Source organism: Paenibacillus sp. J22P143 (genome assembly GCF_059692035.1).
Map to the genome: position 1 here is coordinate 115343 of NZ_JCAUAQ010000002.1, position 115343 is coordinate 230685.

The following is a 115343-nucleotide window of genomic DNA, read 5'->3' on the forward strand; positions in this document are numbered from 1 at the left end:
TTGGTTGATAAAGAACAGAGCAGTAACTTTGCGTTATTTGCGACCGGGTCGGTATTGATCGCTTTGCCGATAACGATTCTATTCGTATTCTTGCAGCGCTTCCTAGTTGACGGTTTAACGGCAGGAGCATCTAAAGGATGAGAAGTTTCCCTAAGCTGATGCTGATTCGCTTTGGCGTGCTAGTGCTGGCTTGTGCGCTGTTGGTGGCAGGATGCTCAAAAGGAACGGATAAAGAGGCGACCAGTAGTGGCAATCATGGTGTGTTTTACGAGATTTTTGTTCGTTCCTTCCAAGACTCGAATGGGGATGGAGTCGGGGACCTGAACGGCGTTACGTCCAAGCTCGACTATTTAAAGGATCTGGGGATTAAAGGAATATGGCTTACGCCGATTATGGCTTCGCCTAGCTATCACGGCTATGATGTGAAGGATTATTATCAGATTAATCCAGAGTTTGGTACTTTGGCTGATTTTCAGGAATTAACCAAAGAGGCGCATAAGCGCGGCATACAGGTTATTATGGATTTGGTCGTTAACCATACCAGTTCTGAGAATCCCTGGTTTATCGAAGCGTCAAAGGATAAGAACAGTCCTTTCCGTAGCTGGTATACGTGGGCGGAGGATCAGGGCAGACCTGCTGCAGGTCAAAGTGCGGCTGGCGATAAAGCTTGGCATGTTAAAAATGGCAGCCACTACCTCGGTATTTTCTGGGAAGGTATGCCGGATTTGAACTTTGACAACGCGGCTGTTCGCAAGGAAATGATCAAGATCGGCCAATTCTGGCTGGGGCAAGGCGCTGATGGCTTCCGTTTAGACGCGGCTAAGCATGTCTATGAAGATTTCACAGACTCCAAGAAAGATCCTCAAACTGCATTGAAAAATGTAGCTTGGTGGAAAGAATTCCGAGCGGGTCTGCGGGAAGTGAATGAGAATGCCTATCTGGTCGGAGAGATTTGGGATAGTATTGCGGTTATTGCGCCTTATTTGAACAATGCGCTCGATTCAGGCTTTAACTTCGATTTGGCTAAAACGCTGATTAGCTCGGCCCATACGGAGACCGCAGGGAACATTGCGTTTACCCTTGAACGAGCATATGGTTTATACGAGAATAATGCCGGTGGGAAATTCATTGATGCGCCATTCCTGTCCAATCATGATCAGACACGGGTTATGAGTGCTCTGCAAGGCAATGTGGACCATGCGAAAATGGCCGCAGCCCTGCTGCTCACCATGCCAGGTAACCCATTCCTCTATTATGGTGAGGAAATCGGCATGCTCGGAATGAAGCCGGACGAGTACTTGCGTGAGCCCATGCATTGGACCGCTGCCGGCGGTGCTGGGCAAACCACTTGGGAAGCTCCGCGGTATAATAAAGAAAGAGCGCCGAATGTTGCTGATCAGCTCAAGGATGCGAACTCGCTGCTGAACCAGTATAAGAAGCTGATTCAATGGCGAAATGACGAGCCTGCTTTACAAGGCGGAAAAATCACTGAGTTTAAGGCGAGTAATGAGCACATTGCAGCTTATGTCAGAGGAGAAGCCCAAGAGGCGCTCCTCGTTGTTCATAATCTCTCGGGTCAGGAGCAGGTGCTCGACCTGAGTGAGGAACAAGTGAATACTGGTTTCACTAAGGTGAAACGGTTTACGGTTAAAGGTTGGAAGCTTGAAGGGAATAAGCTGGTTGTGCCTGCTTTTTCGAGTTTGATATTGAAGAAGTAGAATGGGAAATCCCAAGCAAACCGCAAACCGCAAACCGCAAACGGCAAACCGCAAACCGCAAACCGCAAACCGCAAACCGCAAACCGCAACCAAAAACCCCCTACGTCGACACTTAACAGTGTAGCGAAGGGGGTTTTTGGTTGGTGGGAACCTGGGATAATGTGCCTAGCTAGGGCTCTTGCGGAAGATAGTCTCGGAAGCTTCACGGTAAGCCGATGGAAAAACACCCTTACAGATGGTGGAATGGCACAATTTCTCTGTATTCTCTGCTGTAGTGATGAAATTCATCACTACAGATGGGGAAAAGTGAGAAATGCGCGCTGTAGTGATGAAAAACACCCTTACAGATGATGGAATGGCACAATTTCTCTATATTCTCTGCTGTAGTGATGAAATTCATCACTACAGATGGGGGAAAGTGAGAAATGTGCTCTGTAGTGATGAAAATCATCACTACAGATGGTGGGAAGGCGCGGGGCCACCCAATACTCGCAGCTGCGCCAAAGCTACTCCGCGCGCAGCACGGCGTAGCCGAACGCCGGCAGCGGCAGGCGCAGCTTGCCGCCGGCGGGCTCCGCCACGGCGCCGCCCTCGAGCGCATCGCGCCAGCGGCGCTCGCCTGCGTCCTTGACGCTCAGCTGCGCCGAGCGTCGGCTCGCGTTAACGAAGATGAGCAGATGCTCACCATCTTCGTTAACGCGCTCGAACACAAGCCGCGCATCGCCCGGCTTGGCGTGCAGGAAGCGCAATGCGCCTGTGCGCAGCGCTTCGGAACTGCGCCGCAGGGCGATGAGCCTGCGGTAGAACGCGAACAGGTCGCGGTCCTGCAAGGACGCGTCCCATTCCATGCAGCGGCGGCAATCGGGGTCGCCGCCGCCGCTAAGCCCTACCTCGTCGCCGTAGTAAATACACGGCGTCCCAGGGAAAGTGAACTGAAGCAGCGCGGCCAGCTTCATCCGGCGTTTATCCTCGCCGCACTGCGTGAGCAGGCGAGGTGTGTCGTGGCTGTCCAGCAGATTGAATGCAGCTTCGTTCGCTTGCTGCGGATAACTGGCCAGCTGAGCGCCAATCGCATTGGCGAAGCCGTATCCGTCTAATTTACCAGTGGTCACGAAGTCGAGTACCGCCGTTGTGAAGGGATAGTTCATGACCGCGTCAAACTGATCGCCTTGCAGCCACATCATCGAGTCGTGCCAGATTTCACCTAGGATATAAGCATCTGGATTGATGCGCTTCACCTTGTCGTGGAATTGACGCCAGAAGTGATGGTCGACTTCATTCGCAACATCGAGGCGCCAGCCATCGATACCGATTTCTTTTACCCAGAATTCAGCTACCTCCAGCAAGTAGGCTTTGACCTCTTCGTTCTCTGTATTGAGCTTGGGCATAATCGGCTCAAAAGCAAACGTCTCATACGTAGGGATTCCATCTTCATCAACACGAAGCGGCCATTCCTTCACATGGAACCAGTCCGCATAGGGAGAGTCAGCTCCCTTTTCCATCACATCGACAAAAGGTGGGAATGTATGTCCGCAGTGATTAAATACGGCATCAAGCAGGACGCGGATTCCGCGGCTATGGCAGGCTTCGATTAACGCTTTTAACGTCTCGTTGGTTCCGAACCCAGGATCAACATTCCGATAATCCCGCGTATCATACTTATGATTCGTCGTCGCTTCGAACACAGGTGTGAAATAAATCGCATTAATGCCCAGCTCAGATAAGTGATCTAGGTGCTGCTGCACACCTGCCAAATCCCCGCCAAAAAAATTCGTTGCGGTGGGCTTACCTCCCCAGGGCTCAACATTGGACGGATCCAAGCTTGCATCGCCATTTGCAAATCGTTCCGGAAAAATCTGATAAAACACGGCATCCTTCACCCAAGCCGGCGGCTTAAGGATGTCTGCAGGGTTAAGAAAAGGATACTCAAACATCCCGTTTGAATCCGTCGGTTCTTTTGGAAAAAAGCCTTGCTCCGTTAACCAGAGCTTCTCCTTCCCATTTTGCAGCTTAAAACCATAACGCAAGCGCCGATAAGGCGGCTGAATTGCTGCTTCCCAATAATCAAATAGCGCGTCACTTGTTAGAATACGCATGTCCAAATAATCGGAGGTACGCTCCCAAGCATATTTATCCCCTGCATACACATAAACCTTTTTCACATCATCACGTTTCGTGCGAATTCTTATATGTACAGTTTTTTCATCATAGGCATACGACCAGTTTAATTTCGGGCGGTGATAGACCGCTTCAATGACCATAGACATCTAATAAGCCCCCTCTGGGTAAGTGAAAAAATAAACGCAAAAAACAGGTACTGCCCCCATTCGAAAAAATTCGAATCCGAGGTTGTACCTGTTAGGTAGCATTGCCTTTATATTAGCTTAATTATAAGAAATTAAACGCACGGGGTCTAGAACTTTTTCATACATGGTATAGAACTTTTTCCTGTGAGGTATAGAACTTTTCCTTTGGTGTCTCGCATTACTCCTGTTTCGAGTCCCTCCACTTTGTCAATACTATGTAATGAAAGCGACTACACGGAGCAGGGGGCTAAGAACCATGTTAGCCGTTCATCAACGTATGGCGGAATTATGGACACTACGCAGAGGCCGAGAGCTAACTCGAGGCGAGCAAGAGGAATTAATGCTGTGCATGGAAGCTAACGCGACCTATGTTTGGAACCGATTAAAACTAGAAAATTTATCGCTCTGCGCCTCGCTAACAGGGGATTATGACTGGTTGCATGACATTTGTGAGCGCATCGAAAAGATTGAACCCAAGCACTGACCTTAGCGTCGGTGCTTTTTTCCTTTTCTGCAAGAGTGTGGACAGGTATAATAAGGATAGTTCAAAGCTAAGGAGATGTCGCATGGTCACCTGGTTCAAGCAACGGGGAGTAGCTCCCTATGCATTCTATCTATTAGGTTTGCTTCTTTTGATTGGCCTCATACTTAGACTTGTTTTGGCCCCTACGTGGGTGGGTTATGATACGGACGTGCGAACGTTCATGGCATGGGCGGATCGCGCCTATACGGTAGGTTTGAAGGACTTATATACAAATGCCAAAGATTATTTTCTGGATTATCCGCCAGGCTATATGTATGTCCTATATGTTGTGGGCTTTTTGCATCATAAGCTGTCTATTCCTTGGGAGAGCGGGAGTTCGTTACTCATCCTAAAGCTGCCGGCAATTCTTGCGGATCTCGGTACCGTTTATCTGCTGTTTCGCCTTGCGATCAGCAAACGAGAAGGGGCGCGTACCTGGATTCAAGCGCTCTGGATTGCTGCCCTATTTGCCCTCAACCCAGCCATTTGGGCGAATTCCGCGGTATGGGGACAGGTGGATTCTTTTTTTATGCTGTTTATTGTTGCAACATTGTTGATGCAAATGAAGGGCAAACTGCCTCAAGCCGCTTTTTTTATCGCGCTGGCACTCTTACTTAAACCTCAGGCGCTGCTGTTTGGCATCTTTCTATTAATCGATGTCATACGTGCACGCAACACGATGGTTTGGTTGTTAAGCGTTTTGACAGGCGTAGCCACAATGGCCGTCCTTTCACTTCCTTTTGCAGTGGGCAGAGGCTATGGTTGGATGATCGAATTGTATTCGGGTACGTTAGCTTCCTATCCGTATGCGTCACTGAACGCGTTTAATCTGTTCTCACTCTTAGGCGGAAATTTCATTGATATTAACAGTGGCTTTTGGCATCTATCCTATAAATGGATTGGGCTTGTCTTGATGGTACTGTCCATCCTGTACGTCTGTTTCCTGTATTGGATGGGTAAGAATCGGCGCGGTGCTGTCTTATATATTTCCTTCCTCTTTATCACAGCCATGTTTATGTGTATGACCAAAATGCACGAACGCTATTTACACTATGGCTTATTGCTAGCCTTAACGAGCTTCATTTACATGAAGGATCGCCGGATTTTATGGCTTTTTATTGGCTTCAGTGTTACGCATTTTATCAATATCGGCGATGTGCTTTTGCGGAGCTTTCATCAGGACTATCATATTCCGCGATATAATCCTTTGATGCTGACGGTTTCGGCGATCAATGTTATGATGTTTGTCTATGCGTGTATTTTGGGATGGAGGCTTTTCGTGAAATCAGATCAAGATGGGACTGTGGAGGAGACATTACCTCCTGTTGCAGACAAGGATGAAGTGCTTCCGGCGGAAGCTGAGTCCGAAGTAAAATCAACACATGTAAGAGACACCTCTCTTTGGAAGTCGGTTTTCCATAGGACGGAGGATCATATAGAAAGAAGCAAGCGCGGGCGCTTCTTCTCGCGGAAGGATGCCATCTATTTAGGCGCCCTTGTGGTGGTCTATACAATCATTGCGCTGTTCCACCTTGGTGGACATAAGGACCCAACGACATTCTGGCAACCAACGAACGCAGGGGAGACGGTCATAGCTGATCTCGGAGCCGAGCATCAAATCACACGCATTAATAGCTTTGCTGGTGTCGGGGAAGGCGCTTATTCATACTGGTTTTCAAAAGATGGCGAGCAATGGCAAGATGCCACGGCGGTTAAATCTGACCATACAAAAGTATTCACCTGGCATACCGTTGAAGCCAATAAGGAAGCCCGTTATGTGAAAATTGTGATCGATACGCAAGAGAGTGCGAAGCTGCATCTTCATGAAATCGGGATCTTCGGAGATGGGGGTACGACGCCTTTACCGATTGTCAGTGTGAAGGAACAAGATGTCAACGCCTCCGACCAAGGGAAAACTGCTCATTTATTTGATGAGGCAAGTGTCGTCCCTTATACACCTACCTATATGAATGGCACATATTTCGATGAGATTTATCATGCAAGAACGGCTTATGAACACCTCCACAAGATCGAGCCATATGAAAGCACGCACCCACCTCTGGGCAAAATACTTATTTCCATCGGTATTTACGTGTTTGGTTTAAATCCGTTTGGATGGCGTATTATCGGTACTTTATTCGGTGTTGGAATGATTCCTATTATGTATGTGTTTGCTAAGCGGATGTTTGGCCGTTCCGAATATGCCCTTATTGCTGCCTTCTTACTTAGCTTTGATTTCATGCACTTTGCGCAGACGAGAATTTCCACGATTGATGTGTATGGTGTGTTTTTCATCATGCTCATGTTCTATTTCATGTACCGTTATACAACCTTGAGCTTCTTCAGAGAGAAACTCTGGGCGACCTTAATTCCACTAGGACTTTCAGGTCTGTTCTTCGGCATTGGTGCTGCTTCCAAATGGATCGTGATTTACGGCGGTGCCGGTTTGGCCGTGCTGTTATCCATCTCGTTATGGGAGAGGTACAGAGAGTATCAATTTGCCAAGCGATTACTGAGGGAGAACAGGCGAGACGAGCCTGCAGGAGAAACTGAAGCAGAAGCTGCACCTGAAGATGCAATCAACGTGCAAGAGGAAAGTAACCATCTTTCCGCAGACGAAATCACGAAACTCCAAGGTGTGCAGAAACGTTTTGTCACCAATACACTGCTCACCATACTCTGGTGCGTACTCATGTTTGTCATCGTGCCACTGGGTGTCTATACGCTCTCCTATATCCCATTCATGATGGTTCCAGGTCCAGGACATGATCTGAAAGATATTGTGACCTACCAGGTCCATATGTACAAATACCATAAGGATTTAGTCGCAACGCATCCGTTCGCCTCGCCTTGGTGGGAATGGCCGATGATGCTGCGTCCGATCTGGTATTACCAAGCGAAGCTTATGCCGAAGGGCACGCTTTCCAGCATCGTTTCATTCGGTAATCCACTCGTGTGGTGGCCAGGCTTTATCGCGGTGTTGATGTCCTTCTATATCGCGATCAAACGCAAAGATAAATTGCTGCGAATGCTGCTGATTGCTTACTGCTCTCAGTATTTACCGTGGATTTTGGTGCCAAGACTTACGTTTATCTATCACTATTTTGCAATGGTACCGTTCCTAGTTCTCATGTTAACCTATTACATCAAAGACTATTTGGAGCAGGGTCCTCTGCACAAAAGAAGATGGGTATACGGCTACTTAATCGCTGTCTTCGTGCTATTCGCACTCTTCTATCCAATTTTATCAGGCATGATGATACCGTCTAAATACTCGTTCTTTTTACGGTGGATGCCGGGTTGGAATTTCTTTTAAGTCAAACGCATTGACGTCCCAATAAAAGGCATGTTATTATAATCCCAAGTTAATTACTATGAATTAAAAGTCGACCGAACAAAAGGAGACTCCCACTTTGTATTGTGCAAAGGTAGCGGAGTCTCATTTGATTAACAAATTGCAAATGGAGAGTGAATCAAATGGCTAAAGTCGTGATTATTTCAGGAAGTCCAACTCCAACCTCTCGCTTACATGGTGTGATCGAAGTCGCCAAAAGCGAACTTCTGCAAGCTGGTTTGGAAGTAGACTGGATCAAGGTTCGCGATCTTCCTGCGGAGGATTTGTTATATGCCAAGTTTGACAGTGAAGCTATTGTGAATGCGAGTAAGCTGGTAACGGAAGCTGACGCTGTTTTCGTAGCTACGCCAGTCTACAAAGCTTCTTACACAGGCGTGTTGAAAGCATTCCTAGATCTGTTGCCGCAAAAAGGGCTTGAGCGTAAAATCGTACTTCCACTAGCAGTTGGAGGAACCTACGCACACTTGTTGGCGATCGATTACGCTCTCAAGCCGGTATTGTCTGTCCTAGGCGCACAGAACATTTTACAAGGCGTATATGTACTTGATAAACAAGTGACATGGGGCGAGCAGGGACAAGCGATTCTGGATGATGAAATCTCCTCGCGTTTGAACGAATCCATAACGGAATTCATTCAGGAAATTAAATGGCATACGAGCCGCTAGTTGCGAATATAGACAAAAAACCGTCATCGTGAGGCAATTTATCGATGACGGTTTTTTGTGCTTACTACAGCCCTCATTTTTACACCAAGTGGAGGCTATTCGATGCTTAACGAAAACTATGCTTCAACTGTTGCCGGGAACACAGTACTGACGTCGATATGGATACAGGTCATAAGAGGGGAGGTCAGCACATCCGTAACTCCATAGGTTTCCAGCAGCATGAACTTCCCATCTGTGGATATAAATTGATCGATTGTGCGATGGACAGGGTCTGCAATCCAGTACTCTCTAACCCCAAATCGTTCATATTGACGCTTTTTTCGAATCTTGTCATTCTGACTCGTACTCGGTGATAGAATCTCCAACACGAGGTCAGGCGCTCCTTCGATGCGCTTCTCCTTAATGATCGAATCGCGTTCATGCTGAATGACTACAAGATCGGGTTGAAACTGGTTTTCCTCATCCAGATATACATCGATAGGAGAGTAAAGAATGGTAGCATTTGAGTGGCAGGTTTGGTGAAGCATGAGGAAGAGGCTTGCGGAAATTTTCTGGTGAGTTACTGTAGGAGATGGGGAAAGATCATAGCGAATGCCTTCAATGACCTCGTATCGCTCGTACTCCATTCCCAGGAACTCTTGAGTGGTCTCAGAATAAGATTCTTGCTGTTCTTTGACACGGTCTACGGGGATTGTCGATTTGATTGACACCATATTTATCAGCTCCTAGTTTGGAACGTACATTAAATCCATTGTACCCGACCAAGTGTAGGCGTGCAATCATCATAGCTTGCGGCTTTGGTAAATGTTGCGACATCCGTTATTTGGGTGCCGTGAAATGGTTGCCCGTGCTATACTACTCGTAGCGAATTCATATTTTCATAGGAATGGGAGCAATTATATATGTCACAAAATTCAACTGAATCCGTGCTGCTTGTTGACGGCATGGCCTTATTATTTCGCGGTTTCTACGCTACATCCTCTAGCGGTTACATCATGAGAACCGATAAAGGTGTGCCGATTAACGGTGTATACGGATTTCTGAAATATTTGCTAGATGCGATCGGCGCCTTCAAGCCGACCCACGTCGTGTGCTGCTGGGATATGGGAAGCAAGACCTTCCGTACAGAGAAGTTCGAAGCCTACAAAGCGAATCGCGGACCGGCTCCGGAGGAGTTAATCCCACAATTTGATTTGGTTAAAGACGTGACCGCAAGTTTTAACATTCCGAATGTAGGCGTAGTTGGCTATGAAGCCGATGATTGTATCGGTACATTGGCTCGTACATACAGCCCTCACACGAAAGTGCAAATCTTAACCGGGGATCATGATATGCTCCAGCTTGTGAATGAGAATACCGAAGTTATTATTATGAAAAAAGGGCAATCCAACTACATGGTGTATACGCTAGATACACTCATGGAAGAGAAGAGTCTGACTCCAGCTCAAATCATTGATCTAAAGGGATTAACGGGAGATACGGCGGATAATTACCCTGGGGTTAAAGGGATTGGGGAGAAGACAGCTACGAAGCTGCTGAATGAGTACCAGAACATCGCGGGTATCCTAGAAAACTTAGCTGCACTTCCGAAGGGCGTACGCGCTAAGATCGAGGCTGAGCTGGATATGCTTCATCTATCGCTTGATCTAGCAACGATACGTTTGGATGCGCCAGTCGCTTGTGCACTTGAAGATTGCGAGTGGGCGATGGAGCGGGAGAAGGTCATCAGCAAGTTCGAGGAATTAGAGTACAAAGGATTAATGAGATTGATCGGATAACGCATCATTTAAGGGACAGTGCCTACTCGTAGGTACTGTCTTTTCTCATTTTTACGTTAAGCTGAAACTGAAAATTGAACAAAGAAAACGGTTTTTTGCATTACCAAATGTTAGTAGATATCAGATAATAGCTTTGTAAGCGATTACGGTTTCTGAAATGTACGTACAAAGGGGAGAAAAACCATGAAAAAGGCAATTGTCACATTAATGTCATTATCCATGATTTTCACTGCAACCGCTTGTTCTTCGGGTACTTCTAGTAACCAAAGTGGAGGAGCTACAACAGCGCCAACAACAACAACGACTCCTAGTGCAACAGTTAATGCGAGTAAGGAACCAGTCAAGCTACGTATGGCATGGTGGGGTGGTCAAGCGCGCCACGATTACACGCTTAAAATCATTGAAATGTATGAGAAAGCACATCCGAATGTTGACATTGAGGCTGAATATGCTGCTTTTGACGATTATTGGAAAAAGCTAGCTCCTCAGGCTGCTGCTAACCAACTTCCAGATATTATCCAAATGGATATCTCTTATTTAACCCAATACGGCGGAAGAAATCAGCTGGCTGATTTGACGCCATTCACGAAGAGTAAAATTCTGAATGTGGACGACGTTAGTCCAAATGCCTTATCAGGTGGTCAGGTGGGCAGTAAACTCGTTGCTATGAACATCGGGGTTAATGCTTTAACCAGCATGATGGACTTTGAGATGTTGAAAAAAGCGGGCATTACGCCTCCAGAGAAAAACTGGACATGGAGTGATATGGACGCGATGGCTACGAAAGCGAAAGCGGCGGGTAAAATCATGGGCGGATTCCGGGATGACGTTTTCTTCCCTTATTATTTACGTACACTTGGTCAAAAAATGTATAACGCAGAGGGGACAGGTCTAGGCTATACCGATGATAAACTGTTTATCGATTATTTCAACCAAACTCAGAAATGGTACGATGCTGGGGTCTTGCTGCCACTTGATAAAGCTGCACAAAAGAAAGGCACACCGGAAGATGATGAGATGACATTGGGGAATTCCATTTCCTCCAATGGTTGGTCGAACCAATTCATAGGTTTAGCAAATGCATCGAAACGTGACCTTGTTCTACAGCCAATGCCAGGCCCTGATGCGAACAAAGGGTTGTTCCTCAAACCAAGTATGTATTGGTCAGTATCCAGTAGCTCCAAAGTACAAGAAGAAGCTGCTAAATTCATTGATTTCTGGATCAATGATGTTGAAGCGAACAAAATTATTAAAGGTGAGCGCGGCGTACCAGTAGCTTCCAAAGTGAAAGAGGCGTTGAAACCACTTTTGAGCCCAAATGAAATCAAAGTATTTGACTATGTGGCATGGGCTGAGAAAAACAGTACCCCTATGGATCCTCCGAATCCAGTGGGTTCCATTGAAATCGAGAAGCTGCTCAAAGATACAGTTGAGAAAATTTTGTACAAGAAAATTACGGTTCAAGAAGCGGCTGCAGCATTCCGTAAAGACGCAACAGCTATTTTGGACAAAAACAAAAAGTAACAGTAAGCTTGAAACAGGGGGACCTTACTTGGTCCCTTTCTTCGTTTTGACTTACCTACATGTGCTCGTCTTTGTCGAATAATGCGCTCTGAAAATTAAACATTAGAGTCTGTTATTTAAATTCTATTTTCAAATAGAACTTCTATAATTGAACTCATCCCACTGTGAAATCATGTGGATAACAACACGTTATTAGGAGGCTTTATGCTAACAATCACTAGGAAGCTAAGAAGTGGTCAACGGTTATTGTCGAAGCTATTATCTTGTACAATTTTAGTAACCCTACTCATGTCCACGTTTGTAATTCCTGCTTCTGCTGCAGATACAGCTCTTGTATCTGACGACTTTAGCGGCTATCCGCCAGGCTTACTGACGATAGGAAGCGGCAATACATGGACCAAAGAGGGAACTGCTCCTGAAATCAATATCGTGAAGGAGCAGACGGTATCGGGGTCAACCTATGCTTCCATTAGCCATGGTGTTGATGCTTCTGCCTATCTGGGACAACGCTTTCCCGCACAGAACGCGGGTATGATTTTCGAGTTTGATGTTAACTTGCCTTCGAATAAAGGCGCAACCTTGTTTTTGATGGATGGGAAAGTAAATGCGACGACTTCAGCGGCGCAGCGGTATCAGCTCGATGCAGGGTTGATCAAACGATTTAACGGCACGAGTCAGATCACATATAATACATCGCATTGGTATCGGTTTCAAATGATATTTAATATCCCGCAAAGAACCAATACCGTGCGTATCACCGATTTAAACGATGGTACAAGCGTTACCTGGCCGGAAACCTTTAATAATACGAATGTTTCGAAAATAAGTAGTTTTGGATTCTCCATGACTCGAAGTGGAGGGAAAATCAATCTTGCCAATGTACGTGTAACGTCATTGGACTTGAATTTAAACACTCTCCAGTTAAGTAGCGGGGATGTTGTCCCGCAATTAGTGCCGAATTTTGATCCGAAAGTGGACAATTACACCATAGACGTTCCATACTCCGTGAATACGCTCTCGGTTAACCCGACTGCTAGCAACCCTAGCGGTTCTATCGTTCGAGTTGGAGGGGCTGATGTGGTCAGCGGAGGATCGGCACCTGTCACCCTGACAGGGACCTCAACCAGTATTGGCGTGACGGTCACGTCAAATGTATATACAGATATTTCGAAGACGTATACCGTTAATGTCAATAAACTAAGCAAGGCTCCGAATTTGGACTATGTGACTTCGGAAGCGCATGATAGCAAAGTACAAATCGGATGGGAAGAAACGATGGATACTTCCTACGAGAAAGCAAATATATACCAAGTTAACAACGATCAATCTCTTACACTGGTTGATACGGTTGCCAAAGGCAAATATTTCTCAACCCTGACAGGACTTACGAACGGCACGGCCTATACGTATTTGGTGAAAGGTGTATACCAGTATGAGGGTGAAGCGCCTATTGAATCCTCGGGTGTGACGGTATCTGCAACGCCAGCAGCATTACCTGCAAGGCAAATGGAAGGTCTTAACCGTGGTTTGGTAGCTATGAAAGATGGCAACGACGTATATGTAGGATGGCGCTTGTTAGGTACTGACCCGGAAGATATTTCGTTTAATCTATATCGTAACGGGTTGAAGATTAATCAGGATCCGATTGCAGGCAGTACGAACTATGAGGACGCGCTAGGCAACGCGGATTCGACTTATTATGTAGTCCCCGTGCTGAATGGCATGGAGCAGAAGCGTTCCGAAACAGCTCATGTATGGGATATGAACTACTTGAACGTACCGATCCAGAAACCAGCAGACGGTGTTACACCACTGGGCGACACCTATTCTTATCGTGCCAACGATGCTACAGTTGGTGACCTTGATGGAGACGGACAGTTTGAAATCGTACTGAAATGGGATCCTACGAATTCCAAAGATAATTCCGTTTCTGGTTATACAGGAAATACGTATGTGGATGCCTATGAACTTGACGGAACATTCAAATGGAGAATCGATTTGGGCAAAAACATTCGGGCAGGGGCTCACTATTTGGATGTCATGGTATACGATTTGGACGGCGATGGCAAGGCGGAAGTCACCTTCCGAACAGCCGATGGAACGATTGATGGCCAAGGCAATGTGATAGGCGATGCAACGGCAGATCACCGTAATGCCAGCGGCTATATTTTGACTGGTCCGGAATTCCATACCGTCTTTGAAGGTGCGACGGGCAAAATGCTCGCGACAGATGCATACGAACCAGAAAGGGGTAATGTCGGCGATTGGGGAGACACCTACGGCAATCGTGTAGACCGATTTGGCGCAGCTATTGCCTATCTGGATGGTGAAAGACCGAGCATTGTTATGCAGCGCGGATATTATACAAGAATGGTTTTCGTTGCATATAACTGGAGAGATGGCGAGCTTACCAAACTTTGGACGTTCGATACCAAAAATCCCGGAAGCACCTCTTATGCAGGACAAGGAAATCATCAATTGAGTATTGCTGACATCGATGGGGACGGCAAGGATGAAATTGTTACAGGTCCAGCAGCAATCAACGACGATGGAACACCGTTATGGAATTCACTATTAGGACACGGGGATGCGATGCACTTAGGCGACCTAGAGCCTGATAGGTTGGGGTTGGAGTTATTCGCTGTTCAAGAAACGACATCGGTGCCATACTCCTCAGATTTAAAGGATGCGAAGACAGGTCGAGTTCTCTGGGGACAACCGCAGCTTGGACTTGATATTGGTCGCGGTTTAACGGCTGACATTGACCCAAGATACAAAGGCGAAGAGGCTTGGAACATTGGCGGTGAATGGAACAGTACAGCGGGTTCTTTATTCTCGTCAAAAGGTGAAAAGATATCAACTTCGATTCCATCCTCTAATTTTGCGATCTGGTGGGACGGAGATCTGGGAAGAGAGCTGCTTGACCATCAGTGGTTAGATGAACCGCTTCGAGTGGGTATCCCCAAAATTGATAAGTGGAATTACCAAACGAATCAATTGGAAAATATCGCAACATTCAATGGAACATACTCGAATAATGATACGAAAGGCAACCCGGCGTTGCAAGCGGACATCCTCGGTGACTGGCGCGAAGAGGTGATTGCGAGAACAGAAGACAGTACTGCGCTGCGGATTTATTCGACGACAGATCTAACGGACCATCGTATTTACACGCTCATGCACGATCCTGTTTATAGACTAGGCATTGCATGGCAAAATACGGGTTATAATCAACCGCCGCACACCAGTTTTTATCTAGGTAACGGTATGGATACGCCTCCGAAGCCGAATATTCGCGCAACAGAAGTACTGGCTACTGGCGTTGAAATATCCAGCGCTGTTAATGAAATAATGGTTGGAGAACAGCTGCAATTCAGCGCTAATGTTACGCCAGAAGCAGTCCCGAGCAATTCGGTGACATGGGCTGTTTATCAAGAAGATGGCTCGACAACGGACTTGGCGACGATCAATGTGGACGGACTTTTGACGGCCGTTGCGGTAGGCAAAGTGAAGATCACAGCCATGGCTAATGATGGTTCAGGAGCTATGGGTAGTGCAGTTATTAGGATTAAGGCGGCTAGTACAGATAAGCCTAATTCGCCAGATACCAGTATCGGAATCATTCCTCCTGTTGGATCTGAGTTACCAATAGGCTCCATCAAACATGTAGTGAATGTTGATGCAAGCGGGCATGCAATCGCAGATATTAATTCTGAGGATTTGAGTAAAGCCATCCAATCTGCTAATGGAGGAACGATCACAATCGAGCTAAGTTCTGCTGCAGGCTTTAACGCTGTCGAGGTGAAGCTGCCAGCAGAGTCATTCCATCCATCAGCGGGTCAGCAGGCTCCGAAGGTTGAGATCTCAACGGGATTAGGTACAGTAAGTCTTGATTCCCAGTGGTTCAAAGATAATGTGAATGATGCGTCATCACAAGTGGAGTTGTCGGTTAGCAAGGTCGAAGTGTCCTCGCTTTCCACGCAAGCTCAAGAGCTTTTGAATGGTAATCCAGTGTATGAGTTCAATTTAAGCGTAGACGGCAAAAAGATAAACAATTTTAACGGCCACGTGTTCGTTTCGCTAGACTATACCCTGAAACCTGGCCAAGAAGCGGGTAAGATCGTCGTATACGATTTGGATGAGAATGGATCCATTCAACCAGTTACGAATGGAGCTTACAATGCGGTGACAAGCAAAGTGGCGTTTAAGCCAGCACATTTTAGCAAATATGCAGCGGCCTACGTAGATGTTAGCTTCGATGATATTGCACATGTTGGTTGGGCGAAGGCAGGGATCGAAGCACTCGCAGCCCGAGGTGTCATTGATGGGATGGGTGGTCATGCATTTCTTCCAGACAGTCAAGTGACTCGCGCACAATTTGTGAAAATGTTGATGCAAGCGTTCGAACTTGCTGATAACAAGGCGATTAGCGCACTAAGTGATGTTAAAGCGGGCGAGTGGTACTATAGCTCGATTGCAGCTGCTGAGAAACTAGGCATTGTTGAAGGCAAGAGTGATGGAACGTTTGGTATCAATGATCCGATCTTAAGAGAGGATATGGCTGTGATGGCCTATCGCGCAGCAGAGTTGCTTCAATTAAATTTGAAGGGTGCTTCAGTGGAACAGTCGTTTACAGATAAATCCAACATCGCAGACTATGCGGTAAAAGCAGTAGAAACGATGCAACAGGGTGGTATCATCCAAGGAGTTACTGCTCATTCATTCGAACCGAAAAGCTCGGCAACACGAGCGCAATCAGCCGTAATTATCTACCGATTATTCCAGAAACAATAGTGAAAAAGTGGGACAGTGCCAATTCAAGGGCACTGTCCCTTTTTAAGTAACCGTGGATTGCCTATAGCGCAGCGGTGTCATTTTCGTCATTTGACGGAAAACACGTCCGAATTGTACGAGAGACCCGAAACCAACCTGCTCAGCGATGACAATTACTTTCAGCCTCGTCGTTGCTAGCAGCAGCTGAGCTTCTTGCACGCGAACGAGATTTACATATTCAATCAGTGAAAATCCGGTGATTTCCTTGAACATCCGGCTTAAATAAGCGGGGCTGATTTCAAACTTTTCAGCAAGCTCTTCCAGGCGGATCGGCTCAGCGAAGTGTGTGTTGATAAAGCGTACGATGGTGGATATTTTCCGATGCAAGGGCGAGACATGTTCGGGAGAAGTGACGGGATGTATGCGCACGAAACGTGCCGTGAATAATAGCAGTTCAACTAGAAAGTGTGTGATAGCGAAAGATTGACCAAGATGGGGCTCCTTCGCTTCCTGAATTAATTTGCCAAGAATGTCTTCAACGAGCCTTCGAGTAGGCAGATCCAGCCTGAGTACAGGCGTAGCATGCGTAAATGCATCTAGTAGGAAGGGTGCCTCTTCATTCATACTTTCCAATAAGCTGTTGCTAAAATTAATGACGACACGCGCATGTCCTAGCTTATCTGAATCGGAAGTCGCGTGAAGCTCACGTCGATTGATGAGGACCAAATCACCCGGGAGAATGAGATACGAGCGATCGCGAATGAAATACATGCGTTCTCCTTCGTATAAGTAATAGAGCTCATACATATCATGCATGTGCTGTGTTCGCTCGAAGGAGCCGGAACGATGAATATGCTGAATGTAAAAAGGGCCTTCATCTTCATTGCCGAAGGTCACGGTACGGGACATAGGGGGGACTCCTTATTGGGAAATGAGTTAACTGAAGTATACCATGAATTTAGTGAAAAATATGAATAGTTTTAGTGATAAATAGGAATAGATGATGAGAAAACGCTCGTTACTTGCGCTAAAATGAAACTATAGCATCGTAAAGCAAACGCTTTCCAAAAATAGGGGGAAATCATACATGAACGCACTTATAGAGGCAGTACGCGCAGGGAAGGTAAACGAGTTTTCATCAGAAGTAATCAAGGTGTATGCATCTTCCCTAACACTAGTCGGAGATACAACACTCCTTATGGTACGCACAACAGAAGGTAAACGACTAATCGTTGTGGGCTCAGGAGAATTGTTCGACCAACTGCAGGGTGAAGTCGTAGATGGCGAGAAAGTGGCTCCGCTAACGCACGAAAATCGCTTGATCATCAATCAATTTTTGCCATACACAGCTCCACAAGCCTTCGGTACACAAGTAGCAACGATGGGCTTAGGAGATCGACTTGGTATTGCAAGCCCGGGCCATATCCAAACGATCCGCGGCAAAGATATTCGCCCGGTTCTTGCTCAACAAAGTATTCGTGAGCTTGCGTTGACAGGCCGCACGTATGAAGATGTTCTGGATGCAGCGGCTTACGCTGTTCTGCAAGAGGGCTACAAAGATGGGTATGGCGCTGACGGCGACCACTTGAAGAAAGAAGAAGACATCGAGTACGCACTGCGTCTTGGTTTTACAATGCTAACACTTGATTGCTCCGAGAATATCGACAACACGATTGAATCCATGTCTGCAGCGGACATCGCAGCGAAATACGAGCAACTGCCTGCTAGCTTGCGCAACCGCTATGAAGAGCGCTACTTGCAAACTGCAGCGAATGTACCGGGAGCTACGCTTGCGTATACGGCTGAAGCTTTGAAGAAAGATGTCTTGATCTATGATGCTGCGATTAATTTCATGGAAGCCATCTACCGCAAGTATATCGTTACACTTGATCGTGCGGTTGATTTCGAAATTTCAATTGATGAAACAGCGACACCGACATCCCCTGAGGCACATTATTTGGTGGCCAATGAGCTGCGTGACCGCGGTGTTACGATTTTCAGTATGGCGCCACGCTTCTGCGGCGAATTCCAAAAAGGGATCGACTACATCGGAGATATCGTGCAATTTGAGCGTGAGCTAGCTAGTCATGCTGCGATTGCTGTACATTTTGAATACAAGCTAAGTATCCACTCCGGCAGTGATAAATTCAGTGTGTTCCCGTTGATCGGGCAATACACGAATGGTTTGTTCCATATCAAAACGGCGGGTACGAACTGGCTTGAAGCGGTACGTGTTATTGCGAAAGTGAATCCTACACTTTATCGCCGCATGCATCAATATGCGCTTGATCACTTTGTAGAAGCGACAGCTTACTACCACGTGACGACAGATATCAGCGCAATTGTCCCACTTAGCGATGTAACGGATGCACAGTTGCCTGATTACATGGAAGAAAATAATGCACGTCAATTACTGCACATCACGTATGGTCTTCTTCTTCAAGCGAAAAATGGCGATGGCAGCCGTACTTTTGCAGATGAGTTTTTCCAAACGATGGCTGAGCAAGAGGATGCCTTTGCTGACGGACTTCGTCATCACATTGGCAGACACTTGGAGCTGTTGGGTAAATAATCCTCCTAACAACAAACGCCACGAACATCCCAATTACGGGTGTTCGTGGCGTTTGTTTTGTAGCTAGGACAAGCCTTCGGTAGACTCACCTATTGCATCATCTGCGCCAGGGTAGTCCCTTGTAATACCTTCATGCAGCTCGCGATTTTCATACGCGAATCGGTTGGTCGGGCGTTGGTCCTCTCGCCAAGGAGTGCTTTTCCCAAGAGACTCTGACATCATGCTTGTGCCATAGGGCCCTTCTGGAAACTCCTCAGGTATCATGTCGTTTCGCTGTGACTCCACTGTTTCTAAGTCGGTGTACGCAGCAAGGCGGTCTTCTGAGAGGAAGCCTAATCCCTCTACTTGGTTGATAAATGGTGACTTTTTACGCATGGATAAGCCTCCTTTTCAGGTAATGCTTTTTCCAGTGTCCCCCGTCACTCCCTTAAATATCCGTGAAATGAATCGAACCGATAATTTGAGATAAGAATTCAGTTAACTCTTGGGCTTGTTCCTCATTAATTTTAAAAACATGCTCGAGATAGCCTTCTTCAGCTAAGTCATCCGGGCCAATAACGGCGCTGCGTCCCGATTGCAAATCGATGACCAGCTTTTTGCCATAATAACGGGTAGTTGTCATGATTGCGAGGTCAAAACGGTGTAAAGCATTGCCTACGAAACACACAAAACGCGTTGTTGTTTCTTCTTGATGATCATATAAAAAGTCATAATCAGACATGAGGGCCCTCCATTCTCTTTCTAGTATGGGTCTATTATACCCCATAAAGGCTTGGGGGCAAAATGGTTCTTGCGCCTATCTGACAAACATGGTATGATTTGGATATTAGAAAAAGGAAGCACCTTTTCTGTCCTAACGGGCGGAAGAGGTGCTTTTTCGTTTTTCTGAAACTAATTTTGCGAAATGTCTGGAGGCATGGTAAGGGATGAATATTGTATTTTTGAACACGTTGGAGAAAAATTCGGGGGACCAGCAAGTGCTCTCCGCGCAAGTTTCCATTGCTGAAGAACAAGGGATTTGGAGTGTTTATTGGAGTGAACCTGACTTGGATGGTAAGCTAGGACAGGATGAATGGTACCAGGGCATAAGCTGGGATGAGATGCTGTATGCATTCCGTCAGGGCTTGCGTGAGAAAATTCGAATCGGCTTCCGGCCGTTGGTACACACGGAATTAGATCTTACGCAAGGCTTAACAGGTAAGGCGAAAATGACACAAATGCTAACCTATTACTGTGAGGAAAATCCGAACGAGGAGATGTACGAGTCACTTCGCACATGGCGCCGCGAGCAGGCTGTTCGTGAGAAGAAGGCGCCTTATATCCTCGCAACGAACCGTGTTCTGCGGATGATTTCGGTCTTTTTACCGCAGACCAAGGAAGAACTTCAACAAATTCCAGGCTTCGGCGAGCAGAAAACCGCGATGTACGCGGATCAATTGCTTGGACTGATCGGAGAGGCCACACGTACAAACGGATTTCCATTGGATTGGGTTGCCAACTATGTGGACATGATGAAATTCGAAAGCTGGCTCCTTGCTCAGAAGGAACAGAAGCTGCGAATTGAGCTTGATCGTGAAGTTAGTAAACGTAAGTTACTGGAAATCGTTGCTGGAGGCGGCAGCTTAGCTGATCTCCAAGCGAATCTGACGATGCCGCGGAGAGAATTACTGTTATGGGTGGAAGATTTGGATCGTGAAGGCTACGATATGGATCCGCTTGTAGAAGCGGAGCTAACTTCGATCCCAGAGGAAGAGCAGATTAGAGCATGGAATGCGTATGAATCGGAGGGGGATCGTTACCTGAAGCCAGTACTCAAGTGCCTCACGGGGACCGAGGAGCTCAAAGGTAAAGAGCTAGACAGAGCCTATGAATGGCTGCGTCTGCTTCGGTTGCGTTTCCGTAGAGAGAAGGAAAGAAACACAATCCAAGCCGCTAGCTAATTCATATTGACAAAGGCCAGCCAGGTATGATTAAATGGTCAATAATCTAATACCGTCAATGCGATGACGAACACGGGCGAAGCCCAAAGTAGGAGAAATGCCGCTGCTGCAGAGAGTCGGTGGAAGGTGCAAACCGATGCAAGCATGTTTTCCGAATTACAGTTCTGAGTTGGTGGAGGGAACGTGCTTCTAGGGGCATAAGTAGCTTACACCCGGCAATTATTTGTCGTTAATTTTCTAAGTGAAAGAGAAGTTACATGCCATTGGCGTGTAATCGATCTCTTTAATTAGGGTGGTACCGCGAGACAACCTTCTCGTCCCTTTGTGGACGTTGAGGTTGTCTTTTTTGTTTTCTTTTGACCAATTTGAACGGAGGGATCGTATGTTTTCATGGGATCAGCTTACGGTAGAGCAACAGCAACTTGTAGAGCATCAACTTAGTATCCTCAAACGTGGCGCAGCGGAAATCGTGCCGGAAGAAGCACTCAAACAGAAGATTATGAAGGCGGTTGTGACAGGGACTCCGCTCAAAGTAAAGCTAGGCTTAGATCCATCTGCACCTGATATTCACATCGGTCATACCGTCGTCCTTCACAAGCTTCGTCAATTCCAAGATTTGGGCCATGAGGTTCAGCTCATTATCGGTGATTTCACGGGGCGCATCGGCGATCCAACAGGGAAATCCGAGACGCGTAAACAGCTCTCGGAGGAGGATGTGTTGCATAATGCGCAAACGTACCAGACGCAGCTAGCCAAAGTGTTGGATCTGAACAAGACGTCGTTCTACTACAATTCTTCTTGGTTAGGAGAGTTACGCTTCGATGATGTGCTAAGACTTGCTGGTAAAGTGACTGTTGCGCGCATGCTCGAAAGAGATGACTTTGCAAAACGCTATGCGGCGAATCAGCCGATACATGTACACGAATTTTTTTACCCGCTTATGCAAGGTTACGATTCGGTCTCCTTAGAAAGCGATGTTGAACTAGGTGGCACCGATCAGACCTTTAATATCTTGATGGGACGCACACTCCAAGGCGCATATGAGATCAAAGAGGGTCAAGTGGCCATCCTGATGCCGTTGCTTGAGGGGCTAGATGGCGTTCAGAAGATGAGCAAAAGTTTGCGCAACTACATCGGAATTGATGAGCAACCGAATGAGATGTTCGGCAAAACCATGTCCATTCCGGACACGCTCATGATCAAATATTTCGAGTTAACGACAGCATTATCGACTAACGGAATAGAGGAGCTGCGGCAAGGGCTAGAAGCGGGTACGATCCATCCAAGAGACGCTAAACTGAAGCTCGCTAAGCAGTACGTCGCGATGTACCATGGCGATCAGGCTGCCGAGGAGGCGGAGCAGCATTTCATTACGGTTTTTCAGAAGCGGGCTTTACCCGACGAGATTGAGGAAGCGAGTCTGAGCCGGAATCACTTAGATGCAGGACGGATCTCGATCATCAAGCTGTTAGTCAGCTTAGCACTGCAAGCATCGAATGGGGAAGCAAGGCGGAGTGTGGAGCAAGGGGCCGTGAAGATCAACGAACAGAAGTTGACCGATATTCATGCGCAAATCACACCAGTAGATGGAGATATCTTGCAAGTGGGTAAACGTAAATTTGTTAAAATTAAGCTTTCGTAGCTAGACGCACAAAAGGGTGACTTCTCAGCAACATTTTGCTAGAGTCACCCTTATCTATAGAACCAATCTGATCGGCTCACAGCCAATCTTTTTTGCGAAATAAGACATACATACCAATGCCGAGAGCACCCATAAAAGCCAGCACAATGGTATCTCCGTGAGCAACTTGCATCCCGAGCACATTATCAAAATTCATCCCGAAAACACCTGTAATGAATGTCAACGGCATGAAAATCGTCGTTAAAGCGGTAAACACGCGCATGATTTCATTCGCTCGGTTTGCAACGCTGGATTGATAAGCTTCTCGTAAGTTCCCCATGAGATCGCGGAGCGTATCGAACGTATCCACGATTTTGACGGCATTCTCATAAATGTCGCCGAAATACTTCTGCAGCTGATGATCGATCAGTCTAAGCTCTTTTTTACCCAGTGTCCCGATGACGTCGCGTTGAGGCACGAGCACCTTTTTCAACCATAAAATTTCAGAACGAAGACCGATAATCTCATTCAAATGCGACTTCTTCGTCGCCATGAGAATATCTTCTTCCAATTTCTCGATCTTCGCTTCAATTCGGTCACCGACGGCCACATAGTTATCGACGACAAGATCGACTAAATGATAGAGGAAACGATCGGCGCTATTCACTTCTTCTTCCCAAAGGAAGGGCTTGAGCGCGCGAAGCTCATTAATTTTTTGTCGTGTTACGGTAATAATTACATGCTTGCTTAGGAATAGATTAAGTGCGCGTAGAAAAATTTCTTCATCATCGAAACGAATGCTATTAATCACAATGAAATAATGGGAATCATAAAATTCAATCTTAGGACGCTGTTCTTCCTCACTTAGACAATCTTCTACCGCCAAATCATGCAAATGGAAAAGAGGCTGAAGTAATTCCAGATCCTCGACCCCCGCATCAATCCAGTAGAAGCCTTGACTTGGCGGTATAAGCGCAGCGGTCACATCATCAACTAACGTAAAAATACCATTTTGAACCAACCGTGTTTTCATCTGCCCACCCCTTTGAATGGAACCAGCCAGTTAGTTCATCTAGAAGAGCAAGGCTCTGGACGATGGAATAACCGACTGCATTCCTACACTTTGAAATTGTTTACTGATGACCTTGCAGGTACTACTCCTCGGTTCTCCGTCCAAGCGTATGCCCTCCTTTTCCGTCCGTGTCGAATACTTGTCTAGTATACCCGTTCATATATCCTCTTTCAAGCCAAATAGTTTGATGAAATAAGGGGAATTCTCGTTTAGATATCGTATGGGAAAATGGCTAGGTCTGTGTCAAAAAAAATAAACCGCCAAAACTTACTTGGCGGCACGCAGGATCTTATTTTTGATGTCCGTGTACATCTGAATTAACTCAGGGGCGCCGCGCTTCATTAGATCAGCTTCACTATCTGCTCCATACACAAGATGGAGTTGCGAGATGGCGATTTCCGCTTGCGCTGGCGTAGGTTTTACTGTTTCAATTAAGGTGAAGAATCGATGTAGGGAAGCGAATGCAGAGAAGTTATCCGATGTTTGCATTGACAGTAGTACCCCTCTTTTCTTTATTATCTTGTCCATACCTTGTTTAACCTTCAAAAGCAAAGTTTAAACATGGACCATCTTGACTTTCGTTTAATTTATAGTATGATAATGCTAATCGCATACGTTTCATTTTCTTATCAAGAGTAGGTGGAGGGACTAGCCCTATGACACCCGGCAACCGACAAACCTTTGCAAAAAGGGGAGCACGGTGCTAATTCTTGCGGAAACGCTGTTTACAGCGAATCTGGGAGATAAGAGAAGGACATTGACTTTGATTTTCTATGGCCTTTCTCTGATTCCAGAGAGGGTCATTTTTGCTTTTTAGAACGATTTGAACCTAATTTAAACTAAAGAAGAGGAGTGAACAGGATGCCGATCAAGATTCCTGACAACCTGCCTGCCAAAGAAATTTTAAACCAAGAGAACATCTTCACCATGGACGAATCTGTCGCGTATCACCAGGATATACGTCCACTTCGCATTGCCCTGCTTAACTTAATGCCGACGAAAGAAACGACCGAGACACAGCTGTTGCGCTTGATCGGGAACACGCCACTGCAAGTGGAGTTCGTGTTGTTACATCCTAAAACTCATACTTCCAAAAATACGTCTCACGAACATTTAGATATGTTTTACAAAACCTTTGATGATATCAAAGATGATAAGCTGGATGGTATGATTATTACTGGCGCGCCCGTAGAACAAATGGAGTTCGAAGACGTGAATTACTGGGAGGAGCTGACACAGATCCTCGAATGGAGCAAACGGAATGTCACCTCCACTTTGCACATTTGCTGGGCTGCTCAAGCAGGCTTATACCACCATTTCGGAGTACGTAAATATGCGCTCGATAGTAAAATGTTTGGTGTTTTCCCACATACCGTGAGTGTTCCGAATACGAAGCTGCTGCGCGGATTTGATGAAGTGTTCAATGTACCGCAATCCCGTCATACCGATATAACGCGTGAAGATATTGAGCGATGTCCGGATTTGGAAATTTTATCAGAATCCGAGGATTCTGGCGTGTATATCGTCGCAACGCGCGATGGGAAGCACATTTTCGTAACAGGACATTCCGAATATGATGCTTGCTCCTTGAAATGGGAGTATGATCGCGATGTGGCCAAAGGGCTGTCAATCGACATTCCGAACAATTATTACCCGAATAACGATCCAAGTAGACAGCCTTACAACACGTGGAGAGCACATGCGAATTTGCTGTTCTCGAACTGGCTGAACTATTATGTATATCAAGAAACACCTTTTGAACTGACAGTTAACATTAATGAAAGCTTGGCAAGCTCGCAATTGTAAAAATCGAACCCACATCCTGAGGAGGAATTCCCTTGTTGAAAATCGAAAGTCGTCTCGCTCAAATTGGCTCTATTGAAGAACCTGTTACAGGTGCTGTTAGCTTTCCTGTTTATCAAGCAACTGCATTTCGCCATCCTAAGCTAGGGCAAAGCACAGGATTTGATTATGCACGTACGAAGAGCCCAACGCGTAAAGTGCTTGAAGATGCCATCGCCCAGCTCGAATCCGGAGATGCAGGCTTTGCATGCTCTTCAGGAATGGCAGCATTGCAAACGATTTTCGCCTATTTCAGCCAAGGTGATCATTTGATTGTTTCCTTGGATTTATATGGCGGTACCTACCGTCTATTAGAAAGAATTATGTCCCGTTTCGGTGTAACGGCTACGTATGTCGACACGAATGACTTGGATGCACTAGAAGGTGCGTACCAGTCCAATACGAAGGGCCTCGTTATTGAAACGCCAACGAATCCGCTAATGATGATTACAGATCTTGAGCTTGTCTGTACATGGGCCCGTAAGAAGGGCATCGTATCCATCGTAGATAACACGCTGCTTACACCATACCTGCAACGTCCGATTGAGCTTGGAGCCGATATCGTCATCCATAGTGCGACGAAATATTTGGGCGGACATAATGACGTGCTAGCGGGTCTGATCGTTACAAAAGGGAAAGAGCTTTCTGAGCAAATGGCTATTCTTCATAACTCCATTGGCGCTGTGCTTGGACCACAAGACAGCTGGCTGCTCATGAGAGGGATGAAAACCCTCGCGCTTCGTATGGAGCGTCATGAACAGAATGCTACGGCAATCGCGAACTTCTTACTTGCGCACCCGCTGATTTCAGATGTATTCTACCCAGCGTTGGAGTCACATCCGGGTTATGAAATTCAAAACAAGCAATCGAGTGGGAATACAGGGATTTTCTCCTTCAAGGTAAATGATGCTCGGTTAATCGAGCCGATTCTTCGTCACATCAAGCTCATTGCTTTCGCAGAAAGCTTGGGCGGAGTCGAGTCCTTGATGACCTACCCAGCCGTACAAACACATGCGGACATTCCGCTTGAAATTAGACAGCAAATTGGTGTCGATGACCGTCTGCTTCGCTTCTCTGTTGGAATTGAGCATATCGATGATCTGATCGCTGATTTGTCGAATGCCCTTGCGTCCGCGCAAGCCGAATTGGAAGGAGCTTCACAATCATGAGCCATTCTTCAGATAAAGAGGGACGCAAGCCGCATGGCAAGTTTGCCACAAGATTAATTCATTTCGGAGCCGAAATCGATGAAGCTACTGGGGCATCCAGTGTGCCTTTGTACCAGGCTTCAACCTTTCATCAAGCTGATTTGGAAGCGAATCAAGCGTACGACTACACACGGTCTGGTAATCCAACGCGTCAAGCGTTGGAGGATTACATAGCTTTGCTAGAAGGCGGTACGCGCGGATTTGCGTTTGCCTCTGGGATGGCTGCCATCTCATCTGCGTTGATGCTTTTGTCGCAGGGAGATCATGTGATCTGTACGGAAGATGTTTACGGCGGCACGTATCGATTGCTTACAACGATTATGAATCGCATGGGCGTGGAATCTACGTTCGTGGATATGACGGATATTGCTCAGGTGAGAGCAGCCCTTCGTTCGAATACAAGAGCCGTATTCATCGAGACGCCTTCGAATCCAACGCTCCGCATTACGGACATTGGTGAGATTGCCGCTTTTGCGAAGGAGCATGATCTGCTCACGATGCTGGACAATACCTTCATGACGCCATATCATCAACGTCCGATAGAGCTAGGCATCGATATCGTGCTGCACAGCGCGACGAAATTCCTAGGCGGGCACAGTGATGTGTTAGCTGGACTAGCTGTTGTAGCGAACGACAGCCTTGGCCGTCGGATGAAGCAAATTCAAAATGGCATGGGGAACGTGCTTGGCATTCAAGATTCATGGCTGCTCATTCGCGGCATGAAAACATTGCAAGCACGGATGGAAATGTCCGAGAAGGGCGCTCGCAGATTAGCACAATGGCTGATCGAGCAGCCGGATATTGACGTGGTTTATTATCCTGGGCTGCCTAACCACCCAGGTAGAGAAATACACGAGAAGCAATCCTTGGGCTATGGCGCTGTTGTCTCATTTGACGTAGGTTCTGGCGAGAAAGCGAAGAAATTGCTAAGCAAAGTGAAGATTCCACTCGTAGCTGTGAGTTTGGGTGCTGTAGAGAGTATTCTATCGTATCCGGCGATGATGTCACATGCCGCAATGCCGAAGGAAGTTCGCTTATTGCGCGGTATTACGGATGGTCTCGTGAGATATTCAGTGGGTCTTGAAGATATCGAAGATATTATTGAAGATTTGGAACAAGCCTTGCGAGGTTAAGTACTTGGTTATTCATAAATTATCCATAAAATATAAGCATGTATATGTTTGCACACAATAAGTCGGCTATATTTCTAGATAAACACTGTGATACGTCCTAAGAGGACGGAAGCCATTTATTCCGTTTACAATGGAATAACACTTGGAAAAAGCAGCGATTTGCTGCTTTTTTGGCATGAGTATGGTACGATTAATGGATACGAGCCTTCAGAAAGTAAAGGAGTGAGTTGCTATGAAACCGATCGATCGCATTTTAAATAAAGCACAAGCAGGCGGACGAATTGATGTAGAAGAATGTATTACGCTGTTCGAATCCGATCAAATAGAGAAAATTGGCGACACCGCCAATCAGATTATGAAGAAGTGGCACCCAGATCCGATCACGACTTTCGTGATTGGACGAAATATCAATTACACGAATATCTGTGATGTATACTGCAGATTCTGTGCGTTCTACCGTCCACCGGGATCAGCGGAAGGCTATGTGTTGCCTGATGAAACGATCTTCCAGAAGATTCAAGAGACCTTGGATGTTGATGGTACCGAGATTCTGATGCAAGGTGGTACGAATCCGAATCTACCATTCAGTTACTATACGAACATTTTACGCGAAATTAAGAAGCGTTTTGACATCACGATGCACTCTTTCTCACCCGCTGAAATTATGAAAATGAAGGACGTCTCTGGCGGCTTATCGTTAGAAGAAGTCGTTCGTCAATTGCACGAAGCAGGGCTTGATTCCTTACCGGGCGGCGGGGCAGAAATCCTCGATGACCGCACACGTCGTAAGATCTCCAAGCTGAAAGGCTCATGGCGCGATTGGATGGACGTCATGCAGACGGCTCACCGAATCGGGATGCATACGACTGGAACGATGGTTATTGGCTTCGGCGAATCCATGGAAGAGCGTGCGCTTCATATGCTGCGCATCCGTGATGCGCAGGACGATGTGTTGTTGCAAAAGCTGAACACACCAGGCTTCTTGGCATTCATTCCGTGGACGTTCCAACCGGACAACACGAATATGAAGGCAGAGAAAGTTACGCCTGAAGAATATTTGAAAACGTTGGCGATCAGCCGCATCATGCTGGACAACGTGCCGAACTTCCAATCCTCCTGGGTCACGATGGGACCTGAGGTTGGCAAACAGACGCTTAGCTACGGCTGTAATGACTTCGGCAGCACGATGATCGAAGAGAACGTCGTATCCGCGGCGGGCACCACGCACAAAGTCAACGTGTCCTCTACGCTGGACATTATCCGTCAAGCAGGTAAAATCCCTGCGCAGCGGAACACAAAATATCAGATTCTGCGTGTGTTTGACGACGTGAATGCGAAGATTGATCGTGATTTTGTGATGCAGAACTAAAATGTGAAAAAGCATGAACGACAACGCTTATCTACTATTAAATCCACTAGTGGGATTTGTATGGATAAGCGTTGTTTTGTCGTCGGTAGTTAGAGATAGTCGACAAAACCGACTATCTCCGGTGCACTCAACGTCCACACGATGAAGTTGCTCGAATTCACCAGTTTTTTTCATCGCTTTAATTGAAAATTAATCCTAGCTTCAGGTAACCATTGGTCAAAAAGAGTACAATGGGGGGAACACCACAAATTTGAGATCGAAGATCGGAGTGATTTTTGTGAAACTGTTTAAAAGTTTTATGCAAGGATTCCTTTATGCGTTCGTCTCCATTGGTGCTCTCCCATTCTTGCTCGTGAAGATTCTGCTTGAACAACTGTAACTTACCACTTTTACTCTCATGAGGAGCAGCTGTATACTGCTCCTTTTTTGCATGCGCAATAAGCTCGGAAAACGAGCTTAATCGCTCTCCTCCGCGCCACCCGCAAATGGCAAATTGTTCGTTGTATATCTCCCTGCTATCGACCATATACTCTTAAGAGGAGGATGCATAGATGGAAGGAGTGAGCACATGGAACTGTTTGCAATTGCCCTAATCGATGTCGAAGAATCCTATGTACGTTCGCTGAGCGCGCAGGTGAAGCAAGCGCTGCAGTATTTACATATCGTAGAAAATGGTTTAACGGCTACTTACACTTGTAGTAAGACACGTGCTTTTATTTATGTGGAAGCGGAAGCGGGGAGTGTACACCACGATCCGCAGGTTCATGAAGCTCAGGTAAGAGCCTGCTTAGCAGAAGTGTTGGCGAGCCACATTGTAGCGGACAAGGAATCCAGTATCTTGCGTAACCTGATCACGAAGGATTTTAAATATGAGAAATTGACGGACATTGAAGCGATTGAAGGATACTGTAAGCAATCATTGATTCAAGAGAGTGTGCTGGATGGGTTACCGCTGGTGAACAGCAGCCCTTGCCGGCTCCGTCGCATACAAATGCTGAAGGAACAGATCATCGGCTTGCTCGAGGAAAATCCTCAGATCAGCCTAGATGGCTTCCTTAAATTTCGGATTCAGGAGTACAAGGAAGAGTTACGAGAAATTGTCGAGTACGCGATTGATGAGTTCATGATGGACCGCCAGTATCAGGAATTTATTTCGCTTCTGCAATATTTCGTCTATATTCAAGAGGCCAAAATACCCGCTGCTCATCTCATTCACAAAGGCGGTCATGAGTTTGTCATTCTGAATGATAGAATGGAGCCTATTGATGCGAATGAATTTGATGCAAGCTTTCGAATGGAAATGCTGGAGAAAGACATCAATTTCGAGGATATGATCGTGAGTACACTCATTACGGTTTCTCCCGCCAACATTTACATTCATACACGGGATCCTGAATTGACGATCATCAAAACGATAGGGCAGATCTTCGAGGACCGTACATCCGTGTGCAGTTATTGCCGTACTTGCGACCTTTATCTTGGAGATGCCAAGAAGCAGGATCAACTATCCCCTTGACCTTGCTCTCTTCGCCATTTATAATAGTGATCGAAGGCGTTAGTATCAAAGACAAGAACTTTCTGTATGAACTGCTCAGAGAGAGGAGACCAGGCTGCAATCTCCTTCAGCGAATCAGATTGTTTACCCCTTTGTAGCCGTATTGTGGAATTCGACCTGACTTGCAGGTACGATACTATACAGTACCGGAATCATTCCCGTTAACGAATGCTGATGAGGATTCGACTTACCCTTTGGGTATGAGCGAATCGAACTAGGGTGGAACCACGAGCTGAGCGCACTCGTCCCTTTATGGGATGAAGTGTGCTTTTTTGCGTTCAATTAACACATACTAGGAGGAACGAAGATGGTTGTACAAGTAAAATTACCAGATGGCGCAGTAAGGGAATATGCAGTGGGGACGACGATTGAGCAAGTGGCGGAATCCATTTCAACCGGTCTAAAGAAAAATGCTGTTGGCGGCAAAGTAAACGGTAAATCGGTTGATTTATCTTTTCCATTGGACAATGATGCAGATGTTGAAATCCTAACGCTCGATAGCGAAGCAGGTCTAGAGATGTATCGTCATAGCACAGCGCATTTGATGGCACAAGCGATCAAACGCATTTATGGCAACAAATCGGTTAAGCTAGGAATCGGTCCTGTGATTGAGGATGGCTTCTACTATGATATCGATTTGGAAACACCGCTGAATCCTGAAGATTTGGTCAAAATCGAAAAGGAAATGGAGCGCATCTCTAACGAAAATTTGGCGATTACACGCCGTGTTGTTTCCCGTGAGGAAGCTCTTCGTATTTTCACAGAAATGGAAGATCCGTTCAAGCTGGAATTAATCCGTGATCTACCGGAAGACTCGGTATTAACGATCTACGATCAAGGCGAGTTCTTCGACTTGTGCCGCGGACCGCATTTGCCATCAACTGGTCGTATCAAAGCGTTCAAGTTGTTGAGCGTAGCTGGTGCTTACTGGCGTGGCGATGCGAAAAACAAAATGCTGCAACGCATTTACGGAACTGCTTTCCCTAAGAAAGCGCAACTGGATGAGCATTTACACTTGCTCGAAGAGGCTAAGAAACGGGATCACCGTAAATTAGGCCGCGAACTCAAAATGTTTGCATTTTCACGCGAAGTTGGTCAAGGCTTGCCGCTTTGGCTGCCAAACGGAGCGAAACTAAGACGCACAATGGAGCGTTATATCGTTGATTTGGAAGAGCGTCTAGGCTACCAACACGTATACACGCCTGTACTTGCTAATGTGGAGTTGTACAAAACTTCTGGACACTGGGAGCACTACAGTGAAGATATGTTCCCGAAAATGATTATGGACAATGAAGAGCTTGTTCTTCGTCCAATGAACTGTCCTCACCATATGATGGTGTATAAGAGTGATATGCGCAGCTACCGTGATCTTCCGGTTCGGATCGCTGAGCTTGGCACCATGCACCGTTATGAAATGTCTGGCGCCTTGACTGGTTTGCACCGCGTGCGTGCGATGACATTGAATGATGCTCATATCTTCTGCCGTTTGGATCAAATTAAAGAAGAGTTCTCCCGCGTTGTTACCTTGATCCGTCAAGTATACGCAGATTTCGGAATCACAGACTACCGTTTCCGTCTATCTTACCGGGATCCGAAGGATACAGAAAAGTACTTCCAGGATGATGAAATGTGGGAAACTTCCCAACGTATGCTTCGTGAGGTTGTTGAAGAACTTGGACTGCCGTTCTTTGAGGCGGAAGGTGAAGCTGCATTTTATGGTCCCAAATTAGATGTTCAAATTAAAACAGCGTTGAAGAAGGAAGAAACACTTTCGACGGCGCAAATTGATTTCTTGCTGCCTGAACGCTTCCAATTGGAATATACAGGTGAAGACGGTCAGAAGCATCGTCCAGTCGTTATCCATCGCGGAATTATCTCCACAATGGAGCGTATGACAGCCTTCTTGCTTGAGAATTTTGCTGGTGCCCTTCCGACTTGGTTGATGCCAACACAAGCGAAAGTCATTCCGGTATCCCCTGCATTTGAAGAGTTCTCCAACCAAGTAACGGAGAAGCTAAGAGAAGCAGGTATTCGCGTTGAAGCTGATAATCGTAATGAGAAGCTAGGTTACAAAATCAGAGAAGCGCAGCTGGAGAAAATTCCATTCATGCTCGTCGTAGGCGAGAACGAAGTGAAGAACGAAAGCTTGTCCATCCGTAAGCGGGGTCAAGGGGATCTGGGTACTCAGCCGATTGCTGAAGTCATCAACATGATTCAAGAAGAAATCAAAAACAAACTGTAACAGCCAGTTGTTCCTATAAGAAGCAGAGAAGTGCTTATCACTTCCCTGCTTTTTTGCGTTCCAAAAAAGTATTTTATATATGCATAAGTAGACGAAAGGAGGACATGTTATACAGTGAGTCTGTACGTGGAGGTTTATTGATGAAAGGAAATGGAGAACCTACTTTAGTAGGGGGAGGCTTAAAAGAATGAGAATAACCGATGCGCAAGTGCAATCCAAATGGATATTAGCATGGATGGTGCTCACCGTTTTGGTTGTGTTTTTCGGAGAAGAGGCTAGCAATCAAGGTAATAATAGGGCGGCAAACACCGATACCCATATACAAGATCAAAGGGACAATCAGGCTCAGGCAAGGACTGTGCTTCCTGCTGCATGGCCAGTTGCACAAGAGCATCAACAACAAGCTAGTTACCGCTTTGTTCCAAATCTAGATTCGGATTTATCCAAATACACGGCAGTTGAAGTGACAGCGACTGGGTATTCTGCGGGTAAGGAATCTACAGGGAAGAATCCAGACCATCCTACCTATGGGATTACGTATTCAGGTATTAAGGTCAAGCGTGATGATAAAGCTTTATCGACGATCGCGGCAGATACAAAGGTGTTCCCATTAGGTACAGTTTTATTTATACCAGGGTATGGCTACGGGGTAGTTGCAGATACAGGAAGTGCGATTAAAGGGAAAAAAATCGATCTCTATTTTGACACGAAGGACCAGGTTTATAAAGAGTGGGGTAAAAAGACCGTCAAAGTGTTTGTGGTGAAAAAAGGAAATGGAAAAGTGACTGAGATCATTTGGAAGCAGTTAAAGGATGAAATACTGGCTCCTGCAAAAGCCCTGTAAGGTTCATTTTGTAAAAAAGAAATTCATAAAAAATCCTGTTTGGGAAATCATACTATTACAGGAGGTGATTGACATGGCAAAGAACAAGAATAACAAGAAAGCAGCGCAAGACTCGGAATTTGCTACTGAAGTAGCGGTACCTAATAAGCAGCAGCAAAACAACACACAAAACCAAAATAAATAAAAAATAGCTAAGTTGAAAAGACGGAGATCCGAAAGGGTCTCCGTCTTTTTATTTATTTCTTTTCGAGCCCTCCTACGATATAATGTAACAAAAACTAACATTTTGTTCCTTTTGGGAGGAGTTCCGGTTGCTGATGTTGACGGATTCAAAACAGAAAGCTTGGTTCTACGTTTTTGTACTTATTGGCTTGGGTGTAAATGTAATCGCTTTATTTTCGGTATCAGCTTGGGTTACGCTAGTTAGTGTCGCTGTTTTCCTCGTTATGGGAGTAGGCGCATTACTTAGTTCTAGAGCATCCGTTCGAGCACGAGAGCAGGGAACACTTGATCACGAAGAACAATTCCGTACATTTATTCAGGAATCACAGGTTGTTGCAGACCGACTAGCAGCAGCGGTTGAAGAGGTCAATCGCTCTATCGGGCATCTACTTCAGATTGCAGATGCTTCCATTCAAGGGGAAGAGGAATTGAAGGGACGAAGCCAACACGCTGCGGGACAGCTCCAAGAAGCCTTTGCTGCGATTCAACAGGTGGCCGCGGCTGCTGATCAGATTTTAGATTCGTCGTTACATATGCATCGGGAAAGTGAGCAAACCAAAGATACGGTGGTTGATGTATGCAGCTCCTTGAATGCGACAGATGAGGTTATGAACGATTTACACGTGAACAACGATACGATGCAGAAGAAAATTCAAGATCTAACAGAGCATACCTCGAAAATTGAAGAAATCAATACGTTCATTACGGAAGTTGTTGCTCAAACGTCATTGCTTGCCCTGAATGCTAAGCTTCGGTTATTCACGGTATTGATGAGATGAAGGTGATGAAAGGGAAGATCGATACGATTTTCTCATTGATCCTTCACGTGAATAGCCTAGTGGCAAGTACCACTAGTTCAACGCAACACCAATCCACCCTGGTTACTGGGACCAGAACTTCTTTAGGAGAAGTGGTGGATTTGATGAATGAGACGATGTCGAGCGTTGAGCATACACTGGATCAAATGAAAAAGCAGCGGCATGAGGTTTCAAGACTTCAACATATCAATCAAAACTTAGATCGCTCTTCCGCAGAGCTCGTCCAGGCCATTCAAGCCGTCGGAATGAAGAGTAAGCATGGAAGCGTTCATGCAAATATTGATGAAATGAAGCAATTGTTGAACGCACTTGTTCGAGTACCTGACATCAAATCATTGGTGGAAGATAAGCATGCCTCGCATTTACACGGCATATTGAAGAAAACAGCAGGGATTGAAGCGATCTGGTCGAATCGCGGAGATGGAACCTTTATCTACTCGCAGCCAGAGGCGGGCTTAGTGAATGCCAAAGGGAGAGAGTGGTGGAAGCGTGCAATGGCGGGTGAACTCTTCATTTCGGAAGAGTACGTGTCAGCTATTACGAAAAAACCATGTATTACATTGTCTAAATCCGTCATAGATGACATGGGAATGCCAATTGGTGTCGTTGGAATCGATCTCGTGTTAAATTAATAGTTCTCAAACCACTCTTTTTAGTGTAAAATAAGATTACTGTTATAAATCTTAACACGGAGAGATAGGTGATGGAACATGCTACAAGCATTGCGATCGGATGGAAAGCCCCTGAGAACAACTAGAAAAGCCGCGGAGGTACTTCCCTTCTTGGAAGCTTTTATCGCACGCAAAGAGCAACAGGCTCGGGAGATTGAGCAGGTTGTTGAGCGATATGAGATCAAGAGAATGAAGGAAGAACGGGCTTATCAAACAATGTCATCGTTTCGACGCATGTTCTCCGGTAAGAAGCCCGATCATCATCTTGCTGTAGAGTATATCCATTATGTGAAGAAACCTATGGAGCAAGTAAGAAAGCTTCGTGCCGAAATCCAGCAAGCAAGACAAATCATGAGTGATTCTAAGCCGGGTGACGATATTACGTTCCCAGACGAATTCGAAGATATATTTTCATCATAAGAAGAAGAGGACACTGCGGTTGCAGTGTCCTCTTCTTCTTATGTACTCATTCTTTTTTCAAATGCTGTAAGTCCAAGAATCCTTCTTCCTGGCTATAGGCTGGAACACCGTGAGAGCCAACATCTAGACCAACTAATTCCTCGTCCCGACTTACGCGTAAGGGAACAATTAACTTAATCAGCTTCATAACAACCCAAGTGATGATGAAGCCCCATGTGCAGACGGTAACGAGACCTAATGCTTGAACGCCTAAGAGATGAAAGCCTCCACCATAGAATAATCCAGCTGTTCCTTCGCGGATTGCATCTGGCATTGCGCATAAACCAACGGCGAGTGTACCGATGCTGCCACTGATACCGTGTACAGGGAAGGCGCCGACGGGATCATCAATCTGTTTGGCTTCCAGTATTTCCGTTGCGAAGACCATGGCAATTCCGCATATCGCGCCAATGCATATCGCTGCAGCGTCACTGACGAAGGCACAGCCTGCGGTAATGCCGACGAGTCCAGCGAGCGCGCCATTGATAACCATGGGTGGATCTGCCTTGCGATAACGCATCATAGTGAACAGAATGCAGGCCGCACAGCCTGCAGCAGCGGATAGCATCGTGGTGACTGCGATGTGCCCAATTGACGTATTGGTAGCGCTCAATGTACTTCCAGCATTAAAACCAAACCATCCGAACCAAAGGATAAATGCGCCTACAGAGGCAAGTGGTAGATTAGATGGGGGAACGATGTTAGCTTTTCCATCGGCAGTGAACTTGCCAATTCGCGGGCCAATGATTATTGCTGCGGCAAGAGCGGAGAATCCGCCAAGTCCATGGATAACGGCTGACCCAGCGAAGTCAACCATGCCAAGCTTGCCAAGCCATCCATGAATGCCCCATACCCAGTGGCCAGCAATGGGATAGATTAATCCAGTCATGGCTATCGTATAAAGAATATAAGCGCGAAAATTGATGCGTTCTGCTACAGCTCCGGATACAATCGAGATAACGGCGATAACAAAGGCGCATTGGAATAACCAATAGGTATCATGCGAGATGGTTAACGCGATGTGTGTTAAATCTCCTCCCATGAAAAATCCTGTTGTACCAATGATTCCCCCTATGTCTTTCCCGTACATCAGTGCAAATCCAAAGAAGTAAAAAATAAGAGCGCCGAATGCAATATCTACAAATACTTTCATGATAATACTTACCGCATTCTTTTGTCGTACAAACCCTGCTTCTAGTAAGGCGAAGCCGCCTTCCATTAATAAAATCATGGCAGCAGTCAAAACAACCCAAATTGTGTCTAGTCCAGACGTAAGTTGTTGGATTTGATCCATTCTTGTAATCTCTCCTTATAATACTTGCGTTCTCAGCACCAATTATACGGTTCTGATGATAAGCATGTCAACGAAATGCGTGAGAATACATGACATGATAGTTGAAATGTTCGTCTTATACAACAATCATGTGAGGTTTGAATGCGGTTGCCTCTGAAATATCGGTCTCCAGACGGAGGACGCCTTCAATCCAACGTCTCTTTTCATTCTACCTAGTATCTTATAAACTAGAGTTATCTTAACAAAGCTTCACACAAATGGAGGAAGAACGTATGAATCCGCATATGTTTCAAAGAATGATCTGGGGGCTTGTTCTCGTATCCGCGGGCACTCTCTTTTTACTAAATCAATTGGGAATCCTTCACGTTGATGTCGCCTATATGTTTTCTACGTATTGGCCTGCTATTCTTATTTTTTATGGGCTTATTGGATTCGTCTCACAGCGTAAGTATCATTGGGGTGGGTCGATTGGCAGCTTGATGTTGTGTGGTGTCGGAACTATTTTTCTATTGAACAATTTAAATCTTACCGATCTATCGCTGGGCGAAATGTTTAAATTTCTGATTCCAGTAGCTTTAATATTGTTTGGTTTAAATGTTATTTTTAGACCAAGCAAAAAAGAGTCACCTGATTGGCCTGCAATAAAGAAAGCAAGAGATGAAGAAAGAAGAGCACGGCGAGAAGCGAATCGATTCCGCCATTCACACCATAAGCAGCAATGGGAGTCAGGAGCGTGGAACACGTCCAAAGGTTCCTCCAGCAATCCGAAAGAACAGATGAATCACGCTTCGTCAAACAATGTGAAACATGGACTAACCGATGAAGAGAAGGAAGTGCTAAGGGATATTCACGGTGCATACCCCGATGACGAAAAGCATGATGAATGGAAGGATGGCCACCCCCAAAACAAATATGATGGTTTTGTTCGGAATTTCGATTCGGGTAATGTTCTACACCGTCATGGCTTTATCGGAGATGTTCATCTTGGTCAAGAGGCTTGGGAGTTAAAGCCGGTACAAATCTCTCACTTTATTGGTGACTCCGTTATCGATCTAACGCGTGCCTCAATTCCTCGTGGTGAAACAACGATTCATGTTACGGCTTTCATCGGGGACGTAAAGATTTTCATCCCGAATGACATGGACGTTGAGGTTCGTGTCATGGCAAGTTCTTTTATTGGCGATATGAAGGTACTTGATCGTTTTGAAAGTGGTTTTTTACGCAACATTCGAACGCAAACCGCTCACTATGAAGAAGCTGAACATAAAATCGTCGTAACGACAAGCATGTTTATCGGAGATATCACCATTAAAAAGATAGGTTAAGGATGGAGCATGTACAAATTGCGAATGTTCAATATGAAGTGGCAGCTGCTGAATTACTTTCTGATCTCGAGTGTACTGACGGTATCTGGTATTTATATCGTACTTGAATATTTTGAGGAGCAGCTCAGTTCTTGGGAGTTTCGGATGTGGTTAGTAATAGCCATTCTTGTGGTGTGCTTGACTGTTGGGTATATTGCGACTCGAAGATGGCAGCGCAAGGTAGATGAACTGCATGTTGCTATGCTGGAGTTGTCTAAAGGGAATTTCTCGGTTCGTATTGATATGGAGCCTGTGGAACCCTTCCTGTATTTGTATGCCGCTTTTAACAGCATGGCTACATCAATAGAAGAACGGGTACAGCTTATGCAAAAGCTAGGGGAAGCAGAAGCGATTCGGGATCAGGAGTTAACAGAGAATGCAGTTATGGAGGAAAGACGCCGACTAGCGAGAGATCTCCACGATACGGTGAGCCAAGAACTATTTGCTATCCATATGTCGGCTTCCTCCCTTCCGAAGATTTTAGAAAGAAACCCAGCCGCTGCACCTACCTTGATGAATCAGCTCATCGAGATGTCCCATCATGCTCAGAAACAGATGCGGGGTCTCATATCACAGCTAAGACCGATTGAATTAAAGGATATGAGCTTACAAGAAGCCCTGGAGAAATGGTTCCCGGAATATTGCCGGACCCATGAACTCCAGGGTCAACTTGATGTTTCGCTGCCTGAACTCATCTCTGAGGCCATAGAGCATCAGTTTTTTCTCATTATTCAAGAAGGACTTGCGAATGTCATCAAGCATGCCTCGGCTAAGCAAGTTCGATTGGCGATCTACGAAAGAGAACATCAATATGTGTTGCAATTACAAGATGATGGTCAAGGCTTTGAACGAAGAGATATTCCTTCCGCTTCGCATGGCCTGTCCACGATGAGAGAACGAGCGCAAAAGCTAGGCGGCGAAGTGGAGATTGATAGCAAATTAGGCTCTGGAACTCGCGTGCGCGTACGTATTCCGCGATTTTCTGGACATTCAGGGGGAAAACAAGAATGAATCCGAACATTAAAGTCATGATTGTTGATGATCACGATATGGTACGAGTGGGTTTGCGTACTTATATTTCGTTGGAGCCTGGGTTAGAAGTGGTGGGTGAAGCGTCGAACGGTCGAGATGCCTTCGATCAGTTGAATGAAGGACACTTAGAGACGTCGCAGCCTGATGTGATTCTTATGGATTTAACGATGCCAGTGTTGGATGGGATTGGTGCGACGAAGCTGATTTGCGACAAGTTTCCACAGGTGAAAGTGATCATGTTGACCTCGTTTCTGGAGGAAGCCAAAGTTCTGGAGGCTGTTGAGTCGGGTGCTATTAGTTATATGCTGAAGACCGTCTCATCGGATCAGCTGATTCACGCGATTCAGAGCGCATACCGCGGGATGCCTGTTATGAATGCTGAAGTATCGCAAGCACTGACTAGAGGCATTAGACAGCGAAGTGAAGTGCCGGAACAAGAAGGATTAACGGTTAGGGAACGGGAAGTGCTTATGTTAATTGCCGAAGGGAAGAACAACAAGGACATTTCCGAAGAACTCTTTATCAGTATCAAAACGGTCAAAACACACGTCAGCAATTTGTTGATGAAATGTGAACTTGATGATCGGACACAATTAGCCATTTTCGCTCATCGCAAAGGATGGGTTTAGCAGAATGAACAAATAGAGGGACTATCACACATAAAAACGTCAAATTGGCACATTCTATGCGTAAGTAAAATACTATGAGCGCTTAAGGAGTGTCCATCTCAATGAAACCACTATCTTCCTCACTGGAACAGGTTCAAGAATCATTTGACAAGGTGCGTGCCCAGCTAGAACAGTTTGATTTTAATTTAGGCGGGGGCTGGGATTACGACCATGGCTACTTTGATCGTTCTCTAGATGAGGCGAATAAGGTGTGGCTGCGAATTCCCGTTCAAGTCATTACCGGCAGAATTGACGGCGATGTTGAGGCGACGGATGCAGTCGTCGAAGTAGGTACCCCTTTTGTGCTGAAGCATGTGTATAATGAAGGATTAGATCCTGAGGCTGAAATTGAGACCGCAGGCGCATTGATTGATCAGTTCCAAACGCCACTGGATTCCGATGCGAGCATCGAGGATAAATGGGTGAAAGAAGCTGCGAACGTACTGCAAAAAGTTGAAAAAGCCTGGATTCATTAATTTATGTCCTATTTTTACCTCCCATTTATTGTTTTTTAATATTCGCTTAAGGTTGTGAGTGCATGATAGACACATAGAGAACAACATGATCCTTCAAGAAAACATGCACTTATAACTTTAATCAATGGAGGTAAGACCTATGGAAGATAACAAAAAAGACTATAGCGACTTTTTCAAGCCGCAGAATAATGATAACAACGAGGATACGAAGCGGGAACAAGCACATGATACCGAGGGGCAGGACACGAATAAAGAAAGACCTTCCTACTACTATTCATATGGGCCTTACAAATCCGCTTTTAATGAAGAAAATGAAGGGCAATCCTTAACGACTTCTTCCTCAGGTTCGGAAGTCACGACGAATGTAGAAGTGACTCCGCCTAAGACGTTACGCCCGTTCAGCTTCGGACCAGAGATTGGCTCGCAAGGTCCAGCAGGCTGGGACCCGAATGCGAAGAAGCGTTCCTCGGTGAAAAGCATTTTTGCAGCATTCATGGCAGGAGCACTTGTTGTCAGTGCGTTGATGTTTACAGCGGATAAAACGAACATGTTCTCAGGCAACCAACCGCTAGCTTCTGGTTCAGCGACAACCACAGCAAGCAGCTCAAACAACAATGGCGGCGAAGTGAAGAATGCTGCTCTTGACGTTGTTCGCCCTGGTAACATCGCGGCGATTGCTCAGAACGCTGGACCTGCGATTGTAAAGGTTGAAGCGCTCGTAAAGCCGAAGACTTCAAGCCGCAGCAATGGTGGTAACTCACTTTTTGATGATCCGTTCTTCCGTCAGTTTTTTGGCGACAATGGTGGTGGTCAAACAACGCCGAAGAGTGGTCAAAATGACACAGGAAGCGGACAGTTGCAACCAGCGGGCATGGGAACTGGCTTTATTTTCGAAAAAACAGGTTATATCTTAACGAACGAGCATGTTGTTGACGGTGCAGACGAAATTCAAATCACCGTAGAAGGCTATGAGAAGCCTTTTAAAGCGAAATTGCTGGGTAACAGCTACGATTTGGATTTGGCCGTACTCAAAATAGAGGGTGAGAAAGAATTCCCAATCCTCCCGCTTGGCTCAGCGGATGACGTTAACGTTGGTGATTGGGTTGTTGCAATCGGAAACCCATACGGGTTCGACCACACGGTAACCGTTGGTGTGCTTAGTGCCAAGGAACGTCCAATTAGCATTCCGGATGAGAAGGGTACGCGTGAATATAAGCATTTATTGCAAACGGACGCTTCCATTAACCCTGGTAACTCAGGTGGTCCCCTGCTGAACCTTAACGGTGAAGTGATTGGGATCAATACAGCAGTAAGCTCACAAGCGCAAGGTATTGGGTTTGCTATTCCAACAAGCACAATTTCATCTGTTCTAGAAAATCTCAAAAATAATGTGAAAATTCCGAAGGAGCCAATTCCTTACCTTGGTGTTGGTCTGCAAGATATTGGTAAAGATTGGGTTAGTGAATTGAAGCTTTCTAACACAGATGGCGCTTTGGTTGGCAGTGTTCAACGTAAGAGCCCAGCGTTCCAAGCAGGCTTGCGTCAATACGATGTGATCGTAGATTTGAATGGTACGAAAATCAAAAACTCGCAAGAGTTGATCACAAAGGTTCAAGCTACCAAGGTTGGCGATAAAGTGACACTAGGTATCATTCGTGATGGTAAGCGGACCGAAGTCCCTGTTACGGTTGGAGACAAAAATACGGTTGAGGAGACACTTGCTCCGTAACCTGCAAGTAAATGAAAAGGAAGTAGAGTCCGCGGCCTCAAGCTTGCAGGCTCTGCTTCTTTTTGCTAAGCGGTAATTTTGCTACAATAGAAAGTAGTATAGAATGGGGGACGGACCAGTGAGAGAAAATATTATGGTTATTGATGATGATGAGAAAATCACATCCATGCTTAGACGAGGACTTGCCTTTGAAGGCTATTTGGTTACCACAGCAGCCAATGGCTTAGAGGGTCTCAAGCAAATGCTGGTGACAGAGCCGCAGCTTATTATTTTGGACGTCATGATGCCGCATATCGATGGCTGGGAAGTTGTTCGCCGGATTCGTGAAAGCGGTAGTGAAGTGCCGATCCTTATGCTGACTGCGAAGGACGATATCAGTGATCGCGTGAAAGGTCTGGATTTGGGTGCTGACGATTATTTGGTCAAGCCCTTTGCTTTGGAAGAGCTGCTAGCGAGAGTTCGTGTACTACTTCGTCGAAGAACGGAACGACCTGAACAGATGAACAATCGGCTAAGCTTTGAAGACGCTATCCTAGATTTAGATACACGTGAGGTTTTCCGCAATGAGAAGCTGATTGAATTAACGACGAAAGAGTTTGATTTATTGCATTTATTCATGCAAAATCCAAAACGAGTTCTGTCGAGGGATATCATAATGGAGAAGATATGGGGCTACGATTACAGTGGTGAGTCCAATGTCTTAGAGGTTTACATAGCGCTATTGCGTCAGAAGACAGAGGAATTTGGCCATAAACGTTTGATTCAAACGGTTCGAGGAGCAGGCTATGTATTGAGAGGGGAAAATTAAGATGTCGCTTCGCCTGCGGCTAACGCTCTGGTATTCAGGCATATTGGCCATCACCATGCTGCTTTTTGGAATTGTGCTCTATTTCTTCTTGAACTATTTCCTGTATGATCAAATTCGTCAAGATGTCAAAAGGGAAGCTGTCAGCAGCTCCACACGTATTCAGAAAAGTTTAGTTCTTTCTCAGAAAGGACTTGCCATCGATTTAGAGTTGGAGAGTCGTGATTTCAACTCCTCGAATACGTTTTTACAATTATATAATATTGTGCTGAAGAGCTTTAACCGATCGGCAAATTTGCAATATTATGATCAAACACTCCCCATTGAGCAGTCGACGATTGATAAACTGCAACGGCAAGTCAACAAGGAGCAAGGTGAGGTTGGTTTTTTTGAGAAAACCAAGATTCTTAATCAGGATTTTCTCATTTATCACCTAGGCATAACGGATAATAAATTAAACCTCATTGGCATTTTGCAATCTGCTGTGCCCATAAGAAGTTATGAGAGAACCGCGGTTACGCTTCGTAATACGCTTATCATTTGGGCTATTTTAACCATTATTGTTGCAACTTCATTGGGCTGGTTTTTGGCGCGCAAGGCACTTAAGCCGATTGAGCGTGTGATTGATGCTGCGAACCAAATCGAGAGTGGAGATGATCTAGAGAAGCGAATTCACTATGATGGTCCTCTAGATGAAATAGGGCGGTTGACGAATACGATTAATGGCATGCTGTCGCGCATACAGATTACGTATGTGGAATTAGATGAAGCTTACCGCGCGCAGCGTCGATTCGTATCGGATGCTTCTCATGAGCTCAGAACGCCACTGACAACGATCCGAGGCAACGTAGATTTGCTGGAGAAAATGTGGAAGCAAACGTCGGGGACCAAAGCGCTGGCTACGCCCGACCAAGTCCAGATTTCCTTAGAAGCTATGCACGATATTGCCGGCGAAGCGCAGCGGATGAGTAGGTTAGTCAATGATTTACTTGCGCTTGCAAGGGCGGATGCTGGTGTGCTCATGGAGAAACAACCGATCGAGTTCATGCCGCTAGTTCATGAGGTGGTAAGGAGAGCACAGCTGCTCGAGCATACGGCCGAGTGGCAAGTAGGTAATCTAGAAGCGCTCGAAGATGCAATTGTGCATGGAAACCGTGATTATCTGCAGCAATTGTTGTTTATCTTTATTGAAAATGCTTTTAAATATACACCTGCGGGGACTGTTACTATTGAGGCGATACGAAGGGACAGCTTTGTAGGCCTACGGATAACGGATACCGGCATAGGGATGGATAAAGAAGATATTCCTCATATTTTCGATCGTTTCTATCGCGCTGATTTATCGAGAGGGATTACGACGGGGACGGGTTTGGGTCTTTCCATAGCCAAATGGATTATTGATGAGCATGACGGGTCAGTAGAAGTCACCACACGGAAGGATGAAGGAAGTACCTTTTTAATCTGGCTGCCGGCAAACTTCCCTCATGCCATATAATCAGATATAATTAGAGGAAATACGATGGCTTAGGTAGGTGGAAGACATGGAAGTTGTTCGAATATCCCCCAGAGGTTACTGTTATGGGGTTGTTGACGCTATGGCGCTCGCCATGCAAACTGCAAAAAATTTAAATCTTCCCAGACCTATATATATTCTAGGCATGATTGTTCATAACGCACATGTGACGGATTTCTTTAAAGAAGAAGGAGTCATCACGCTGGATGGTGAGAATCGTCTCGAGATTTTGTCGCAAGTCGAAACAGGGACTGTTATTTTTACCGCTCACGGCGTTTCGCCAGAAGTAAGACGTATGGCACGTGACAAAGGTTTAACCGTTGTCGATGCTACATGTCCGGACGTAACGAAGACGCATGATTTGATTCGTGAGAAAGTTGCAGACGGTTATGACATTATTTATATCGGTAAAAAGGGGCATCCAGAGCCAGAGGGGGCTATTGGCGTAGCTCCTGAACATGTGCACCTCATTGAGAAGCTTGAGGAAGCGGAACAACTCAATCTGAAGTCGAACCGTATCATCATTACGAATCAGACAACGATGAGTCAATGGGATATTAAACATATTATGAATCGGTTATTGGCACTTTTCCCGAAAGCCGAAATTCATAATGAAATTTGCTTGGCTACGCAAGTTCGACAAGAAGCTGTCGCGGAGCAAGCAAAGGAAGTTGATCTTGTCATTGTAGTTGGAGATCCGAAAAGTAACAATTCGAACCGCTTAGCGCAGGTTTCCCAAGAGATCGCTGGTGTTATGGCTTACCGAATCTCAGATGTCTCTGAGTTGAAACGTGAATGGTTGGAGAATGTTCGTAAGGTGGGGGTAACCTCAGGGGCTTCAACGCCAACACCGATAACCAAAGAGGTTATTACCTATTTGGAAAACTACGATGCGAAAGATGAAACCACTTGGGAAATCGTACGTACTATTAATATGAAGAAACTGATTCCCACTGTAAAATCTAAAGCAGCAAGTAACGTGTAACTCCTGCTTATTCCACTCGACGGGATTGAAACTAGCATGCAAAGTACTCAGAAGGTGAAAATGATGAAAGCTCGCTACGATTGGAAAAGTACAAAACGTTGGTTTAAGTACAAATATTTACTTCTTTTACGTGCCAAGGGCGGTCCTTCCATGGTAGCAAGGGGCTTTTCGATAGGTTTATTCGTTGAGATGTTCACATTGCCGACTGCGGGCTTTGCTTTTGTTCTCATATTTCCATTGGTTTATCTACTGAGAGCGAACCTGCCTGCAGCTTTAATTGGTTTTGTGTTTGGTAAAGTCATCTATATTCCCATGTCCATATTGAACAAGCAGGTTGGGGAAGCGTTAGTACCTAAGGGTTTAAAGCTCGATCATCTGCCACATCTCCTATCTAATATTATTCAAAGCGGATTGGATTTAATTGTGGGTGGTATGGTCGTTGGTCTTTTCCTTGGCATCATTGCTTATTTCCCAGTTGTGCTTTTGCTCAAATATCACGCGAATCGCCGTAAAGAAAAGCGTAGAATACGCAAAGATCAGTTAGCTCCGTCGCAAACAAATGAATAGCAAATAAATTAGCGCTTGACGAAATCTCGTCAAGCGTTGTATATTTACTTTAGCGGTTAAAAGCATAAAAGCGTAGAAGCGAACAAGCGTTGAAGCGTGCAAGTGAACTGATAATGAATTATCCCATAATAAATCAATTAGGAGCGTGGATCACATGATCGCAATTACATCTAACAAAACTTCGGATGAGCGTATTCAGGAAATCGTGCAATTTATCGAAAAGCAAGGAGTTCAAGCCCATGTTTCCAAAGGCGAGGATCGTACGGTAATTGGTATCATCGGTCAAGCGGATCCGAAATTAGCTGAACAGCTTCGTCAAATGTCAGGCGTTGAGCAAGTTGTGAAAATCTCGAAGTCTTACAAGCTAGCTAGTCGTGATTTCCATCCGGCGGATACAGTCATTAATATCAAAGGTGTTGAAATCGGCGGGGAGCAGCTCGTCGTGATGGGCGGTCCTTGCGCGGTAGAAACTCCAGAGCAAATCGATGAGATTGCTCGCTTGGTCAAGGCAGCTGGCGGACAGGTGCTTCGCGGCGGTGCTTTTAAACCAAGAACAGGCCCTTACAGCTTCCAAGGCGTAGGCGTTGAAGGCTTGATCATGATGGCTGAAGCGGGTAAGAAGCATGGTCTTCTTACAATTACAGAAGTTATGACACCGGAGTACGTTGATGTATGTGCACAATACGCGGACATTCTGCAAGTGGGAACGCGTAATATGCAAAACTTCGATCTCCTTCGTAAATTAGGAACGATTCAAACACCTGTATTGCTCAAACGTGGATTTAGCTCTACCTATGATGAATTCTTGAATGCAGCTGAATACATTCTTGCTGGCGGCAATCCCAATGTTATGCTTTGTGAACGCGGAATCCGTACATTCGAGACTTATACAAGGAATACGTTAGACTTGTCGGCGATTCCGGTACTTAAACAACTGAGTCACTTGCCAGTAATCTCAGATCCTAGTCACGGAACAGGACGGAGAGAGCTTGTAGTTCCAATGACAAAGGCATCCGTTGCAGCGGGAGCGGATGGTTTAATCATTGAAATGCATACAGATCCCGACAATTCAATGACAGGTGACGGTGTGCAGTCCTTGTTCCCAGATCAATTTGCTCATTTGTTATCTGATCTTGAGAAACTTGCTCCATTACTTGGTAAGAAGTTTGATACGAAGAAAGAAGCCATTTTGGCGTAATATACGGTTTCACGGGAATGGGTTTCTCCATAAATAGGGAGAAACTTTTTTCCTGTTTTTGGATACATGTGAAAATTGTGCTTAAGTGTAAGAATAGCTTACACATCTTTAAAAAATACCTGACATAAGTATTGACTGTGTTGGATGTATCGCTATATAATATGTGAAAGAAAACAAGCAAAAGTTGAACATTAATCATGCAAAGTACGTTGAATGTACGGAAATGGGAGGGTTTTTAAATGTCAGTTCAAAACGTGTTGAACCTAATTAAGGAAAAAAATATTGAGTGGGTAGATTTTCGTTTCGTTGGTCTTTCCGGTAAAGCGCAGCATATCTCCTTGCCTTCTACAGAAGTAGATGAAGAAACATTCGTAAATGGCGTAGCTTTTGACGGTTCATCCATCCCAGGATTCCGTGGTATTGAACAATCTGACATGGTAATGATGCCAGATACGGAAACTGCTTATGTGGATCCTTTCACAGCACATCCAACACTAGTAATTATGAGCAACATCCATACACCTGAAGGCGACCGTTATGACCGTGATCCACGTAGCATCGCTCAAAAGGCTGAAGAATATTTGCAAACAACAGGTGTAGGTACAACTGCATACTTCGCTCCAGAATCCGAATTCTTCATCTTTGATGATGTTCGTTTCGAGAACGGTATGAACAAATCTTACTTCGAAGTTGACTCCGAAGAAGCTGGTTGGAACACAGGCCGTAAAGAAGAAGGCGGAAACCTTGCTTATAAAGTTCCAGTTAAAGGCGGTTACGTTCCAGTAGCACCAATGGATTCCCAACAAGATATCCGTTCCGAAATGTGTAATAAACTTGCTGACGCAGGTCTTCGTATCGAGCGTCATCACCATGAAGTAGCTACAGCTGGTCAAGCTGAAATCAACTTCCGTTTTGACACATTGACTAAAACAGCAGACAACCTGCTTAAATACAAGTATATCGTTGCTAACACAGCGAGAGAATATGGTAAAGTTGCAACTTTCATGCCGAAACCACTATTTGGTGACAACGGTAGCGGAATGCACGTTCATATGTCCATCTTCAACGAAGGTAACCCTTTGTTCTACGAAAAAGGCTCATATGCTAACCTTTCCGAAATGGCTATTAACTACATCGGCGGTATCCTGTATCACGCTCCAGCGTTGATCGCGATCACGAACCCAAGTACAAACTCCTTCAAACGTCTAGTTCCTGGTTACGAAGCTCCGGTAAACCTTGTATTCTCCAAAGGTAACCGTTCTGCAGCAGTTCGTATTCCAATCGCAGCTGTGACACCTAAAGGTTGCCGTATTGAGTTCCGTACACCAGACAGCACAGCTAACCCATACCTTGCTTTCGCGGCAATGTTGATGGCTGGTCTTGACGGTATCAAAAAGAAAATCGATCCACGTGCTCTTGGATACGGTCCTTTCGATACAAACATCTATGAAATGTCAGATAGCGAGAAAGCTGAAATCCGCAGCGTTCCTGGTACATTAGACGAAGCTTTGGATGCACTTGCAGCTGATTCCGACTTCTTGCTTGAAGGCGGCGTATTCACACAAGATTTCATCGATAACTACATCGACTTGAAACGTGGCGAAGCGAAACAAGTAGCAATTCGTATTCACCCACACGAGTACAACCTTTACTTCGATTGCTAATTTTTAGCAATAATTCGATATCATTATAGAACTGCCCCCTTCATAGCTCTCACTATGAAGGGGGCAGTTTTTTTATTATAATATAAATAATAATTATTATTTTATAATTATTATAATTAAGATTGAACTAGTGAAAAATGTCAGGTATACTATTCGTAACGCTACTTAGTTTTGGAAAGGATGAAAGACGATGAAAATTACAATTATTGCAGGAAGCAATCATGGAGCTGCCACAAGTACACGACTTGCCACATATATTCAATACTTGGCAACGCAGGAGCGGCAGGACGTAACACTGATCGACCTGTATAGGACGCCGTTACCCTTCTATACACCCGAAGACGATGGAGACGATCACGAAGCTCTAGGGGCATTTAAACAAGCGATGCTGTCCGCGGAAGCTATTGTTCTGGCAACGCCTGAGTATCACAGCGGCATTTCTGGCGTATTGAAAAATGCGTTAGATCATGTTGGAAAGGATCATTTCAACGACAAAGCTGTGCTATCCGTCAGCTCATCAGGCGGGGCGGTTGCTGTCAGCTCGCTGACACAGCTGCAGACGGTTGTTCGTAATCTACATGGGATTAACTGCCCGGAATGGATTTCGATTGGTGGCGATCAACGTAAGAGCTTCCGCGCAGATGTTGCCTTCGAGGACATTCACCCAGATGTGGAGAAGCGAATTCGTCGCGTAGTTGGATATTTCCTCGGGCTTGCCGAACAACTTTCGGGACGGACGAATGTGTAACTGCTGCGGCTAAAGGCAGGAATAATCAACGTATGAGAATTTAAAATTCATTTAGAGAGAGGTGCGCTGTTGGAACTAGCGGCAATTTCAGATCATATCGTTGAGGATTTGCAAATTCTCTTCGTTGGATATAACCCTAGTATCCGATCAGGGGAAACCGGGCATCATTATGCGAATCCGAGTAATCGATTTTATCGCATCCTGCTGCAAGCGGGATTAACCCCACGGCTCTACAAGCCGCAAGAAGATGGCGATCTGCTTCAAATCGGCTACGGCTTTACGAATATTGTGTCACGCCCCTCGTTGACAGCAGCGGAAATAACTTCAGAAGAGTACCGAGAGGGCCGGCGCATTTTAAAAGAGAAAATTCAGACTTATCGACCCAAGGTTGTTTGCTTCGTTGGAAAGGGCGTTTACGAGCAGTATAGCGGCCGCAAAGGCATTTCATGGGGAAGTCAACCGGAGCCGATGGTAGAGGGCGTTATTGACTATGTGTGCCCGTCTTCCAGCGGGCTTGTGCGTATGAAGCTGGAAGACATGGTAGCGATTTATCGTGGAATTCTGACAAGTTTCGTATAACCCGTTTGAGGTTTTACTTGATGCTTGAACAGAATATTGCTATCATAGCCATAATACAAAAAAGCAAAGGTGTGGTCATCATGGGAAACAGGGCCTATAACTTTAACGCAGGGCCTGCGGCGTTACCGCTCGAAGTACTTCAAAGAGCGCAAGAGGAGTTTGTTGATTTTAAAGGTATTGGCATGTCCATCATGGAAATTTCTCACCGTAGTGCAGAATATGAGCAAGTACATAATGAAACACAAGCATTGTTGAAGCGTATTTTTGGTATTCCAGATGGGTACCAAATTCTCTTTTTGACAGGCGGAGCAAGCTCTCAGTTTTCAATGATCCCTATGAATTTCTTGAAGCCAGGCAAGGTTGGTAGCTACGTGCTGACAGGCGCTTGGGCTGAGAAGGCTGTGCAAGAAGCAGCTCTATTCGGAGAAGTTTCCCTTGCGGCTAGTTCGAAAGAACAGAAATTTATGAAAATTCCTGCATTGAGTGAAATCAATCTGGATCCAAATTCAGCTTATCTGCATATCACATCCAATGAAACGATTGAAGGGGCACAGTTCCAAAGCTTCCCGGAGACAGGGAACATTCCTTTGATTGGTGACATGTCCAGTGATATTCTGAGTCGTCCAGTGGATGTATCGAAGTTCAGTATGATTTACGCGGGAGCACAGAAGAACCTAGGGCCATCTGGTGTGACTGTGGCGATTATTAAAGACGATTTACTTGTTGATTTGCCAAAAACAATTCCGACTATGATGCGTTATGAAACGCATAGCAAAAACAATTCCCTCTACAATACGCCGCCTGCTTATTCCATCTATATGGTGAATCTCGTATTGAAGTGGATTGAGGAGCAAGGCGGATTAACGGTTATTGAGAAGAATAATGTAGAAAAATCAGGCCTCATCTATCGTGCAATCGACAACAGCAATGGCTTCTATCGCGGACCTGTGGATCTTGGCAGCCGTTCAACGATGAATATTACGTTCCGTTTGCAAGATGAAGAGCTGGAGAAGAAGTTCATTAAAGAAACCGAACAACAAGGCTTTGTTGGGTTGAAAGGTCATCGCAGTGTTGGCGGATTACGCGCTTCTACGTATAATGCTGTACCTTACACATCATGTAAAGCACTAGCTGAGTTCATGACGGATTTCCAACGTCGCAACAGCTAGGAAACCAATTAAGCTATTCATGGCACCCTCGTGTGCGCGTGAATAGCTTTTTTTTGTTTGAGGCATGAGATTTCGATTGAAGGTTTGGAAGCCTGTAGAGGGCTCTCTGAGAGGTTGTAGAGACGGTTGTTTAGGCAGGATCAGTAACTAGATATAGTAGGAGCGTATAGTCCTAGGCATTTCGACATTTCCGAAAAAATCAAGTAAAAAATGAAAATATTTTTATAAACCTAGCGAGCCACGCCCCGTCTAGGATTAGGTGTTTTGTAAAAGTAAATAGGCCGTTTTGCTCGTTGACAAACACAATATATTGATATAAATTTGAATCTATCATCTAGATGTCGTGATGAAAAGCACATTGCGAGATTGCTAGCCGAAGGCTCAAATAGAGCCAGAAAGCAAGCGAAACCTAAGGTTTTAAGTTTTTTTGACCGCGTACGGAGCAGGTAAGAAAATGCAGATTCTGTCGATTAATGATTGGCTTCACCCACGAATGATAGACGATAGAATGTGAATGTTTACTACATATAGGTTACCAGCAAGTGAGTTACCAGCAAGTGAGTGCTTAAGATCGAGAGAATTGAGAATGATAGGAGACGGAAGCTATGTTGATTGCTTACGATTCGAAGACTGGAAATGTTCGCCGTTTTATTGCGAAACTCCAAATGCCCGCGGTTCAAATTGAGGATGCGATGACAATGGACGAGCCTTTCGTGCTTGTGACCTATACAACGGGTTTTGGTCAAATTCCTCCCAAGGTAGCTTCTTTCCTAGAAAGTAATTCCTCTCGTCTTCAAGGCGTAGCAGCTAGCGGTAACCGCAACTGGGGAGACGGCTTCGCCAAAAGTGCAGATACAATCTCAGCGCTTTACGATGTTCCTGTTTTAACCAAATTTGAATTATCCGGCACCAAAAATGACGTAGAACGATTTGTTCAGGGGGTACAGGCAATTGCGGCACATTGAACTTAATAATGAATTAATGCAACGCGGTACGGATGGTTTTTTTCAATTAGAGAAGGATAAAGAAGCTGTTGAAGTGTTCATGAAGGAAGTTCACAGCCGCAGCCTCACATTCCCCGATACCTCTTCGAAGGTTCGTTATATGATCGATAACAACTTCTACGAGAATGTTTATACCAAATACACCGAAGCTGAAGTTAACAGCGTGTATCAAGTAGCACATGACAATCAATTCGAGTTCGCATCCTATATGGCAGCTTCGAAATTTTATACAGATTATGCATTACGCAGTGATGATAAGACATTATATCTGGAGCATTTCGCTGATCGCGTAGCGATTGTAGCTCTGTACTTGGGTCGCGGGAACGCGGAGACAGCGCGTGTGCTAGCCCTGTCCATGATGGAGCAACGCTTACAGCCAGCAACACCTACGTTCCTGAACGCAGGCAAAAGTCGTCGCGGTGAAATGGTATCGTGCTTTTTGTTAGAAATGGACGATTCCTTAAATTCCATCAACTATGTGCTCGCAACGTGCATGCAGCTTTCCAAAATTGGCGGCGGTGTAGCCGTAAACTTATCTAAGCTGCGTGGGCGCGGTGAAACGATTAAAGGCGTTGAGGGCGCGGCCAAAGGCATTATACCTGTACTTAAGCTTATGGAGGATGCATTCTCCTATGCGGATCAAATGGGTCAACGCAAGGGCTCGGGCGCGGCGTATTACAACATTTTCGGCTGGGATGTATTGGAATTCCTAGATAGCAAGAAAATTAATGCGGATGAGAAATCCCGTTTGAAAACTCTCTCGATTGGACTTATTGTACCGAATAAGTTTTATAAGCTAGCGGAGGAGAATAAGCCTCTACATATTTTCGCACCATACACCGTTCTCCAAGCTTACGGCAAACATATGGATGATCTTGATATGGATGTCATGTACGAAGAACTTATAGCGAACCCGAAGGTAAAAAAGAAAGCAGTCATGAATGCACGTGATATGCTGACCAAAATTGCGACAACTCAACTGGAATCCGGTTATCCATATATGATGAATCGTACGAATGCCAATAAGGATCATGCCCTGAAGGGGATTGGGACGATCAAGATGTCCAATCTCTGTACGGAAATTTTCCAACTGCAGGAAACGTCTGAAATTAATGATTATGGCCAAGAAGATACGATTCTTCGCGATATCAGCTGCAATCTAGCTTCCATGAACATCGCGAACGTGATGGATCGTAAAAAGCTGCGCGAAACCGTACACGAAGGCATGATCGCCTTAACTTCGGTGAGTGATATGACGACGATTCACAATGCGCCAGGTGTCGCCAAAGCAAACCGTGAGCTGCATTCTGTCGGTCTTGGTGTTATGAACCTGCATGGCTATTTGTCCAAGAACAAAATTGCTTATGAGAGTGCCGAAGCGAGAGATTTCGTTCGCACCTTCTTCGCAGCGATGAATTTCTATTCCATCGAAAAAAGCATGGAAATTGCCAAAGAATCCGGACAAACATTCGAAGGCTTTGAGCTGTCCGAATATGCGAATGGAAACTATTTTACCCGTTATACGGAAACAGATTACCGCCCGCTGTCGGATAAAGTGAAAGCTTTATTCGAAGGTATGCCGATCCCGTCGCCAAGCGATTGGAAAGCATTGCAAGCTGAGGTGCAGAAGCACGGTCTATACCATGCCTACCGTTTGGCTATAGCGCCGACGCAAAGCATCTCGTATATTCAAAATTCAACATCCAGCGTTATGCCAATTGTTGAACCGATTGAGACGCGTACGTATGCGAATTCAACAACGTACTACCCGATGCCATTCATGGCGCGCGATAATTTCTTCTACTATAAATCCGCTTATCAAATGGATCAATTCAAGATTCTTGACCTCATTTCGGAGATTCAAACGCATGTGGATCAAGGGATCTCGACCATTTTACACGTAAACAGTGATGTTTCAACAAGACAACTTGCTAGATTATACCTGTATGCGGCACACAAAGGACTTAAATCGCTCTACTACACACGAACCAATCAGCTATCCGTTGAGGAATGTGTAAGCTGCTCGGTATAATTAGGAAGGGGACTACCATTCATGACAAGTGCACTAACGATCAATAAACCCGTCGTCAAAAAAGCGGTGAATTGGAACCGGCCTGATGATGATTTTACGATTACGTTCTGGAATCAAAATATTATGCAATTCTGGACAGATGAAGAAATTCCATTGTCTGATGATAAGATGTCATGGATTACACTCAGCAATGTTGAACGTGAGCTATACATGAAAGTGCTTGGCGGCCTGACTTTGCTAGATACGATGCAAGGCGGCATCGGGATGCCGAAGATTCTTGAGCATGTTGATGGGCTGCAGCGTAAAGCTGTGCTTAGCTTCATGGGGATGATGGAGCAAATCCACGCGAAGTCTTACAGTTCAATTTTCACTACACTGTCTTCGACAGAAGAGATTAATGAGCTGTTCCAATGGGTGGAGCGTAATCCGCACTTGCAGTTTAAGGCGAATAAGATTTCACATTTCTATGAAAATATTAACTCGACCAAAGAGCTGTATCTAGCGATGGCTGCGTCTGTTTTGCTGGAAAGCTATTTGTTCTATAGCGGTTTCTACTATCCGTTGTATTTGGCTGGACAAGGGAAAATGACGAGCAGTGGCGAAATCATTGACTTGATTCTACGCGATGAGAGCATCCACGGGTTGTACATCGGCGTGTTGGCGCAAGAGGTCTATGCGGAGCTTAGTCCTGCTGAACAAGATGAAGCGTACGCAACACTGTGTGCGTTGTTGAAAGAGCTTCATACGAATGAAGAAGGCTACACAGATAGTCTGTACGGACCGCTGGATCTGGCAGACGAAGTGAAAGCATTCCTGCGCTATAACGCGAATAAAGCGTTTATGAATTTGGGTGTTGAACCGATGTTCGCTGAAGAGGAGATCAACCCGATTGTTCTCAACGGACTGAGCACGCGGACAAAGCAGCATGACTTTTTCTCCAAAAAAGGAAACGGTTATGTGCGCACCATTCACGTCGAGGCTTTGACGGACGATGACTTTGTATTTTAAGATTTGAAGCCTATAGATGAAGAACAAACCACTCAGGATTTCTGGGTGGTTTGTTTTGTAGTTCAGTCGCAAGGCTGATTTACTGCGTAACAATGTTATGTTACATTGAAATGGCGAAGGAGGGATGCATGTTGGACGAGGATTTGATATCGAAAAAAGAGCTGCTAGAGCTAACTGGTATATCTTATGGTCAATTATACCGCTGGAAACGTAAAAACTTAGTTCCCGAGGAATGGTTTATCCGTAAATCGGCATTTACTGGGCAGGAAACATTTTTTCCGAAGGGACAGATGCTGGCGCGTATCGATAAAATTTTGAATATGAAAGATGATTTATCATTGGACGAATTAGCGGATGTATTCTCCATCGTTCCAAGTGATCTGAAGATGGACAAATTAGAGTTAGTGAAACGTAACATTGTTTCTCTGCAAACCATTGACTATGCGTCCCCATTTTTGGGATCGACTGCGGTATATAGCTTTGAAGAAACATTATTTCTGTTCTTATTAGAGGATTGCTTACAATCCGGTGAAATGAGCCTCGATGAAGGGAAGCTCCTGCTGCTTACGATGAAAGAGCAATACGCCAAGTTCGAAGGAAAGCCCTGTGATTTGATTTTTATCCGTAAGATGGGCTTAACTGTGTTTCTGCTCGTAACGACAGGCAGTGAGCTGTATTTCGAGCATGGTGTTAAGGTCGTGCTCCGCGTGCAGGTGGCGAAGAAGATTGAAGATCTCAAGCTAAAAATGACAACATTGTAAGGAGGTGGTATCCATGCATGCAGACACGAAACGTAATTTGATGATTTCCGGGATAGGCTCTTCGAACGGCGGGAGCTTTCGTATAGTCAAAATTGATGGCCTTGGACGGTTAGAAGGGGACATTACTTGCTCCGATTTTAATCTAAATGGTCGAGCAGAAGTGAATGGCAGCATGACAGCTGAAACAGCCGAGATGAATGGAACCTTAACGATTCACGGAAATCTGAAGGCGAAGCGTACACGTATTCATGGCAAGGTCAAGATTGAGGGCAATTATGCTGGCGAGAGCCTTGAAATCAATGGTGCAACAACGATAATAGGTAATTGTGAGGCAGAGAAGTTTAATGCGAACGGCAGGCTGCAAGTTGGAACGCTCAATGCGGATACCATCCTTGTTACGCTGCATGGGCATTGCAAAATTGAAGAGATCGGCGGAGAACGGATCTCAGTACGTAAACAGCCAGGGATTAATTTGGCTCGTTGGTTGAAGATTCTGCCGATTGCTATTGGCAATCATTTGACGGCTCAAACGATTGAGGGAGATCATATTTATCTGGAGTATACGACTGCTGAAGTTGTAAGAGGAGCGAATATTAAGATCGGACCTGGCTGTGAGATCGGACTCATTGAATATACGGCGAAGCTCGAGCAAGATCAAAGATCTAAAGTGAAGCATAGCGAAAAATTGTAGCATAGAGAGGAGGGTATGAGGTACAATGAGAAAAGATGCAAACAAGCGTTCGTCAATCGGGAATTTGAAGATTACAGGCAGCTCGACCGCGGCAGGCGGCCTCTATGATCGTGTGAAAATTGTTGGCGAAGGCATCATCGAAGGTGAGACGAAATGCCGTCTTCTGAAATGTGTAGGCACCTTAGAGATGGACGGTGATCTGCAAGCAGGCCATACAGGCATTGTGGGCACTTTTTCATTGACGGGTAATGTTCAAAGCGATACAATGAAAAATTCGGGGACGGTGAGTATTAGTGGTGATGCGGAAATTGGCTCACTTACTGGTTCAGGGACGATGGAAGTGAAGGGCCATATCCAAGGCAGCGAGATCGCGCTAAGTGGACATATCTCATCTGGCGGGGATTGCGAAGTCGATGTCTTTAAGCTGAAGGGCATGTTTGATGTTGGAGGACTGCTTAACGCAGGTGAGATCGACATCAAACTGTTCCAGGATTCCACAGCGAAGGAGATCGGCGGAGAGAAAATAAGGATTCGTAAAGCGAGTATGCTTCATCCGTTCAGCTTATTCTTCAGACCCTCACCGCATGCCGCGGTAACGGTTTCGGTCATTGAAGGTGATGATATTTACTTGGAGCATACGAGAGCGAAGGTTGTTCGCGGTAACCAAGTCGTCATTGGTCCTGGTTGCGAAGTCGATCTGGTTGAATATAAGGTGCATCTAGAGAAAAAGAAGGGTGCCCTTGTGAAGGAATCACGCAAGATGTAGGAAGCCTGTAAGTTCAGGTGGTAAGGCGAAAACAAATGTAAAGGAATGTGTGAGCATGACAAATAGAAATAATAAAGTAGGCTTTGTCTTAGCGGGTCTACTCTTGGCGATGTTGATGGCGTCAATGGATAATACGATTGTTGCCACTGCGATGGGAACGATTGTAGGAGACCTTGGTGGACTCGATAAGTTTATTTGGGTTACATCCGCCTATATGGTTGCTGAAATGGCTGGTATGCCGATTTTTGGGAAATTGTCCGATATGTTCGGACGCAAACGCTTTTTTATTTTTGGATTGATCGTATTTTTGTGTGCATCCGTCCTATGCGGTACCGCAGAAAGCATTGTACAGCTTAGTATTTATCGTGCCCTGCAAGGTATTGGCGGCGGTGCGCTAATCCCAATTGCTTTCACAATCATGTTTGATACAGTACCTGTAGAGCAACGTGGAAAGCTCGGCGGTTTATTCGGAGCGGTGTTCGGTTTATCGAGTATTTTCGGACCGCTGCTTGGTGCTTATATAACGGATTATATTAGCTGGCACTGGGTATTTTATGTGAATATCCCACTTGGTATTTTGGCTCTTATCTTTATTGCGATGTTCTATAAAGAATCTCCCATCCATACGAAGCAAAAGATCGACTGGTGGGGGGCCGTCACGCTTGTTGGTGCCGTTGTCAGCATGATGTTCGCCCTTGAGCTTGGCGGGAATGAATATGCATGGGATTCCAGTATTATTATAGGACTATTTGCCGCTTTTACGATTCTTACGGTTTCCTTTATCTTCATTGAAAGAAAAGTCATTGAACCGATTATTTCATTCCCAATGTTCAAAAACCGCCTGTTCACCACGAGTAATGCGCTCGGTTTATTAAGTGGGATGGGCTTTATTACAGCGTCTGTGTATATCCCGATTTATATTCAAGGGGTAATTGGCGGAACAGCTACGAACTCAGGACTTGTCCTACTGCCCATGATGGTAGGTTCCGTGTTCTCAGCTGTTGGTGGCGGTATCTTAATGAACAAAATGCCATACCGCAATATTATGATGGTCTTTGTTGTGATTCTAGCAGCAGGTATGGTCATGCTAACGCAGCTTGAGCCTGATACAAGCCGCTTGTATGTGACAATGTGCATGATTGTCGTCGGTGTTGGGATCGGTGCGAGCTTCTCCGTGCTCTCCAATTCTGCGATTCATCACTTTGATCCGTCCCAACGCGGTTCAGTGAACGCGACTGTGTCCTTCGTCCGTTCCCTGGGTATGACGTTAGGGATCACGCTGTTTGGAATCATTCAACGGAATGATTTTACAGCGAAGCTTAAGGAGATCTTCGCTAGTAGCGGGCAAGGTGATATGGCGAGTAATCCGGCGTTCAGTGATCCAAGGGTACTTCTTGCGCCCGAGGCTCGTGCACAAATCCCAGCGCCAATATTAGAAAAAATTACAGATGGGCTATCTTCCTCGATTTCGTATACATTCATGTGGGCACTGATTCCAACAGCATTGGCTATCGTTGCAGCTGTTCTCATGAGTAAAGAACGCTTAACCGAATCGTTGGAGCATAAGCAGGCTGAACAAGCTGCAGCAGAACAGAAAGCTTAAATGAAAGAAGCCTCATCAACGTAGAATGATCTACTTTGATGAGGCTTTTTTTACATATATAATATATGTTTCCGGTGCTCGGAAGAACAAATTCTGATTGACGATAAAACAACAGCTAAACCGCGGTCGCGCATCCTCGAATGACTTCTTCGATATTTGGATTGTGTTGATTTAAACTACAAAAGTGTAAAAATGCAGTTATTTTCTGGAATTTCATAGGTTGCGAAAATGCAACTTTTTCCATCTATTTCATCAAAAAATACCGAAATCGAGTAAAAAGGTTGCACTTTTGCATTTAGATTAGAAACTTCGTGCATTCAGGTGGAAAAGGTTGCACTTTTGCAACTTTGCGCGTTACTGCGCTAATCTTACTCTACTCAAGCGTAAGATTCCTTGATGACGGGCTCGGTCAGCTTGTAGCCGACATTGCGAATCGTCATGATGTATTCAGGATGCCGTGCATTTTGCTCGATCTTGTCACGCAGATGTGAGATATGGACATCAACGATACGTGTATCCCCGAGGAAATGATAGTCCCATACGCCGTGAAGCAGCTGTTGCCGGCTAAGTACCTTTCCACGATGCTTGCAGAGGAAAAGCAACAGTTCGAATTCCTTGGGTGTAAGCTCGATAGGCGCGCCATTCATCGTCACTTCGCGTTGCTCCGCTTTGACAGAGATTTGACCTATTGCAATCGCTGCTTCTTCTGTGGTGGAAGGCAGGGTCTGGATACGGCGATGAATCGCTTGAATGCGAGAGACGAGCTCGAGCGGCGAGAAAGGCTTCGTCATGTAATCATCTGCACCGTTATCCAAACCGGCAATTTTATCGGTAAGATCCTGCATGGCCGTTAACATAATAATCGGAACGAGATTGTTCTGGCTTCTAAGCTTGCGGCATACCTGTAAGCCGTCCATTTTGGGCAGCATGAGATCGAGAACGATAAGATCAGGGCGGAACGATTGAATCGCACCGAAGACAGCTTCCCCGTCGAATACGCAGTGTACCTCGAAGCCGGCAAGCTTGAGGTTGAATTCAATGAGCATGGAGATGGAAGGTTCGTCATCAACAATAAGAATTTTCTTTTTCATCGTTAGGTAGACTCCTTTTAATGAAGGATATCTCTAGTATGACGTACCACTATCATCGCGATATTAAGATAAAGTTAACACAGTGTTAAATTGCATTCCAATACAGGTTATAATAGGATAGAGAATGAGGTGAATGAACAGAGATGGCTTTTCATATTGTACTAGTAGAACCCGAAATTCCTGCAAACACAGGTAACATTTCACGAACATGTGCCGCAACAGGCACTCATCTTCATTTGGTTAGACCGCTTGGCTTTGACACCGATGATAAGACGCTCAAACGTGCTGGTCTTGATTATTGGCATTCGGTGAAGATTGACTACCACGACTCTTTCGATGAGGTTTTGGCTGCATACCAAGGTCATAGATTCTTCTTTGCATCGACGAAAGCGAGCAAACGCTACTCGGACTTTACTTTCCAAGATGGTGATTTTTTCGTGTTCGGTAAAGAGACGAAAGGGCTGCCAGAGGAGCTATTACGTCAGCACCCGGATACTTTAATCCGGTTGCCAATGTCCGATGTGGTAAGATCCTTAAATCTTTCCAACTCTGCGGCTATTATTTTATATGAGGGATTACGCCAAACTGGGTTTGTAGGTCTGGAGTAGGATTTCTAACGACCTATGTTTTTTAGTGCTATGCCGACATTTTTGGCAAGAAAAGAAAGATTTTGGGTCTTTTGCAGAAGGAATTTCATGAATTACGGCGAATAGTACTCGGTAAGCTCGATACTAAATTGTTTGTCGAAGTGAAATTGCAGGAAGCGTAGAAAACGTCTGCGAAAAGAGAGGTGAAGTCCTATGATGAAGCCAGCTGGAGTCGTACGTAAAGTCGATCAATTGGGACGAATCGTATTGCCTAAATCGCTACGAAAGCGATACCAAATGAATGAGGGAGATCCTGTAGAAATTCTAGTGCAGGGTGACCATATCATTCTCGAGAGATACCGTCCGAAATGTGTGTTCTGTGGCAGCATGGAAAGTGTCAGTGAATTCAAAGATCGTTATATTTGCGGCGTTTGTATAACTGAAATGAACCTGCTTAAGGCGAAAGCCTAGTAGGTAAAAAAAGAAAAAGCATCGCTTCCTCCAATGGAGAAAGCAATGCTTTTTTTCTTGGCTCATAGGCCTTTTGTTTTGTCCTCGTTATAGGAAGCCGTTACCATAGCGACGATGAATAAAAGAAATACGGAATTAACGAGCCAAAATGTTGTGGATAAACCGAACATAGCTGCACCTCCTATAGGGTTAAAGAGCGTTTTTTGCACATAGTTAAGGCTTATTATACCCAACCATCCCCAAAAAAGAAACGAATATTGTGTGAATAATTTGGGTCATTTGAAAAACAAGAAGTTCGTAGCGAGTGGTCGGAGTCGTCCATCAGAGGGGCGGTTGATCACGCTTCCACCCCAGACTAATGTCGTTGAGCCGCCTCCATCCAAATTATAAGCGTCAACAACGCCTAATTGCTGCATTTTGTCCTGCAGCTCAGCAAGCGTAGCACCTGAATTACCGCTCTCATCATAGCCGTCCGTGACAAGAAATAAGAGCTGATCATGTTTATAATTGGCCATGACCGTTCGAGCTGCTCTTGCTGGCGAGCTTTGCCATTGATACGGAATGGACATCTTACTGCCATTTTTCATCAGCACAGGGACGAAGGTCGAACCCATCAGAGGGTTCAGCTTGTCGAGCTCCGACTGAGAGCTGAACTTGCCGCCAATCAGCTTGCGGTCTTTGTTCAAGCCGATGAAAGCCGTGTCATTGTTGGTGGGGAAGAAGCCGTTGACGTATTTCCCGTTCATCACGGTTGTATCAAGCGGATAGCGTCTTCCCCGGTTGTCGTCCGCGAAGCCGCCTGCGTTAATCCCAACAACGGCGCCATAGCGCGAAGCCGCGGCTAACGTTGTTTCACTGGAGCCGAGCTTATCATTCCCCAACACGAGCTTAATAGCTTTATCGCTCTTGAGGTTCACTTTAAGAGCATAACCTGAATAATGTTTTTCATTCAAAGCGAATAGTTGAATGTCAATATTGCCCGAAGTGGCTTGGCGGATGGGGCTGCCAAGTTTGTCAGTAATCCGTGCATCATAGATAAGTCCGGGTTTGGCGATTTGCGAAGCCGCGCTTTGGAGCATGGCGGTTACTTCTGCCGTGCTTTTCTCATACAGCTGGAAGTATTGCTGAATAATGGTTTTGGTTTGGACCGCATCATTATTCGATTGGGTCAATGAGCTGTTGAGTGTGGTCGCTTCTTGCCCTAAGTTGATCGGTATCGATGCCTGAGGGGTCATCGTTGGAATAGAAATATCCAGAGAAATGAAGAGCAGCCAAATCAGCATACCCACAAAAGGTGCGCAGGCAAGCAACATCACACGGTTGAATTGCTGAATCGGATTCGCTGTCATTATTTCAACACATCCAGATTTTTGGTCAGTTCATCTAGCTTCTTCTTGACGTCAGCTAGCTGCGTATAAAGTTGATTACTATTATCGGTCTTGCTGTTGGCGCTATCTTTGGTGAAAGCCAGTAATTCATTCAATGAATCTACTTTGGCTTGCAGAGTCTTCATATCGGAAGTCACACTATCCTTCAATTGAGAGACTTGCTTCTGATAATCTTGTTGAATGACTTGTAATTGCTGTTGGGTTTGCTGTGCGATATCGGTTGATATTTGTTGCTTCAGATGCTCCGTGTACATCATCGTAGCTGCGACTCCGACTGCGATCAGCATGACCCAACCCACAAATAGGAAGGCATACGTTTTCTTCTTGACCCTAGTTGCTTTCGACGTGCGGGGAAAAGAATTCGCCGTTGCATTCTCCATGGGCATACTCATGAAAATCACCTCTTATTACTAGTATAACATATTCCATTATTTTCTCGGAAGATTAGATAGAATTCGCTGTTTTTCGATATTCACCCGGGGTCATGCCTGACATTTTTTTGAAAACCTTGCTGAAATACTTCTCATCCTGATAGCCAACCATCTCAGCCACCTGTGATATGCGAAGATTCGGATTACAGAGCAATATTTTGGCCTTACTCATCCGAAGCTGCCCTAAATAATCAGAGAGGTTGACTTCGAACTCCTGCTTGAATTTGCGGGAAATGTACTCCCGGCTGAGATAGAATCGACTGGCAATATCCGCGAGGGAAATATCCTCATGATAGTGCTTTTCCAAGAAGCTAGCGATTTCAAAAATCACATTGTTATCCTTGTGTTGACTCTCCAGATGAAGCTTGGATACCTGAACGAGGCTGCGGGTCAGCTCTTGCTGCCAGAGAGACAAGGAGAGAATGCCTCTCTCGTCGAGCGTAATAATCGCGGCCGAACTATCTTCAAGGAGCAGCGGATGGATATCGTCCTCTCGGCTATTCGGTATCAATTGCTGCACCCAACGACGCATCATCACCCGATATTCCCCCCACCAATGCTCAATTTGTTCAGGTGTGATGACTTCACAGCTTTTCACCGCATCGATCCAATGTTGAACGATATCTTGAATCTGCTCGACGTTGCCACTGCGCAAAGCGAGAGTCATCTGCTCCTCGAATTGATGAAAAGTCAACGTAGGTTGTGAACCCTTGTTGATATGCCAGGTGTTATGTACCCATGTTTCTTTGGTTCTCAGATTACGCTGCCGCAGGGCATCGCGAGCTTCCTGATAGGATAGCTTCAATTGACTAGGGAAGATGTGGGCACTCCCAATCCCGAAGTCCACACGAGCATGGAGCACAGTTCGAATGCCATCATTAATCGTTGCCAGCAGCTCTTCCCCCTTGGAGGGAGATGACCATATGAAAAGCACAATTTCGTTGGGATTGTGCCAGTGGCGGAATGCGTAGCCGCGCTTCTGCGTGACAAGAAATTCATTGCAAATATTAATTAATGAGAAGAGAAGAAGATCGATATTTTGACTGAATTTATTCTTGATACTAGCTTCCATCGTATCTAAAGTGAGAATGGCAACACGACAGGTTGCAACGCTCCTGGATAAATGAAGCTCGCGCTCCAGCTGGTCAGCCACCGGCTCATACGTACTGGGCTCAGCGACTAATGCGGAAAGCAGCTTATCCCAGTAAATAGGTTTAAATTGATTAACCTCCATATTCAGCTCGCGATTGGTATGCCTTTGCTCCTCATCCTTGAGCCAAGTTTGAATGGCTTTATCCAAGGCTTCATTTAACTGATCCGGATCAATCGGTTTTAAAATATAATCCGTTCCGCCAAACTTCACCGTATGTCGAAGTAAAGAGAAGTCGTCGTGACCGCTGATGACAATGGTTTTGGCATCAGGCGCATAGCGATGCAGCCACTCTAGCAGCTTGACGCCGTTCATGATGGGCATCATCATATCGGTCATGATAATCTCAGGATGCTCATCGCGAACCAATGCGATTGCGGCTTCCCCATCAGGTGCTTCCAAAATCGTATCGATCCCATAATGCTTCCAATCCACAAGCAATCGGATCGCATCTCGAACATGCTTCTCGTCATCTACAAGCAGTACTTTCATATCAGCTAGCTCCCTTACTCATTGGAATATGGATGACAATCCGCAGGCCTTGAGGATGCACATGGTGGATTTCAAGTCGTGCATCATCATTAAAATAGAGCTGGACACGCGTCAGGACGTTACGCAGCCCAATATAGGAATCATCCGTGACCGAGGGAGCTTTTAATCGACTACGGACTTCGCTCATCCGCTGATCCGTCATCCCTATCCCATTATCTGCGACGGTGAGCTTTAAGAAGTCCCCCTCAGGGGTGGTCAGCATCGCGGATTCGATGCGTAATATACCGACGTCTTGGGCATGACTTGGTTTAAAACCATGCTTGAAATAATTTTCGACAAGCGGTTGTAGAATCATTTTCGGCACAGTAAAGGTTCGAGTCTCTTCTTCAATCTCATAGACGATCTCAAATTGGTGTTCAAAACGCTGCTTCTGCAGCTCCAAATAGGCTTTAATATGGTCGATTTCTTTCCGCAATGGAACGACGGATTCATTCGTATTCATACTGTAATGCATCATTTTGGCTAAGGAATTAATCAGGGCATAGATCTTAGGTGCTTCATGCTGCAGAGCCAGTGTTCCGATCGATTGTAAGGCATTATTCAGGAAATGGGGATTTATTTGCGCTTGCAGCGCCATCAGCTGATTCGATTTATTAGCCAGCTCTAACTTATATTCGCGCATCACCATATGATTTAAGTCCTGCATTAGCCCATGGAAACGGTTCGCAAGTATCCCCATCTCATCGACCCTGGTCAACTCAATGTCGCTCTGATGATCACCAAGCCCAACTTGTCCAGTTTGAATTCTTGTAATATACCGAATCAATTGTTTGATGGGAGCGGTAAAACGAATACTTATATACACCGTACCGGCCATGACAATCAGCATAGAGAAGGAAAGAATGAGGGAGTTAATGAAGGTCAATTGTCGAGCATTCTTGGTTAGCTGCTCATAAGGAAGACGCTTCACAATCGTCCAGTTCAAATAGTCTGTACGCATTTTCTCATACATATTAATTCCCGCAAAAGCACCTTTATTCCACTCGTAGCTGCCTTTGTCGAGGGTACTGTGAACAGCTTCATCTCCCCAATTCCCATCTAATTGAAGTCCCCATTGGCTTGGATCCGGGCCGAATACGATATGTCCCTTGTCATCTAAAATGTATAGTTCTTCTTGATCATGCGTGAATAAGCTCTGGGAAATGTCAGAAACCAAGTCCAAATTCAAATCAATGATAAGCTCGCCAATGGATTGATTACTAGGGGAGTACATGATGTTTCGGTGCATAGAAATAACTGGCGTTTGGTTAGAATATGCAGGGAGTGACATCCCATACAAATGGCTTGGGTGAGTGGTTTCGAAATACACAAGCTTGCCCTCCGGGAACGGCTGTAGTCCCTCGAACTTACCGGCGGAGCTAACTTGAGCATCATTGTTGGAGAGAAAAGAACTATTGCTAATGGAAGCATACATGTAAATTTGTTTGATTTCTTTCACAGAATGTGACATGACCTGCAGACCGCTTTTGATCACTTTATCACTCTGATAATCGATCACGGGCTTCGTTTGAATGATCTCATAGAATTGGTCAATCTCAGAGAGAGGAGTCCTTCCCGTATAAATCGTGGAGGAGGCTTGAACCACGCCATCCAGATAGTTCACGAGATTCGTTGTGCCTTGTGTAAGTAAAGCAGAATTGTTCGTAAGGGTATCCTCGGTAACCTTCTGCTTCGTAAAATAGTAGGACACGACAAGGGAGGTTAGGAAGGGGATTAATGTGGCAATAAGCAAAAATAAGATCAATTTATTACGGATACTGTGTCGAATCACACGTCATCAACTCGGTTTCTGTATTGGGATTTTCCCCTACATTGTAGCAGGAGAGGTCAACAAATTCCACCTAATGCGTCACGATCGTCTGTGTTTTGGGGTACTGCAGCACTCTATACTTGGGGTATAGTAGCAGAATGGTAAGGGGGACTCCCAGTGAAAACAAAAAGAATGCTTTCAGGATGGTTACAACAATGGGTATTCATCGGACCTGCATTGATATTTTTTAGTATCATCGTTCTGATTCCATTTATGATGAGCATCTATTATTCGTTTACCGAATGGAATGGTGTTACAACGAAAGTAGTCTTTAACGGCCTGGACAATTTCAAACAAATCCTATTCCATGATAAGGATTATCGCAATGCCTTCAGCTTTACCTCACGATTGACCGTGACGAATGTGATTCTGACGAACCTTGTAGGTTTCTTACTCGCTTTGCTGCTCACGCAAGCGCTGAAAACAAGGAATGTGCTGCGCACGATCTTTTTTATGCCTAACGTGATCGGTGGTTTATTGCTTGGCTTTATATGGCAGTTTATCTTTGTAAAAGGGTTTGCAACCCTAGGTGAACTCACGCATATTGGATTCTTCGAACTGCCATGGTTAGGGGATGCCCCAACAGCCTTCTGGGCAATTGTCATCGTTAGTGTGTGGCAAGGTGCGGGTTATCTCATGATTATCTACATTGCTGCCTTATCCAACGTACCGAAGGATATGCTCGAAGCAGCGCACATCGATGGTGCATCACGCTTGCAAGTACTGCGAAGCATCATCGTTCCGCTTATTATGCCAGCCATTACGGTCTGCTTGTTCTTGACGATTTCGTGGTCATTCAAAATCTTTGATTTGAACTTCTCCTTAACCAAAGGTGGACCCTTCAATTCAACTGAATCGGTTTCGATCAACATTTACCAAGAAGCATTCAGGAACAACCGCTATGGTTTGGGTACAGCCAAGGCGCTCGTATTCTTCATCGTAGTTGCGATTATTTCAACCGTCCAAGTGATGTATACCAAGCGCAAGGAGGTTGAAGTGTAATGGATTCCGTCAAAAAATACACAGGTCGATTATTTACCCTAGAAGTCCTCGGCATCCTGTTAGCTTTACTGTTCTTAGTTCCGTTTTACTTCGTTATCGTGAATTCCTTAAAGACCTTTCCCGAGCTTGCAGCGAATACAGCAAAACTTCCTAGCTCGCTATATCTCGATAATTACACCAAAGTGTGGAGCATTATGAAGTTTCCCAAGGCGTTCTTCAACTCGTTGTTTATTACCGTTTTGAGTAACGCAGGTCTCGTGATCATCTCCTCCATGGCTGCATATCGCATGGTGAGAAGATCGAGTAAGTTCAATAATCTTGTTTTCTTGGCTTTCGTTGCCGCAATGGTCATTCCCTTCCAGTCCATTATGATTCCACTAGTTCGCGTGGCAAGCCAAGTAGGCTTGATGGATAGCAAGCTGGGATTGGTTGCATGCTATTACGGATTCGGTGTTTCCTTAAATGTGTTCTTGTACCATGGCTTCATTAAGTCCATTCCGCTGGAAATTGAAGAGTCGGCCAAAGTAGATGGCAGCTCAGCGTATGGTGTGTTTTGGAAAATCGTATTCCCACTGCTCAAGCCGATGTCGATTACGATCATCATCCTGAACAGCTTATGGATTTGGAATGACTATTTGCTTCCTTCCCTAGTACTTGGCAATCCGGAGCTGCGAACCATTCCGCTTGCAACGTTCTCCTTCTTTGGACAGTACACGAAGCAATGGGATTTAGCACTTGCTGGGTTAACACTAAGCGTGTTACCGATCGTTATCTTCTTCTTGTTCTTACAGAAGCACATTGTAGAAGGTATCACGGCAGGTTCAGTAAAAGGTTAACAAAATTGCAAATATGTTCAAGATATTCCACCTTTATGTTCAATATACTCGGTGTTAAGCCAGGATGTAAGTGTTTACAATGAATCTTGTAAGGTAACAACGCAAGAACAAGTACGGTGAGTTCAAACGAAGAAACATTATAAAGGGAGGCATTACCTACATGAAAAAATTAACAATGGTTTCAATGGCGACTGTACTATCCTTATCCGTACTCGCAGCGGGTTGTGGTAAAAAAGAAGATACAGCAAGTCCAAGTCCAGCTGCAACGACAGGTGCAACTACAGCGACGACAACACCTGCGGCAAGCGGCAAACCGGTTACTATTAAAATGTTCCAATTCAAAGTAGAGATCGCAGATCAACTTGGCAAAATGGTAAAAGAATATGAGAAGTTGAATCCCAATGTGAAAATTCAAGTTGACACCGTCGGCGGTGGAGCAGATTACGGCGCTGCCTTGCTTGCGAAATTTAATGCAGGTGACAAACCGGATATTTTCAACAATGGTGGTTTCACGGATTTAGATAAATGGATCGATAACTTGGAAGATCTATCGGATCAACCTTGGGTGAAAGACCTTGTGGATGTAGCCAAAGAGCCAATGACCAAAGGTGGTAAATTGTACGGTCAACCGCTAAACCTTGAAGGTTATGGCTTCCAATACAATAAAGATCTGTTTGCCAAAGCGGGCATCACGGAGCTGCCAAAAACGTTCTCTCAATTAGAAGCAGCAGCTAAAAAGCTTAAAGATGCAGGTATCACGCCGTTTGAAACGGGCTACGCAGAGTGGTGGGTACTTGGCAACCATTTCGTAAACCTTCCGTTTGCTTATCAAAAGGATCCGAATGCGTTCATCGATGGCTTGAACAAAGGAACTGCGAAGATTACAGGCAACGAAGTATTCAATCAATGGGCGAAATTGTTTGACTTGCAACTGCAATACGGCAACAAAAACCCATTGCAAACCGACTACAACACGCAAGTAACGGATTTTGCTACGGGTAAAGCTGCGATGACACAACAAGGTAACTGGACACAAGTTCAAATTACTAAAACAAACCCAGATATCAAAATTGGCTTCTTGCCAATGCCGATCAGCGATGACGCTGCAGCGAATGACAAATTGTTCGTAGGCGTACCGAATAACTGGGTTATCAACAAGAACTCCGCTGTGAAAGACGAAGCTAAGAAATTCTTAAATTGGATGGTTAGCTCCGATATCGGTAAGAAATATATCACGGAAGAGTTCAAGTTTATCCCTGCTTTCAAATCAATCCCTGCTGACGAGAAAGTTCTTGGACCATTAGCAGCAGATATTATCGCTTACAGCAAAGCTGGTAAAACATTGAGCTGGAACTGGTTCAAATTCCCAGGTGGCGAAGCGTCCAGCAAAAAGTTCGGGGATGTTATGCAAGGTTACGTAGCTAAGAAGTACACGAAAGATCAAATGTTGGAAGAATTCCAGAAAACATGGGATAGCCTTAAGAAGTAACGCTAATCCCGACGTTAATAAAGCCTCAGCGCTTATGCTGAGGCTTTTTGCTGTTTAACAGATGATGGAATGGCTGTTACAATGAAGAGGACTGGAGGTTTACCATGAATCTTAAAATCAGAGCTTGGCTGCAGAGCAGAGGGAATGCGCTGCCACAAGAAAAAAAACTGTCTCATGAAGCGGTCATTTCCTTAATCATTCATTCCATTTTTCAATTCGGTGCTTCCATGTCAGGGGTATTTCTTAATTTATACTTATGGCGGTTAACGCATAGCGTTGTTGTGAATGGGACCTACAGCTTGATTGTGTATATCTTAACCCCGATTGGGTTCGCCATTGGCGGTTATATGATTAAGAAGAAAGATCGCATGGTATCGTACCGACTAGGTATTGTACTGATCGCTCTCTTTTATTTATGTGTGAGTATTGCTGGGGAGCGGCTTGTCGATTATTACGTGCTATTTGCGATATTTAATGGACTTGCAGGCAGCTTCTACTGGGTCGGTTATTTAACCCTGATGTATGATGTGTCGACCGAGCAGAATCGGATTCGATATCTGGCTTATAATATGATGTATTTCACAGCGGCTACACTCGCGGGACCGGCACTTGCTGGTTTCATCATTCGGTTAAAAGAGGGTCTGAGCGGCTATACAATCGTCTTCGTCATTGCTTTCATCATGTTCTTATTGGCTGCCATCATTTCCTTAAAGATTAAGGCATCAAGCGGTCATCATCGTGTCTACTACTTAAAATATACAGGTCTTATCATGAAGAAAAAGCAAGAGTGGTCGAAAGCGCTGATAGGCTTCTTCGGAATGGGCTTGCTGCAAGGTACGATGTTGTTTCTACCTAACATTCTATTATTCAAGGTGCTGCCGCGCGAAGATCTGGTCGGATATCTCGGTGTACTCTATTCGAGTTTAAGTATTGTCATGGGCATCTTTATTTCGAAATATGCGAACGCGGGCAGAGCGAGGTTTTATTTGACGATATCGACTGTGGGCTATCTCGTTGGCATTTCTTGTATTATAGGAAGTTTAAATGTGTACTCGGTAGTCGGCTTCATGATTTTGTATTCGATTTTTGCACCGCTTCAAGGGAATACCATGACGGGCTACTATTATAGCTTGATTGCGAGACTGCCACTTAAAGGGGAGTTAAAGGTAGAAAGTGTGGTCGTACGGGAATTTTTCTTGAATGTGGGGCGGGTTATTTCCATTCTAGTGCTCATTACCTTCGGCAGTGACTTGGATGGCGGACTAATTCCATGGATCCTATTGTTCGCCTCCCTGACGCAATTTGGTTTAGTCTGGTCAATCAAGAATCGATAGGCAGATAAGGATGATAGTTCCTTAATTCGGTTATCCTAGTTGGTAGTGAATTGGAGAAGAGGGGCATTGCGCAAATGGAGAAAGTGGATAGTATTATCGTCGGAGGAGGCATTGCCGGACTTCAAGCGGCGATTCAATTAGGCAGATATGAGCATAAAGTCCTTGTGATTGACGCCGGTTACGGCCGTTCTACCCTATGCAGAAGCTATCATAATATTCTAGGTTGGCCAGATGGGGTATCGGGGGAAGAGCTGCGTCGATTAGGCAGGCTGCAAGCCGAGAAGCTAGGGGTTACTTTTGTCCAAGATGAAGTTGTACAAGCTGTCGCCAAAGGAAGAATCGGTGATGGCTTTGAGCTATGGGGAAAAAGTGGCCGCGGCTATGAAGCGAGGACACTGCTGCTGGCAACGGGCTTAATGGATCGTATGCCTGAACTACCGAACCTGAAGGAATGCTTGGGGCTAACGGTGTATGTATGTCCCGATTGTGATGGATATGAAATTAGGGATCGGAGTACGATTGTGATGGGTTCAGGCGACGCAGGAGCAGTTATGGCCATTAAGCTGCGTCATCGAACGGAGCAAATGACCTATGTCAATCATCAACAACGGGCAGTGAAAAGTGAGCTTCTGCTGGAAATGAAGAATAAGGGCATTACCTATGTGGCGGAAGATCTTGCAGAGGTTGTGGTCGATTTGCCTGGACGATTCAAGGGTGTCGTGCTTAAAGATGGCGTTCTCCTTCAAGCAGAGCGAGGCTTTATTGCTTTCGGTGGAAATGAAGTGAAGTCTGACTTGGCGCGTCAGCTTGGTGCTGAACGCATGGAGAATCGGCATATTATGACCGATCCCCGCAGTAAGATGACGAGCGTCCCGTTCGTCTGGGCCGCTGGCGATGTTGGCGTTCATGCGGAGCAAGTAACGATCGCGATGGGAGAAGGCTCGCAGGCAGCGATTTGGATGAACAAAGCGCTGCTGCGGATGAACGAGGAAGCGAGTGTTCATCGGGTGGTTATTCGTTCTTAGTTAAGGAACAGATACGGTTGGGAAAGCTGCTACTACGTGAGCGTACTCTTGTAAGGCTTTCTCGCCGCCAGGGGTAAGATGATAGATACCTCGGCTTTGTCTGACGAACCAACGATAATAGTTTTGCTGCAGAAGCGAGCTGACGTTCATATTGTTCGTATATTCACGCAGCTTGCGCGGACTCAAAGGACCGTGCTGCTGCATCAGATAGGCGCAGTGAAGCGATTTCTCTCGATACGCTGTCATGAGCTTCTGCTGGGAGCTTCCGCCTATATTATAGTCACCGCTGCGCTCATGAAATTCGGTCATAAGTTTGCCAGAAGCCCTTTTGTTGGGGCGTAAGGTATAAGGTGTAGGCTCACAGACGAGATCGACTGTGGGCTGTTTGCGTTTGTAGAATTGGACGGTTAATACCCCTAAGCCAAGCATGCGGCAAAGTCGGCGGATCTCCTCCCATTGCAAGCGATGGGGGGCTTTTCCTTTGTTAGGGAGCTCGAAAGCGACATATACGTCCTGCGTAAGCTTCAGTCGTTCAATTCCCTGGACGAGAAGCGGGATATTAAAGCTCTTCTTCAATTCAACAATAACCGGGGGCTCATCGCCTCGTATGGCAACTAAGTCACAGTGCTTAACTTCCCCGCGGACGGTATAGCCACGCTGCTCGAAAAAGCTTTTAATCGGTGCATACAGCTCGGTTTCGGTTTGGATCGGCATGAGGGTCTTTCTCCTCTTTTCGTGCAAAAAGTCTAATAGAATGGCTTTTATTATAGCATAAGTTACGCTAGAATAGGTGGAAGAACAACTTGTATGTACAAGTCGGGAGATGAGTAGATTTGAGTGATTTACTGAATGAATGGTTAGGGAAAAGCTTTGAGTGCGCCTGCGGCCAAAAGCATGAGATTCCGATTCGCCGTATTGTCATTGAACGAGATGCACTCCGTGAAGCTGTCGGATATGTGAAGGAAGCTGGCTATGAGGAAGTGACGCTTGTCGCGGACGCGAATACGTATGCTGTGGCTGGTGAAAAGCTTCGCTCGCTGTTGAAAAACGGGCAGGTAAAGGTTGGCCTTAGCCTGATTCGTGAGAACGGGATGGGGGAAGTGGCTGCTGATGAGGAAGCAATCGTTCAGTTGATGCTGGACACATCGATGACTTCTCAGGTATTGCTTGCCGTGGGTACGGGGACGATTCACGACATTGTTCGCTTTGTCAGCCATCGTACGAATCGACCTTTCCTTTCCGTGCCGACAGCTCCATCTGTTGACGGTTTCGCCTCCGTCGGTGCGCCGCTGATCGTCCGCGGCTTTAAGCAGACGATTCCTTGCTCAGCCCCTGAGGCAATCTTCGCCGACTTGGGCATTCTGGTTGCGGCGCCGCAGGCGATGATTGCTGCCGGCGTTGGCGATATGCTCGGCAAGCATACCTCGCTCGCGGACTGGTCGCTCGGCCGCGTGCTGCTGGATGAGCACTACTGCGAGCTGAGTGCTCGCTTGACCTTGGAGGCGGTGGAGCTGTGCACCGACCATCTAGAAGAGATCGCGCAGCGCACCGAGCTGGGCTTGCGTCGTTTGATGGAAGGCCTGATCCTATCCGGCCTTTCCATGCTCTTGGTCGGCCACTCAAGGCCGGCCTCCGGGGCTGAGCACCATCTCTCCCATTATTGGGAGATGGTGCTCCTGCAGCAGCGCCGCCGGGCGCTGCTGCACGGCGCAAAGGTCGGCGTCGCGACCGTGCTCATGGCGCAGTGCTATCAAGCGCTGCTTGCGCTCACGGAGGGCGAGGCCGCTGCGCGCCTAGCGCAAGGGCAGGCCCCGAGCGCGCAGACGGATGCGGAACGCATCCGGGCGGCCTACGGGGCCATGGCCGAGGCCATCATCGCCGAGAATGCGTCGGCGATGGAGGTTGATGCGCGTGCGCTAGGGGCGCGCATCGCGGCTCGTTGGGGCGATGTGCAGAGCATCGCCCGCGCGGTTCCGGCGCCTTCGCAGCTTGCTGCGTGGCTCGCGGCGGTGCAGGGGCCGGCAGCGCCGGACCAGCTTGGCGTGGAGCCAGCGCTGGTGGAGGCGTCACTGCAGGATGCGCTGTTCGTGCGCAACCGGTTTACGATTTTACGCTTACAGCGGCTGCTGTAAGCTTTGGGGTTTGCGAGTCAACATGCGCCGAGGCGGCATGTTGGCTTTTTCGTTTTTTCACTATCGTACCGTTCCCCACTGCATGCCCACCCATCAACACAATCCAGATGTGGAAGTGGATGGTTTTCACTTTGCGTCAACCCCTTTGCCCTGTTGTTTTCATGGAATTTTCAAGGTCTCGAGCGTTTACCAAAGAGGTACAGGTATATTTGGCGAAAGGAACAAATCCCAATTCTCTTTAAAATTTCGGGCAAGTTATCCCGCTTGGGTGCATAGGATTGTAGTACACAATTCACCATCACGAGCTGACCTATAACCCCAAAGGCAGCAGTGAAAGGAGGTACCCATGGACATATTCAAAAGAATTTCAGAGCATCGTACGGAGAAGGATTCATTGAGCTGGACCGGTACGTTCGCGGAGTACATAGAATTGCTTCGCAGTAATCCTGGACTCGCAAGAACTGCGCATTCGAGGGTCTATGACATGATTGCTTCACAAGGCATCAACGACCAAGTTGGCCACAAATCCTACAAATTTTTCAACCAAGAGATTTTCGGTCTGGATCGTGCCGTTGAGAAGCTGGTGGAAGAATATTTCCACTCCGCTGCCCGTCGATTGGATGTTCGCAAACGTATTTTGTTGCTAATGGGTCCTGTAAGCGGTGGTAAATCCACAATTGTGACCATGTTGAAGCGCGGCTTAGAGCAATTTGCAAAAACAGATTTAGGTGCGGTCTACGCCATCAAAGGGTGTCCTATGCATGAAGAGCCGCTTCATTTAATTCCAATGGAGTTACGGCCAGAGATCGAACGCGAGCTTAATGTGAAAATTGAAGGCAGCTTATGCCCATCGTGCCAAATGCGGTTGAAAACCGAGTATAATGGTTGCATTGAAGATGTGCATGTGGAGCGTGTTTTTGTCTCCGAAGAAGGTCGTGTGGGGATTGGTACCTTCAGTCCGTCAGATCCCAAATCGCAGGATATCGCGGACTTAACGGGAAGCATTGATTTTTCGACGATTACAGAGTTTGGCTCCGAGTCTGATCCGCGAGCGTATCGTTTCGATGGCGAGCTGAATAAGGCGAACCGGGGGATTATGGAGTTCCAGGAAATGCTGAAATGTGATGAGAAGTTCCTGTGGAATTTGCTCTCACTTACCCAAGAGGGTAATTTTAAAGCGGGACGCTTCGCCCTCATCAGTGCTGATGAGCTAATCATCGCGCACACGAATGAAACGGAATATAAGTCTTTTATCGCCAATAAGAAAAATGAAGCCTTACAGTCTCGTATGATTGTCATGCCGATCCCTTATAATTTACGCGTATCAGATGAAGAGAAAATTTACTGCAAGCTTATCGGACAGAGTGATATGTCCCACATCCATATTGCACCGCATGCGCTTCGTGTTGCCGCGATCTTCTCGATTCTTACGCGTTTGAAGGAAACGAAGAAGCAAGGTATGGATTTGATCAAAAAAATGCGTATGTATGACGGTGAAGTTGTCGAAGGCTACAAAGAAGCCGATCTAAAGGAAATGCAAAATGAATACCAAGAAGAAGGCATGAGCGGAATTGATCCGCGGTATGTCATAAACCGAATTTCAAGTGCCTTGATCCGCCAGGATCTCCAATGTATTAATGCCTTAGATGTGCTGCGTGCATTGAAGGATGGGCTGGATCAGCATCCGTCGATTACCAAGGATGAGCGGGAACGCTTCCTCAATTTCATCTCCGTTGCTCGTAAGGAATACGACGATATTGCCAAGAAGGAAGTGCAGAAAGCGTTCGTGTACTCTTTTGAAGAGTCAGCCAGAACGATTTTCGATAACTACTTGGATAATATTGAAGCCTATTGCAACTGGGGTAAAATTAAAGATCCGTTAACCGGCGAGGAGATGGATCCAGATGAGCGCCTCATGCGTTCCATTGAAGAGCAGATTGGTATTTCGGAAAATGCGAAAAAAGCATTCCGCGAAGAAATATTGATCCGCATCTCTTCCTACTCACGCAAAGGCAGAAGATTTGACTACAGCTCTCACGAACGCCTGCGTGAAGCGATTGAGAAAAAGCTATTCGCTGATCTGAAGGATATCGTGAAGATTACGACCTCAACGAAAACACCAGATGAGAAGCAACTGAAGAAAATTAACGACGTTTCGAAACAGTTGATTGATGAGCATGGTTATTGCCCAGTGTGTGCTAATGAATTACTGCGGTATGTTGGAAGTCTGTTAAACAGATAGGCGAATATGCTTGAAACCAAAGACCTGAGCGGGTGACGACCCCTTAGGTCTTTTTCACTGTGAAAAGGATGCTGATTGCTGCCTAACACGTAATCTATGAATCTCTCATATACTACTTTAGCTTCATATATAAGGGAGGTGTAGAAGATCATGGCAGGGAACTCAACGAAAATAATAGGTGCTTATATTTTAATGCTAGTAAGTTTTCTAGCTATTATCTTGACATGGGAGCACAAGCTATTGTCACCTTTGGGGGGGATTTTCATTGTAGGTGTAAGCTTCATTGGGGCCGTACTGATGTGGCAGGATGCCTCCCGGCCATTGCAACACCCCCCCGAAGTTGAAGTCTGAATCCGGGAAGTGGAGTGATTTATTTGGATTCGGTAAAATGATGGACAAACTTCCACTGCATAAGCTCTCAGCCAGAATGGCCTATTGTATGTTTTTTGATTTGGTTTTATTATTTTTTGTTCTAATTCTTCGTGCTACCGGTACCAAGATGAATGAGTTTCCGAATGCCTGGGATTTCAGATTGATCGTGCTGACTACGATTGTAGTTTTTTTTGTGGGGCTTTGCGATTTGATCAAATTGAGGAAATAATGGGTATAAAGGTAAAAAATGTGGCCTCTCTTTAAAAAGTTTAGAAGAGGCTTCTTTTCTTTTTAGCTTTGAAAAATTATGAAAGTTTAAATTTACAGAAAATTCAAATATATAAAATTGATGGAGAATTATGTCGAATTATGAATGTTATTTGTGGTAATATGTCGAATAATATATAAAAATGGTATATTTAAATCTATTTTGGTATTTTATTGCTTATTTTACCTGAATTGCACATACAATTCGGAACTATTACAAAGGTGAAAATTTGATAAAAATTACATAAAAAAATGTCAATATAGTGCTAGTTGCCTAGCTTCTAAGGTAGGCAACACATCGTATATATGTTACACTTTGAATAATAGTTTCATGAAAATAATGCTGGAAATCCTTATTTTGTGTCGAAAATTTAAGTGTTAGTCCTACTGATTGGGGTTTCCTATGATTGATATACATAGTCATATACTACCAGATTTAGATGATGGGGCATCTGATTTGGAGCAAGCCGTTCACATGGCAAGGGCAGCCGTGGAACAAGGAATACATACCGTTATTGCGACCCCGCATCACGAAAATGGTAGATTTACGAATGACGCTGATTTTATTGGGCTACAGGTAAATTTGTTCCAAGAGGAGCTGATCAGCAGGCAAATCCCTCTTCGTATTCATGCAGGTCAAGAGATTCGCGTGTATCGGGGATTAATTGACGATCTTGAAGCTGGGAGAACAACCACGTTAGATGGCTCTCGTTACATGCTGTTGGAATTCCCATCTGATCGCATATCTACGGGGATACATGAATTACTACATGAACTGCTTCTGATGGACATTGTGCCGATCATTGCACATCCTGAGCGTAATCGCGAGATTGCCTTGGATCCAACGAAGCTTCTCGAATTGGTACAACTCGGAGCCTTGACACAAGTAACGGCCCAATCCTTGCTTGGTCATTTTGGTAAATCGATCCAAACACTTTCATTTGATTTATGCAGGAACCACTTAGCCCATTTTATTTCTTCTGATGCGCACAACACGACCAATCGTCGGTTCGCACTAGCCGAAGGGTATGAAGCTTTGCGTACTGAGCTAGGACAACCTATTGTGAGTAATTTTCAAAATAATGCTAACAGGATTATACATAACCTATCGATTGAAACACTACATCCCGTCTGGTCGAGGCCGAAATGGTTTCAGTTTTGGAAATCCAAATAAAGCATTGTAACTAATTTGAAGAGGTGAATTTTAGCATGACGATGAAAAAGAAAGTAACCGTAACAACATTGGCAGCAAGCATCATGTTTGCATCCATTGCTGGACTTCCATTAAGCGAGCAAGGCCTAGCTAATAAACTAGGTATTTCAGTAGGAGTGGCTTCTGCAGACACGGTTACTACGCCCCCAACTTCACCAACGTATGTAGCTCAAATGAATGCTTTGCATGCTGAACTCGCAAGAGATGCATCAGGGTTCGCAAGTGTTAAAGATCTTAGAGACTACGTTGTTGCTCACCCAGTGACAGATAAAGATGAACAGCATCGGTTGACAAAAGAAGTATGGGACATTATTAAAGCTAAAGCTCCTAATTTGGAATATAGTGCTGTTTATCCACTAATCAGTACCCTTGATCTATTTTATGATGCGACTGGTGCTTCTATCGAAGCATTAATTCAAGTCCCAGCTTACCGAGCTGCGATTAGTGAGTTGTTTACGGCTGTAGGACTTAAAGGCATTGATGACCCAGCTGGTTTGAAAAAGAGTGATGTTGAGCTTTTCCAATCTGCAGCAATGACGGCTCTTAATAACAAGAAGAGTCAACTATTAGCGGCTGCTGTAAGTGCCTTCGCAACAGGCAACGCGCAGGGCATTAAAGGTGCAATTAATGATATCGTTACTACCGATGTTGTAGCTGGTCACAGCGAACTACTTATTTCTCAATTACTGAGTGCATACGGCATTTCGTTAGGTGATTTGGATACGGTTCAGAATCGAATTGCGGAATCCATTGATACAGCTACGAATTCAACGATTGCCACAGATGCAAGAACGGCTGTCGTGTCTGCAGGGCTACGTTATGTGCTTGATGGTAAACTCAAATATGCTAAAGCTTCAGGAAGCACGACTTCTTCTGAGAAACCACTTCTTAAAGTAGCATACGGGGATCCAGTTATTGAGGTGCCAATTCCCAATTCATCGTTGAAATGGAGCGTGCAAGGCTCAGGTATTCGTTATGACCAGGCAACTGAAGCATTTGTTTTGACTGGAAACTCCGATGCAGCTTCTAAAGTAGAAGCTAAGGATTCCCATTTTGACTTGTTACTTTACATTTCCGAAGATGACCAAGTGTCATTGAAAGCACCAACAACAAATCCGCACCCAGATCCAATAACACCGGGTGGTACAGTCACTCCAGATAAAGACACTGCTGGTGAAACAGTGCAAGGCTTGAAAGACCTTAAAGATGAGCTTGTAGGCGCTTCGGAAGAGAAGATACAAGAAATTTTCCAACAAGCACAAGATGCTGTGAAAAACGCGCTTCAAGATCTTGCGACGCTAGATCTTAGCTCAACAATTAAAGTTGTAGGCGATACAGCTACACCAACTATCAATGTTGCTGAAATATCCGCGAAGTTGAAAGATATCGCTGCCAAAGCGAAAGCATTGAACGATCAATTGAAATTATTGAACCCAAATGCACCAACTGAGAAAATAACGTTGAAATTGGATTTCGATACGATTACGGCGAAAACAACGGAAATTCCGTTGGAGAAAGCACTATTTGATGCAGCAATTGCTAATGGTGTTGAAAAAGTAGATATTTCCATGAACGGACTAACATTGGGCGTAAGTCCAAGTGAGTTCGGTGCAGATACGACGCTTAAAGTAACGAACCAAGATGCGAAAGTGGCAACAAGTGTAACACAACTGCCTGTGGCATCTGGCGTATACGAGTTTGAATTCACATCTGGTGGCAATCATGTAAGCAGCTTTACTACGCCAATTGAAGTAACGATTCCAGTGCCGAATGGCAATAAATTCGATACTGAATTATTGTCCCTAGCCAAAATCGTAGATGGGAAATTAGAGTTCTACGGTGGTAGCTATAGCAATGGTAAACTGAATGCAGTTCGTAATGGTTTCTCCACTTACACAGTTGTAGAGAACAATGTTACTTTCGGCGATACAGCATCTGTTAAAGCATGGGCTGGTCGACAAATTCAAGTCGCTGCCGCGAAAGGGATTCTGGAAGGTCGTGCTGATCAAGCATTCGAACCGAATGGTCTAGTAACGCGTGCGGAATTTGCGAAAATGATCGTAAAAACATTTGCTTTGGAAAATGCAGCGGCAGCAGAAGACTTCACAGATGTGAATGATTCCGATTGGTACAAAGTCTATGTAGCTTCCGCCGTGAAGAATGGCATTGTCAATGGTAAAGAAGTAGGCAAGTTCGATCCGAATGGTGCCATTACACGTGCGGAGATGGCAGTAATGGCATCCAGAGCTTTGGCGCTGAAAGGTGTATCCTTAAGCTCAGCTAAAGTTGAAGAAGCATTGAAAGGCTTCACAGATGCAACAGACATTAACGCATCATTGAAAGCTGGCGTTGCACTTGCAGCAAGTGAAGGGATTGTAATTGGCGAGGAAGGCAATCTATTTAATCCCAATGCCAACTCGACACGTGCACAAGCCGCGGTAGTTATCTATCGTTTGCTGAATAAATAAGAAACCGTATATTTCACGAGGAATCCTTATCTCTATCAGATAGAGGGGGATTCCTTATCTTTTCTAGTAAATATGAGAGACCAACGACCAAGACGAGACATGACAACATGTAGACGGAGGGAATGGCATGGAATTGGATTTAAAGGATTACTTGAAAATAATAAAGAGGAGGGTGTGGATGATAATTTCAATCGTTATACTGGCGACAGTAGCAACGGGGATTATCAGCTATTTCTTTATGCAGCCGATCTATCAGGCTTCAACAAAGATAATTGTAAATAAATCAAATGATCAAGTAGGTTTATCCCAAGTTGATATTAATACGGTTAATTTAAATATCAGACTCATTGACACCTATAAAGAAATTATTAGAACGCCGAGAATAATGGATAAGGTCGTTGCTATATACCCACATTTGAATATTAGTGCTGAGCAACTTATAAATACTGTCAAAGTTAGCTCGGTTAACAATACACAAGTTATGACCCTTATTGTGCAAGATCCTTCTTACACGAGAGCAGCGAGTATTGTCAATGCGGTGTCGATCGTATTCCAAGATGAGATTCCTAAGATTATGAAAGTCGATAATATTTCCTTGCTGAATGAGGCCAAAGATATTGAACACCCGGTACCCGTGAAGCCGAATAAAAAGTTGAATGTTGCCATTGCTTTCGTTGTGTCACTCATGATTGCGTTAGGTATTGCTTTCTTGTTGGAGTATTTGAACGATCAACTTACAACTGAGCAAGAAGTTGAACAGTTCTTAGGGCTGCCAACCTTAGCCATGATCACCAAGATGAGGCCAGAAGATTTTCAGAATAATCATAGCAAACAAACGAACGAACAAAGAGTGGGGGGACAATCAGATGTCAAGCTTAATCAATAAAAGGCCCATTATTACCCATCAGAATCCCAAATCTCCCATTTCGGAAGCCTATAGAGCACTAAGAACGAACATTCAATTCTCCTCGATCGATGAAGAGTTAAAAGTCATTATGGTTACATCTGCAGGACCTGGGGAAGGGAAATCAACCACGTTGATTAATCTTGCTGTGGCCTATGCGCAAACGGATAAGAAAGTATTGATCATCGACGGGGATCTCAGAAAACCGACCATGCATCATACCTTGCGTGTATCTAATCGTTTGGGACTTACCAACCTGCTGACGAATCAATTAACCATTAAGGAAGTGCTTCAAGGCACTTTCGTTCCTAATTTGCAAATTATAACATCGGGGCCAATTCCACCTAACCCATCTGAAATTCTAGCTTCGAAGAAAATGCTAAGTGCCATCGAGGAACTAAAGCAACATTTCGATATCATTCTTATCGATTCTCCACCTGCCATCGCGGTAACCGATTCGCAGATCATTGCTTCTCGCACAGATGGTGTGATCTTGGTCGTCAACTCTGACAAGACCAAAAGAGATGCGGTACTCAAGGCGAAGCAAAACCTGGAAAACGTACGAGCAAGAATACTCGGAGTCGTCTTAAATAATGTGGATCGCAAAAATAAAGATGCCTACTATTACTATTATTATGGTGAAAGTCAATAAGATCACCAACGAGTGAGGGATTCCCGTGAAGTTTGGCAGCAAAAATATAATACTCGTTTTGCTCGATATGGTTCTGATTTGGATGAGCGTTTTGATTGCCTATTTGTTGAGGTTTGAATTGCATATTCCTAGCACGTATATGAGACAATGGATGGAATATTCCGCAATATCCATGGTTATTGGATCAGCCTGTTTGATCTACTTCAAGATGTATAGACGCGTATGGGAATATGCAAGTATAGGCGAAGTTATTTCGATCGTCAAAGCAGTCGTAGCTACCTGTACGCTGTCTTATTTCGTTATGCTTGTGTTACACGAGACAAATGTTCCATTCGCTGTCTACGTCAGAGTGGTGGAGAACATGATTCTTATTATAGGAGCCAGTCGTTTTGTCTGGAGAGTGGTTAGAGATAAGTACTATAAGAAGAAAACAAACCAACGGAAAGCGTTAATTATTGGTGCAGGAGACTGCGGGATCTTAATTGCGAAAGAGTTGAAATTTAATTCAAAATCCCCTGTTTACCCTGTTGCCTTCGTTGACGATGACCCATCCAAGTATAAGCATTTGATCATGGGTCTCCCTGTGCTAGGCAACCGTAATGAGATTATTCGCATTGTAGAAAATAACGAAATTGATGAAATCATTATTGCGATGCCATCTGTTTCTAAATTGGAAGTATCTGAAATTATTGCGATTTGTAAGCATACCAAAGCCAAAATGAAGATCATTCCTAAGATCAATGATTTGATTGAAGGCAAAGTCACCATTAATGCCATTAGAGATGTGCAAGTGGAGGATTTGCTTGGTCGCGACCCGATAAACATTGATCTAGAAGGCATTGCCAATTATGTGCAAGGTAAAGTTGTTCTAGTGACAGGTGCTGGTGGATCCATTGGTTCTGAGCTGTGCAGACAGATTGCACCATTTCATCCAAGTAAGTTAATCCTGTTGGGGCATGGTGAGAACAGCATTTATCTAATCGAGAAAGAAATACATAGACTTTTCCCTGCTTTGAAAATAGAGCCCGTGATCGCAGATGTCCAGGATTTGGACCGGATGAAGGACGTTTTTCAAACCTTTCAGCCTAAGGTTATTTTCCATGCAGCTGCCCATAAACATGTTCCCCTCATGGAGCGCAATCCAGCTGAAGCTATTAAGAATAACGTCTTCGGAACCCGAAATGTTGCAGAATGTGCACATCAATATAAGGCCGAGAGATTTGTTCTCATTTCAACAGATAAAGCCGTCAACCCTACAAGCATCATGGGGGCAACCAAGCGTATTGCGGAGTTAATCATCCAGAACCTAGATCTCGTCAGCGAAACCAAATTCGTAGCCGTACGCTTCGGTAACGTTCTCGGAAGTCGCGGGAGTGTTATCCCGCATTTCAAAGAACAGATCGCCATGGGCGGCCCTGTATCCGTCACCCATCCAGAGATGGTGCGTTACTTCATGACCATCCCTGAAGCTGTTCAGCTAGTTATTCAAGCAGGTGCCTTCGCACAAGGCGGGGAAGTCTTCATTCTGGATATGGGCGAGCCTGTTAAAATCGTAGACCTTGCCACAGACCTCATTCGCCTATCCGGCTTCGAGCCTGGGGTAGACATTGAGATTGAATTCTCAGGCATCCGGCCTGGAGAGAAGCTGTATGAAGAACTTCTTCTTAGTGAAGAAGGACTAGGCAACACGAAGCATGATCGAATCTTCGTAGGTAGCCCAGTGGCGATAAGCCAAGGAGAGCTTTCACTTGAGATATTGAGGTTGGAGCAAGTCATAGCGGAGAAGCAAGGCAAAGTTCATGATGCGATGAAGAACTTGGTGCCGAGTTTTAGTCAAGTCGGTTAATGGGATTTAGAAAGTAAATTTGATATTACAAAAACGATCGTAAGGGAGTAATATGATATGTATCTAAAAATTAAGAGATTCATCGATATATTACTGTCGATAATCGGATTAATAATCTTATTTCCAGTATTTTTGGTGCTAATTATTGCGATCAAATTAGATTCAAAGGGGCCCGTGCTTTTTAAACAAAAAAGAGTAGGCATTCATAAAACTCACTTTTACATACTGAAATTCCGTACTATGCGAATTGATACGCCTAAGGATACCCCAACACACCTACTAGAGAATCCTGATAAATACATAACGAGAATGGGCAAATTTTTAAGAAAGACTTCTCTTGATGAGATTCCTCAAATATGGAACATTGTCGTAGGGCAGATGAGTATCATCGGCCCTAGACCTGCATTATGGAATCAATATGATTTGATAGCAGAACGAGATAAATATGGGGCAAATGATATTGCACCTGGACTTACAGGCTGGGCCCAAATTAATGGGAGAGACGAGCTCCCTATAAACATTAAAGCGAGTTTAGATGGTATATACGTTCAAAATATGAGTTTGTTATTGGATGCGAAGTGTTTTCTTAAAACTATCGTAAGCGTAGTGAGAACGGAAGGTTTTGTTGAAGGAAGAAATGAACTTAAATCTAATGAACTGATATCTGCTAATACGAAAATTCCTCACTAGGTAATGTAGAATGAAATATAAAAATTAGAAATTAGGTGAAATTAAATTCTTCATTGAAGGAGAATCAATATTATGAAAATACTCTTTATTACAACGGAGGGATTTGATACTCCTGGACCTAATAACCAAATGGCTATGGTAATGATTAATGATTTCTTATCCGCAGGATTTGAAGTTCATTTAATTCAAAGCAGACGTAAAAGGATAAACTCCGACATACCTAGCTCTCTGCAGGGGCGAAAAGGCTTCACATATGACATAGTAGATCGATCAGTAATTGATAAAACTCGATTTTTTAACAGATATATAGACGAGGCGACTTATGCTATTACTAGTTACAAGAAGTGGAGAAAAGTTAAAGACGTAGATGTTGTATTTTTACAATCTTGTCCAACAGTAGTCTACCAATTGATTATGCTCAAATTATTTAATAGAAAACCCATTGTATACAATATATACGATGTGTTTCCGGGCCATGCTTTTGATATTGGGGTCATGAGAAATAAAACAATATTTAACTGTCTTAGATTTATTCAGAAATATACTTATAAGATGAGTTCAGTTATTACTGTTCTTTCTGAGGATATGAAAGATAAGGTAATAGCGCAAAAAGTTAACCCGAAAAAAATAAGAGTTGTTCCTGCATGGTATGATGATAAGGAAGTTAAGGAAATACCACTGGAGAGTAATAAATTTATTAAAAAGTATGATATTCCAACTGATAAATTCTATATCCAGTTTGCTGGTACAATAGGATATGTGTTTAATTATGAAGCAATTATTGAAGCAGCTACTATATTAATGAATGAAGAAAATATCGTATTTCAAATTATAGGCGATGGAAATGTTAAACAAACATTTATGGATGAAGTGAAATCACGGAATTTAAATAATATACAATTTTATCCATTACAGCCGATCGAAATAGTCCCTGATGTGTATAGTGCTTGTTCAATTTGTATTATCCCGCTTAGAAAAGGAGTTATCGGCAATGGTGTACCAAGTAAAGCACCGCTGCTTATGGCTTGTCGACGTGTAATAATAAATTCAGTCGAATCTGAGTCTCACTATTTCAAAATGTTTAATGAAAATGCTATTGGCATTTCTGTGCCAAATGATAATCATCAGTTGCTTGCGAAAGCAATAATTGATTTATATTATCAACCTGGGAAAATAGATGAAATGGCTAATAAAGCTAAAGAATTTGGTGAATTAAATTATACGAGTTCTATTAATACAAAGAAATTTATTGATATTTTCAATGAGCTTTTGAGGTGAGATTAACATGAAGATACTTTTGATTGGTTTCACAAAGTTAGCTTATATGCCTTATATGAATTTTTATTTAGAGCAGTTAACAAAAACAGAAAATGATATTCATCTTTTATATTGGAATAGAGATGAACAAGAAGAGATTAAATTACCATATGATATTAAATTACATGAATTTAAATTATTCCAAAAGGATGAAGTTTCAAAAATAAGGAAAATTAAGAGTTTTATAAAATTCAGAAAATACGCTAAGCAGGTATTACTTGAAACTGAGTATGACCTTGTGATAGTTATGCATACCATTCCTGGTGTGCTACTCTATAAATTATTGTTTAAATTCTATCCTAAGAAATATATTTTAGATTACAGGGATGTCACTTTTGAAAGCATTGGATTTTACAAGAATATAATTCATCGACTAGTAGATCACTCTAGTGCCACTTTTGTTAGTTCAAATGCATTTAGAAAATATTTGCCGCAAAATGAGCGGATTTTTACCACGCATAATCTATTAATGGATTCACTAAATCATAGACATGTTCGGAATGAAAATTCTAGGGATTATGCTCCTATTAGAATTAGATACTGGGGATTTATTAGGCATGAAGAAATTAATAAAATATTAATTTCTAGACTAGCCAATGATTGTCGTTTTGAACTTCACTATCATGGAAGAGAACAAGAAACTGCAACTAATTTAAGAGCATACTGTGAGAACCTTGGTATCAACAATGTATATTTTCATGGGGAGTATAAGCCTGAAGAGAGATATCATTTTGCAAAAGTGACTGATATTATTCATAACATATTTGAAAATGATCTCACAATGAAACCTGCAATGGCAAATAAATTTTATGATGCGGTAACATTTTATATACCTCAGCTCTGCAACGTTGGATCTTATATGGGAGAACAGTTAGATTCATATAATATTGGGTTGAAGTGCAATCCACTTGATAAAGATTTCGCAGATAGTATTTATGAATATTACTCATCTATTAAGTGGGAGGAATTCGAACTAAATTGTAATGAGAAGTTAAAAGAGATATTAGTCGAATATGAAAATGCGATCGAGATGATTTGTAAAGTTGTTAGTTTAGAGTCTGTATTGTAAAAAAATATGTATTTAAAGCTTGGGGAATTTCTTTATTTGGTTTACTGGAGGACATTAATTTGCTTAATAGAAAAGCAGTTAAAATGAAAAATGATAGTCTTAATATAGAATGTAAAGAGAAAATAAGTTCTTACGTTATTGTATTTCTTCTGATATATATAACTTCTTCTTATTATTTTAGCGTTTCTGATTTAGTTCCTGGGATAGTTGCGGTCTTAATGTTATTTGGTGTTTTAGTTATAGGTGTATTCTTGAATATTAAAGATATTAATACTAATTTTAATATTAAAAGCTTTTTAGTACTATTACTTTTATTTATTGTTGCACTCACATCTGCACTAATAGAGGGAGCAGGAGTATACCATCATGTAATTTTATTATTTGCAGTAATTTCAGGTTATCTTTTTACTCTTTCACACTCATTTAGCAGATTTATCTCAATATATCTCAAGGTGATGTACTTTATAGCAACAATTTCTCTAATTGTTTATGCAGTAGTAATAATTTCACCCTCAATATTAACTTTTACACCAATAATTGGTCAACGAGTGGGGATGAATGTCCATAACTTGTTTTTTTCAATAGCTTTGCCTGGAGCTGAATTCAACAGAAATTATAGTTTTTTTTGGGAACCAGGGGCGTTTCAGACATTTCTCAATTTTGCACTAATATTTGAATTATTCCTAATGAATAAAGTAAGGAAAAAATATGTATTTATTTTTGTTATTACAATTATTACAACTTTCTCTACTACTGGTTACTTTGCACTTGGACCAATATTACTTGCATATATTTTCAAAAGCAAAAAAATGGTAATCGAGTATAGGAAAATCTATATATACAGTATCACTCTTATTTTAGTAAGTTTTATGACTTTGAAATTTATTCCAGATGAATATAGTCGACTGTTATTTGGTAAACTTAATGGCTTGTTTTCTGAAGGCGGAAGTTCCAATTTTTCTACTTCTGTAAGGATGAATGCCATTGTGTACCCTTTTTGGGAATTTATAAAATCTCCATTTGTAGGTATTGGTTATGAAAAATATTTAATGTTGGCAAAAGAGAAATTAAACACCATGCCAACGTGCACACCGATTAATTGGTTTACTCTATTCGGAATGCTTTGGGGAATACCATGTAACTATTATTATTTGAAGAATGTTGTTAGAATCGATTCTGGTTTAGTTTCAAAGTTTTTACTTTCAGTTTCGTTGATACTTGTAATAATGAGCGAAGACTATATAAGGATTGCTTTTATTTATGTACTTATTTTTTATGGAGTAGGCGATATTAAAGCTAATAAAAGTAACTTAGTTGATAGTAACTCTCAATAAGGGGGCAATTGTGGAAAAGATATTATTCTTAATTGGTGAAAAGTTTTCAGCTAATGGAATTTGCGCAGACGTCGTTATGAGAGAATTGCAAAGTAAAGGATACGAGGTTTATTGCATTACAAACCAAGAGTTAAATCAGAGCAAGAATGAGCTAATAAATGGGATACATATCAATAGAATTAAGCCGCGCTTAACTTATAGAATGAATAACTGGTGTAATAAACATTCTGGAATTATTTCTAACTTAGTTTCTAAACTGACATTTATCTTAAATAAGATTAAATTGATTGGAAGTATTCCTACTTGGCCCTTGATCTCACCAATGTATACTTTACGGTTTTATAATGCAGCAAATAAAATGTATAAACTCGAAAATTATGATTGTATCATTCCAATTTATACACAAATTGATACTTTGATTGCAGGATACCTTATTAAAAAAAAATACCCAAAAGTCAAATATGTACCTTATTTTTTAGATTCGTTATCAGGAGGATACGGCCCAAAAAATTTCTCGAAGAGATGGGTAATAAAAAGAGGATTATTATGGGAGCGCAAATTATTAAATAATGCTGATAAATTTATTGTAATGAATTCTAGCGAACAACATCATAAGGAATACAGTAAATTAGAAAAATACTACTCAAAGATGAGTATATTGGATATTCCACTACTTGTTGAAATGAACAATGATTTAACAGAGACTACTAATCTAATTGATAAAAACAAAATTAACATAGTATATGTTGGTTCAATTCCTCATCATATTCGTAATCCAAAGTACTTTTTAGATGTATTTAATCGACTGAATTTGCACAACTGTTCACTCACAATAATTGGGGCTAATACTTGTCCTGAAATATTACGAGAAGCACAATTAAATTCTAAATTAAATAACATTGAAGTTTTAAAACCAATTTCACATGCAGAGGCATTAAACGTATTGAAAAATGCTGACTTTTTGTTGAATATTGGAAATAACATTGCTTCAATGGTTCCAAGTAAAATCTTTGAGTATATGTCAATTGGGAAACCAATTATATCAACGTATCCGATCGATGATGAACCTAGTTTAACTTATTTGAAAAGCTATCCGAATAAATTGTTATTGAAAGAAAATTGGGATCAACTTGACGAAGACGCTCTGGAGTTGGAGAATTTTATAAAAGAAAAAAATGGTAAATATGCAACAATTGATGAATTAAAACAAAGCATGTATAAAAATACACCACAAGCATTTGTTGAAGAAATAGTGAATTTATTAGGCGAATAAAATGACAATACTAGATAGGGGTATTAAATATGTTTAAAAATAAAACTTTATTAATTACTGGTGGAACTGGTTCATTTGGAAATGCTGTAATGAAGAGATTTTTAGATACAGATATAAAGGAAATTCGTATTTTTTCACGCGATGAAAAAAAGCAAGATGATATGCGAAACCTATATAAACACGAAAAGTTACGGTTCTATATCGGAGATGTGAGGGACTTAGCTAGCGTTAAGAATGCGATACATGGCGTTGATTACATATTCCATGCTGCAGCACTTAAGCAGGTGCCTTCTTGTGAATTTTTTCCTTTAGAAGCAGTAAAGACAAACGTAATTGGAACAGACAATGTTCTCACAGCAGCAATTGAAAATGCAGTTGAGAAAGTAATTTGTTTATCCACTGACAAAGCAGCTTATCCGATCAATGCGATGGGAATATCTAAAGCAATGATGGAAAAGGTTTTTGTAGCAAAATCCAAAATTGTAGATCCAGCGAGAACACTAATTTGTGGAACCAGGTATGGTAATGTGATGGCTTCAAGAGGTTCTGTAATACCATTATTTGTGAATCAAATCAAAAATGGGCAAACATTGACCGTAACTGACCCAAACATGACTAGGTTCTTAATGAGTCTTGAAGAAGCTGTCGAACTTGTAGTGTTTGCTTTTCAAAATGCAGAGGCCGGAGATATTATGGTTCAAAAATCACCTGCTTCAACAATCGGAGATTTAGCACAAGCTCTCAAGGAGCTATTTAATGTAGATAATGAAATTAAAGTTATAGGAACTCGACATGGTGAGAAACTTTACGAAACACTTCTTACTAAAGAGGAATATGTGGTATCAGAAGATTTAGGTGGATTTTATAGAGTTCCTGCAGATAAAAGAGATCTGAACTACGATAAGTTTTATCTAGAAGGTGATGAACAGCTTTCATTTGATAATGAGTATAATTCTCACAACACAATGAGATTAAATGTTGAGCAAATAAAAGATAAGTTATTAATGTTGGATTTTATTAGAGATGAGTTGAAAGGCTGGAATTAGAATGAATATACTTGTAACTGGTGCTAATGGTTTCTTTGGGAAAAACCTAGTTGCAGAATTGAAAAACTGTAAAAATCATCATGTTTTTGAGTATTATAAAGATTCGAATCCTACATTATTAGAAGAGTACTGTGGAAAAGTCGATTTCGTATTTCATCTTGCAGGAGTTAATCGCCCAATTGACAATTCTGAGTATATGGACGGCAATTATGGTTTTACTTCACTGCTCCTCGATACTCTAAAAAAAAATAATAATACTTGCTCAGTTATGTTTGCGTCTTCTACTCAAGCAGCGCTGAATAATGACTATGGAATTAGTAAAAAAGCAAGTGAAGATTTGCTTTTTAATTATGTGAATGAAACAGGTGCACATGGACTTGTTTATAGGTTTCCGAATGTTTTTGGGAAATGGTGCAGGCCTAATTACAACAGCGCAGTTGCAACGTTTTGTCATAATATTTCACGTGATCTCCCAATAACAGTAAATGATCCAAACGTATTATTGAATTTAATTTATATAGATGATGTCGTAAAAGAGTTAATAAATGCATTGGATGGTAAAGAAAATAAGGTTAATAAATTTTGTGAAGTTTCAGAAGTGTATACTATTAAACTTGGAAATATAGTCGAGCTACTCCGATCGTTTAAAGAGAGTCGCGAAGAGCGTTCTATCCCTGATATGTCCAATGAATTTATTAGTAAATTATATAGTACTTATTTAAGTTATTTACCAGAAAATCAATTTAGTTATGATTTGAAAATGAATATTGATAATAGAGGTTCATTTACTGAGTTTCTGCGGATGCCAGATAGAGGTCAGGTCTCAGTAAATATCTCAAAACCCGGAATAATTAAAGGAAACCATTGGCATCATTCAAAAAATGAGAAATTTCTAGTAGTAAGCGGTAGAGGGGTAATTCGTTTTAGAAATGTATTTTCAGATGAAGTAATTGAATATTTTGTAAGTGCTGAAAAGATGGAAGTGGTAGATATCCCTACAGGTTATACACATAACATAGAGAATCTTGGTGATACCGATATGGTAACTGTGATGTGGGTTAATGAATGTTTCGATCCTGAATTTCCGGATACTTATTACCAGGAGGTGTAGTTCATGAAGAAACTAAAAGTAATGACAGTCGTAGGTACTAGACCAGAAATAATAAGATTGTCTGCTGTTATTAATAAATTAGAAAAGTCAGTTGCTATTGAACACATCCTTATTCATACAGGACAGAATTACGATTATGAATTAAATGAAATATTTTTTGATGATTTTAAACTCAGAAGACCTGATTATTTTCTAAATGCGGCTATTGGCACAGCTGCAGAAACAATAGGTAATATATTTATTAAAATAGATCCACTAATGGAACAATTACGACCAGATGCTCTCTTGATACTAGGCGATACTAACAGTTGTTTATGCGCTATTGCTGCAAAAAGAAGGCATATTCCAATCTTTCACATGGAGGCAGGTAATAGGTGTTTTGATCAAAGAGTTCCTGAAGAGACAAATAGGAAAATAGTTGATCATGTTGCAGATGTTAATTTAACTTATAGTGATATTGCAAGAGAGTATTTACTTAAAGAAGGTTTGCCCGCGGATAGAATAATAAAAACTGGAAGTCCAATGTTTGAAGTAATTAATTCTAGAAGAGTAGATATTGAAAACTCTCAAGTTCTCGAAAATTTAGATCTTAAAGAAGGCGAGTATTTTGTAGTCTCTGCACATAGAGAAGAGAATATTAACTCGGAAAAAAACTTTATGAATTTGGTAGATAGTTTAAATGAAATTGCAGACAAGTATAAATTACCTATTATTGTAAGTGCACATCCTAGAACTAAAAATATGATTAATGCGAATGAAATTAATTTCAATCCACTAATTAAGATTATGAAACCATTAGGTTTTAATGATTATATAAAACTTCAGATTAAGTCTAAAGCTGTATTGAGTGATAGTGGTACAATAAGCGAAGAATCTTCTATCCTTGGTTTTAGAGCTCTAAATATTAGGGAGGCTCATGAACGACCAGAAGCAATGGAAGAAGCAGCGGTTATGATGGTAGGACTTAAGAAAGAAAGGATCCTACAAGGATTAGAGATACTTGAAACACAACTTGAAAATAAAGTAAGGATGGTATCAGATTATTCCATGCCAAATGTCTCGGAGAAAGTGCTAAGAATAATACTTTCATATACTGATTATATAAATAGAACGGTTTGGGGAATCAGCCAGTAGAAACTTGAAATTAAAGAAAATAGATATCTCGAAGTGTGAAGGTGCTCAGATGAGAAAAAAGAAAACAATTGTTCATATTAATTCTGTGAGTTTTGGTAGCACAGGAAATATTATGAGGAATATATCAAGGTCAGTTTCTGAGAATGGAGATATTTCGTATGTTTCATACGCAAATGCTCGAACAAATAAACAAGTCGAAGTTGAGAATAATATATTAATTGGGAATATTATTGAAAGAAATATTCATATAAAGTTAGCGTATTACACTGGATTGAATGGTTGTTTTTCGGGTTCGGGAACAAAAAAATTCCTTAGTAAATTAGATGAATTATGTCCGGATATAATTCATTTGCATAATTTGCATAATTGTTACTTAAATTTAAGGATGTTATTTGATTACATTAAAAAAAAAAATATTAGTGTAGTATGGACATTGCATGATTGTTGGGCATTTACTGGACAATGTCCGCATTTCACATCTGTAAATTGTAATAAGTGGATTGATGGATGCTTTAAGTGTCCTCAAATTAAAGAGTACCCAGCAAGCTATGTAGACAGAACAAAGTTAATGTACAACTTGAAGAAGGATTGGTTTACAGGAGTGGAAAATCTGACGATAGTGACCCCTTCGAATTGGCTCGCTGGCTTAGTTGAAAAATCATTTTTAGGAAAATATCAAATCAAGGTCATTAATAATGGTATTGATTTAGAAATTTTTAAACCTACAGAAAGTAATTTCAAAGTTAGATATGGTTTGCAGGAGAAAACTATTCTATTAGGTGTAGCAAGTGTTTGGAATAAAAGTAAGGGTATTGATATCTTTATGCAGTTAGCCAATAGATTGGATCAAAGCTATTCAATAGTTCTAGTTGGACTATCTCCTGAGCAAATTAGACTTCTTCCCAATAATATTATTGGTTTGCCGCCTTGCAGAAGTGAAGAATTGGCTGAAATATATTCAGCTGCAGATTGGTTTGTTAATCCCAGTATGCAAGAGACAATGGGATTAGTTACATTAGAAGCATTAGCTTGTGGAACACCAGCAGTGGTTTCGAATTTGACTGCTGTGCCTGAAGTTATTGATAGTGGTTCTGGCATTATTGCGGAGGAGTATGATGTTGATACCTTTTATGAAATTCTGACTAACTCATCGCGCAGTATTTTGGCGGAATCCTGCAGAAGAAGGGCAATGAATTATGATTTGAAAACTAAATACAATGAGTATCTTGAACTATATAACCAAATATTGATTTAGAGGAGTTAGAACTGAAGGAGCGAATATGAAGAAAATTGGTATAATTACATTCCATAGAAGTATAAACTATGGTGCAGTATTGCAAGCGTATGCTTTAAAAACAGTAATTGCTAAACTAGGGGCACATTGTGAGGTTATTGATTACAAAAATCCATATATTGATGAAATTAATAAAATAAAACTATTTGATTTCAAGAGCATCAAGGTTTTTATCAATGGAATATTAACTTATTTTTATAAAAGAAAGAAATTTAATAAGTTCCTTGAATTTCGCGAGTTATATTTACATGATAATGGAAAGAGGGATTTTAATAACTTCAGTTCTACATTTGATGCTTATATAACTGGTAGCGATCAAGTATGGAATCATAGTCTATCTAATTTCGACACTACATACTTTTTAGAATTTGTAACAGAAAATGGAAAAAAAAATTCCTATGCTGCAAGCTTTGGTTTCACAGATATCCCCCAAGAGCATATTGAAAAATACAGAAACTTATTGGGAAAGTTTAATAAAATATCCGTGAGAGAAGAACAAGGGAAGACAATAATTGATGAACTATTACATCGAGATACAACAGTTGTACTAGACCCTACTTTGTTATTAGATCTAAACGATTGGAAAAAGGTTTTTGGAATTTCAGCGTCTACAAATGACAAGAAATTTATTCTTTTGTATTTGATGATTCCAGTCAAGGATATTATTGAGTTTACTGAAAACCTAGCTAAAGAAACTGGTTGCGAAATTATTTATGTAACAGATCGTTTAATTCGTAAAAATAACGCAACGTACGCTAGATCACTCTCACCAATTGAATGGGTTGAATTATTTATCAATGCAGAGTATGTTGTAACGAACTCATTTCACGGTGTTGCTTTCTCAATTAATTTTAATAAGAAATTTTTTATGGGATTGCTTCCTGCATCTGCGAATGTAAATTCAAGGTTGGAAAATATTATTGGTCTGTTTAATTTAAAAAACCGAGAAATTAAAAATGCTATTAAAGATAATTTTTTGGAAGAAATCGACTATGCGGAAGTTAATGAAATTTTAGAAGAGGAACGCAAAAAATCTATAAATTATTTAAAAAGTATTGTCAGAGAATCATATGAATAGAACTAAATTATTTTTTTATAACTCAGTTTCTATGGGAATTAACCAACTAGTAGTTATGTTTTCAGGTGTTTTTTTAACAAGGGTAATGTTATATTCATATGGCTCTCAAATTAATGGATTAGTCACTTCTATAACTCAGTTTTTCGTTTTTTTTACTCTAATAGAGGCTGGTCTTTCAGGAGCTGCAGTATATGCCCTTTACAAGCCGTTAGCTGATAATGATCATCGACAGATAAATGGAATTTTATCTGCAACCAAAAAATTCTATACTCAATCTGGATATGTATTTCTATTTTTAACCGTAGGGTTGGCGTGCATTTATCCAATGTTTGTGAAGGTAAATACTCTTGGATTCCTGAGTATGAGTATTTTAGTCTTAGTAATAGGGATGAATGGTACGTTGGAATTCTTTACTCTTGCGAAATTCAGGGTGTTATTAACTGCCGATCAAAGAATGTATGTTATTTCTATTGCTTCAATAATATATATTCTTGTTAATTCAGTATTTATTGCAGTTTTGGCTCATTTTAAAGTGGATATAGTGATTCTGCGAATAGTAACATTATGTTCGATATTCATAAGGTCTTTAATCCTAATTATTTATGTGAAAAGAAAATATAAAAAAGTAAATTATAAAGAAGTGCCTAATATGCATGCGTTAGCAAAGAGATGGGATGTATTATATCTTCAAGTACTGGGTGCAATTCAAATTGCTTCACCCGTAGTTATAATAACGATTATAACAAAAGATGTGAGTTTAGTTAGTGTATTTTCCATATACTACATGGTAATTACAGGGATAAACGGCATACTTAGCATTTTCGTGAGTGGACTTTCAGCTTCGTTCGGAAATGTAATTGCAAAAAATGAAAAAGGAACTTTACAGAAAGCATATAGTGATTTTGAGTTTTTTTATTATAGTTTGATAACAATTGTTTATGCGACCACTTTTATAACTCTAATGCCCTTTATTCGTTTGTATACTTCAGGTATCAAGGACATTAACTATGATCTACCATTGATCGGAATGTTATTTGTGATTAACGGTATATTGTACAATATTAAAACTCCACAAGGGATGCTAGTTGATTCTGCCGGAATGTATAAAGAAACAAGAATTCAAACTACAATCCAAGGTGCAATTACAATAGTTGGTGGAGTAATATTAACTTCGTATTTAGGCATTGCTGGAGTACTGGTTGCATCCATCTTATCAAATATATATCGTGATATTGATTTGATGATATTCATTCCTAGACATGTGACGAAATTACCCATCAAAAAAACATTATATAGGATAATTAGAATATTTTTATGTTTATTTGTTATTTATATCCCCTTTTATTTTTTTGATATCCAATCTAAAAACTATTTATCATGGTTTTTCACTGTGACATTAGTAGGATGTTATGCTCTATTGGTTGTTATTATTAATGGTTATTTTTTCGATAGGTTACATATGTCAAGTGTAGCTAGAAGAATATTTTTAATTATTTCAAAACAAAGAATAAAGCATTCCAACATTAATTGAATAATCTAGAATAACTTGGTGGTGGCAAAAGTGTTATTAACTAAAATGAAAAGTAAACTTAGACCGTTTAAGATGTATTATCATTTAGTATTAAATTATTATTATGATTTTCGAAGATATTATTTTAATACTAACAAACATAATTATTTTTCTATTGAGGCAAAAATAATCAAGCATTATCATGTATTGGAAAAAGGCCTATCAATGCCAGATGTAAAACAGGGGTTTGGGCAAGATGTTGCAAAATCTTTATTAAAACTTTGTGAGGAATACATAGATGAAGGCTATTCAATTGAGGGAGATCAATTTTTATCATCAATAAGCGTACTTAAACAATATTTAGATTATAATTCTCAGTTTAGGGATTTTTCAGCGTTAATAGAAATCTATGAAGGATTGATAAATAGAATAAATATAATTAGTGATTCTATTGAAGGAGGTTATAAAGAGTTCTCAAAGGATGATATTATTCAAGTCTCAAAACTAGGGTTCAAAGAGTTTGCTGCACTAAGATACTCTGTCAGAGATTATTCAGAAGAAGTTGTCGATATAAAACTTATTAATGAAGCGATTACCATTGCCCAAAAATCACCATCAGCATGTAATAGACAAGCTTCAAATGTTTACATTGTAAGTGATAAATATCTTATCAAGAAAATTCTAAGTTTCCAAAATGGGAATAGAGGTTTTGGTCATTTGTCAAATAAACTCTTAATTGTAACTAATGATATCAGGGCATTTGATGGGCCTCATGAAAGAAATCAATCATTTATTGATGGTGGGATGTTTGCCATGTCCCTTTTATATGGTTTGCATTATCATGGTTTAGGAGCATGTCCTCTAAATTGGAGTACCACACATAAAACGGATAGAAAGTTTAAAAAGACAATTGGTATAAATGAAGCTGAAAATATTATTATGATGATAAGCGTTGGACATCTTCAAGAGTCTTTTAAAGTCGCAGTTTCGCATAGAAAGAGGCTAGAAGATATTGTGACTTATTTAAGATAATTAAGGTATTTCTATTTAAATTTAATAATAAAATCAATTATATTTCATTTCAGAAGTAAATATTAATATCAACCCCACCAATCTAGTTCTTTCGCCCCTCCTTCACCACAAAGAACACGACGAATAGACCATTGTCCCAAATTGTAGATTTGTTACAATAGAGATACAAGTCAATCACATAACCGGACGATAATGGCAAAACTGATGAAAATCAGTGACGCAAAGCTAAAGGGACTAAGATGGATTCATGAATCCAAGATGTCAGCCAGCTTCCGAAACATCGTGCCTCCGCCGTGGTTTATGTGAAATCGAGGAGGAAGTAGAATGGATAAGTATTGGCATTCTTTTTGGTTGCGGTTCAATGAAGTGATCCTAGACAGCTGTATCTGTGATGTGGAGCGGACGAAGATTTTTGATAAAATTAGTTATCACCGAACGAGATTACATACATAACCGAAGGGCACCTGGCGCAGGTGCTTTTTTCTTTTTCAGGAGAAGAGGAAATGCGAGCGTGTCCGTGAATAAGGATAGTGGCATAGTAATGAAGCCGGAGGTGTGTTAGCGGTGAGTAAACAGCGTGAACAGGTTCTCAGCAGATTGGTGACGCCCACTGGCGAGTTAGATAGCGCAAGGTTAATAGATAGACAGCCACTCTATACTGGGCGCAATGGCAAGGTCATTGAGCGATTCTGGGTGGAGCTGAATGGAAAGCGAGAGTCGTATATTTTCAAACCATTAACGAATGGGAAGACGGTTGGTCGCGAGAAATGGATCTACGAGCATTTGCTACCTGCGGTGCCGGTTCGGTATCCTGCGCTGTACGCGGCAGCCGAGCATGAAGATCCTGATCGCTACTGGGCGATCTATGAAGATATGGGCGAGATGTCGCATCACCTGACGGAAGAGGATTATGCGGTGGCCGCCGCGTGCGTGCCATTATGGCATAGTCTACCACTAGACCGGGTGCCGAGTCATTTTGCAGGGGATAAAACAGATTTAGCTGATTTACAGCAGGACATGCTGAATGCGTTCCCGATTACAAGGGAGCGTTTGTTAACGTTAGGAGTAGAACAGACGAAGGTAGTAGCGATTGAGAAGCTTCTAACGCAATGGAATGGCAGCTTCGAAATGGAGATTGTGATATCGCACGGTGATTATCATCAGGGGAATATGAGTCGGCGCGGTGATGAGTTAATTATTCTAGATTGGGAGTTTGTTCATCATAATTCGGTGTACTGGGATTTGTATGGTTTATTAGATATGACACATCCGGATTTTCCTAAAATGATCAGTCCTGCGGTACGTTTGGAAGCTCTCAACGCATATATGAATCAGAGGGTAAAGCTAGGGTGGGAAGTAGATCGGAGGGTTTTTATTACAGACTATCATCGTTATGCCATGGTCTATTCGTTCTGGATGCTAGGTCTGATTGAACAGGATTTACATAAGGGACAATGGGAAGTTTCCAAATTGCTGCGCGCGCAGCAAGAAACGATATCATCACTTGTGGCGTGTTTGGCCTATTGTGAAGTAGGATAAACGAATTTCAAAAGATAGGACTAATGACCCTGTCGCTAGTCCCTCTTATTTCGACTATTTAACAAATTCAATTATGGTTTGCTCGTTAGTCGTCTACGTTTAAAACCCCAAAACTTGATCCAAATATCGCCCTCATCGTCTTTGAAAAGCTTAATACCAGCTAATTTCAATGGTGTCCACAACTCTGTAAAATAGTAATTTGGCATTGCATAGCCCCCTGTATGATGTAGCTAACATAATTATAACTTAAGACCTATGAAATGTGTGTCGAAATATGTCGAATCGGACATAAGAAGTCTGCTTTTTTATCAAGCACCCGTTGGGTGCTTTTTTTACCGACATGATGTGACTTCTGGGCTCAAAAAGCTTATAATTATGGCATATCTTGTACTTAATCTGGTGGTGTTGTGATGGCTCTGAAGAAGTGGAAGAAACGATTGATTTGGATAGGAAGTAGTGTGATTGTCCTGTTGGCTCTTGGGTATTTTGGAATGAATATCGCTATGTCTTATGTCCTGCAATCGATGATCCCGCAGGTTCCTATTGAAATAAATGGACAAGCCTTTGAGAGTGATAGTTTGGTGAGTGCAACGGATTCTATGAAATCAGTTGAGAGTGGTGAAGGCACGAAGCTTCATCCGGTAGAGTCCGCAGTTTCCGGGGATAAACAAGGAGAAGAGAATTCGCAGCGTACGGGAGCGCCGTCTACTCCTAAGAATTCTAGCAGTGAAAGTAGCGGAGCTGTGCAAGCTGGACAGACGGCTGCGCTAACGCAATCTGAATCGAAAGATAAATTCAGTTATCAGGCACAAGTGTCTTCGGAAAAGGCGAAAGAGGTTCAGGATGCTATTACACTGAAAGAGAAGGCTTCGGTTACTTCGGTACTATTGAAGAAATTAAGCGCGTCGGATCTTCAACTTTTTACCAAGATGGCTGGGAATGGCTTGTCTGTGGATGAGAAGAAGAAGGCGAAGGAGATCATTCTGAAGAAGCTGTCGGAAGATGAGTATAACCAACTGATTGGGATCGCAGCGAAATATGGATTGAGCCAAGGGAAATCATTTAAAGACACGCAGAAGTAAGTGAAGAGTATATAGGGTTAGAGGGGATTTTGGTGAAAAAACGTACTAAATGGTTGGTAGTCTTGGCTGTTCTCGGCCTCATTGGAGTGGGCGGATATTCGGCCTATGCCTATGCAATGAATCTGATTGGGAATAAAATTGCCGATCAACTGGTTCGTGAAGCCACGATCAATGAACAATTATTGGCCGATATGGAGTTACCTGTTTTGCCTGAGAACAAAGATGTAGCTATGTCCAATGCGCCAGTGTCGACATCCAATCCACAAGCAATAGACAAGGCGAAGTCGAATGGTACCGACAAAGCAGTTGCAGACCAGGGCCAGGCTGAAGCGAAGTCTGTACCTAACACAACGGCTCAGACAACAGGCAGCAATGCTCAGGAGAAGCAAGATACGAGCGAGAAGAAGGACGGCTTAGCTTTCTCGAACAAGCAAGAAGCGATCAAGTTTGTGATGAGCCGCTTCTCAGTGTCTGAGCTGAATCGATTGCGGCAAATGGCTAGCGGCGGCTTAACGCCAGAGAATAAGTCAGAGTTAAAGAAGATCGCCTACGCCAAATTTACATCGGCAGAGATTGCTGCCGTTCAGAAAGTCGTTTCTTCCCAATAATACATAGATGAGGTGCTTTGTAAGTGAAAGTTAGCAATCGATTGAAAGCGATAGCGGGATTATCTTTAGCTTTACTCGTTGGGACATCTGCACAAGCAACAGCAGCACAAGCACCAACGGATGTGGATGTGTATCAGATCCCGATGCATTTTACTTTTGACGGGAAGGAATATGCACCTCCAGAAGGTCAGCAGGGTTTCATCTATGAAGGCACGACGTATGTCCCGATTCGATTCGTTTCATACTCGCTGGATAAAGCAGTAAACTGGAACTCGGATACCTACACGGTGACGATCGCGGAGCCTAAAGCTTCAGACAAGATCAACATTAATGAATATAAAATAAATGCTCAGGTGTATGCGAAGAGCGATGAGAAGTTCGATAAATCCAAGTTAACGACAAGTAATTTGAAGGTGTATAAAGAAAAGATTTCTTACGTATTCGATGGCGTAGCGAAAAGTCCATCTGAAGATTTGCCTGGCTATATTGTGGACGGCAGTTTGTATGTGCCGATTCGTTTCTTCTCGGAGTCGGTTGGGAAGACGATCAATTGGGATCCGGAAACGTATACGGTGTCCGCGGATACCACGGTAGAGAAGACAACAGAAGTGAAATTGCCGGAGACGGCCAAGCCTGTGCCGGGAGTGCCAATCTTTGGAGATGGCGGTGGAGTCGTCGCTCCGGTGAAACCATCTCAGAGCTCAATCGAAGCGGAGGCGCTTGGAAAGTTACTCTCTTTACAGACAGAGGCTGATATAGCCCTAACAGCGCTGTATAATCAATACAAAGCTACGCCAAGTGAAAGTTTAAAAGCTCAAGGCGATGCAAAGGTCGCAGAAATTGATAGTCGCTTTGAACAAATTATGAGTGAAACCAGTACGAAGCTAACAACAAATGGATATGATACGGCGATGATCACGACATATAGAACCATGTACGCACAGATGAAAGCAGCTAAAGAAAAGGAGAAAAAAGCTAGTTTGTCCCAATAATCCGCCCATTTTTGGGCTTTTGTTCACCGAGTAGGCAATCGCACACATACAGTATAGTAGAAAATCAAACTATACACAGATTGTGAGTGATTCCGATATGACGAAGCGTGAAGATCAAGAATTTAGACCACCGCTCGGAGGGCATGGCGGCGGTATTGGACATGGAATCGGAGGTCCTGGCGGCATTGGAGGCCCAGGTCATGGTCCTGGAGGCATTGGTGGACCGGGTCACTTTCCAGGAGGCCCTGGTGGACCTGGACACTTCCCCGGCGGCCCTGGAGGTCCAGGACACTTTCCAGGAGGGCCTGGCCACTTTCCTCACCACGGTGGTGGCTTTAACAATTTGCTGCCTTGGGTAGTGGCTCCATTGTTATATGGCGCGGCGACACAACCGTACTATCCATACCCACCTTACAACACATACCCATATCCGTATCCATATCCCTATCCGCCGTACTATCCGCAATATCCACCATATCCGTACCCTGTGAAAAGGGAAGAGGATGATTTGTAGTCTTCATAGCGTAAAAATAAGAGCTGTCTAGAAGTAGGAAATCGCCTACGTTCTAGCAGCTCTTTTTCTTGTTATTTAGAATTATTATAAATAAGGTTGACTTTATTCTTATTTTATTTATAATAATTATTATCTGATATATATTATCGATTTAATCGAAAGCCGTATAGAAGGAGTGCATGACCATGTATGATGTCATTATTGTTGGAGCTGGACCCGCGGGAGCTTCTGCGGCGATTTATACAGCAAGAGGTAATTTGAAAACATTAGTAATCGATAAAGCGCCGAATACAGGAGCTTTAGCCATAACGCATAAAATTGCGAATTATCCCGGCGTTATCGGGGAATTGTCGGGTAAGGATCTGCTGGAAACGATGCGAGAACAAGCCAAAGGCTTTGGAGCAGAGTTCATCCAAACAACGATTACCAACGTAGATGTGGAAGGCGAAACGAAATATGTGTTTACCGCTGATGGGATGTATGAAGGCAAGTCCATCATCATTGCAACAGGGTCCAAGGGACGCAATCGCATGCTGCCTGGTGAGGAAAATCTGATGGGACGCGGGGTTAGCACGTGTGCGACTTGCGATGGTGCATTTTTCGAAGGGAAGACGGTTGCTGTGATCGGAGATTCCGAAGAAGCACTGGAAGAAGCGCAAGCCTTAAGTAAGTTCGCCAGTCAAATCCACTTCGTCGTACCGCGTCCTGAGCTGCAAGGTGTTCATCACCTTCCGGAATTGAAAGGCACGAACATCCTCTACAAAACCAAGCCGCTCGAAGTGCTGGGGGACAAGCAAGTGCAAGGTCTCAGAATTCGTACAAGCTCTGGCAGCGAGGAAGTGCTGGACGTGGATGGGGTATTCGTTTTCCTATCTGGCAGCAAGCCAGGTACGGATTTCTTGCAGGATCAAGTCCCTCTCGATGAGGATGGCTTTATGATCTTGGATAGTTCCATGCAGTCGCCGGTTGCAGGTGTTTTTGGAGCAGGAGAAGTGAGACGTACCCCAGTCAAACAAGCGGTTGTTGCCGCTGCTGATGGTGCGATTGCTGCAATGGCTGTCGATAAATTTATTAATAAACGGGCTCAATTGATCCCGCAATACAAATAATTCAACCTTTTAGGAGATGACCAACTATGTCTAATGTAATCGTATATTCCAGTACTAATTGCCCGTATTGTGTTCAACTGAAAAAATATTTAACAGAGCAACAAGTTGGTTTTGAAGAAAGAAACATCGATCTGAATGATCAATTTGGACAAGAGCTGCACGATATGGGCTTAATGTCACTGCCTGTTACAGTGATTGGCGAACACAAGATTCTAGGTCTCAACGTCACCAAACTCAAAAAAGCACTAGCCGAAATCGCTAGCTAATTCATAACCCCAAAGGAGATTACACCATGACACAACAACTAACCGTTCAATCTAATCCTACTTTTGCTAAAATAGGGCTGCCAGCACCGAGCTTCTCCCTACTCTCCACGAAAAATATGGAGACGCTCGAGGACTACCGTGGCAGATGGCTCGTGTTCTTCTTCTGGCCATTCGACTTCACCTTCGTATGTCCAACGGAAATCACCGCGTTCAGCGATCATTACGAGCAGTTCCTCGACCTCGATTGTGACATCGTCGGCGCATCTGTAGATAGTGTCTACACGCACCGTGCATGGACACAAACACCGCGAGATCAAAGCGGCATTGGCCCTGTGAAGTTTCCTTTGGTCAGTGATTTCTCCAAAGAAACAGCACGTGCCTATGGCGTCCTAGATGATGAAACAGGTGCTGCGCACCGCGGTTTGTTCATTATCGATCCTGATGGTGTGCTGCGCTATCAAGTGGTCACCGACATGAATGTAGGACGCTCGGTTGACGAGACGCTGCGTGTGCTTCAAGCGCTGCAAGCTGGCGGTCTATGCCCAGCGAACTGGAAGCCTGGCGATCGTACGCTGTAAGCTATTTTTCTGCTTTTTCTGTAGAAAAAGCAACGCTAGCGCACAAAACTTGTGCGCAAGGAGATCGCCCCCGTCGGCCGACGCATGCTAGCGCACAAAACTTGTGCGCAAGGAGATCGCCCCCGTCGGCCGAGGCATGCTAGCGCACAAAACTTGTGCGCAAGGAGATCGCCCCCGCCAGCTGACGCACGCTAGCGCACAAAACTTGTGCGCAAGGAGATCGCCCCCGCCAGCTGACGCACGCTAGCGCACAAAACTTGTGCGCAAGGAGATCGCCCCCGTCGGCCGACGCACGATAGCGCACAAAACTTGTGCGCAAGGAGATCGCCCCCGTCGGCCGACGCATGCTAGCGCACAAAACTTGTGCGCAAGGAGATCGCCCCCGTCGGCCGACGCACGATAGCGCACAAAACTTGTGCGCAAGGACGTCGCCTCCGTCGGCTGACGCGTGCTAGCGCCCAAAACTTGTGCGCAAGGAGATCGCCCCCGTCGGCCGACGCATGCTAGTGCCCAAAACTTGTGCGCAAGGAGATCGCCCCCGTCGGCTGACGCATGCTAGCGCCCAAAACTTGTGCGCAAGTGCATCGCCCCCGTCGGCCGACGCACGCTAGCACACAAAACTTGTGCGCAAGGGGATCGCCTCCGTTGGCTGACGCACGCTAGCGCACAAAACTTGTGCGCAAGTGCATCGCCCCCGTCGGATGACGCACGATAGCGCACAAGGAAGTGTTTCTTTCAAAAACTATTGTAATTTTCCTTAACTTGAAGTAAATTACTCATTATCAAGGTCGTGAAGCACACGCCGCTTGCACCGGAACTCGTTTCCAGTGCAAGCGGCTATTTTATTTCCTCAAGGTGGAGAAGAAGATGGAGAAAATATATGGTGAGATGAGTTTGCAGCTACGTGCTGCGTACGAAAAGTGGATGGCATTACAAATCAAGTCGTGCACAGGGGATCGGCGGCTGCGACTGCAAAAGGGTCTGAGTTTCTCATTAATGAAATACATTATCCATGTGTTCTGGCCTGCTGTTGGGAGTTTTGACGGTTGGTTTGCTGAGTACGAAGTGATGGATTTTAAAGACGGCTTCCGATACCTTGATTTGGCCAAACCATCGACCTTTATCAAAATGTGCATCGAAGTAGACGATAAGGGAACACATGGTCATAACGTGGATTCGTATAAATTTTCAGATGACCGATTCCGCCAGAATGACCTTATCATCGACGATTGGAAGGTGCTGCGCTTTTCACTGCATAGCATCCTGGAGCAGCCACGCCGCTGCCAACAACAGTTGATGCATGCGTTAGCGAAGTGGGGGATTGAATCAAATATTGCCCAACCACTGTTGACTCCAACGGAACTTGCTATTTTCAAATTTATTGAAAATAAGACAAATGCCTACTCGCCGATTACGATAGCTCAAGCAGTTGGAATCCATAGAAATACTGCAGTTAAATATCTTAAGTCTCTAGTTAAAAAGGGTAAAGTGATACCTGATGTTAAAACTGGTGGTCCAATAAGGAGATACCGCAGCAATAAGTGTTAATGACTAAATGTGAACATCATCAAGCTGGCATGGCTTTCCTGTATGAAGTATAATGGATAAACTACAGTCAGATAGTGAGGTTGAGTGCAGCATGGCGTCCATTGCGGACAAGGTATTTATGGGTTCTTTGATTTTAATGATGGTATCCGTTGTTATAAGCGGGGTTGGCTTTCAATTCGTGAATTGGAAATCCCAAGTAAATGATGAGCTAGAGGAAGAAACGAAGACGAGCAGCAATCGGAAGAAAAATGTCATGGATCGTCAAGATAAAAGCTTGAAGCGAATCGGGCGCTCTTACTTATTTTGGATTGCGCTTGCGGGCATGCTAGTATCCGTTGTGCTTAGTTATTTATAGAAGATGATCGTCCGTAACGGACGCAGAGGACGCTATTTGGGTTAAAATAAGGGTTTTTTAAAGCTAACGGGCACAGAAGACGCTATTTCGAGGAATTCAGTCCTAAATCAAGTTGTTTTGCCTCAATAGAGGCGCTGATGTCCGTTAGCTTCTGATAAAACCAATTTGGTCGGGAATAACGTCCATGGTGTCCGTTAGAATAGGCAGATGGTGGGAAGATTGACGGAATAGTATCGGCAGATGATGGGCAGATCGACGGAATAGTAACAGCAAATAAACACGCCGAATTCGGCGTGTTTATTTACTATGGTCAAACCAATCGCCATGCTAACCAGAATCCCGCGCGATGAAGCGAGAAGATAACACAACCTTCTCCACTTGTCTGCCTGGGTGTTTCAATCGGTACAGCAACGTTTCTACAGCTCGGATGCCTAGAGATTCTTTTCCGAGCTCAATTGTGCTAAGCGCAGGAGTCGCATAGGCGGCCGCTTCGATATTGTCCAGTCCAATGACCTTAACTTGACCAGGTACATCGAGGCCGTGACGTTTTAAGATAGGTAATAGTGCTAGCGCTAGGTGATCATTAGCACAAATAAAACCATCGGGCATGTTTTCCTCGGTAAGTGCCGCTACTTTACGCTCCAAGTGCTGAAGCATGTGAGGCCCGGAGTAATCGATTTGCCATTTCTTCAAATGATAGTGCTCAACGTGCCCAGCCATATCCTCCAAGGCCATGCGACAGCCCCACCATCGCTCTTTAAAGCTAACGGCGAATTGATCATCGCCAATGAAAATAACGCGCTTCGCGCCAGTGGAGAGCAAGCGTTGACAGGCCATTTTGCCAGCGTCCAAATTATTATTGAGCACACTATCGACTTCGATGAGCGGTTCATGATGGTCAATGAGGACGAGCGGAATCCCGCTCATCTTCAAAGAAATGACGGACTGCGCAGGAAAGGTTCCTGCTAGCAGCTGCCCCATGCAATGTGATGGATCGAGATAGGAAGGCATCTGCAGCTGGGTCTTGTGGTGAGGTGCGATGGGTACGATGAGATGCTCATAGCCTAACTCTTTGCTAGCTGAGGCAATACCGGTGAGGACTTTCCCCCAGAAAGGGTTATCCTGTAAATAGACAGACTGAATCCAGACCAAGATATAGGGAGTAATTTCGGCTGTTGTGTGCGTGTGCGTACCTTCATTCGTTTCTGCATCATCAGCTCGAGAGCTCTTCGGCGAGCGTTGCGTATGAGTCTGCTGGAGCGTATAGCCCATGGCTTTCGCGGTCTCCTGAATACGAAGCCGGTTCTCTTCGCTAACGCCTGATTTACCTGATAATGCTTGAGATACGGTGTATTTGGACATACCGAGTCGGTCGGCAATTTGCTGCATGGACACTTTTTTACTCATGATAGACATCCTTTTATGTTGAAAAATACTTAATAATAATACATATCGAACCTAACAAATCTATTCTTCCTGATCCGAGTGAGATTGTCAATATTCAGCTGCTTCGTAGGTTTGTTTTAAAAAAAGATTGACCTCATCTAAGAAAGTGAGTAAATTATGTGCATAATCATAAGTTGTTATCCTAACAAAAATAACAAATCTCGAACGAGATGTCATTGGGACACATACCCACTTGGAGGATGAGAGCATGCTTACAACGATCATATTTTACGATCCCGCGTTTCCATACGAAGGAATCCGGCCTGATGACAAGGCTGTTGCACAGCTTGGAGAACTAGGAAGAGTGGTTGGGGCAAATGAGTTACAAGAAGCGCTGCAGCAGGGGGCAGATAACTTCATTCATCTACATGGACGTTACTTTCCTAAGTCAGCTTGGCAGGCGATCCTCGCTCATGTGCGTAAAGGCAAAGGATTCGTACATGTAGGCAGTGCGCCATTCCGAGTACCGGCTTACCTTGGTTCAGAAGGCTGGGAGCTGGAGATTGAGCAGACGGCTTACCATCAGCAGCTTCAAATTCATGAAATCCTTTCCGTTGATGACGCACCCATTGCTCGATATGCTGCGAATACCGAGTTACCGCTGCTTGCTGGCAAGGAAAATCTGTTCGCTATTCAACCGACGGTTGGATTCGCCTTACATGTGACGCGGACCGATGATCATCCAGGGCAAATTGGTTCCAGCGGTCCGATGGATGCGCATTTCACTCCCTTGCTGAAGGGGGTTTCTAGCGAAGGCCGTGAGGTCGCGGCGCCTATTGTGCTTCTTGAGAACACAAAGGGTGCGTTCGCTGGGAGCCGTTGGATTTTCGCTAATGTGGTCACGGATGAAACCTTCTGGGGTAATGGTGGAGCTGCGCTAGTCGGCGAGTTGGCTGCTTATACGAAGCGCGGCGTGACGGAAATTTGGTTCAAGCCGAACTATGCTTGTTATGACCCGGGTGACCGCGCAGCTTTGACTGTTCAATTGCAGACGATTGCGAATCGTACGGAAGCAAGTTCAGAGAATATGTCATGGACGTTCCACGTTGAAGTGATGAAAGAAGGGAATGCGTCCCCGATCTGGACGACGGAATTCTCGATGAACGCGTCACGTGAGCTCTCTTTTAAAAAGGTAAACATGCCCATTGATATTGAACCGGGTTACTATACAACGTTTTGTAAAGCGGTAGCCAATACGGGGGAAACGCGCATCTTTAACCAAGGCTTCTGGGGATATGATGCAGATTTGCTTCGTGAAGGAACGCCGATGTCTTGTGATCGCGACTACTTCTGGAAGGACGGACGTCCGCTTCCGATCGTTGGGATGACGTATATGACGAGCGATGTGGCGAGGAAATTTTTGTTCCTGCCGAATGTTTCCGTGTGGGACAGGGATATTGCGCAAATGGTCAAAGCGGGCATCAACCTGCTGCGTACTGGCGTCTGGTCGGCGTGGCGTCAAATCATGTTCGTGGACGGGCATCCTTATGAGGAGGTGCTGCGCAGCATTGATGCTTTCATTTTGACATGTAAAAGGCATGGAATCGAGGTCACCTTCAATTTCTTCTCGTTTACACCAGAGCTGTGGGAAGGCGTGAATCCGTACTTGGATCCTCGCAGCGTAGAAGCGCAGAAGCGGTTTATTTCTTCGGTGGTGTCCAGACATAAGGAAACGACGAACGTGCATTGGGATCTGATCAATGAGCCATCGATGTTTAATCCGAGCAAGCCTTTTGCTGGGCCGCAGTCAACGCATGATCCTTTCGAGCACGAGGCTTATGTGGCATGGCTGGAGGATCGACATGGGGATATTCGCAAGCTGCAAGAGCGTTGGAATATGTCTCCTGCGGAGCTGCCGAGCTTTGCTAGCGTCCGTTTGCTTGATCCTTCCGAGGTGAACATGAGTACAACGGAGACTGTGGAGAAAAAAGGCTCACCATGGCTGGACTACACCCTATTCACCATGGACATGCACAATCGGTGGGCGAAGGAATTGATCGCGACGATTCGCAGTATCAATCCAGCTCAGCTGGCAACGGTGGGCCAAGATGAGGGCTTAGGAGCGCAGCGGCCATCGCCTTTCTTTTATGCAGAAGCTGTGGATTATACAACGGTGCACACCTGGTGGTTGATGGACCAATTGGTGTGGGACGGGATTTTCTCCAAGGCGTGGGCGAAGCCGAGTTTGATTCAAGAGACCGGCATAATGTATGTCGAGACTGCGGATGGGCGTGCGAAGCGTTCGGAGTACGAGTTGCGAAATATTTTGGAGAGGAAATATGCGTATGCTTTCTCGACAGGCGGAGCGGGAGCTGTTCAGTGGATTTGGAATATTAACTTCTACATGAACAACATCAATGAGTCGCATATCGGTGCGCTTCGGGCAGACGGGACAGAGAAGCCGGAGGCGGATGTTTCTTATGATTTCGGGGCATTCATGGGAGAGATTCGAGATCTCTTCGTTGGCCGTAAATTAGAGGATGTCGTTGCTGTATTCCCGTATTCGAATGATTTTTCCACGCGAAAAGTTGCCGGTGACGCAACAGCTAAGCTGACACGTACACTAGCTTATGGCATGAATGTGCCATTCCGCGGGTTGAGTGAGTATCACTTGGAGGCGTTAGCGTCGGATCAGCCGAAGCTGATTATCGTGCCTAGCGCACATAACTTCAGTGATGACGCTTTGGAGAAATTAACGACGCATGTGCGTGAGAACGGGGGGACGCTGCTCTTTACTGGACCTATTGGCTTAAATGAGTACTGGGCTCCGACAGCGCGATTGACTGACGTGGTTGGCGAAACCGTGCTTAGCAACATTGTCCGTGAAGAGGCGATGGTATTGGATGGCGAGATGTACCCCGTTTCTTTCGGCGGTGCACGGATCGCTCAGCTGAATAAAGAAGTTGCGCTCTCCGATGACGGAGACTGGAATTCTCAGCATGGTATCGTTCGCAGCTATGAGCTAGGCAAAGGGCAGCTGATCTGGTGCCCACTACCGGTTGAGCTGGGCGAGCGTGATGATGTGCTAAAGAAGCTGTACGCTTATGCGCTGAAGTCGGCTGGCGTTGAGGTGGAGCTAACGTGGGTGAAGGGCGGGCAGTTGCCCGGTGTTTACGGGCGCAAGCTGAGCTTCGACGCCGGCGCATTGTTTATCTTCGTCTCGGAGTTCGGCGTTGATACGCAGATCGAAGTGATCGATCCGGCAACGGGTGGGAGCTACGCGTTCGAGCTGGAAGCGGAACGTACGGTGATGTTCGCCGCGAATACGGCAGGTGAGTTGTTGGCGGTGTATCGACCTGCGCAGGTTCAGGTGGAGTTGAAATAGTAAAGATGAAGCCCCCGAATGAGAAGAAGTTCTCATTTGGGGGCTTTTGGTTTTGCGGGATCTGGTAAAATTTCCTTTACAGAATTCCTCCTATTTGTTAGAATTGCCAAAGTCGATTGTCAACCTATATAATTTTAATTTGGTTGACAATTAAATGATTAACGGATGGTGATTCATGTGTTAACGAATTATGAACGGCTTGCTGCCCTGAATAAGGAATACTTATGGCATCCTTTTACGCAAATGAAAGACTACAATAACGCTGATCCGCTCATTATTGAGCGTGGGGAAGGCATGAAGTTATTTGATGTCCATGGACGCGCCTATTGGGACGGTTTTTCATCCGTCTGGCTCAACGTACACGGACATAATGTTCCCGAGTTGAATCAGGCCATCACGGATCAGTTGGGACGCGTCGCCCATTCCACGCTGCTCGGAATGGCCAATGTACCAGCGATCGAGCTTGCTGAGAAGCTGGTGGAGATTACACCGAAAGGATTAAATAAGGTGTTCTACTCGGATTCAGGTGCGACAGCTGTCGAGATTGCGATCAAAATGGCGTTTCAATACTGGCATAACCAAGGAGCACGAGGTAAAACGAAGTTTATCACCATGAATCAAGCGTACCACGGAGATACAATCGGTGCGGTAAGTGTCGGCGCTATTCCTCTTTATCATGAAGTGTACCGCCCCATGTTATTTCCTTCGCACGTCATTCCATATCCCAACGCTTATCGCCATGATGGGGGTGAGAGGGAGGTATTGGAAGCTACACTCACTGCACTGCGTCATTTACTGGAGGCGCGGGCGGATGAGATTGCAGCTCTCATCGTGGAGCCCATTGTGCAAGGGGCTGGGGGCATCGTTGTTATGCCGCCGAGCTGCTTGCGTGAAATGTCAGCCTTGTGCCGGAAACACGGCGTACTGTTAATCGCTGACGAGGTGGCGACTGGCTTCGGTCGGACGGGTGCCATGTTCGCTTGTGATCTCGAAGAGGTTACACCGGACTTGATGGTGGTTGGAAAAGGGCTTACAGGCGGTTATTTGCCGGTGGCAGCAACACTCGCGACAGATGAGATCTACCAGGCATTCTATGCGGATTACCAAGAGCAGAAGACATTTTTTCACGGTCATTCCTACACAGGCAACCCGCTTGGTTGTGCGGTTGCGCTAGCCAGCTTGAAGTTGATGGAAGAGCGCAGCATGGTTGAAGGCGTTAGAGCGAAGGCGGCATTTGTCGAGCGTAAGCTCGCTGCGATTAAGGATCGCCCGCACGTCGGAGATATCCGGCAGAAGGGATTGATGATCGGAATCGAGCTTGTACGCGATAAGTCTTCACGCGAGCCGTATGATTGGGCAGAACGAATTGGTGTGCGCACAAGTCTGCGTGCCAGAGAACTTGGCATGCTAACAAGACCGCTTGGCAATGTGATGGTGTTTATCCCTCCGCTTGCGGCTAATGAAGCTGAGCTCGATGCGATGACGGATATTTTAGTAGAATCCATCATTAGCGTGACAGAAGGGGCTCATTGATATGAGCAGAGAGAGCGTTGAACGGATACGCGGTTTATTTGTGACAGGGACAGACACTGGCGTTGGGAAGACCGTGGTCACTGCGGCTATTACTGCTGCGCTTCGAGCAGAAGGGATGAATGCGGGTGTCTGGAAGCCTGTTCAATCCGGTGTACGGCTAGGCAGCGGATTGACCGATGCGGAGAGGTTGCTGCAAATGACGGGTATCGATGAGCGCCCAGAAGATGTGGCACCATTTACCTTCGAAGCACCGCTTACGCCGCTGTTAGCCGCTAAACAGGCGGGTGTGACGCTTACGCTCAAGGAGCTGATTGCAGCAGGTATTCCCCTTTCTAAACGTTACGATACGCTGCTCATCGAAGGCGCAGGCGGCGTCGGTGTACCGCTTACCCATGACAGTCTTATGGTGGATTTGATTTCGGAGCTTCGGATTCCAACATTAATTATAGCGCGTTCCAGCCTCGGCACGATTAACCACACGCTTCTGACGGTGTCATTTCTGAGGGCTCATGGCGTTCCGATTGTAGGTATTATTATGAATGACGGGGAATGGCTGAACCCGCCTGACGACCCGAGCATGGCTACCAATGCGGAGCTAATCGAACAGTACAGCGGTACAAAGGTCCTAGGCAGGTTTCCCCACATACCCGCCAGTTCGAATTCAGAAATGTTCATACATACCGTTCGACAAACCATCCAATTGGGGCCGATCAGACAGGTATTGAATACATAGGAGGATGATAGAAATGAATACAATTATTGTTGATTTGAAATGGCAATCGCTTGCACAGAAAGCGTTACTAGGGGAGTGTATTACGCTAGAGGAAGGGCTCGCTGTCCTAGAAGCCGACAATGATGAAGTGCTGCTACTGCTGCAGGCTGCCTTTCAGGTGAGGAAACACTTTTATGGTAAGAAAGTAAAGCTGAACATGATCATTAATGCCAAAAGCGGGCTATGCCCCGAGGACTGTGGCTACTGCTCGCAATCCATTGTTTCGACGGCGCCTGTTGCCAAGTACACACTGCTTGATAAAGATACGCTGCTTGCTGGGGCGCGTGAAGCGTTGGCACGCAAGGCGGGAACCTATTGCATCGTGGCGGCTGGTAAAGGCCCGACAGATAAGGAGCTAGATCAAGTCGTAGACGCAGTAAAAGAAATACGTGAAACGATGCCGCTAAAAATTTGCGCATGTCTGGGCATACTCAAGGGCAACCAAGCCGAACGACTTGCAGAAGCAGGCGTACATCGATACAACCATAACTTGAACACCAGCAAAGCTAATTACGCATCTATTACCACAACTCATACCTACGACCAACGGGTTGAAACCGTGGATCAAGTGAAGTCGCAAGGCATGTCCCCTTGTTCCGGCGTCATAATCGGTATGGGTGAGACCAATCAAGAAATAGTTGAAATGGCTTATGCCCTCCG

The 115343-nt window shown here is 44.0% G+C and carries 100 protein-coding genes, 2 riboswitches and 1 other annotated feature (2 of these 103 running past the window's edge); of the genes, 84 read left to right on the top strand and 16 right to left on the bottom strand.

Going from position 1 to position 115343, the window contains the following annotated elements; genetic code table 11:
- Together AC58PQ_RS04310 and AC58PQ_RS04315 are read left to right on the top strand one after the other, a co-directional pair.
- Positions 1-141, top strand: partial view of a sugar ABC transporter permease gene (locus tag AC58PQ_RS04310; RefSeq protein WP_497240742.1) — the final stretch only. It extends 708 nt beyond the left edge of the window; only the last 141 of its 849 coding nucleotides appear in the window; its start codon lies off the left edge, out of view; its stop codon occupies positions 139-141.
- Complete coding sequence (locus tag AC58PQ_RS04315) at positions 138-1718, top strand: alpha-amylase family glycosyl hydrolase (RefSeq protein ID WP_497240743.1); 1581 nt, start codon at positions 138-140, stop codon at positions 1716-1718. Before AC58PQ_RS04310 ends, AC58PQ_RS04315 begins: the two co-directional genes overlap by 4 nt.
- A 506-nt stretch (positions 1719-2224) precedes the next feature.
- Here the strand turns inward: AC58PQ_RS04315 and AC58PQ_RS04320 are convergent.
- A complete protein-coding gene (locus tag AC58PQ_RS04320) occupies positions 2225-3979 on the bottom strand; it encodes an alpha-glycosidase (protein WP_497241286.1) in 1755 nt (584 codons plus the stop codon).
- A gap of 301 nt (positions 3980-4280) precedes the next feature.
- Here AC58PQ_RS04320 and AC58PQ_RS04325 point away from each other — a divergent pair, with 301 nt between their 5' ends.
- The 3 genes from AC58PQ_RS04325 (at position 4281) to ssuE (ending at position 8567) form a co-directional block, all read left to right on the top strand.
- Entirely contained in the window at positions 4281-4508 is a 228-nt protein-coding gene (locus AC58PQ_RS04325) for a DUF7667 family protein (RefSeq protein WP_497240744.1), read from the top strand.
- Positions 4509-4590: 82 nt separating this feature from the next.
- Positions 4591-7863 (top strand): glycosyltransferase family 39 protein, encoded by a 3273-nt coding sequence (locus tag AC58PQ_RS04330; RefSeq protein ID WP_497240745.1) that lies wholly within the window; start codon positions 4591-4593, stop codon positions 7861-7863.
- 161 nt (positions 7864-8024) lie between these two features.
- Positions 8025-8567 carry an NADPH-dependent FMN reductase gene (ssuE, locus tag AC58PQ_RS04335; protein ID WP_497240746.1) on the top strand — a complete coding sequence of 181 codons (543 nt, stop codon included), beginning with the start codon at positions 8025-8027 and terminating at the stop codon, positions 8565-8567.
- Between the two features lie 116 nt (positions 8568-8683).
- Here ssuE and AC58PQ_RS04340 read toward each other — a convergent pair whose 3' ends face one another.
- Positions 8684-9280, bottom strand: coding sequence for a Uma2 family endonuclease (locus AC58PQ_RS04340; RefSeq protein WP_497240747.1), 597 nt, complete (start codon positions 9278-9280; stop codon positions 8684-8686).
- A 189-nt stretch (positions 9281-9469) separates the two neighbouring features.
- Here AC58PQ_RS04340 and AC58PQ_RS04345 point away from each other — a divergent pair, with 189 nt between their 5' ends.
- The 3 genes from AC58PQ_RS04345 to AC58PQ_RS04355 all read left to right on the top strand — a co-directional run bounded on the left by AC58PQ_RS04345 (position 9470) and on the right by AC58PQ_RS04355 (position 16663).
- Positions 9470-10345 carry a 5'-3' exonuclease gene (locus AC58PQ_RS04345; RefSeq protein ID WP_497240748.1) on the top strand — a complete coding sequence of 292 codons (876 nt, stop codon included), beginning with the start codon at positions 9470-9472 and terminating at the stop codon, positions 10343-10345.
- A gap of 183 nt (positions 10346-10528) precedes the next feature.
- A complete protein-coding gene (locus tag AC58PQ_RS04350; RefSeq protein ID WP_497240749.1) occupies positions 10529-11869 on the top strand; it encodes an ABC transporter substrate-binding protein in 1341 nt (446 codons plus the stop codon).
- Positions 11870-12073: 204 nt separating this feature from the next.
- On the top strand, positions 12074-16663 hold the full coding sequence (locus tag AC58PQ_RS04355; RefSeq protein ID WP_497240750.1) for a rhamnogalacturonan lyase family protein: 4590 nt from the start codon (positions 12074-12076) through the stop codon (positions 16661-16663).
- A gap of 42 nt (positions 16664-16705) precedes the next feature.
- On the opposite strand, the gene AC58PQ_RS04360 is transcribed toward AC58PQ_RS04355, so the two are convergent.
- Positions 16706-17551: an AraC family transcriptional regulator gene (locus tag AC58PQ_RS04360; RefSeq protein ID WP_497240751.1), complete on the bottom strand. Its 846-nt coding sequence runs from the start codon at positions 17549-17551 to the stop codon at positions 16706-16708.
- Between the two features lie 178 nt (positions 17552-17729).
- On the opposite strand from AC58PQ_RS04360, the gene AC58PQ_RS04365 reads away from it, so the two are divergent.
- Positions 17730-19214: a tagaturonate epimerase family protein gene (locus tag AC58PQ_RS04365; protein ID WP_497240752.1), complete on the top strand. Its 1485-nt coding sequence runs from the start codon at positions 17730-17732 to the stop codon at positions 19212-19214.
- Between the two features lie 63 nt (positions 19215-19277).
- Here AC58PQ_RS04365 and AC58PQ_RS04370 read toward each other — a convergent pair whose 3' ends face one another.
- Positions 19278-19589, bottom strand: a complete 312-nt coding sequence (locus AC58PQ_RS04370) for a hypothetical protein (protein ID WP_497240753.1) — start codon at positions 19587-19589, stop codon at positions 19278-19280.
- A gap of 52 nt (positions 19590-19641) precedes the next feature.
- Entirely contained in the window at positions 19642-19935 is a 294-nt protein-coding gene (locus tag AC58PQ_RS04375; protein WP_477587500.1) for a DUF3055 domain-containing protein, read from the bottom strand.
- A 205-nt stretch (positions 19936-20140) separates the two neighbouring features.
- Here AC58PQ_RS04375 and AC58PQ_RS04380 point away from each other — a divergent pair, with 205 nt between their 5' ends.
- Positions 20141-21154 (top strand): HRDC domain-containing protein, encoded by a 1014-nt coding sequence (locus AC58PQ_RS04380; RefSeq protein WP_497240754.1) that lies wholly within the window; start codon positions 20141-20143, stop codon positions 21152-21154.
- Positions 21155-21220: 66 nt separating this feature from the next.
- Positions 21221-21479: a binding site (T-box leader), on the top strand.
- 57 nt (positions 21480-21536) lie between these two features.
- Positions 21537-22796, top strand: coding sequence for a tyrosine--tRNA ligase (tyrS, locus tag AC58PQ_RS04385; protein ID WP_497240755.1), 1260 nt, complete (start codon positions 21537-21539; stop codon positions 22794-22796).
- Between the two features lie 76 nt (positions 22797-22872).
- Here tyrS and corA read toward each other — a convergent pair whose 3' ends face one another.
- A complete protein-coding gene (gene corA, locus AC58PQ_RS04390; RefSeq protein WP_497240756.1) occupies positions 22873-23808 on the bottom strand; it encodes a magnesium/cobalt transporter CorA in 936 nt (311 codons plus the stop codon).
- Between the two features lie 306 nt (positions 23809-24114).
- Positions 24115-24336 carry a hypothetical protein gene (locus AC58PQ_RS04395; protein ID WP_497240757.1) on the bottom strand — a complete coding sequence of 74 codons (222 nt, stop codon included), beginning with the start codon at positions 24334-24336 and terminating at the stop codon, positions 24115-24117.
- A 134-nt stretch (positions 24337-24470) separates the two neighbouring features.
- A riboswitch (SAM riboswitch) is annotated at positions 24471-24597 on the top strand.
- A gap of 111 nt (positions 24598-24708) precedes the next feature.
- On the opposite strand from AC58PQ_RS04395, the gene metA reads away from it, so the two are divergent.
- From metA to AC58PQ_RS04445, 10 genes are all read left to right on the top strand, one after another.
- Entirely contained in the window at positions 24709-25653 is a 945-nt protein-coding gene (gene metA, locus AC58PQ_RS04400; protein WP_497240758.1) for a homoserine O-acetyltransferase MetA, read from the top strand.
- Between the two features lie 35 nt (positions 25654-25688).
- Positions 25689-26858 (top strand): aminotransferase class I/II-fold pyridoxal phosphate-dependent enzyme, encoded by a 1170-nt coding sequence (locus AC58PQ_RS04405; protein ID WP_497241287.1) that lies wholly within the window; start codon positions 25689-25691, stop codon positions 26856-26858.
- Positions 26855-28030 (top strand): trans-sulfuration enzyme family protein, encoded by a 1176-nt coding sequence (locus AC58PQ_RS04410; RefSeq protein WP_497240759.1) that lies wholly within the window; start codon positions 26855-26857, stop codon positions 28028-28030. Before AC58PQ_RS04405 ends, AC58PQ_RS04410 begins: the two co-directional genes overlap by 4 nt.
- Before the next feature lie 232 nt (positions 28031-28262).
- The gene (gene mqnC / locus AC58PQ_RS04415; RefSeq protein WP_497240760.1) at positions 28263-29399 is read left to right on the top strand and encodes a cyclic dehypoxanthinyl futalosine synthase; all 1137 of its coding nucleotides are present in this window, start codon (positions 28263-28265) and stop codon (positions 29397-29399) included.
- A gap of 568 nt (positions 29400-29967) precedes the next feature.
- Positions 29968-30915: a putative sporulation protein YtxC gene (locus tag AC58PQ_RS04420; protein WP_497240761.1), complete on the top strand. Its 948-nt coding sequence runs from the start codon at positions 29968-29970 to the stop codon at positions 30913-30915.
- Positions 30916-31261: 346 nt separating this feature from the next.
- Positions 31262-33196 carry a threonine--tRNA ligase gene (gene thrS / locus AC58PQ_RS04425; RefSeq protein WP_497240762.1) on the top strand — a complete coding sequence of 645 codons (1935 nt, stop codon included), beginning with the start codon at positions 31262-31264 and terminating at the stop codon, positions 33194-33196.
- 187 nt (positions 33197-33383) lie between these two features.
- Positions 33384-34040, top strand: coding sequence for a 3D domain-containing protein (locus tag AC58PQ_RS04430; RefSeq protein ID WP_497240763.1), 657 nt, complete (start codon positions 33384-33386; stop codon positions 34038-34040).
- Between the two features lie 317 nt (positions 34041-34357).
- Positions 34358-35041, top strand: coding sequence for a hypothetical protein (locus tag AC58PQ_RS04435; RefSeq protein ID WP_497240764.1), 684 nt, complete (start codon positions 34358-34360; stop codon positions 35039-35041).
- 5 nt (positions 35042-35046) lie between these two features.
- Entirely contained in the window at positions 35047-35712 is a 666-nt protein-coding gene (locus AC58PQ_RS04440) for a PDC sensor domain-containing protein (protein WP_497240765.1), read from the top strand.
- A gap of 78 nt (positions 35713-35790) precedes the next feature.
- Positions 35791-36171 (top strand): hypothetical protein, encoded by a 381-nt coding sequence (locus tag AC58PQ_RS04445; protein WP_497240766.1) that lies wholly within the window; start codon positions 35791-35793, stop codon positions 36169-36171.
- A gap of 46 nt (positions 36172-36217) precedes the next feature.
- Here AC58PQ_RS04445 and AC58PQ_RS04450 read toward each other — a convergent pair whose 3' ends face one another.
- Complete coding sequence (locus AC58PQ_RS04450) at positions 36218-37504, bottom strand: ammonium transporter (protein WP_497240767.1); 1287 nt, start codon at positions 37502-37504, stop codon at positions 36218-36220.
- A 272-nt stretch (positions 37505-37776) separates the two neighbouring features.
- Between AC58PQ_RS04450 and liaF the strand changes: the two genes are divergently transcribed.
- From liaF to AC58PQ_RS04555, 21 genes are all read left to right on the top strand, one after another.
- Positions 37777-38829 carry a cell wall-active antibiotics response protein LiaF gene (gene liaF / locus AC58PQ_RS04455; RefSeq protein ID WP_497240768.1) on the top strand — a complete coding sequence of 351 codons (1053 nt, stop codon included), beginning with the start codon at positions 37777-37779 and terminating at the stop codon, positions 38827-38829.
- 9 nt (positions 38830-38838) lie between these two features.
- Positions 38839-39879: a HAMP domain-containing sensor histidine kinase gene (locus AC58PQ_RS04460; RefSeq protein ID WP_497240769.1), complete on the top strand. Its 1041-nt coding sequence runs from the start codon at positions 38839-38841 to the stop codon at positions 39877-39879.
- Entirely contained in the window at positions 39876-40529 is a 654-nt protein-coding gene (locus AC58PQ_RS04465) for a response regulator transcription factor (protein ID WP_497240770.1), read from the top strand. The genes AC58PQ_RS04460 and AC58PQ_RS04465 overlap by 4 nt, the downstream gene beginning before the upstream one ends.
- A gap of 101 nt (positions 40530-40630) precedes the next feature.
- Positions 40631-41044: a YugN family protein gene (locus AC58PQ_RS04470; RefSeq protein WP_497240771.1), complete on the top strand. Its 414-nt coding sequence runs from the start codon at positions 40631-40633 to the stop codon at positions 41042-41044.
- Between the two features lie 139 nt (positions 41045-41183).
- The gene (locus tag AC58PQ_RS04475; RefSeq protein WP_497240772.1) at positions 41184-42773 is read left to right on the top strand and encodes a S1C family serine protease; all 1590 of its coding nucleotides are present in this window, start codon (positions 41184-41186) and stop codon (positions 42771-42773) included.
- A gap of 118 nt (positions 42774-42891) precedes the next feature.
- The gene (locus tag AC58PQ_RS04480) at positions 42892-43581 is read left to right on the top strand and encodes a response regulator transcription factor (RefSeq protein ID WP_497240773.1); all 690 of its coding nucleotides are present in this window, start codon (positions 42892-42894) and stop codon (positions 43579-43581) included.
- Between the two features lies 1 nt (position 43582).
- The gene (locus AC58PQ_RS04485) at positions 43583-45073 is read left to right on the top strand and encodes a sensor histidine kinase (protein WP_497240774.1); all 1491 of its coding nucleotides are present in this window, start codon (positions 43583-43585) and stop codon (positions 45071-45073) included.
- A gap of 46 nt (positions 45074-45119) precedes the next feature.
- The gene (locus AC58PQ_RS04490; protein ID WP_497240775.1) at positions 45120-46076 is read left to right on the top strand and encodes a 4-hydroxy-3-methylbut-2-enyl diphosphate reductase; all 957 of its coding nucleotides are present in this window, start codon (positions 45120-45122) and stop codon (positions 46074-46076) included.
- Between the two features lie 36 nt (positions 46077-46112).
- On the top strand, positions 46113-46643 hold the full coding sequence (locus AC58PQ_RS04495; protein ID WP_497240776.1) for a DUF2062 domain-containing protein: 531 nt from the start codon (positions 46113-46115) through the stop codon (positions 46641-46643).
- Positions 46644-46797: 154 nt separating this feature from the next.
- A complete protein-coding gene (aroF, locus tag AC58PQ_RS04500; protein ID WP_497240777.1) occupies positions 46798-47841 on the top strand; it encodes a 3-deoxy-7-phosphoheptulonate synthase in 1044 nt (347 codons plus the stop codon).
- A gap of 239 nt (positions 47842-48080) precedes the next feature.
- Positions 48081-49505, top strand: coding sequence for a type I glutamate--ammonia ligase (glnA, locus tag AC58PQ_RS04505; protein WP_497240778.1), 1425 nt, complete (start codon positions 48081-48083; stop codon positions 49503-49505).
- 190 nt (positions 49506-49695) lie between these two features.
- Complete coding sequence (locus AC58PQ_RS04510) at positions 49696-50253, top strand: NADPH-dependent FMN reductase (protein WP_497240779.1); 558 nt, start codon at positions 49696-49698, stop codon at positions 50251-50253.
- A gap of 69 nt (positions 50254-50322) precedes the next feature.
- Positions 50323-50832: a mismatch-specific DNA-glycosylase gene (locus AC58PQ_RS04515; protein ID WP_497240780.1), complete on the top strand. Its 510-nt coding sequence runs from the start codon at positions 50323-50325 to the stop codon at positions 50830-50832.
- An 80-nt stretch (positions 50833-50912) separates the two neighbouring features.
- On the top strand, positions 50913-52001 hold the full coding sequence (serC, locus tag AC58PQ_RS04520) for a 3-phosphoserine/phosphohydroxythreonine transaminase (protein WP_497240781.1): 1089 nt from the start codon (positions 50913-50915) through the stop codon (positions 51999-52001).
- A gap of 605 nt (positions 52002-52606) precedes the next feature.
- Positions 52607-52966 carry a class Ib ribonucleoside-diphosphate reductase assembly flavoprotein NrdI gene (gene nrdI / locus AC58PQ_RS04525; protein WP_497240782.1) on the top strand — a complete coding sequence of 120 codons (360 nt, stop codon included), beginning with the start codon at positions 52607-52609 and terminating at the stop codon, positions 52964-52966.
- Positions 52953-55037 carry a class 1b ribonucleoside-diphosphate reductase subunit alpha gene (nrdE, locus tag AC58PQ_RS04530; protein WP_497240783.1) on the top strand — a complete coding sequence of 695 codons (2085 nt, stop codon included), beginning with the start codon at positions 52953-52955 and terminating at the stop codon, positions 55035-55037. Before nrdI ends, nrdE begins: the two co-directional genes overlap by 14 nt.
- 21 nt (positions 55038-55058) lie before the next feature.
- Entirely contained in the window at positions 55059-56045 is a 987-nt protein-coding gene (nrdF, locus tag AC58PQ_RS04535) for a class 1b ribonucleoside-diphosphate reductase subunit beta (protein WP_497240784.1), read from the top strand.
- Between the two features lie 131 nt (positions 56046-56176).
- The gene (locus tag AC58PQ_RS04540; RefSeq protein WP_497241288.1) at positions 56177-56806 is read left to right on the top strand and encodes a YhbD family protein; all 630 of its coding nucleotides are present in this window, start codon (positions 56177-56179) and stop codon (positions 56804-56806) included.
- Positions 56807-56819: 13 nt separating this feature from the next.
- On the top strand, positions 56820-57497 hold the full coding sequence (locus tag AC58PQ_RS04545; RefSeq protein WP_497240785.1) for a polymer-forming cytoskeletal protein: 678 nt from the start codon (positions 56820-56822) through the stop codon (positions 57495-57497).
- A gap of 25 nt (positions 57498-57522) precedes the next feature.
- A complete protein-coding gene (locus tag AC58PQ_RS04550; RefSeq protein WP_497240786.1) occupies positions 57523-58263 on the top strand; it encodes a bactofilin in 741 nt (246 codons plus the stop codon).
- Positions 58264-58318: 55 nt separating this feature from the next.
- On the top strand, positions 58319-59866 hold the full coding sequence (locus AC58PQ_RS04555; protein ID WP_497240787.1) for an MDR family MFS transporter: 1548 nt from the start codon (positions 58319-58321) through the stop codon (positions 59864-59866).
- 377 nt (positions 59867-60243) lie between these two features.
- Here the strand turns inward: AC58PQ_RS04555 and AC58PQ_RS04560 are convergent, their stop codons facing one another.
- The gene (locus AC58PQ_RS04560; RefSeq protein ID WP_497240788.1) at positions 60244-60957 is read right to left on the bottom strand and encodes a response regulator; all 714 of its coding nucleotides are present in this window, start codon (positions 60955-60957) and stop codon (positions 60244-60246) included.
- Between the two features lie 143 nt (positions 60958-61100).
- Between AC58PQ_RS04560 and trmL the strand changes: the two genes are divergently transcribed.
- Together trmL and AC58PQ_RS04570 are read left to right on the top strand one after the other, a co-directional pair.
- Entirely contained in the window at positions 61101-61565 is a 465-nt protein-coding gene (trmL, locus tag AC58PQ_RS04565) for a tRNA (uridine(34)/cytosine(34)/5-carboxymethylaminomethyluridine(34)-2'-O)-methyltransferase TrmL (protein ID WP_497240789.1), read from the top strand.
- Positions 61566-61760: 195 nt separating this feature from the next.
- Positions 61761-62015: an AbrB/MazE/SpoVT family DNA-binding domain-containing protein gene (locus AC58PQ_RS04570; protein WP_477593422.1), complete on the top strand. Its 255-nt coding sequence runs from the start codon at positions 61761-61763 to the stop codon at positions 62013-62015.
- Positions 62016-62290: 275 nt separating this feature from the next.
- Here AC58PQ_RS04570 and AC58PQ_RS04575 read toward each other — a convergent pair whose 3' ends face one another.
- The 4 genes from AC58PQ_RS04575 to AC58PQ_RS04590 are packed head-to-tail and all read right to left on the bottom strand — an operon-like array spanning position 62291 to position 67307.
- Entirely contained in the window at positions 62291-63364 is a 1074-nt protein-coding gene (locus AC58PQ_RS04575; protein WP_497240790.1) for a phosphodiester glycosidase family protein, read from the bottom strand.
- On the bottom strand, positions 63364-63795 hold the full coding sequence (locus tag AC58PQ_RS04580; RefSeq protein WP_497240791.1) for a hypothetical protein: 432 nt from the start codon (positions 63793-63795) through the stop codon (positions 63364-63366). Before AC58PQ_RS04580 ends, AC58PQ_RS04575 begins: the two co-directional genes overlap by 1 nt.
- A 52-nt stretch (positions 63796-63847) precedes the next feature.
- Positions 63848-65476 (bottom strand): response regulator, encoded by a 1629-nt coding sequence (locus AC58PQ_RS04585; RefSeq protein ID WP_497240792.1) that lies wholly within the window; start codon positions 65474-65476, stop codon positions 63848-63850.
- Between the two features lies 1 nt (position 65477).
- Positions 65478-67307, bottom strand: coding sequence for a cache domain-containing sensor histidine kinase (locus AC58PQ_RS04590; protein ID WP_497240793.1), 1830 nt, complete (start codon positions 67305-67307; stop codon positions 65478-65480).
- A 171-nt stretch (positions 67308-67478) separates the two neighbouring features.
- Here AC58PQ_RS04590 and AC58PQ_RS04595 point away from each other — a divergent pair, with 171 nt between their 5' ends.
- The 5 genes from AC58PQ_RS04595 to AC58PQ_RS04615 all read left to right on the top strand — a co-directional run bounded on the left by AC58PQ_RS04595 (position 67479) and on the right by AC58PQ_RS04615 (position 73032).
- Entirely contained in the window at positions 67479-68348 is an 870-nt protein-coding gene (locus AC58PQ_RS04595) for a carbohydrate ABC transporter permease (RefSeq protein ID WP_497241289.1), read from the top strand.
- Positions 68348-69184, top strand: a complete 837-nt coding sequence (locus tag AC58PQ_RS04600) for a carbohydrate ABC transporter permease (protein WP_497240794.1) — start codon at positions 68348-68350, stop codon at positions 69182-69184. Before AC58PQ_RS04595 ends, AC58PQ_RS04600 begins: the two co-directional genes overlap by 1 nt.
- Before the next feature lie 160 nt (positions 69185-69344).
- Positions 69345-70673: an ABC transporter substrate-binding protein gene (locus AC58PQ_RS04605; protein WP_497240795.1), complete on the top strand. Its 1329-nt coding sequence runs from the start codon at positions 69345-69347 to the stop codon at positions 70671-70673.
- 104 nt (positions 70674-70777) lie between these two features.
- Positions 70778-72007, top strand: coding sequence for an MFS transporter (locus AC58PQ_RS04610; protein ID WP_497240796.1), 1230 nt, complete (start codon positions 70778-70780; stop codon positions 72005-72007).
- A gap of 74 nt (positions 72008-72081) precedes the next feature.
- Entirely contained in the window at positions 72082-73032 is a 951-nt protein-coding gene (locus AC58PQ_RS04615; RefSeq protein WP_497240797.1) for an NAD(P)/FAD-dependent oxidoreductase, read from the top strand.
- On the opposite strand, the gene AC58PQ_RS04620 is transcribed toward AC58PQ_RS04615, so the two are convergent.
- The gene (locus AC58PQ_RS04620; protein WP_497240798.1) at positions 73033-73746 is read right to left on the bottom strand and encodes a DUF2161 domain-containing phosphodiesterase; all 714 of its coding nucleotides are present in this window, start codon (positions 73744-73746) and stop codon (positions 73033-73035) included.
- Positions 73747-73865: 119 nt separating this feature from the next.
- Between AC58PQ_RS04620 and AC58PQ_RS04625 the strand changes: the two genes are divergently transcribed.
- From AC58PQ_RS04625 to AC58PQ_RS04730, 22 genes are all read left to right on the top strand, one after another.
- On the top strand, positions 73866-75164 hold the full coding sequence (locus tag AC58PQ_RS04625; protein WP_497240799.1) for a sn-glycerol-1-phosphate dehydrogenase: 1299 nt from the start codon (positions 73866-73868) through the stop codon (positions 75162-75164).
- A 346-nt stretch (positions 75165-75510) separates the two neighbouring features.
- Positions 75511-77406 carry a PrkA family serine protein kinase gene (locus AC58PQ_RS04630; RefSeq protein ID WP_497240800.1) on the top strand — a complete coding sequence of 632 codons (1896 nt, stop codon included), beginning with the start codon at positions 75511-75513 and terminating at the stop codon, positions 77404-77406.
- Between the two features lie 150 nt (positions 77407-77556).
- Positions 77557-77757, top strand: a complete 201-nt coding sequence (locus AC58PQ_RS04635) for a hypothetical protein (RefSeq protein WP_497240801.1) — start codon at positions 77557-77559, stop codon at positions 77755-77757.
- Positions 77758-78448: 691 nt separating this feature from the next.
- Positions 78449-79219, top strand: a complete 771-nt coding sequence (locus AC58PQ_RS04640) for a tyrosine-protein phosphatase (RefSeq protein ID WP_497240802.1) — start codon at positions 78449-78451, stop codon at positions 79217-79219.
- A 35-nt stretch (positions 79220-79254) separates the two neighbouring features.
- Positions 79255-81726: an S-layer homology domain-containing protein gene (locus AC58PQ_RS04645; RefSeq protein WP_497240803.1), complete on the top strand. Its 2472-nt coding sequence runs from the start codon at positions 79255-79257 to the stop codon at positions 81724-81726.
- Positions 81727-81853: 127 nt separating this feature from the next.
- Positions 81854-82612, top strand: a complete 759-nt coding sequence (locus AC58PQ_RS04650; protein ID WP_497240804.1) for a YveK family protein — start codon at positions 81854-81856, stop codon at positions 82610-82612.
- Entirely contained in the window at positions 82593-83282 is a 690-nt protein-coding gene (locus tag AC58PQ_RS04655; RefSeq protein WP_497240805.1) for a CpsD/CapB family tyrosine-protein kinase, read from the top strand. The genes AC58PQ_RS04650 and AC58PQ_RS04655 overlap by 20 nt, the downstream gene beginning before the upstream one ends.
- A 25-nt stretch (positions 83283-83307) precedes the next feature.
- Positions 83308-85128, top strand: a complete 1821-nt coding sequence (locus tag AC58PQ_RS04660; protein ID WP_497240806.1) for a polysaccharide biosynthesis protein — start codon at positions 83308-83310, stop codon at positions 85126-85128.
- A 57-nt stretch (positions 85129-85185) separates the two neighbouring features.
- Complete coding sequence (locus AC58PQ_RS04665) at positions 85186-85818, top strand: sugar transferase (protein ID WP_497240807.1); 633 nt, start codon at positions 85186-85188, stop codon at positions 85816-85818.
- 72 nt (positions 85819-85890) lie between these two features.
- On the top strand, positions 85891-87096 hold the full coding sequence (locus AC58PQ_RS04670) for a glycosyltransferase family 4 protein (RefSeq protein ID WP_497240808.1): 1206 nt from the start codon (positions 85891-85893) through the stop codon (positions 87094-87096).
- Between the two features lie 7 nt (positions 87097-87103).
- Positions 87104-88204, top strand: a complete 1101-nt coding sequence (locus AC58PQ_RS04675; protein WP_497240809.1) for a glycosyltransferase family protein — start codon at positions 87104-87106, stop codon at positions 88202-88204.
- A 59-nt stretch (positions 88205-88263) separates the two neighbouring features.
- A complete protein-coding gene (locus AC58PQ_RS04680; RefSeq protein WP_497240810.1) occupies positions 88264-89538 on the top strand; it encodes a hypothetical protein in 1275 nt (424 codons plus the stop codon).
- Between the two features lie 10 nt (positions 89539-89548).
- On the top strand, positions 89549-90811 hold the full coding sequence (locus AC58PQ_RS04685) for a glycosyltransferase (protein ID WP_497240811.1): 1263 nt from the start codon (positions 89549-89551) through the stop codon (positions 90809-90811).
- Positions 90812-90840: 29 nt separating this feature from the next.
- Entirely contained in the window at positions 90841-91857 is a 1017-nt protein-coding gene (locus tag AC58PQ_RS04690) for a polysaccharide biosynthesis protein (RefSeq protein WP_497240812.1), read from the top strand.
- Between the two features lies 1 nt (position 91858).
- Positions 91859-92968 (top strand): capsular polysaccharide biosynthesis protein CapF, encoded by a 1110-nt coding sequence (locus AC58PQ_RS04695; RefSeq protein WP_497240813.1) that lies wholly within the window; start codon positions 91859-91861, stop codon positions 92966-92968.
- A gap of 3 nt (positions 92969-92971) precedes the next feature.
- The gene (gene wecB, locus AC58PQ_RS04700; protein ID WP_497240814.1) at positions 92972-94102 is read left to right on the top strand and encodes a non-hydrolyzing UDP-N-acetylglucosamine 2-epimerase; all 1131 of its coding nucleotides are present in this window, start codon (positions 92972-92974) and stop codon (positions 94100-94102) included.
- Between the two features lie 49 nt (positions 94103-94151).
- Positions 94152-95357 (top strand): glycosyltransferase, encoded by a 1206-nt coding sequence (locus tag AC58PQ_RS04705; RefSeq protein WP_497240815.1) that lies wholly within the window; start codon positions 94152-94154, stop codon positions 95355-95357.
- A gap of 25 nt (positions 95358-95382) precedes the next feature.
- Entirely contained in the window at positions 95383-96474 is a 1092-nt protein-coding gene (locus AC58PQ_RS04710) for a polysaccharide pyruvyl transferase family protein (protein WP_497240816.1), read from the top strand.
- Entirely contained in the window at positions 96467-98005 is a 1539-nt protein-coding gene (locus AC58PQ_RS04715) for a hypothetical protein (protein ID WP_497240817.1), read from the top strand. The genes AC58PQ_RS04710 and AC58PQ_RS04715 overlap by 8 nt, the downstream gene beginning before the upstream one ends.
- Positions 98006-98035: 30 nt before the next feature.
- Positions 98036-99016 carry a nitroreductase family protein gene (locus AC58PQ_RS04720; RefSeq protein WP_497240818.1) on the top strand — a complete coding sequence of 327 codons (981 nt, stop codon included), beginning with the start codon at positions 98036-98038 and terminating at the stop codon, positions 99014-99016.
- Between the two features lie 184 nt (positions 99017-99200).
- A riboswitch (cyclic di-GMP riboswitch) is annotated at positions 99201-99293 on the top strand.
- A 47-nt stretch (positions 99294-99340) separates the two neighbouring features.
- Entirely contained in the window at positions 99341-99469 is a 129-nt protein-coding gene (locus AC58PQ_RS04725) for a hypothetical protein (RefSeq protein WP_497240819.1), read from the top strand.
- A 111-nt stretch (positions 99470-99580) separates the two neighbouring features.
- Positions 99581-100555, top strand: coding sequence for a phosphotransferase (locus AC58PQ_RS04730; protein WP_497240820.1), 975 nt, complete (start codon positions 99581-99583; stop codon positions 100553-100555).
- A 71-nt stretch (positions 100556-100626) separates the two neighbouring features.
- Here AC58PQ_RS04730 and AC58PQ_RS04735 read toward each other — a convergent pair whose 3' ends face one another.
- Entirely contained in the window at positions 100627-100761 is a 135-nt protein-coding gene (locus AC58PQ_RS04735) for a hypothetical protein (RefSeq protein WP_497240821.1), read from the bottom strand.
- A gap of 204 nt (positions 100762-100965) precedes the next feature.
- Between AC58PQ_RS04735 and AC58PQ_RS04740 the strand changes: the two genes are divergently transcribed.
- The 9 genes from AC58PQ_RS04740 (at position 100966) to AC58PQ_RS04780 (ending at position 107607) form a co-directional block, all read left to right on the top strand.
- Positions 100966-101637: a hypothetical protein gene (locus AC58PQ_RS04740; RefSeq protein ID WP_497240822.1), complete on the top strand. Its 672-nt coding sequence runs from the start codon at positions 100966-100968 to the stop codon at positions 101635-101637.
- Positions 101638-101669: 32 nt separating this feature from the next.
- Entirely contained in the window at positions 101670-102245 is a 576-nt protein-coding gene (locus AC58PQ_RS04745; protein ID WP_497240823.1) for a hypothetical protein, read from the top strand.
- A gap of 23 nt (positions 102246-102268) precedes the next feature.
- Complete coding sequence (locus AC58PQ_RS04750; protein ID WP_497240824.1) at positions 102269-103237, top strand: copper amine oxidase N-terminal domain-containing protein; 969 nt, start codon at positions 102269-102271, stop codon at positions 103235-103237.
- Positions 103238-103334: 97 nt separating this feature from the next.
- Positions 103335-103751, top strand: a complete 417-nt coding sequence (locus AC58PQ_RS04755; RefSeq protein ID WP_497240825.1) for a hypothetical protein — start codon at positions 103335-103337, stop codon at positions 103749-103751.
- Positions 103752-103936: 185 nt separating this feature from the next.
- Positions 103937-104860 carry an NAD(P)/FAD-dependent oxidoreductase gene (locus AC58PQ_RS04760; protein WP_497240826.1) on the top strand — a complete coding sequence of 308 codons (924 nt, stop codon included), beginning with the start codon at positions 103937-103939 and terminating at the stop codon, positions 104858-104860.
- 26 nt (positions 104861-104886) lie between these two features.
- The gene (locus AC58PQ_RS04765; RefSeq protein ID WP_310500553.1) at positions 104887-105126 is read left to right on the top strand and encodes a glutaredoxin family protein; all 240 of its coding nucleotides are present in this window, start codon (positions 104887-104889) and stop codon (positions 105124-105126) included.
- A 26-nt stretch (positions 105127-105152) separates the two neighbouring features.
- Entirely contained in the window at positions 105153-105704 is a 552-nt protein-coding gene (locus AC58PQ_RS04770; RefSeq protein WP_497240827.1) for a peroxiredoxin, read from the top strand.
- An 867-nt stretch (positions 105705-106571) separates the two neighbouring features.
- Positions 106572-107252, top strand: coding sequence for a putative endonuclease domain-containing protein (locus tag AC58PQ_RS04775; RefSeq protein ID WP_497240828.1), 681 nt, complete (start codon positions 106572-106574; stop codon positions 107250-107252).
- A gap of 91 nt (positions 107253-107343) precedes the next feature.
- The gene (locus AC58PQ_RS04780; RefSeq protein WP_497240829.1) at positions 107344-107607 is read left to right on the top strand and encodes a hypothetical protein; all 264 of its coding nucleotides are present in this window, start codon (positions 107344-107346) and stop codon (positions 107605-107607) included.
- 327 nt (positions 107608-107934) lie between these two features.
- Here the strand turns inward: AC58PQ_RS04780 and AC58PQ_RS04785 are convergent, their stop codons facing one another.
- Positions 107935-109014 carry a LacI family DNA-binding transcriptional regulator gene (locus AC58PQ_RS04785; RefSeq protein ID WP_497240830.1) on the bottom strand — a complete coding sequence of 360 codons (1080 nt, stop codon included), beginning with the start codon at positions 109012-109014 and terminating at the stop codon, positions 107935-107937.
- Positions 109015-109261: 247 nt separating this feature from the next.
- On the opposite strand from AC58PQ_RS04785, the gene AC58PQ_RS04790 reads away from it, so the two are divergent.
- The 4 genes from AC58PQ_RS04790 to bioB form a co-directional block, all read left to right on the top strand.
- Positions 109262-112378 carry a beta-galactosidase gene (locus AC58PQ_RS04790; protein WP_497240831.1) on the top strand — a complete coding sequence of 1039 codons (3117 nt, stop codon included), beginning with the start codon at positions 109262-109264 and terminating at the stop codon, positions 112376-112378.
- 165 nt (positions 112379-112543) lie between these two features.
- The gene (gene bioA, locus AC58PQ_RS04795) at positions 112544-113911 is read left to right on the top strand and encodes an adenosylmethionine--8-amino-7-oxononanoate transaminase (RefSeq protein ID WP_497240832.1); all 1368 of its coding nucleotides are present in this window, start codon (positions 112544-112546) and stop codon (positions 113909-113911) included.
- 1 nt (position 113912) lies between these two features.
- Positions 113913-114644 carry a dethiobiotin synthase gene (bioD, locus tag AC58PQ_RS04800; protein ID WP_497240833.1) on the top strand — a complete coding sequence of 244 codons (732 nt, stop codon included), beginning with the start codon at positions 113913-113915 and terminating at the stop codon, positions 114642-114644.
- 13 nt (positions 114645-114657) lie between these two features.
- Positions 114658-115343: the 5' portion of a biotin synthase BioB gene (gene bioB / locus AC58PQ_RS04805; protein WP_497240834.1), read on the top strand. 313 nt of this gene lie beyond the right edge of the window; only the first 686 of its 999 coding nucleotides appear in the window; the start codon lies at positions 114658-114660; its stop codon lies off the right edge, out of view.

Bases quoted from the DNA above. Each gene is read 5' to 3' on its own strand.
- liaF (WP_497240768.1), top strand. From the start codon at position 37,777: ATGAATCCGCATATGTTTCAAAGAATGATCTGGGGGCTTGTTCTCGTA.
- AC58PQ_RS04645 (WP_497240803.1), top strand. From the start codon at position 79,255: ATGACGATGAAAAAGAAAGTAACCGTAACAACATTGGCAGCAAGCATC.
- thrS (WP_497240762.1), top strand. From the start codon at position 31,262: ATGGTTGTACAAGTAAAATTACCAGATGGCGCAGTAAGGGAATATGCA.
- AC58PQ_RS04725 (WP_497240819.1), top strand. From the start codon at position 99,341: ATGGATAAGTATTGGCATTCTTTTTGGTTGCGGTTCAATGAAGTGATC.
- AC58PQ_RS04760 (WP_497240826.1), top strand. From the start codon at position 103,937: ATGTATGATGTCATTATTGTTGGAGCTGGACCCGCGGGAGCTTCTGCG.
- trmL (WP_497240789.1), top strand. From the start codon at position 61,101: ATGGCTTTTCATATTGTACTAGTAGAACCCGAAATTCCTGCAAACACA.
- mqnC (WP_497240760.1), top strand. From the start codon at position 28,263: ATGAAACCGATCGATCGCATTTTAAATAAAGCACAAGCAGGCGGACGA.
- AC58PQ_RS04655 (WP_497240805.1), top strand. From the start codon at position 82,593: ATGTCAAGCTTAATCAATAAAAGGCCCATTATTACCCATCAGAATCCC.
- AC58PQ_RS04600 (WP_497240794.1), top strand. From the start codon at position 68,348: ATGGATTCCGTCAAAAAATACACAGGTCGATTATTTACCCTAGAAGTC.
- AC58PQ_RS04345 (WP_497240748.1), top strand. From the start codon at position 9,470: ATGTCACAAAATTCAACTGAATCCGTGCTGCTTGTTGACGGCATGGCC.
- nrdF (WP_497240784.1), top strand. From the start codon at position 55,059: ATGACAAGTGCACTAACGATCAATAAACCCGTCGTCAAAAAAGCGGTG.
- serC (WP_497240781.1), top strand. From the start codon at position 50,913: ATGGGAAACAGGGCCTATAACTTTAACGCAGGGCCTGCGGCGTTACCG.
- AC58PQ_RS04330 (WP_497240745.1), top strand. From the start codon at position 4,591: ATGGTCACCTGGTTCAAGCAACGGGGAGTAGCTCCCTATGCATTCTAT.
- AC58PQ_RS04360 (WP_497240751.1), bottom strand. From the start codon at position 17,551: ATGTCCCGTACCGTGACCTTCGGCAATGAAGATGAAGGCCCTTTTTAC.
- AC58PQ_RS04350 (WP_497240749.1), top strand. From the start codon at position 10,529: ATGAAAAAGGCAATTGTCACATTAATGTCATTATCCATGATTTTCACT.
- AC58PQ_RS04355 (WP_497240750.1), top strand. From the start codon at position 12,074: ATGCTAACAATCACTAGGAAGCTAAGAAGTGGTCAACGGTTATTGTCG.
- AC58PQ_RS04785 (WP_497240830.1), bottom strand. From the start codon at position 109,014: ATGAGTAAAAAAGTGTCCATGCAGCAAATTGCCGACCGACTCGGTATG.
- AC58PQ_RS04450 (WP_497240767.1), bottom strand. From the start codon at position 37,504: ATGGATCAAATCCAACAACTTACGTCTGGACTAGACACAATTTGGGTT.
- AC58PQ_RS04715 (WP_497240817.1), top strand. From the start codon at position 96,467: ATGAATAGAACTAAATTATTTTTTTATAACTCAGTTTCTATGGGAATT.
- AC58PQ_RS04435 (WP_497240764.1), top strand. From the start codon at position 34,358: ATGTTGACGGATTCAAAACAGAAAGCTTGGTTCTACGTTTTTGTACTT.
- AC58PQ_RS04630 (WP_497240800.1), top strand. From the start codon at position 75,511: ATGGACATATTCAAAAGAATTTCAGAGCATCGTACGGAGAAGGATTCA.
- AC58PQ_RS04325 (WP_497240744.1), top strand. From the start codon at position 4,281: ATGTTAGCCGTTCATCAACGTATGGCGGAATTATGGACACTACGCAGA.
- AC58PQ_RS04605 (WP_497240795.1), top strand. From the start codon at position 69,345: ATGAAAAAATTAACAATGGTTTCAATGGCGACTGTACTATCCTTATCC.
- AC58PQ_RS04705 (WP_497240815.1), top strand. From the start codon at position 94,152: ATGAGAAAAAAGAAAACAATTGTTCATATTAATTCTGTGAGTTTTGGT.
- bioA (WP_497240832.1), top strand. From the start codon at position 112,544: ATGGTGATTCATGTGTTAACGAATTATGAACGGCTTGCTGCCCTGAAT.
- AC58PQ_RS04780 (WP_497240829.1), top strand. From the start codon at position 107,344: ATGGCGTCCATTGCGGACAAGGTATTTATGGGTTCTTTGATTTTAATG.
- AC58PQ_RS04420 (WP_497240761.1), top strand. From the start codon at position 29,968: ATGGAACTGTTTGCAATTGCCCTAATCGATGTCGAAGAATCCTATGTA.
- AC58PQ_RS04545 (WP_497240785.1), top strand. From the start codon at position 56,820: ATGCATGCAGACACGAAACGTAATTTGATGATTTCCGGGATAGGCTCT.
- AC58PQ_RS04770 (WP_497240827.1), top strand. From the start codon at position 105,153: ATGACACAACAACTAACCGTTCAATCTAATCCTACTTTTGCTAAAATA.
- ssuE (WP_497240746.1), top strand. From the start codon at position 8,025: ATGGCTAAAGTCGTGATTATTTCAGGAAGTCCAACTCCAACCTCTCGC.
- AC58PQ_RS04460 (WP_497240769.1), top strand. From the start codon at position 38,839: ATGTACAAATTGCGAATGTTCAATATGAAGTGGCAGCTGCTGAATTAC.
- AC58PQ_RS04740 (WP_497240822.1), top strand. From the start codon at position 100,966: ATGGCTCTGAAGAAGTGGAAGAAACGATTGATTTGGATAGGAAGTAGT.
- AC58PQ_RS04610 (WP_497240796.1), top strand. From the start codon at position 70,778: ATGAATCTTAAAATCAGAGCTTGGCTGCAGAGCAGAGGGAATGCGCTG.
- AC58PQ_RS04650 (WP_497240804.1), top strand. From the start codon at position 81,854: ATGGAATTGGATTTAAAGGATTACTTGAAAATAATAAAGAGGAGGGTG.
- AC58PQ_RS04620 (WP_497240798.1), bottom strand. From the start codon at position 73,746: ATGCCGATCCAAACCGAAACCGAGCTGTATGCACCGATTAAAAGCTTT.
- metA (WP_497240758.1), top strand. From the start codon at position 24,709: ATGCCGATCAAGATTCCTGACAACCTGCCTGCCAAAGAAATTTTAAAC.
- AC58PQ_RS04670 (WP_497240808.1), top strand. From the start codon at position 85,891: ATGAAAATACTCTTTATTACAACGGAGGGATTTGATACTCCTGGACCT.
- AC58PQ_RS04755 (WP_497240825.1), top strand. From the start codon at position 103,335: ATGACGAAGCGTGAAGATCAAGAATTTAGACCACCGCTCGGAGGGCAT.
- bioD (WP_497240833.1), top strand. From the start codon at position 113,913: ATGAGCAGAGAGAGCGTTGAACGGATACGCGGTTTATTTGTGACAGGG.
- AC58PQ_RS04510 (WP_497240779.1), top strand. From the start codon at position 49,696: ATGAAAATTACAATTATTGCAGGAAGCAATCATGGAGCTGCCACAAGT.
- AC58PQ_RS04790 (WP_497240831.1), top strand. From the start codon at position 109,262: ATGCTTACAACGATCATATTTTACGATCCCGCGTTTCCATACGAAGGA.
- AC58PQ_RS04710 (WP_497240816.1), top strand. From the start codon at position 95,383: ATGAAGAAAATTGGTATAATTACATTCCATAGAAGTATAAACTATGGT.
- tyrS (WP_497240755.1), top strand. From the start codon at position 21,537: ATGTTTTCATGGGATCAGCTTACGGTAGAGCAACAGCAACTTGTAGAG.
- AC58PQ_RS04315 (WP_497240743.1), top strand. From the start codon at position 138: ATGAGAAGTTTCCCTAAGCTGATGCTGATTCGCTTTGGCGTGCTAGTG.
- AC58PQ_RS04765 (WP_310500553.1), top strand. From the start codon at position 104,887: ATGTCTAATGTAATCGTATATTCCAGTACTAATTGCCCGTATTGTGTT.
- AC58PQ_RS04615 (WP_497240797.1), top strand. From the start codon at position 72,082: ATGGAGAAAGTGGATAGTATTATCGTCGGAGGAGGCATTGCCGGACTT.
- AC58PQ_RS04365 (WP_497240752.1), top strand. From the start codon at position 17,730: ATGAACGCACTTATAGAGGCAGTACGCGCAGGGAAGGTAAACGAGTTT.
- AC58PQ_RS04595 (WP_497241289.1), top strand. From the start codon at position 67,479: ATGCTTTCAGGATGGTTACAACAATGGGTATTCATCGGACCTGCATTG.
- AC58PQ_RS04485 (WP_497240774.1), top strand. From the start codon at position 43,583: ATGTCGCTTCGCCTGCGGCTAACGCTCTGGTATTCAGGCATATTGGCC.
- AC58PQ_RS04475 (WP_497240772.1), top strand. From the start codon at position 41,184: ATGGAAGATAACAAAAAAGACTATAGCGACTTTTTCAAGCCGCAGAAT.
- AC58PQ_RS04775 (WP_497240828.1), top strand. From the start codon at position 106,572: ATGGAGAAAATATATGGTGAGATGAGTTTGCAGCTACGTGCTGCGTAC.
- AC58PQ_RS04665 (WP_497240807.1), top strand. From the start codon at position 85,186: ATGTATCTAAAAATTAAGAGATTCATCGATATATTACTGTCGATAATC.
- AC58PQ_RS04690 (WP_497240812.1), top strand. From the start codon at position 90,841: ATGTTTAAAAATAAAACTTTATTAATTACTGGTGGAACTGGTTCATTT.
- AC58PQ_RS04580 (WP_497240791.1), bottom strand. From the start codon at position 63,795: ATGAGTATGCCCATGGAGAATGCAACGGCGAATTCTTTTCCCCGCACG.
- aroF (WP_497240777.1), top strand. From the start codon at position 46,798: ATGATCGCAATTACATCTAACAAAACTTCGGATGAGCGTATTCAGGAA.
- AC58PQ_RS04375 (WP_477587500.1), bottom strand. From the start codon at position 19,935: ATGTCTGATTATGACTTTTTATATGATCATCAAGAAGAAACAACAACG.
- glnA (WP_497240778.1), top strand. From the start codon at position 48,081: ATGTCAGTTCAAAACGTGTTGAACCTAATTAAGGAAAAAAATATTGAG.
- AC58PQ_RS04550 (WP_497240786.1), top strand. From the start codon at position 57,523: ATGAGAAAAGATGCAAACAAGCGTTCGTCAATCGGGAATTTGAAGATT.
- AC58PQ_RS04640 (WP_497240802.1), top strand. From the start codon at position 78,449: ATGATTGATATACATAGTCATATACTACCAGATTTAGATGATGGGGCA.
- AC58PQ_RS04440 (WP_497240765.1), top strand. From the start codon at position 35,047: ATGAAAGGGAAGATCGATACGATTTTCTCATTGATCCTTCACGTGAAT.
- AC58PQ_RS04470 (WP_497240771.1), top strand. From the start codon at position 40,631: ATGAAACCACTATCTTCCTCACTGGAACAGGTTCAAGAATCATTTGAC.
- corA (WP_497240756.1), bottom strand. From the start codon at position 23,808: ATGAAAACACGGTTGGTTCAAAATGGTATTTTTACGTTAGTTGATGAT.
- AC58PQ_RS04495 (WP_497240776.1), top strand. From the start codon at position 46,113: ATGCAAAGTACTCAGAAGGTGAAAATGATGAAAGCTCGCTACGATTGG.
- AC58PQ_RS04560 (WP_497240788.1), bottom strand. From the start codon at position 60,957: ATGAAAAAGAAAATTCTTATTGTTGATGACGAACCTTCCATCTCCATG.
- AC58PQ_RS04695 (WP_497240813.1), top strand. From the start codon at position 91,859: ATGAATATACTTGTAACTGGTGCTAATGGTTTCTTTGGGAAAAACCTA.
- AC58PQ_RS04395 (WP_497240757.1), bottom strand. From the start codon at position 24,336: ATGCAAACATCGGATAACTTCTCTGCATTCGCTTCCCTACATCGATTC.
- AC58PQ_RS04735 (WP_497240821.1), bottom strand. From the start codon at position 100,761: ATGCCAAATTACTATTTTACAGAGTTGTGGACACCATTGAAATTAGCT.
- AC58PQ_RS04430 (WP_497240763.1), top strand. From the start codon at position 33,384: ATGAGAATAACCGATGCGCAAGTGCAATCCAAATGGATATTAGCATGG.
- nrdI (WP_497240782.1), top strand. From the start codon at position 52,607: ATGTTGATTGCTTACGATTCGAAGACTGGAAATGTTCGCCGTTTTATT.
- AC58PQ_RS04635 (WP_497240801.1), top strand. From the start codon at position 77,557: ATGGCAGGGAACTCAACGAAAATAATAGGTGCTTATATTTTAATGCTA.
- AC58PQ_RS04555 (WP_497240787.1), top strand. From the start codon at position 58,319: ATGACAAATAGAAATAATAAAGTAGGCTTTGTCTTAGCGGGTCTACTC.
- AC58PQ_RS04380 (WP_497240754.1), top strand. From the start codon at position 20,141: ATGAATATTGTATTTTTGAACACGTTGGAGAAAAATTCGGGGGACCAG.
- AC58PQ_RS04410 (WP_497240759.1), top strand. From the start codon at position 26,855: ATGAGCCATTCTTCAGATAAAGAGGGACGCAAGCCGCATGGCAAGTTT.
- AC58PQ_RS04465 (WP_497240770.1), top strand. From the start codon at position 39,876: ATGAATCCGAACATTAAAGTCATGATTGTTGATGATCACGATATGGTA.
- AC58PQ_RS04370 (WP_497240753.1), bottom strand. From the start codon at position 19,589: ATGCGTAAAAAGTCACCATTTATCAACCAAGTAGAGGGATTAGGCTTC.
- AC58PQ_RS04340 (WP_497240747.1), bottom strand. From the start codon at position 9,280: ATGGTGTCAATCAAATCGACAATCCCCGTAGACCGTGTCAAAGAACAG.
- AC58PQ_RS04490 (WP_497240775.1), top strand. From the start codon at position 45,120: ATGGAAGTTGTTCGAATATCCCCCAGAGGTTACTGTTATGGGGTTGTT.
- AC58PQ_RS04575 (WP_497240790.1), bottom strand. From the start codon at position 63,364: ATGACAGCGAATCCGATTCAGCAATTCAACCGTGTGATGTTGCTTGCC.
- AC58PQ_RS04585 (WP_497240792.1), bottom strand. From the start codon at position 65,476: ATGAAAGTACTGCTTGTAGATGACGAGAAGCATGTTCGAGATGCGATC.
- AC58PQ_RS04320 (WP_497241286.1), bottom strand. From the start codon at position 3,979: ATGGTCATTGAAGCGGTCTATCACCGCCCGAAATTAAACTGGTCGTAT.
- AC58PQ_RS04570 (WP_477593422.1), top strand. From the start codon at position 61,761: ATGAAGCCAGCTGGAGTCGTACGTAAAGTCGATCAATTGGGACGAATC.
- wecB (WP_497240814.1), top strand. From the start codon at position 92,972: ATGAAGAAACTAAAAGTAATGACAGTCGTAGGTACTAGACCAGAAATA.
- AC58PQ_RS04445 (WP_497240766.1), top strand. From the start codon at position 35,791: ATGCTACAAGCATTGCGATCGGATGGAAAGCCCCTGAGAACAACTAGA.
- AC58PQ_RS04675 (WP_497240809.1), top strand. From the start codon at position 87,104: ATGAAGATACTTTTGATTGGTTTCACAAAGTTAGCTTATATGCCTTAT.